Origin of the sequence: Enterococcus sp. DIV1368f, assembly GCF_051712245.1 — a bacterium.
Classification (GTDB): Bacteria; Bacillota; Bacilli; order Lactobacillales; family Enterococcaceae; genus Enterococcus; species Enterococcus faecalis.
In genome coordinates this window covers 2,268,943-2,375,000 of sequence record NZ_JBIOON010000001.1, presented here as the reverse complement: position 1 = coordinate 2,375,000, position 106,058 = coordinate 2,268,943, and the positions used below count along the sequence as shown (strand labels likewise).

The 106,058-nt window shown below is 37.8% G+C and carries 112 protein-coding genes, 2 tRNA genes, 1 rRNA gene, 1 pseudogene, 2 riboswitches and 1 other annotated feature; of the genes and pseudogenes, 98 read left to right on the top strand and 18 right to left on the bottom strand.

What is annotated here, in order from left to right:
* Nucleotides 1–8 precede the first annotated feature (8 nt).
* The 28 genes from rrf to IGL07_RS11495 all read left to right on the top strand — a co-directional run bounded on the left by rrf (nucleotide 9) and on the right by IGL07_RS11495 (nucleotide 22,303).
* Nucleotides 9–124 (top strand): 5S ribosomal RNA (rrf, locus tag IGL07_RS11630).
* Between the two features lie 6 nt (nucleotides 125–130).
* Nucleotides 131–204: transfer RNA gene (locus tag IGL07_RS11625), tRNA-Asn, on the top strand.
* A gap of 192 nt (nucleotides 205–396) precedes the next feature.
* Entirely contained in the window at nucleotides 397–1,401 is a 1,005-nt protein-coding gene (gene bgsA / locus IGL07_RS11620) for a cell wall glycolipid biosynthesis glucosyltransferase BgsA (protein WP_002362375.1), read from the top strand.
* Between the two features lie 46 nt (nucleotides 1,402–1,447).
* Nucleotides 1,448–2,671 carry a cell wall glycolipid biosynthesis glucosyltransferase BgsB gene (bgsB, locus tag IGL07_RS11615; RefSeq protein ID WP_002389260.1) on the top strand — a complete coding sequence of 408 codons (1,224 nt, stop codon included), beginning with the start codon at nucleotides 1,448–1,450 and terminating at the stop codon, nucleotides 2,669–2,671.
* 72 nt (nucleotides 2,672–2,743) lie between these two features.
* Entirely contained in the window at nucleotides 2,744–3,634 is an 891-nt protein-coding gene (locus tag IGL07_RS11610; protein WP_002359377.1) for an NAD(P)-dependent oxidoreductase, read from the top strand.
* Between the two features lie 100 nt (nucleotides 3,635–3,734).
* Nucleotides 3,735–3,965, top strand: coding sequence for a YkuJ family protein (locus tag IGL07_RS11605; protein WP_002379802.1), 231 nt, complete (start codon nucleotides 3,735–3,737; stop codon nucleotides 3,963–3,965).
* Between the two features lie 389 nt (nucleotides 3,966–4,354).
* Nucleotides 4,355–4,795 (top strand): fatty acid biosynthesis transcriptional regulator FabT, encoded by a 441-nt coding sequence (gene fabT / locus IGL07_RS11600; protein WP_002362455.1) that lies wholly within the window; start codon nucleotides 4,355–4,357, stop codon nucleotides 4,793–4,795.
* A 15-nt stretch (nucleotides 4,796–4,810) separates the two neighbouring features.
* Nucleotides 4,811–5,776: a beta-ketoacyl-ACP synthase III gene (locus IGL07_RS11595; protein WP_002359378.1), complete on the top strand. Its 966-nt coding sequence runs from the start codon at nucleotides 4,811–4,813 to the stop codon at nucleotides 5,774–5,776.
* Between the two features lie 52 nt (nucleotides 5,777–5,828).
* A complete protein-coding gene (locus tag IGL07_RS11590; protein ID WP_002356278.1) occupies nucleotides 5,829–6,056 on the top strand; it encodes an acyl carrier protein in 228 nt (75 codons plus the stop codon).
* A 136-nt stretch (nucleotides 6,057–6,192) separates the two neighbouring features.
* On the top strand, nucleotides 6,193–7,149 hold the full coding sequence (fabK, locus tag IGL07_RS11585) for an enoyl-[acyl-carrier-protein] reductase FabK (protein WP_010817636.1): 957 nt from the start codon (nucleotides 6,193–6,195) through the stop codon (nucleotides 7,147–7,149).
* Nucleotides 7,150–7,181: 32 nt separating this feature from the next.
* Nucleotides 7,182–8,111, top strand: a complete 930-nt coding sequence (gene fabD, locus IGL07_RS11580; RefSeq protein WP_195526219.1) for an ACP S-malonyltransferase — start codon at nucleotides 7,182–7,184, stop codon at nucleotides 8,109–8,111.
* Nucleotides 8,112–8,114: 3 nt separating this feature from the next.
* Nucleotides 8,115–8,852 (top strand): 3-oxoacyl-[acyl-carrier-protein] reductase, encoded by a 738-nt coding sequence (fabG, locus tag IGL07_RS11575; protein WP_002356283.1) that lies wholly within the window; start codon nucleotides 8,115–8,117, stop codon nucleotides 8,850–8,852.
* A gap of 18 nt (nucleotides 8,853–8,870) precedes the next feature.
* Nucleotides 8,871–10,106 (top strand): beta-ketoacyl-ACP synthase II, encoded by a 1,236-nt coding sequence (gene fabF / locus IGL07_RS11570; RefSeq protein WP_002356284.1) that lies wholly within the window; start codon nucleotides 8,871–8,873, stop codon nucleotides 10,104–10,106.
* A gap of 1 nt (nucleotide 10,107) precedes the next feature.
* Nucleotides 10,108–10,596 carry an acetyl-CoA carboxylase biotin carboxyl carrier protein gene (gene accB / locus IGL07_RS11565; RefSeq protein ID WP_010817635.1) on the top strand — a complete coding sequence of 163 codons (489 nt, stop codon included), beginning with the start codon at nucleotides 10,108–10,110 and terminating at the stop codon, nucleotides 10,594–10,596.
* Nucleotides 10,597–10,599: 3 nt separating this feature from the next.
* Nucleotides 10,600–11,025: a 3-hydroxyacyl-ACP dehydratase FabZ gene (fabZ, locus tag IGL07_RS11560; protein WP_002356286.1), complete on the top strand. Its 426-nt coding sequence runs from the start codon at nucleotides 10,600–10,602 to the stop codon at nucleotides 11,023–11,025.
* Between the two features lie 7 nt (nucleotides 11,026–11,032).
* A complete protein-coding gene (locus IGL07_RS11555) occupies nucleotides 11,033–12,403 on the top strand; it encodes an acetyl-CoA carboxylase biotin carboxylase subunit (protein ID WP_010817634.1) in 1,371 nt (456 codons plus the stop codon).
* 94 nt (nucleotides 12,404–12,497) lie between these two features.
* Nucleotides 12,498–13,364 carry an acetyl-CoA carboxylase, carboxyltransferase subunit beta gene (gene accD, locus IGL07_RS11550; protein ID WP_010817633.1) on the top strand — a complete coding sequence of 289 codons (867 nt, stop codon included), beginning with the start codon at nucleotides 12,498–12,500 and terminating at the stop codon, nucleotides 13,362–13,364.
* 1 nt (nucleotide 13,365) lies between these two features.
* Nucleotides 13,366–14,154: an acetyl-CoA carboxylase carboxyl transferase subunit alpha gene (locus IGL07_RS11545; RefSeq protein ID WP_002362363.1), complete on the top strand. Its 789-nt coding sequence runs from the start codon at nucleotides 13,366–13,368 to the stop codon at nucleotides 14,152–14,154.
* A 221-nt stretch (nucleotides 14,155–14,375) separates the two neighbouring features.
* Entirely contained in the window at nucleotides 14,376–14,903 is a 528-nt protein-coding gene (locus tag IGL07_RS11540) for a YqeG family HAD IIIA-type phosphatase (protein ID WP_002356296.1), read from the top strand.
* Complete coding sequence (gene yqeH / locus IGL07_RS11535; protein ID WP_002381381.1) at nucleotides 14,900–16,009, top strand: ribosome biogenesis GTPase YqeH; 1,110 nt, start codon at nucleotides 14,900–14,902, stop codon at nucleotides 16,007–16,009. Before IGL07_RS11540 ends, yqeH begins: the two co-directional genes overlap by 4 nt.
* 23 nt (nucleotides 16,010–16,032) lie before the next feature.
* Nucleotides 16,033–16,344 (top strand): ribosome assembly RNA-binding protein YhbY, encoded by a 312-nt coding sequence (gene yhbY / locus IGL07_RS11530; RefSeq protein WP_002356298.1) that lies wholly within the window; start codon nucleotides 16,033–16,035, stop codon nucleotides 16,342–16,344.
* Between the two features lie 17 nt (nucleotides 16,345–16,361).
* A complete protein-coding gene (locus IGL07_RS11525) occupies nucleotides 16,362–17,021 on the top strand; it encodes a nicotinate-nucleotide adenylyltransferase (RefSeq protein WP_002365150.1) in 660 nt (219 codons plus the stop codon).
* The gene (yqeK, locus tag IGL07_RS11520) at nucleotides 16,999–17,589 is read left to right on the top strand and encodes a bis(5'-nucleosyl)-tetraphosphatase (symmetrical) YqeK (protein ID WP_002356300.1); all 591 of its coding nucleotides are present in this window, start codon (nucleotides 16,999–17,001) and stop codon (nucleotides 17,587–17,589) included. Before IGL07_RS11525 ends, yqeK begins: the two co-directional genes overlap by 23 nt.
* A 46-nt stretch (nucleotides 17,590–17,635) precedes the next feature.
* A complete protein-coding gene (gene rsfS / locus IGL07_RS11515; protein ID WP_033072556.1) occupies nucleotides 17,636–17,974 on the top strand; it encodes a ribosome silencing factor in 339 nt (112 codons plus the stop codon).
* Nucleotide 17,975: 1 nt separating this feature from the next.
* On the top strand, nucleotides 17,976–18,716 hold the full coding sequence (locus IGL07_RS11510; RefSeq protein ID WP_002356302.1) for a class I SAM-dependent DNA methyltransferase: 741 nt from the start codon (nucleotides 17,976–17,978) through the stop codon (nucleotides 18,714–18,716).
* A gap of 80 nt (nucleotides 18,717–18,796) precedes the next feature.
* The gene (locus IGL07_RS11505) at nucleotides 18,797–19,984 is read left to right on the top strand and encodes a nucleotidyltransferase (protein ID WP_002362361.1); all 1,188 of its coding nucleotides are present in this window, start codon (nucleotides 18,797–18,799) and stop codon (nucleotides 19,982–19,984) included.
* 86 nt (nucleotides 19,985–20,070) lie between these two features.
* Complete coding sequence (locus tag IGL07_RS11500) at nucleotides 20,071–20,790, top strand: YebC/PmpR family DNA-binding transcriptional regulator (protein WP_002356305.1); 720 nt, start codon at nucleotides 20,071–20,073, stop codon at nucleotides 20,788–20,790.
* Between the two features lie 682 nt (nucleotides 20,791–21,472).
* Nucleotides 21,473–22,303, top strand: coding sequence for a DUF6287 domain-containing protein (locus IGL07_RS11495; protein ID WP_025189580.1), 831 nt, complete (start codon nucleotides 21,473–21,475; stop codon nucleotides 22,301–22,303).
* Between the two features lie 278 nt (nucleotides 22,304–22,581).
* Here IGL07_RS11495 and IGL07_RS11490 read toward each other — a convergent pair whose 3' ends face one another.
* Both IGL07_RS11490 and IGL07_RS11485 read right to left on the bottom strand, forming a co-directional pair.
* Nucleotides 22,582–23,526 (bottom strand): endo-beta-N-acetylglucosaminidase, encoded by a 945-nt coding sequence (locus tag IGL07_RS11490; RefSeq protein ID WP_002382461.1) that lies wholly within the window; start codon nucleotides 23,524–23,526, stop codon nucleotides 22,582–22,584.
* A gap of 157 nt (nucleotides 23,527–23,683) precedes the next feature.
* Nucleotides 23,684–24,265, bottom strand: a complete 582-nt coding sequence (locus tag IGL07_RS11485) for a YdcF family protein (protein ID WP_002376454.1) — start codon at nucleotides 24,263–24,265, stop codon at nucleotides 23,684–23,686.
* A 121-nt stretch (nucleotides 24,266–24,386) separates the two neighbouring features.
* Here IGL07_RS11485 and IGL07_RS11480 point away from each other — a divergent pair, with 121 nt between their 5' ends.
* The 11 genes from IGL07_RS11480 (at nucleotide 24,387) to IGL07_RS11430 (ending at nucleotide 36,235) form a co-directional block, all read left to right on the top strand.
* Nucleotides 24,387–25,250: an aminoglycoside 6-adenylyltransferase gene (locus tag IGL07_RS11480; protein ID WP_010817631.1), complete on the top strand. Its 864-nt coding sequence runs from the start codon at nucleotides 24,387–24,389 to the stop codon at nucleotides 25,248–25,250.
* A gap of 146 nt (nucleotides 25,251–25,396) precedes the next feature.
* On the top strand, nucleotides 25,397–26,842 hold the full coding sequence (locus tag IGL07_RS11475; protein WP_010817630.1) for a L,D-transpeptidase family protein: 1,446 nt from the start codon (nucleotides 25,397–25,399) through the stop codon (nucleotides 26,840–26,842).
* A gap of 165 nt (nucleotides 26,843–27,007) precedes the next feature.
* On the top strand, nucleotides 27,008–27,187 hold the full coding sequence (locus IGL07_RS11470) for a 2-hydroxymuconate tautomerase (RefSeq protein ID WP_002356318.1): 180 nt from the start codon (nucleotides 27,008–27,010) through the stop codon (nucleotides 27,185–27,187).
* Nucleotides 27,188–27,583: 396 nt separating this feature from the next.
* Nucleotides 27,584–29,521, top strand: coding sequence for a threonine--tRNA ligase (gene thrS, locus IGL07_RS11465; RefSeq protein ID WP_002359397.1), 1,938 nt, complete (start codon nucleotides 27,584–27,586; stop codon nucleotides 29,519–29,521).
* Between the two features lie 165 nt (nucleotides 29,522–29,686).
* Nucleotides 29,687–31,822: a peptidoglycan D,D-transpeptidase FtsI family protein gene (locus tag IGL07_RS11460; RefSeq protein WP_010817629.1), complete on the top strand. Its 2,136-nt coding sequence runs from the start codon at nucleotides 29,687–29,689 to the stop codon at nucleotides 31,820–31,822.
* Nucleotides 31,823–31,947: 125 nt separating this feature from the next.
* Complete coding sequence (gene rpmG / locus IGL07_RS11455) at nucleotides 31,948–32,097, top strand: 50S ribosomal protein L33 (RefSeq protein WP_002356321.1); 150 nt, start codon at nucleotides 31,948–31,950, stop codon at nucleotides 32,095–32,097.
* A gap of 95 nt (nucleotides 32,098–32,192) precedes the next feature.
* A tRNA-Ser gene (locus IGL07_RS11450) sits at nucleotides 32,193–32,282 on the top strand.
* 89 nt (nucleotides 32,283–32,371) lie between these two features.
* Nucleotides 32,372–32,623 (top strand): hypothetical protein, encoded by a 252-nt coding sequence (locus IGL07_RS11445; protein WP_010817628.1) that lies wholly within the window; start codon nucleotides 32,372–32,374, stop codon nucleotides 32,621–32,623.
* A gap of 255 nt (nucleotides 32,624–32,878) precedes the next feature.
* Nucleotides 32,879–33,943 (top strand): FUSC family protein, encoded by a 1,065-nt coding sequence (locus tag IGL07_RS11440; protein ID WP_002376457.1) that lies wholly within the window; start codon nucleotides 32,879–32,881, stop codon nucleotides 33,941–33,943.
* 691 nt (nucleotides 33,944–34,634) lie between these two features.
* Nucleotides 34,635–35,015, top strand: a complete 381-nt coding sequence (locus tag IGL07_RS11435; RefSeq protein ID WP_195526220.1) for a transcriptional regulator — start codon at nucleotides 34,635–34,637, stop codon at nucleotides 35,013–35,015.
* 92 nt (nucleotides 35,016–35,107) lie between these two features.
* On the top strand, nucleotides 35,108–36,235 hold the full coding sequence (locus tag IGL07_RS11430) for a lysozyme (RefSeq protein ID WP_010817626.1): 1,128 nt from the start codon (nucleotides 35,108–35,110) through the stop codon (nucleotides 36,233–36,235).
* A gap of 581 nt (nucleotides 36,236–36,816) precedes the next feature.
* Here IGL07_RS11430 and IGL07_RS11425 read toward each other — a convergent pair.
* From IGL07_RS11425 to IGL07_RS11415, 3 genes and pseudogenes are all read right to left on the bottom strand, one after another.
* A pseudogene (locus IGL07_RS11425) lies at nucleotides 36,817–36,997 on the bottom strand (glucosyltransferase domain-containing protein); the annotation flags it as partial.
* A gap of 252 nt (nucleotides 36,998–37,249) precedes the next feature.
* Nucleotides 37,250–38,803: a membrane protein gene (locus IGL07_RS11420; protein ID WP_025189579.1), complete on the bottom strand. Its 1,554-nt coding sequence runs from the start codon at nucleotides 38,801–38,803 to the stop codon at nucleotides 37,250–37,252.
* Between the two features lie 90 nt (nucleotides 38,804–38,893).
* The gene (locus tag IGL07_RS11415) at nucleotides 38,894–39,469 is read right to left on the bottom strand and encodes a DUF805 domain-containing protein (protein ID WP_002356327.1); all 576 of its coding nucleotides are present in this window, start codon (nucleotides 39,467–39,469) and stop codon (nucleotides 38,894–38,896) included.
* Between the two features lie 164 nt (nucleotides 39,470–39,633).
* Here IGL07_RS11415 and IGL07_RS11410 point away from each other — a divergent pair, with 164 nt between their 5' ends.
* The 8 genes from IGL07_RS11410 to IGL07_RS11375 all read left to right on the top strand — a co-directional run bounded on the left by IGL07_RS11410 (nucleotide 39,634) and on the right by IGL07_RS11375 (nucleotide 45,701).
* Entirely contained in the window at nucleotides 39,634–40,404 is a 771-nt protein-coding gene (locus IGL07_RS11410; RefSeq protein ID WP_002376460.1) for an alpha/beta fold hydrolase, read from the top strand.
* 87 nt (nucleotides 40,405–40,491) lie between these two features.
* Nucleotides 40,492–41,034, top strand: a complete 543-nt coding sequence (locus tag IGL07_RS11405; protein ID WP_002394065.1) for a 5-formyltetrahydrofolate cyclo-ligase — start codon at nucleotides 40,492–40,494, stop codon at nucleotides 41,032–41,034.
* A 10-nt stretch (nucleotides 41,035–41,044) separates the two neighbouring features.
* Nucleotides 41,045–41,755 carry a rhomboid family intramembrane serine protease gene (locus IGL07_RS11400; RefSeq protein WP_002362481.1) on the top strand — a complete coding sequence of 237 codons (711 nt, stop codon included), beginning with the start codon at nucleotides 41,045–41,047 and terminating at the stop codon, nucleotides 41,753–41,755.
* Between the two features lie 17 nt (nucleotides 41,756–41,772).
* Nucleotides 41,773–41,991: a YqgQ family protein gene (locus tag IGL07_RS11395; RefSeq protein ID WP_002356332.1), complete on the top strand. Its 219-nt coding sequence runs from the start codon at nucleotides 41,773–41,775 to the stop codon at nucleotides 41,989–41,991.
* The gene (locus tag IGL07_RS11390) at nucleotides 41,992–42,963 is read left to right on the top strand and encodes an ROK family glucokinase (protein WP_002356333.1); all 972 of its coding nucleotides are present in this window, start codon (nucleotides 41,992–41,994) and stop codon (nucleotides 42,961–42,963) included.
* Nucleotides 42,964–42,978: 15 nt separating this feature from the next.
* Nucleotides 42,979–43,377, top strand: a complete 399-nt coding sequence (locus IGL07_RS11385; protein ID WP_002356334.1) for a rhodanese-like domain-containing protein — start codon at nucleotides 42,979–42,981, stop codon at nucleotides 43,375–43,377.
* A 121-nt stretch (nucleotides 43,378–43,498) separates the two neighbouring features.
* Nucleotides 43,499–43,849, top strand: coding sequence for a DUF488 domain-containing protein (locus IGL07_RS11380; RefSeq protein WP_002362343.1), 351 nt, complete (start codon nucleotides 43,499–43,501; stop codon nucleotides 43,847–43,849).
* A gap of 13 nt (nucleotides 43,850–43,862) precedes the next feature.
* Entirely contained in the window at nucleotides 43,863–45,701 is a 1,839-nt protein-coding gene (locus IGL07_RS11375; RefSeq protein WP_010817624.1) for an FAD/NAD(P)-binding protein, read from the top strand.
* Between the two features lie 162 nt (nucleotides 45,702–45,863).
* Here the strand turns inward: IGL07_RS11375 and IGL07_RS11370 are convergent, their stop codons facing one another.
* A complete protein-coding gene (locus IGL07_RS11370) occupies nucleotides 45,864–46,031 on the bottom strand; it encodes a DUF3042 family protein (protein ID WP_002356337.1) in 168 nt (55 codons plus the stop codon).
* A 267-nt stretch (nucleotides 46,032–46,298) separates the two neighbouring features.
* Between IGL07_RS11370 and galE the strand changes: the two genes are divergently transcribed.
* From galE to thiD, 8 genes are all read left to right on the top strand, one after another.
* Nucleotides 46,299–47,291, top strand: coding sequence for a UDP-glucose 4-epimerase GalE (gene galE, locus IGL07_RS11365; protein ID WP_002378649.1), 993 nt, complete (start codon nucleotides 46,299–46,301; stop codon nucleotides 47,289–47,291).
* Nucleotides 47,272–48,522, top strand: coding sequence for a UDP-glucose--hexose-1-phosphate uridylyltransferase (locus IGL07_RS11360; protein ID WP_025189578.1), 1,251 nt, complete (start codon nucleotides 47,272–47,274; stop codon nucleotides 48,520–48,522). The genes galE and IGL07_RS11360 overlap by 20 nt, the downstream gene beginning before the upstream one ends.
* A gap of 71 nt (nucleotides 48,523–48,593) precedes the next feature.
* Complete coding sequence (gene dnaX / locus IGL07_RS11355; RefSeq protein WP_002356340.1) at nucleotides 48,594–50,354, top strand: DNA polymerase III subunit gamma/tau; 1,761 nt, start codon at nucleotides 48,594–48,596, stop codon at nucleotides 50,352–50,354.
* 20 nt (nucleotides 50,355–50,374) lie between these two features.
* Entirely contained in the window at nucleotides 50,375–50,689 is a 315-nt protein-coding gene (locus IGL07_RS11350) for a YbaB/EbfC family nucleoid-associated protein (protein ID WP_002382484.1), read from the top strand.
* Nucleotides 50,690–50,836: 147 nt separating this feature from the next.
* Nucleotides 50,837–50,925, top strand: a riboswitch (TPP riboswitch).
* Between the two features lie 140 nt (nucleotides 50,926–51,065).
* Nucleotides 51,066–51,554, top strand: a complete 489-nt coding sequence (gene thiW / locus IGL07_RS11345) for an energy coupling factor transporter S component ThiW (protein WP_002356342.1) — start codon at nucleotides 51,066–51,068, stop codon at nucleotides 51,552–51,554.
* Nucleotides 51,538–52,356: a hydroxyethylthiazole kinase gene (locus IGL07_RS11340; RefSeq protein ID WP_002365073.1), complete on the top strand. Its 819-nt coding sequence runs from the start codon at nucleotides 51,538–51,540 to the stop codon at nucleotides 52,354–52,356. The genes thiW and IGL07_RS11340 overlap by 17 nt, the downstream gene beginning before the upstream one ends.
* On the top strand, nucleotides 52,353–52,988 hold the full coding sequence (gene thiE, locus IGL07_RS11335; RefSeq protein WP_002365071.1) for a thiamine phosphate synthase: 636 nt from the start codon (nucleotides 52,353–52,355) through the stop codon (nucleotides 52,986–52,988). Before IGL07_RS11340 ends, thiE begins: the two co-directional genes overlap by 4 nt.
* Nucleotides 52,985–53,815, top strand: a complete 831-nt coding sequence (gene thiD, locus IGL07_RS11330; protein ID WP_010817621.1) for a bifunctional hydroxymethylpyrimidine kinase/phosphomethylpyrimidine kinase — start codon at nucleotides 52,985–52,987, stop codon at nucleotides 53,813–53,815. Before thiE ends, thiD begins: the two co-directional genes overlap by 4 nt.
* Nucleotides 53,816–53,907: 92 nt before the next feature.
* Here the strand turns inward: thiD and IGL07_RS11325 are convergent, their stop codons facing one another.
* Nucleotides 53,908–54,264 carry a winged helix-turn-helix transcriptional regulator gene (locus IGL07_RS11325; RefSeq protein WP_002356348.1) on the bottom strand — a complete coding sequence of 119 codons (357 nt, stop codon included), beginning with the start codon at nucleotides 54,262–54,264 and terminating at the stop codon, nucleotides 53,908–53,910.
* Between the two features lie 144 nt (nucleotides 54,265–54,408).
* Here IGL07_RS11325 and IGL07_RS11320 point away from each other — a divergent pair, with 144 nt between their 5' ends.
* Entirely contained in the window at nucleotides 54,409–55,599 is a 1,191-nt protein-coding gene (locus IGL07_RS11320; RefSeq protein ID WP_002359426.1) for an MFS transporter, read from the top strand.
* A 50-nt stretch (nucleotides 55,600–55,649) separates the two neighbouring features.
* On the opposite strand, the gene IGL07_RS11315 is transcribed toward IGL07_RS11320, so the two are convergent.
* A complete protein-coding gene (locus IGL07_RS11315) occupies nucleotides 55,650–57,011 on the bottom strand; it encodes an MFS transporter (RefSeq protein ID WP_010817620.1) in 1,362 nt (453 codons plus the stop codon).
* A gap of 163 nt (nucleotides 57,012–57,174) precedes the next feature.
* On the bottom strand, nucleotides 57,175–57,960 hold the full coding sequence (locus IGL07_RS11310) for a TraX family protein (RefSeq protein WP_002362333.1): 786 nt from the start codon (nucleotides 57,958–57,960) through the stop codon (nucleotides 57,175–57,177).
* 178 nt (nucleotides 57,961–58,138) lie between these two features.
* A riboswitch (TPP riboswitch) is annotated at nucleotides 58,139–58,229 on the top strand.
* Nucleotides 58,230–58,333: 104 nt separating this feature from the next.
* Between IGL07_RS11310 and IGL07_RS11305 the strand changes: the two genes are divergently transcribed.
* From IGL07_RS11305 to dinB, 14 genes are all read left to right on the top strand, one after another.
* Nucleotides 58,334–58,897 (top strand): ECF transporter S component, encoded by a 564-nt coding sequence (locus IGL07_RS11305; protein ID WP_002359429.1) that lies wholly within the window; start codon nucleotides 58,334–58,336, stop codon nucleotides 58,895–58,897.
* Nucleotides 58,894–60,252 carry an ABC transporter ATP-binding protein gene (locus IGL07_RS11300; protein ID WP_010817619.1) on the top strand — a complete coding sequence of 453 codons (1,359 nt, stop codon included), beginning with the start codon at nucleotides 58,894–58,896 and terminating at the stop codon, nucleotides 60,250–60,252. Before IGL07_RS11305 ends, IGL07_RS11300 begins: the two co-directional genes overlap by 4 nt.
* Entirely contained in the window at nucleotides 60,243–60,896 is a 654-nt protein-coding gene (locus tag IGL07_RS11295) for a CbiQ family ECF transporter T component (protein WP_010817618.1), read from the top strand. The genes IGL07_RS11300 and IGL07_RS11295 overlap by 10 nt, the downstream gene beginning before the upstream one ends.
* A gap of 11 nt (nucleotides 60,897–60,907) precedes the next feature.
* The gene (gene tenA / locus IGL07_RS11290; protein WP_010817617.1) at nucleotides 60,908–61,570 is read left to right on the top strand and encodes a thiaminase II; all 663 of its coding nucleotides are present in this window, start codon (nucleotides 60,908–60,910) and stop codon (nucleotides 61,568–61,570) included.
* Nucleotides 61,571–61,745: 175 nt separating this feature from the next.
* Nucleotides 61,746–62,342, top strand: coding sequence for a recombination mediator RecR (gene recR, locus IGL07_RS11285; protein WP_002356363.1), 597 nt, complete (start codon nucleotides 61,746–61,748; stop codon nucleotides 62,340–62,342).
* 208 nt (nucleotides 62,343–62,550) lie between these two features.
* Nucleotides 62,551–63,189, top strand: coding sequence for a dTMP kinase (gene tmk, locus IGL07_RS11280; protein WP_010817616.1), 639 nt, complete (start codon nucleotides 62,551–62,553; stop codon nucleotides 63,187–63,189).
* Between the two features lie 19 nt (nucleotides 63,190–63,208).
* Nucleotides 63,209–63,538: a cyclic-di-AMP receptor gene (locus tag IGL07_RS11275; RefSeq protein WP_002356367.1), complete on the top strand. Its 330-nt coding sequence runs from the start codon at nucleotides 63,209–63,211 to the stop codon at nucleotides 63,536–63,538.
* Nucleotide 63,539: 1 nt separating this feature from the next.
* Nucleotides 63,540–64,490, top strand: a complete 951-nt coding sequence (gene holB, locus IGL07_RS11270) for a DNA polymerase III subunit delta' (protein ID WP_002404418.1) — start codon at nucleotides 63,540–63,542, stop codon at nucleotides 64,488–64,490.
* 116 nt (nucleotides 64,491–64,606) lie between these two features.
* Nucleotides 64,607–65,446, top strand: a complete 840-nt coding sequence (locus tag IGL07_RS11265) for a PSP1 domain-containing protein (protein ID WP_002356371.1) — start codon at nucleotides 64,607–64,609, stop codon at nucleotides 65,444–65,446.
* Nucleotides 65,439–65,786 carry a DNA replication initiation control protein YabA gene (locus IGL07_RS11260; RefSeq protein WP_002356372.1) on the top strand — a complete coding sequence of 116 codons (348 nt, stop codon included), beginning with the start codon at nucleotides 65,439–65,441 and terminating at the stop codon, nucleotides 65,784–65,786. The genes IGL07_RS11265 and IGL07_RS11260 overlap by 8 nt, the downstream gene beginning before the upstream one ends.
* Nucleotides 65,787–65,897: 111 nt before the next feature.
* Nucleotides 65,898–66,770 carry a 16S rRNA (cytidine(1402)-2'-O)-methyltransferase gene (gene rsmI / locus IGL07_RS11255; protein ID WP_002356373.1) on the top strand — a complete coding sequence of 291 codons (873 nt, stop codon included), beginning with the start codon at nucleotides 65,898–65,900 and terminating at the stop codon, nucleotides 66,768–66,770.
* Nucleotides 66,771–66,783: 13 nt separating this feature from the next.
* Nucleotides 66,784–67,446: an ABC transporter ATP-binding protein gene (locus tag IGL07_RS11250; protein WP_010817615.1), complete on the top strand. Its 663-nt coding sequence runs from the start codon at nucleotides 66,784–66,786 to the stop codon at nucleotides 67,444–67,446.
* Nucleotides 67,430–68,188 (top strand): ABC transporter permease, encoded by a 759-nt coding sequence (locus tag IGL07_RS11245; RefSeq protein WP_002356377.1) that lies wholly within the window; start codon nucleotides 67,430–67,432, stop codon nucleotides 68,186–68,188. The genes IGL07_RS11250 and IGL07_RS11245 overlap by 17 nt, the downstream gene beginning before the upstream one ends.
* 128 nt (nucleotides 68,189–68,316) lie before the next feature.
* Nucleotides 68,317–69,432: a DNA polymerase IV gene (dinB, locus tag IGL07_RS11240; RefSeq protein WP_287045479.1), complete on the top strand. Its 1,116-nt coding sequence runs from the start codon at nucleotides 68,317–68,319 to the stop codon at nucleotides 69,430–69,432.
* A 44-nt stretch (nucleotides 69,433–69,476) separates the two neighbouring features.
* Here the strand turns inward: dinB and nrdG are convergent, their stop codons facing one another.
* Entirely contained in the window at nucleotides 69,477–70,073 is a 597-nt protein-coding gene (nrdG, locus tag IGL07_RS11235; RefSeq protein WP_010817614.1) for an anaerobic ribonucleoside-triphosphate reductase activating protein, read from the bottom strand.
* Nucleotides 70,074–70,105: 32 nt separating this feature from the next.
* Complete coding sequence (gene nrdD, locus IGL07_RS11230; protein ID WP_002385686.1) at nucleotides 70,106–72,289, bottom strand: anaerobic ribonucleoside-triphosphate reductase; 2,184 nt, start codon at nucleotides 72,287–72,289, stop codon at nucleotides 70,106–70,108.
* A gap of 405 nt (nucleotides 72,290–72,694) precedes the next feature.
* Between nrdD and IGL07_RS11225 the strand changes: the two genes are divergently transcribed.
* The 14 genes from IGL07_RS11225 (at nucleotide 72,695) to IGL07_RS11160 (ending at nucleotide 88,096) form a co-directional block, all read left to right on the top strand.
* A complete protein-coding gene (locus IGL07_RS11225) occupies nucleotides 72,695–73,462 on the top strand; it encodes an ABC transporter ATP-binding protein (RefSeq protein ID WP_002356382.1) in 768 nt (255 codons plus the stop codon).
* Entirely contained in the window at nucleotides 73,452–75,548 is a 2,097-nt protein-coding gene (locus tag IGL07_RS11220) for an ABC transporter permease (protein WP_010817613.1), read from the top strand. The genes IGL07_RS11225 and IGL07_RS11220 overlap by 11 nt, the downstream gene beginning before the upstream one ends.
* A 203-nt stretch (nucleotides 75,549–75,751) precedes the next feature.
* The gene (locus IGL07_RS11215; protein ID WP_002356384.1) at nucleotides 75,752–75,901 is read left to right on the top strand and encodes a teichoic acid D-Ala incorporation-associated protein DltX; all 150 of its coding nucleotides are present in this window, start codon (nucleotides 75,752–75,754) and stop codon (nucleotides 75,899–75,901) included.
* 14 nt (nucleotides 75,902–75,915) lie between these two features.
* Nucleotides 75,916–77,436 (top strand): D-alanine--poly(phosphoribitol) ligase subunit DltA, encoded by a 1,521-nt coding sequence (dltA, locus tag IGL07_RS11210; protein ID WP_002356385.1) that lies wholly within the window; start codon nucleotides 75,916–75,918, stop codon nucleotides 77,434–77,436.
* Nucleotides 77,433–78,638: a D-alanyl-lipoteichoic acid biosynthesis protein DltB gene (gene dltB, locus IGL07_RS11205; RefSeq protein WP_002382500.1), complete on the top strand. Its 1,206-nt coding sequence runs from the start codon at nucleotides 77,433–77,435 to the stop codon at nucleotides 78,636–78,638. Before dltA ends, dltB begins: the two co-directional genes overlap by 4 nt.
* Nucleotides 78,639–78,670: 32 nt before the next feature.
* Nucleotides 78,671–78,907, top strand: a complete 237-nt coding sequence (dltC, locus tag IGL07_RS11200; RefSeq protein ID WP_002356389.1) for a D-alanine--poly(phosphoribitol) ligase subunit DltC — start codon at nucleotides 78,671–78,673, stop codon at nucleotides 78,905–78,907.
* The gene (gene dltD, locus IGL07_RS11195) at nucleotides 78,907–80,181 is read left to right on the top strand and encodes a D-alanyl-lipoteichoic acid biosynthesis protein DltD (protein ID WP_010817612.1); all 1,275 of its coding nucleotides are present in this window, start codon (nucleotides 78,907–78,909) and stop codon (nucleotides 80,179–80,181) included. Before dltC ends, dltD begins: the two co-directional genes overlap by 1 nt.
* 212 nt (nucleotides 80,182–80,393) lie before the next feature.
* Complete coding sequence (locus tag IGL07_RS11190; protein ID WP_002367214.1) at nucleotides 80,394–81,476, top strand: M42 family metallopeptidase; 1,083 nt, start codon at nucleotides 80,394–80,396, stop codon at nucleotides 81,474–81,476.
* A gap of 20 nt (nucleotides 81,477–81,496) precedes the next feature.
* A complete protein-coding gene (locus tag IGL07_RS11185; protein ID WP_002356392.1) occupies nucleotides 81,497–82,288 on the top strand; it encodes a DUF975 family protein in 792 nt (263 codons plus the stop codon).
* A 144-nt stretch (nucleotides 82,289–82,432) separates the two neighbouring features.
* Nucleotides 82,433–83,173 (top strand): MBL fold metallo-hydrolase, encoded by a 741-nt coding sequence (locus IGL07_RS11180; protein WP_002356393.1) that lies wholly within the window; start codon nucleotides 82,433–82,435, stop codon nucleotides 83,171–83,173.
* 32 nt (nucleotides 83,174–83,205) lie between these two features.
* The gene (locus IGL07_RS11175) at nucleotides 83,206–84,210 is read left to right on the top strand and encodes a lipoate--protein ligase (protein ID WP_010817611.1); all 1,005 of its coding nucleotides are present in this window, start codon (nucleotides 83,206–83,208) and stop codon (nucleotides 84,208–84,210) included.
* Nucleotides 84,211–84,823: 613 nt separating this feature from the next.
* On the top strand, nucleotides 84,824–85,513 hold the full coding sequence (locus IGL07_RS11170; protein ID WP_002381418.1) for an O-methyltransferase: 690 nt from the start codon (nucleotides 84,824–84,826) through the stop codon (nucleotides 85,511–85,513).
* A gap of 240 nt (nucleotides 85,514–85,753) precedes the next feature.
* A complete protein-coding gene (gene ahpC, locus IGL07_RS11165) occupies nucleotides 85,754–86,317 on the top strand; it encodes an alkyl hydroperoxide reductase subunit C (protein ID WP_002367212.1) in 564 nt (187 codons plus the stop codon).
* Between the two features lie 96 nt (nucleotides 86,318–86,413).
* Entirely contained in the window at nucleotides 86,414–88,096 is a 1,683-nt protein-coding gene (locus IGL07_RS11160) for an FAD-dependent oxidoreductase (protein WP_010817610.1), read from the top strand.
* Nucleotides 88,097–88,195: 99 nt separating this feature from the next.
* Here IGL07_RS11160 and IGL07_RS11155 read toward each other — a convergent pair whose 3' ends face one another.
* The 3 genes from IGL07_RS11155 to IGL07_RS11145 all read right to left on the bottom strand — a co-directional run bounded on the left by IGL07_RS11155 (nucleotide 88,196) and on the right by IGL07_RS11145 (nucleotide 90,229).
* Nucleotides 88,196–88,786: a hypothetical protein gene (locus tag IGL07_RS11155; protein WP_010817609.1), complete on the bottom strand. Its 591-nt coding sequence runs from the start codon at nucleotides 88,784–88,786 to the stop codon at nucleotides 88,196–88,198.
* 120 nt (nucleotides 88,787–88,906) lie between these two features.
* Entirely contained in the window at nucleotides 88,907–89,440 is a 534-nt protein-coding gene (locus tag IGL07_RS11150; protein WP_002356400.1) for a 3'-5' exonuclease, read from the bottom strand.
* A gap of 33 nt (nucleotides 89,441–89,473) precedes the next feature.
* Nucleotides 89,474–90,229, bottom strand: a complete 756-nt coding sequence (locus IGL07_RS11145; RefSeq protein ID WP_002367205.1) for an exodeoxyribonuclease III — start codon at nucleotides 90,227–90,229, stop codon at nucleotides 89,474–89,476.
* Between the two features lie 205 nt (nucleotides 90,230–90,434).
* Here IGL07_RS11145 and IGL07_RS11140 point away from each other — a divergent pair, with 205 nt between their 5' ends.
* Together IGL07_RS11140 and murB are read left to right on the top strand one after the other, a co-directional pair.
* Nucleotides 90,435–91,349, top strand: coding sequence for a Gfo/Idh/MocA family protein (locus tag IGL07_RS11140; protein ID WP_010817608.1), 915 nt, complete (start codon nucleotides 90,435–90,437; stop codon nucleotides 91,347–91,349).
* Nucleotides 91,350–91,435: 86 nt separating this feature from the next.
* Nucleotides 91,436–92,323, top strand: coding sequence for a UDP-N-acetylmuramate dehydrogenase (gene murB / locus IGL07_RS11135; RefSeq protein ID WP_153854350.1), 888 nt, complete (start codon nucleotides 91,436–91,438; stop codon nucleotides 92,321–92,323).
* 74 nt (nucleotides 92,324–92,397) lie between these two features.
* Here the strand turns inward: murB and cbpA are convergent, their stop codons facing one another.
* Nucleotides 92,398–93,036: a cyclic di-AMP binding protein CbpA gene (cbpA, locus tag IGL07_RS11130; protein WP_002365057.1), complete on the bottom strand. Its 639-nt coding sequence runs from the start codon at nucleotides 93,034–93,036 to the stop codon at nucleotides 92,398–92,400.
* A gap of 285 nt (nucleotides 93,037–93,321) precedes the next feature.
* Between cbpA and rpmG (IGL07_RS11125) the strand changes: the two genes are divergently transcribed.
* The 4 genes from rpmG (IGL07_RS11125) (at nucleotide 93,322) to IGL07_RS11110 (ending at nucleotide 95,333) form a co-directional block, all read left to right on the top strand.
* On the top strand, nucleotides 93,322–93,474 hold the full coding sequence (rpmG, locus tag IGL07_RS11125; protein WP_002356408.1) for a 50S ribosomal protein L33: 153 nt from the start codon (nucleotides 93,322–93,324) through the stop codon (nucleotides 93,472–93,474).
* A 20-nt stretch (nucleotides 93,475–93,494) separates the two neighbouring features.
* Nucleotides 93,495–93,665, top strand: coding sequence for a preprotein translocase subunit SecE (gene secE, locus IGL07_RS11120; RefSeq protein ID WP_002356409.1), 171 nt, complete (start codon nucleotides 93,495–93,497; stop codon nucleotides 93,663–93,665).
* Nucleotides 93,666–93,789: 124 nt separating this feature from the next.
* Nucleotides 93,790–94,335 carry a transcription termination/antitermination protein NusG gene (gene nusG / locus IGL07_RS11115; protein ID WP_002384070.1) on the top strand — a complete coding sequence of 182 codons (546 nt, stop codon included), beginning with the start codon at nucleotides 93,790–93,792 and terminating at the stop codon, nucleotides 94,333–94,335.
* Nucleotides 94,336–94,445: 110 nt separating this feature from the next.
* On the top strand, nucleotides 94,446–95,333 hold the full coding sequence (locus IGL07_RS11110; RefSeq protein WP_025189576.1) for an alpha/beta hydrolase: 888 nt from the start codon (nucleotides 94,446–94,448) through the stop codon (nucleotides 95,331–95,333).
* A gap of 92 nt (nucleotides 95,334–95,425) precedes the next feature.
* On the opposite strand, the gene IGL07_RS11105 is transcribed toward IGL07_RS11110, so the two are convergent.
* Nucleotides 95,426–96,148, bottom strand: a complete 723-nt coding sequence (locus IGL07_RS11105; protein ID WP_002376515.1) for a MurR/RpiR family transcriptional regulator — start codon at nucleotides 96,146–96,148, stop codon at nucleotides 95,426–95,428.
* Nucleotides 96,149–96,225: 77 nt separating this feature from the next.
* Here IGL07_RS11105 and IGL07_RS11100 point away from each other — a divergent pair, with 77 nt between their 5' ends.
* Genes IGL07_RS11100 through IGL07_RS11090 form a run of 3 tightly spaced genes read left to right on the top strand, consistent with a single transcriptional unit; the run spans nucleotide 96,226 to nucleotide 99,813 of the window.
* A complete protein-coding gene (locus IGL07_RS11100; RefSeq protein ID WP_002376516.1) occupies nucleotides 96,226–97,854 on the top strand; it encodes a peptide ABC transporter substrate-binding protein in 1,629 nt (542 codons plus the stop codon).
* Between the two features lie 13 nt (nucleotides 97,855–97,867).
* Nucleotides 97,868–98,971, top strand: coding sequence for a M42 family metallopeptidase (locus IGL07_RS11095; protein ID WP_010817606.1), 1,104 nt, complete (start codon nucleotides 97,868–97,870; stop codon nucleotides 98,969–98,971).
* On the top strand, nucleotides 98,968–99,813 hold the full coding sequence (locus IGL07_RS11090) for a M55 family metallopeptidase (protein ID WP_002376518.1): 846 nt from the start codon (nucleotides 98,968–98,970) through the stop codon (nucleotides 99,811–99,813). The genes IGL07_RS11095 and IGL07_RS11090 overlap by 4 nt, the downstream gene beginning before the upstream one ends.
* A 64-nt stretch (nucleotides 99,814–99,877) precedes the next feature.
* On the opposite strand, the gene sdaAA is transcribed toward IGL07_RS11090, so the two are convergent.
* Entirely contained in the window at nucleotides 99,878–100,750 is an 873-nt protein-coding gene (gene sdaAA, locus IGL07_RS11085) for an L-serine ammonia-lyase, iron-sulfur-dependent, subunit alpha (RefSeq protein WP_002367199.1), read from the bottom strand.
* A gap of 22 nt (nucleotides 100,751–100,772) precedes the next feature.
* Complete coding sequence (gene sdaAB, locus IGL07_RS11080) at nucleotides 100,773–101,441, bottom strand: L-serine ammonia-lyase, iron-sulfur-dependent subunit beta (RefSeq protein WP_002414070.1); 669 nt, start codon at nucleotides 101,439–101,441, stop codon at nucleotides 100,773–100,775.
* Nucleotides 101,442–101,816: 375 nt separating this feature from the next.
* On the opposite strand from sdaAB, the gene lsa(A) reads away from it, so the two are divergent.
* The 5 genes from lsa(A) (at nucleotide 101,817) to rplL (ending at nucleotide 105,913) form a co-directional block, all read left to right on the top strand.
* Nucleotides 101,817–103,313: an ABC-F type ribosomal protection protein Lsa(A) gene (lsa(A), locus tag IGL07_RS11075; RefSeq protein ID WP_010817605.1), complete on the top strand. Its 1,497-nt coding sequence runs from the start codon at nucleotides 101,817–101,819 to the stop codon at nucleotides 103,311–103,313.
* 122 nt (nucleotides 103,314–103,435) lie between these two features.
* A complete protein-coding gene (rplK, locus tag IGL07_RS11070) occupies nucleotides 103,436–103,858 on the top strand; it encodes a 50S ribosomal protein L11 (RefSeq protein ID WP_002356424.1) in 423 nt (140 codons plus the stop codon).
* A gap of 111 nt (nucleotides 103,859–103,969) precedes the next feature.
* Nucleotides 103,970–104,659, top strand: coding sequence for a 50S ribosomal protein L1 (gene rplA, locus IGL07_RS11065; protein WP_002356425.1), 690 nt, complete (start codon nucleotides 103,970–103,972; stop codon nucleotides 104,657–104,659).
* 62 nt (nucleotides 104,660–104,721) lie between these two features.
* Nucleotides 104,722–104,851: a sequence feature (ribosomal protein L10 leader region), on the top strand.
* A gap of 130 nt (nucleotides 104,852–104,981) precedes the next feature.
* The gene (rplJ, locus tag IGL07_RS11060) at nucleotides 104,982–105,482 is read left to right on the top strand and encodes a 50S ribosomal protein L10 (protein ID WP_002356426.1); all 501 of its coding nucleotides are present in this window, start codon (nucleotides 104,982–104,984) and stop codon (nucleotides 105,480–105,482) included.
* Between the two features lie 62 nt (nucleotides 105,483–105,544).
* Entirely contained in the window at nucleotides 105,545–105,913 is a 369-nt protein-coding gene (rplL, locus tag IGL07_RS11055; protein WP_002356427.1) for a 50S ribosomal protein L7/L12, read from the top strand.
* Nucleotides 105,914–106,058 lie beyond the last annotated feature (145 nt).

The window sequence follows — 106,058 nt, the reverse complement described above, 5'->3', positions numbered from 1 at the left end:
ACACCCAGTGTGGTGGCGATAGCGAGAAGGATACACCTGTTCCCATGCCGAACACAGAAGTTAAGCTTCTTAGCGCCGATTGTAGTGAAGGGTTTCCCTTTGTGAGAGTAGGACGTCGCCACGCGATTATTCCGGCATAGCTCAGTTGGTAGTAGCGCATGACTGTTAATCATGATGTCGTAGGTTCGAGTCCTACTGCCGGAGTTGAGCAAAAGCAAAAACCAACTTGGTTTTTGCTTTTTTTGTTTTATTCACTATTTTTTGATAAGCTTGAAGAAGGGACTTTAAAAACATTTATAAGATTAAAAGGATCCTACCGAAGAATGAATACATCAAATTTTAGCTATGGTATAATGTGTTTATTATAGTTAGTAAAGCAGAAAAGGAGGAGCGGGTTTGAAAATATTGTTATATTTTGAAGGTGAGAAAATCTTAGCCAAATCAGGTATTGGTCGAGCATTAGATCACCAGAAACGAGCGCTCTCTGAAGTTGGAATAGAATATACATTAGATGCTGATTGCAGTGACTATGATATATTGCATATTAATACATATGGCGTAAATAGCCATCGTATGGTCAGAAAAGCACGCAAACTAGGAAAAAAAGTTATTTATCATGCCCATTCGACAGAAGAAGATTTTCGTAATTCCTTTATTGGGTCTAATCAACTGGCACCATTAGTAAAAAAATATCTTATCAGTTTGTATTCCAAAGCGGATCATTTAATTACACCAACACCGTATTCTAAAACATTGCTAGAAGGATATGGCATTAAAGTGCCTATTTCGGCGATCTCAAATGGTATTGATTTATCACGCTTTTATCCTTCAGAAGAAAAGGAACAAAAATTCCGAGAATATTTTAAAATAGATGAAGAGAAAAAAGTAATTATTTGTGTGGGATTATTTTTTGAACGCAAAGGAATCACTGATTTTATTGAAGTTGCGCGACAGTTACCAGAGTATCAATTTATTTGGTTTGGTGATACACCAATGTATTCTATCCCAAAAAATATCCGACAATTAGTTAAAGAAGATCATCCAGAAAATGTTATTTTCCCAGGTTATATTAAAGGAGATGTCATCGAAGGGGCCTATGCGGCAGCGAATCTCTTCTTTTTCCCTTCTCGTGAAGAAACGGAAGGAATTGTTGTTTTAGAAGCATTAGCTAGTCAGCAACAAGTTTTAGTGCGTGATATTCCAGTTTATCAAGGCTGGCTAGTAGCTAATGAAAATTGTTATATGGGTCATTCTATTGAAGAATTTAAAAAATATATTGAAGGCTTATTAGAAGGGGAAATACCTAGCACTAGAGAAGCAGGCTATCAAGTAGCAGAGCAAAGAAGTATCAAGCAAATTGGTTACGAGTTAAAAGAAGTCTACGAAACAGTCTTATCTTAACAAATATTGAAGGCAGTTATTGTTAGATGAAATGGAGGTAATGAGAGTGAAAATTGGTTTTTTTACTGATACGTATTTCCCGCAAGTGAGTGGGGTAGCGACTTCTATTAAGACCTTAAAAGATGAATTAGAAAAGCACGGCCATGAAGTGTATATTTTTACGACAACCGATCCTAACGCGACTGATTTTGAAGAAGATGTCATACGAATGCCTAGTGTGCCATTCGTGTCTTTTAAAGATCGCCGAGTAGTGGTTCGCGGCATGTGGTACGCCTATTTAATTGCCAAAGAGTTGGAATTAGATTTAATTCATACACATACTGAATTTGGTGCGGGTATTTTAGGGAAAATGGTTGGGAAAAAAATGAAAATTCCTGTCATCCATACGTATCATACAATGTATGAAGATTACTTACATTATATTGCTAAAGGAAAAGTTGTCCGTCCATCACATGTTAAATTCTTTTCAAGAGTGTTTACAAATCATACGACAGGTGTTGTTTGTCCCAGTGAACGTGTAATTGAAAAATTACGGGATTATGGAGTGACCGCACCAATGAGAATTATTCCAACAGGGATCGAAATTGATAAGTTTTTACGTCCCGATATTACTGAGGAAATGATCGCTGGAATGCGTCAACAACTAGGTATTGAAGAGCAACAGATTATGTTGTTATCGTTAAGTCGAATTTCTTATGAAAAAAATATTCAAGCAATTATTCAAGGGTTACCACAAATTATTGAAAAATTACCACAAACTCGTTTAGTAATAGTTGGAAATGGTCCCTATCTAGAGGATTTAAAAGAATTAGCAGAAGAACTAGAAGTCAGTGAATACGTTCAATTTACGGGTGAAGTGCCAAATGAAGAAGTCGCCATTTATTATAAAGCTGCTGACTATTTTGTCAGCGCCTCAACGTCGGAAACACAAGGCTTAACTTATACAGAAGCGATGGCTGCTGGCGTTCAATGTGTTGCAGAAGGGAACGCCTATTTAAATAATTTATTTGATCATGAAAGCTTAGGCAAAACTTTTAAGACAGACAGTGATTTTGCCCCAACATTGATTGACTATATACAAGCAAATATTAAAATGGACCAAACTATTTTAGATGAAAAATTATTTGAAATTTCTTCTACAAACTTTGGCAACAAAATGATTGAATTTTATCAAGATACATTGATTTACTTTGATCAACTTCAAATGGAAAAAGAAAATGCGGACTCAATTAAAAAAATTAAAGTAAAATTTACATCTTTAAGAAAATAAACTGCAAAACTTTCCTCCTTCGTTTATACTGAAGGAGGAAAGTTTTTTATTTTAAGAACGGAGGAAGCTACTATGTCTAAAATCGGCTTTATTGGAACGGGTGTCATGGGAAAATCAATTATTCGTAACATGATGAAAAACAATTTATCTGTCAATGTTTACAATCGAACAAAAAGTAAAACAGATGATTTAGTTGCTGAAGGAGCAGTTTGGTATGATACGCCAAAAGCAATTGCGGAAGCGAGTGATATCATTTTTACAATGGTTGGCTTTCCTTCAGATGTTGAAGGCGTGTATTTTAATGAAACAGGGATTTTTCAAGCAGATCTTACAGGTAAAATAGTAGTAGATTTAACCACAAGTACGCCCACCTTGGCTGAAAAGATTGCCAAAAAAGCAGCAGAAGTGGGTGCTCATGCGTTGGATGCGCCAGTTTCTGGTGGTGACTTAGGTGCTAAAAATGGTACTTTAACAATTATGGTTGGTGGCGATCAAGAAAGTTATGAGACCGTCTTACCAATTTTCAAAACATTTGGCAAAACGTTTATGCTACATGGCTCAGCTGGAAAAGGGCAACACACTAAGATGGCGAATCAGTTAATGATTGCAGGCACAATGACCGGGTTGACTGAAATGCTCGTTTACGCAAATGCGACAGGATTAACTTTAGAAAAAGTTCTGGAAACGGTCGGTGGTGGCAGTGCTGCAAACTGGTCATTAAGTAATTATGGACCGCGTATTTTAAAAGAAGATTATACGCCAGGCTTTTTTGTTAAACATTTTATCAAAGATTTAAAGATTGCGTTAGATGAAGCAAAAAAACTTGACCTTCCATTGCCAGCGACGCAAAAAGCGACAGAATTATATGAAAGCCTTGCAGATAAAGGATTTGAAAATGATGGCACACAGGCCTTAATTAAGCTTTGGTGGACAGATGGCAAGCAACCAACGAATAAAAATTAAAGAACAACAAAAAAATCAAAAAAAATGACGAAAAATCATGCAAGTTAGGCAATGTTTTGTTACAATGGTACAGAACTAGTTTGCAAAAGGAGGCCCACTGATGAAACATTCACAACTTGTGGCGATTATTAAGAGACTGGAAGCAATGATCGAAGCAGCAGATAATGAAGTACAAGTACGCCGCTTTGAACGTGAAGGCGTAGAGAAATGTATTGTAAGTTTTGATAAATCAACAGAAACATTTGAATTAACAGAATCTGATACGCACCAAAGCTATCAATTCGATAACATCGATATTGTAGCAATGGAAATTTACGACTTAATTCAATAATTAATCGTCCTACATTTTAATAAGGGAGTGGAGTAGAAGCACCAAAGCTTCTGGTTCACTCTCTTCTCGTATTATCCAGTCAAGTTGTAGCAATAGCTTAGTGGGAGTTTAAGAATTATATAACAAAAATCACTGGCACTTCTCAATCAGGGGAGTGCCAGTGATGCTTTTTAGTTGCACTTCTTTCCTTTTTCTGTGAAAATAGTTTGGGTATCAAAGTAATTGATCCTTTTTTTAAAAGCCTCGTCCCTTGAAAATGCGCCTTTTTTGAAATATTTGAAGAATATTTCATTAAAAATATAGAAAATTCTCTTGCATTCTTTGCTTATTTACGATATAGTTTGAACATCAAATGTTTTGATAATCAAAGTATATGGATGGTGCACAGAATGGAACCTAATTTAGAAACAGTCAACGATTACTTAGTCAGTGTCTTTAATGACATCTTAACGATTGAAGAATCTGAATTGAAAAAATCACAATTTAATGATTTATCCATTACGGAGATGCACACAATCGAAGCAATTGGTATGTACAAGAAAAAAACGTCTTCAGAAGTAGCCAAGGAACTGTCAATTACCGTCGGAACACTTACTGTAGCGATTAACAACTTAGTTAAAAAAGGCTATGTTGAACGTTTGCGTAGTGAAGATGATCGACGTGTAGTAAAGCTTGGCTTAACCAAAAAGGGAAAATTACTTTTTAGAGTCCATCAGCATTTTCATCGTGAAATGGTTAAAAACATTTTGAAAGGCATGGAGCAAGAAGAAGAACAAGCGCTGTTAAGAGCACTAAAAAATCTTCATGATTTCTTGCAAGAATACAAATAAAAAGTGAGGATCCCCATGAAGAATTATGCACGAATTAGTTGTACAAGCCGTTATGTTCCAGAGAATTGTGTCACGAATCACCAACTGAGTGAAATGATGGATACCTCTGATGAATGGATACATTCGCGAACAGGCATTAGTGAACGTCGCATCGTTACGCAAGAAAATACGTCTGATTTATGTCATCAAGTCGCAAAACAGTTATTGGAAAAATCTGGAAAGCAAGCAAGTGAGATTGACTTTATTTTAGTCGCAACAGTGACACCAGATTTCAATATGCCTTCTGTTGCTTGCCAAGTGCAAGGCGCAATTGGCGCCACTGAGGCCTTTGCTTTTGACATCAGTGCAGCGTGTTCTGGTTTTGTCTATGCCTTAAGCATGGCAGAAAAACTAGTCTTAAGTGGTCGTTATCAAACAGGTCTAGTAATTGGTGGCGAAACATTTTCCAAAATGTTGGATTGGACCGATCGCTCCACAGCGGTGCTTTTCGGTGATGGGGCTGCCGGCGTCTTGATTGAAGCGGCTGAGACACCGCATTTTCTAAATGAAAAATTACAAGCAGATGGACAACGGTGGGCGGCTTTAACGTCAGGCTACACGATCAACGAAAGTCCTTTTTATCAGGGGCATGAGCAGGCTAGTAAGACGCTACAGATGGAAGGACGTAGTATTTTTGATTTTGCGATTAAAGATGTTTCACAAAATATTTTATCACTCGTGACGGACGAAACCGTGGATTATCTTCTACTACATCAAGCAAATGTGCGCATTATCGATAAAATTGCACGTAAGACGAAGATTTCCCGCGAGAAGTTTTTAACGAATATGGATAAATATGGCAATACCTCAGCTGCTAGCATTCCTATTTTGTTGGATGAAGCAGTTGAAAATGGGACCTTAATTTTAGGTTCCCAACAACGCGTGGTGCTAACAGGATTTGGCGGCGGCTTAACATGGGGCTCACTGCTCCTAACGCTGTAAAAAACTGTTCACATATAAATGAAGAAAATGACTATTTTGGAGGAATATACACATGGTATTTGAAAAAATTCAAGCAATTATCGTAGAAGAATTAGGAAAAGATGCTGAAGAGGTACAATTAACTACAAACATTCAAGAAGAATTAGATGCGGATAGCTTAGATTTATTCCAAATCATTAACGAAATCGAAGATGAATTTGATGTGAAAATCGAAACAGAAGATGGCATCCAAACCGTTCAAGATTTAGTAACATATGTAGAAAAACAACAAGCAAACTAATACATGAAAATAGGGGGCTGGGACATTTAATTGCTAAATGACCCAGTCCCTAAAAAAACAAGTAAATAAGCCGGAAAAATCCTTTTTTACTTGAATGAAGTGTACTTATCTTAGAACTAAAGGACGTATAAAATCAATGAATCAACAGTTATGTGAGTTGCTTGGAATCAATTATCCCATTTTTCAAGGCGGTATGGCTTGGGTAGCCGATGCTTCATTAGCAAGTGCTGTGTCAAACGCTGGTGGATTAGGGATTATTGCTGGCGGTAATGCCCCAAAAGAAGTCGTAAAAAAAGAAATTAAAAAAGTTAAAGAATTAACGGAGCAACCCTTTGGTGTCAATATTATGTTACTTTCACCTTTTGCCGATGAAATTGTCGATTTGGTTTGTGAAGAACAGGTTCCTGTCGTAACGACAGGTGCAGGCAATCCAGCCAAATACATGGCTCGTTTTAAAGAACATAACATTAAAGTAATCCCAGTAGTTCCTTCTGTTGCTTTAGCAAAAAGAATGGAAAAAATTGGTGCCGATGCTGTCATTTTTGAAGGAATGGAAGCTGGTGGACATATTGGCAAGTTAACCACTATGAGTGGCTTACCGCAAATCGTTGACGCTGTGACAATTCCTGTGATTGCAGCAGGTGGGATTGGTGATGGTCGTGGTATGGCTGCGGCCTTTATGTTAGGTGCTGAAGCAGTCCAGTTAGGCACACGTTTTTTAATTGCCAAAGAATGCAACGTTCATCCAGATTATAAACAGAAAGTTTTAAAGGCACGTGATTTAGATGCAGTAATTACCTGTCAACATTTTGGCCATCCGGTGCGTACTTTAAAAAATAAATTAACTGCTCAATATAATCAATTAGAAAAGCAAGAACTTCAAAAAGAAGTACCTGATTTAGAAATGTTTGAAAAGATTGGTCAAGGCGCTTTGCGCAAAGCTGTCGTTGACGGGGATATGGATTACGGTTCCGTCATGGCGGGACAAATTGCCGGGTTAATAAAAAAAGAAGAAACAGCCCAAGAAATCATTGATTCACTCATGTCTGAATGCAAAGCGATTGTACATAAGATGAATCAGCGTTGGGGCTAAGTGAATAATTTTAACAAAAAATGAGGTGTCGTATGAAAACAGCGATTTTATTTAGTGGACAAGGAGCCCAGTATCAAGGGATGGGTGAAGAATTATATCACCAAGAAGCGATTGTTCGGGAAACTTTCGATGAAGCAAGTCATATCTTAGGTTATGAGATGGCAGAACTTTGTTTTACTGAAAATGAACGTTTAAATGAAACAGAATATACGCAACCTGCTATTTTAACAGTCAGTGTCGCATTTTACCGTCTTTTGCAACAAAAAGGACTAACGCCTGATGTCGTAGCGGGTTTAAGCTTAGGGGAATATAGCGCATTGGTTGCCAGCGGGGCTTTGCGTTTTTCAGAAGCAGTGGCCTTGGTCCAAAAGCGCGGTCAGTACATGACAGAAGCAGCACCACAAGGAACTGGCAAAATGGTTGCTGTCATGAATGCTGAGCGTGAAGTAATTGAGAAAGCCTGCCAAGAAGCCAGTGCTTTCGGAATTGTGGCTCCAGCAAATTTTAATACACCACAACAAATCGTGATTGGTGGTGAGGTTGCTGCTGTTGATCAAGCGATGACACTTCTCAAAGAAGCTGGTGTGAAGCGAATGATTCCGTTAAATGTGAGTGGTCCTTTCCATACGGCGCTGTTACAACCAGCATCAAAAAAATTGGCTCAGGATTTAGCAAAATTGAACTTTCAAACGATGCAAATTCCTGTCATTAGTAATACGACTGCCGAAATTATGCCCCAAGAGGCAATTCAAGCGTTATTGGAAAAGCAAGTCATGTCTGCGGTACGTTTTGAAGACAGTATCGAAACGATGAAGGCTATGAACGTGGGAACGATGATTGAAGTTGGTCCAGGGAAAACATTAACTGGTTTTGTTAAAAAGATTGACAAAACGATTGAAATGCACCGTGTGGAAGATGTTGCAACATTAACAGAAACGTTAACAGCACTTACTGGGAGGTAAAAAATGGAATTAACAGGGAAAAACGTATTTATTACTGGAAGCACTCGTGGGATTGGCAAAGCAGTTGCGTTGGCTTTTGCGAAAGAGGGCGCCAATATTGTTTTAAACGGTCGGAGTGAGATTACGCCAGAACAACGACAAGAAATTGAAGCCTTTGGGGTAAAATGTATTGGCCTTTCTGGAGATATTTCCGATTTTGATGCAGCAGGTGAGATGATTCAAGCAACCGTTGACCAATTAGGCTCGATTGATATTCTGGTGAATAACGCTGGGATTACGAATGATAAATTATTATTACGAATGACAAAAGAGGATTTTAATGCCTGTTTAGATATTAACTTGGTAGGAACTTTTAACATGACCCAACAAGCGGTTAAACGTATGATGAAACAACGAAGTGGTCGGATTATTAATATGGCTAGCGTTTCCGGTTTAATGGGAAATGTTGGTCAAGCAAACTACGCTGCGAGTAAAGCGGGTGTCGTTGGTTTTACTAAATCGGTGGCACGAGAAGTTGCGCCGCGCGGTATTACCTGCAATGCGATTGCACCAGGGTTTATCCAAACAGAAATGACGGATGTTTTATCGGAAAAAGTTAAAACACAAATGAATGCGCAAATTCCCTTACAAACGTTTGGGCAAGTCGAAGATGTCGCAGCTACAGCGATTTTCTTAGCTAAAAGTCCCTATATTACTGGGCAAGTCGTGAATGTTGATGGCGGCTTAGTCATGCACGGATAAACGAAAGGAGTCAAAAGGATGAATCGAGTAGTTATTACCGGTTACGGTGTCACCTCGCCGATTGGCAATGAACCTGAGACTTTTTTAGAAAGTTTGAAAACAGGGAAAAATGGTATCGGACCGATTAGTAAATTTGATGTTAGTGAAACAGGTGTAACCTTAGCAGCTGAAGTGAAAGACTTTCCAATGGAAAAATATTTTGTTAAAAAAGATGGCAAACGCATGGATAAGTTTTCGTTATTTGGCATTTATGCGGCCTTAGAAGCAATGGCTATGAGTGGCTTGGATACCAGTCAACTAGATGTGGATCGGTTTGGCGTTATGGTGGGTTCCGGGATTGGTGGTTTGGAAACAATTCAAAATCAAGTAATTCGGATGCACGACAAAGGACCTGAACGTGTGGCACCGTTATTTATTCCAATGGCGATTGGAAACATGGTGGCGGGAAATATTGCTTTACGTGTTGGTGCCAAAGGAATTTGTACTTCAACAGTGACGGCTTGTGCTAGTGCAACTCATTCAATTGGGGAAGCGTTCCGCAATATCAAACATGGCTACTCCGATGTCATTATTGCCGGTGGAGCAGAAGCGCCAATTACAGAAATCGGTATTTCAGGATTTGCTTCCTTGACCGCTTTAACAAAGGCGACTGACCCAGAAAAAGCCTCAATTCCCTTTGATAAAGAACGTAGTGGATTTGTGATGGGAGAAGGAGCGGGTGTCTTTATTTTAGAATCATTAGATCATGCTCTAGAACGAGGCGCAACTATTTTAGGTGAAGTGGTTGGCTATGGTGCTAATTGCGATGCCTATCATATGACATCACCAACACCAGATGGGAGCGGCGCAGCGAAAGCCATGGTACTAGCAATGGAAGAAGCGGGGATTTCTCCAGAAAAAATTGGCTATATTAACGCCCATGGAACAAGCACACAAGCCAATGACAGTGCAGAATCTAAAGCAATTGAATTGGCTTTAGGTGATGCCGCAAAAACGGCGTATGTAAGTAGTACGAAGAGTATGACGGGACATCTCTTAGGCGCCGCTGGTGGAATTGAAGGAATTGCTACCCTAAATGCTTTACAACATCAATTTATTCCGCCAACCATTAATGTGGAAAATCAAGATGAAGCAATTACGGTGAACGTTGTTTTAAACGAAAGCAAAGAGCATAAATTTGATTATGCTTTAAGTAACTCGCTAGGCTTTGGTGGCCACAATGCAGTTATTTGCTTAAAACGCTGGGAGGATTAACATGCAGTTAGAAGAAGTAAAAGCATTATTAACACAATTTGATCAATCAACTTTAACCGAATTTGATTTACGAGAAGGCTCGTTTGAATTATATATGAATAAAAATACAGTTTCTGGACGAAGTGCCGTAGAACCAGTGGCGCAACCACAAGAAACACCAGTAGCCGCTAGTGGTGTGTCAGTGCCTGTTGAAACAGTTTCTGTCGTTGAAGAAACGCCAACCAATACACCAACAGCCAATGGAAAGACAGAAGAAATTACGTCACCCATTGTAGGAATCGTTTATTTACAACCAGCACCAGATAAAGAAAACTTTGTCAAAGTAGGAGACACTGTTAAAACGGGTGACGTTGTGTGTATCGTTGAAGCGATGAAATTAATGAATGAAATTACGGCGACAGTTGACGGTGTGATTACTGAAATATTAGTCAACAATGAAGATGTGGTTGAATTTGGTCAGCCGCTATTCCGAGTTGCTAAAGGAGAATAAAATATGAAATTAACAATTACAGAAATTCAAGAAATTTTACCACATCGCTATCCCTTTTTATTATTAGATAGTGTTGAAGAAGTCATTCCCGGGGAACGCGTTGTAGCGAAAAAGAATGTAACGGTTAATGAGCAAGTTTTTCAAGGTCATTTTCCTGGGAATCCTGTTTTGCCAGGAGTTTTAATTATTGAATCGTTGGCTCAAGCAGGTGCCGTGGCATTACTTTCAATGCCTGAATTCAAAGGGAAAACGGCATACTTTGGTGGATTAGATAAAGCAAAATTTAGACAAAAGGTAACACCAGGCGACACATTAATTTTAGAGGTTGAACTTTTAAAAGTCCGCGCTTCTGCTGGAATGGGTAAAGGTGTGGCAAAAGTTAATGGAAAAAAAGTTGCCGAGGCTGAATTAACCTTTATGATTGGATAGGTGAAAAATGTTTTCGAAAGTATTAATCGCAAACCGCGGAGAAATCGCTGTTCGTATTATTCGTGCCTGTCGCGAATTAGGCGTCCAAACAGTTGCTGTTTACTCTGAAGCGGATCAAGAAGCGTTACACACACAGTTAGCAGATGAAGCCATTTGTATTGGACCGGCGAAAGCAACTGATTCTTATTTAAATGTTCAAGCTGTTTTAAGTGCAGCGATTGTTACCAATGCTGAAGCGATTCATCCAGGGTTTGGTTTCTTATCTGAAAATAGTCAATTTGCTTCAATGTGCGAAGAATGCAACATTACTTTTATCGGTCCTAAAGCAGAAACGATTGATGCAATGGGCAATAAAATAAACGCACGTCAACTGATGCAAAAAGCCAAGGTACCTGTTATTCCTGGGAGTGATGGCGTCATTAATTCTGTCGAAGAAGCGTTGACGATTGCTGAAGAAATTGGTTACCCAGTGATGTTAAAGGCAGCTGCTGGTGGTGGCGGAAAAGGAATCCGAAAAGTTCTTTCAAAAGAAGAGTTACCGAAACACTTTACTTCAGCGCAGCAAGAAGCCAAAGCCGCATTTGGTAATGATGATATGTATTTAGAAAAAATTATTTATCCAGCACGTCATATCGAAGTACAAATTTTAGGTGATCAATATGGGCATGTGATTCACTTAGGGGAACGTGATTGCTCACTACAAAGAAATAATCAAAAAGTGTTAGAAGAATCACCATCGATTGCTATTTCTGAGGAAAAGCGTCAGATGTTAGGCGAAACGGCCGTTCGAGCAGCACAAGCTGTGCATTATGAAAATGCTGGAACCATTGAATTTTTGATGGATCCAGCTGGCGACTTTTATTTCATGGAAATGAATACCCGCATCCAAGTCGAACATCCAGTTACGGAAATGGTAACAGGGATTGATTTAGTCAAAGCACAATTAGAAATTGCTTCAGGTGAACCTTTAGGCTATACCCAAGAGGATGTTACCATGACTGGGCATGCGATTGAGTGCCGAATTAACGCTGAAAATCCTGCCTTTAATTTTGCTCCTTCACCAGGTAAAATTCAAAATCTCTTGTTGCCTAGTGGTGGAATGGGCTTGCGTGTAGACAGCGCTATGTATTCAGGGTATTCAATTCCACCTTATTATGATTCAATGATTGCGAAAGTCATTGTACATGGTGAAAATCGTTTTGATGCCTTGATGAAAATGCAAAGGGCTTTAAATGAAATTGTAACAGAAGGTATTATTACGAATGCCGAATTCCAATTGGATTTAATTACACATGACAATGTTTTGACAGGTGACTATGACACAAGCTTTTTACAAGAAACATTTCTACCAAATTGGGAGCCAGAAAGCAATCATTAAAGAAAGAACGCCGCAAGAGCTCTCTTGCTTGGAAAGATCATTGATCTTTTGAAAGAAGCTGTGCTCTTGCCGCTAAAATACGAGGAGTAAGCAAATGGCATTATTTAAAAAGAAAAATTACATTCGCATTAATCCAAATCGTGCTGATGCAAATGATGCATCAAAGAAGCCTTCTGTTCCAGATAATATGTGGGCAAAATGCCCTTCTTGTAAGCGAACACTGTATACAAAAGAAATGGGTGCAGAAAAAATCTGTCCGCATTGCGGCTATAGTTTTCGGATTGGTGCATGGGAACGATTAGCGATAACCGTTGATGAAAAAAGTTTCCACAATTGGGACAGTGAATTAGTGACAAAAGATCCACTAAATTTTCCAGGTTATCTTGAAAAAATTGAAAAAATGCAAGAAAAAACTGGACTAGATGAAGCTGTCTTAACGGGAGAAGCAATAATCGAAGGACAAGCTGTTGCAATAGGAATCATGGACGCTAATTTTATCATGGGCAGTATGGGAACGATTGTTGGTGAAAAAATCACACGCTTGTTTGAGCGGGCGACAGAAAAGCATTTACCAGTGGTGATTTTTACTGCATCTGGTGGTGCCCGTATGCAAGAAGGAATTTTTTCATTGATGCAAATGGCGAAAATTTCGGCCGCTTTGCAACGGCATAACAAAGCAGGCTTGCTGTATCTTACGGTATTGACTGATCCAACGACTGGCGGTGTTACCGCAAGTTTTGCGATGGATGGCGATATTATTTTGGCAGAGCCTCAGAGTTTAATCGGTTTTGCTGGCCGCCGTGTAATTGAACAAACGATTCGTCAAGAGTTGCCAGATGATTTTCAAAAGGCCGAGTTTCTTTTAGAACATGGTTTTGTAGATCAGATTGTGCCAAGAAATCTTTTGCGTCAACGATTGAGCGACTTGTTACGTTTACATTCTTTGGAAGGGTGGCGCTAACATGGAAAAGAAAACAGCCAATGATGTTGTTACCTTGGCAAGAGCCCAAGATCGTTTGACAACTTTAGAATATATAGAAGCCATTTTTGAGGACTTTTTAGAATTTCATGGGGATCGTTACTTTGCCGATGATTTAGCTGTAGTCGGTGGTGTTGCTACTTTGCAAGGTAAACCAGTTACAGTGGTAGGTATCCAAAAAGGTCGAAATCTACCAGAAAATATTGAACGTAATTTTGGTTCACCTAATCCTGAAGGGTATCGCAAAGCGTTACGTTTAATGAAACAAGCGGAAAAATTTAATCGCCCAGTCATTACCTTTGTGAACACTGCTGGTGCCTATTGTGGGATTGGTGCCGAAGAGCGGGGAGAAGGGGAAGCCATTGCGCAAAACCTGTTAGAGATGTCTGATTTGAAAGTGCCAATCATTTCAGTCATCATTGGTGAGGGCGGTAGTGGCGGTGCTTTAGCTTTAGCAGTCGCAGATGAAGTTTGGATGTTGGAACACACGATTTATGCGGTTCTTTCGCCAGAAGGTTTCGCCTCTATTTTGTGGAAAGATGGCAGTCGTGCGAAAGAAGCAGCAGAATTGATGAAAATCACAGCGACAGAGCTGAAGGAATTAGCTATTGTAGATAAAGTAATTCCAGAAGTTATGAACGGTCAGCCTCTGGAACAAGCAAAAATTAATCGCATGTTACAAAAAGCGTTCATTTCAAAATTAACTGAATTAGCTAAATTAGATACGGAAACGTTACTAGAAAAAAGATACCAACGTTTTCGCAAATATTAGAAGTTACTACTCATCAACGAACTTTTCAGGGGTTGATGGGTGGCTTTTTTTATTTTTTCTTTTATTTTACTTGTTCTTTTACAAGGAACGACCGTCCTTTATAGAAATTTTCAGTAAAATGCAGTATAATACAATAGGTAGAGACTGAAGCATAATTGTTTAGTTATGTTTCAGTCTCTTAAAATCGAAGAAACTACATAGTGTCAGTGAGAGGAGTCACGATGTTTTCAAAATATAAACCGACATGGATGATTGATGCGATTTATAAAATTACCCCCGCACAATTAAAAAAACTAGGGATTAAGGCAGTACTAACTGACTTAGATAATACGTTAATTGCTTGGAATAATCCCGATGGAACAGAAGAATTAAAAACTTGGTTATTAGAAATGAAAAATGCAGGAATTACTGTCCTCGTTGTTTCAAACAACAAAGACAGCCGGATTAAACGCGTTGTTGAAAAGTTTGACTTAGATTATGTAGCACGTGCCTTGAAACCAACCGCACGTGGCTTCAAATTAGCAGAAAAAAAATTAGGCTTGAAGCCATCTGAAATGTTAATGGTCGGCGATCAGATTATGACAGATATTCGGGGAGCTAACGCAGCGGGTATACGCAATGTTTTAGTTCAACCGATTGTCGATACAGATGGCTGGAATACTAGAATCAATCGGTTCTTTGAACGGAAAATTATGAAATACTTATCAAAAAAACATCCAGAAATGACATGGAGAGGCGGATTAGAATGACAGAGGCAATTCATTGTATTGGCTGTGGTGCGATTATCCAAACGGAAAATCCTCATGAATTAGGCTATACACCAAAAACAGCTTTCGAAAAAGGAATGGAAACAGGGGAAGTTTATTGCCAACGTTGTTTTCGCTTAAGACATTATAATGACATTCAAGATGTCCAATTAACAGACGATGACTTTTTACGTTTATTGAATGGTTTAGGAACAGAAGATGCACTGATTGTGAACGTAGTGGATATTTTTGACTTTAATGGCTCTCTTATTCCAGGACTGCATCGTTTTATCGGAGATAATCCTGTGTTGTTAGTTGGCAATAAAGTGGATATTTTGCCTAAATCATTAAAAAAACCTAAAATGGTTCAATGGATGAGAGAACGGGCCCATGAAGCAGGATTACGCCCTGTTGATGTTTTACTAACAAGTGGCAAGAAACCACAAGAAATGCAAGAGTTATTAGATACGATCGAAAAATATCGTGAAGGCCGAGACGTTTATGTCGTAGGTGTGACCAATGTTGGAAAATCAACATTAATCAATCAAATCATTCAACAAACAGTGGGTGTTCAAGATGTGATTACGACATCACAATTTCCTGGAACAACGCTAGATAAAATTGAAATTCCATTAGACGATGGCCACTTCTTAATTGATACGCCAGGAATTATTCACCGTCATCAAATGGCACATTACCTAGGTAAAAAAGACTTGAAAATTATTGCACCGCAAAAAGAAATCAAACCGAAAGTTTACCAATTAAATGCTGAACAAACCTTGTTTTTAGGTGGCTTGGCTCGCTTTGATTATGTCCAAGGTGCTAAAAGTTCCTTCATTGCCTACGTTTCCAATGACTTAAATTTACACCGAACAAAAACAGCAACCGCCGATGCTTTTTATGAAAAACATGTTGGTGGCTTATTGCAGCCCCCACGTGCCGATGAAGTCGCTGAGTTTCCTGAATTAGTGCGCTTTGAATTTTCCGTGAAAGAAAAAACGGATATTGTGTTTGCTGGTCTAGGTTGGATTACTGTCACAGAACCTGGTGTAGTCGCTGGTTGGGCGCCTAAAGGTGTCGATGTTTTACGTAGAAAAGCATTAATTTAAATTTTAGAGAGAAGGCAAACAATTTGAAACTTAGAGGAAAACAAAAACGTTATTTACGTAGTCAGGCACACCATTTACAACCTATTTTTCAAGTAGGCAAAGGTGGTTTGAATGACGCAATGATTACACAAATTGATGAAGCGTTGGAAAAACGTGAATTGATTAAAATTACGTTATTACAAAATACAGATGAAGTAGCAGAAGAGGTTGCAGAAGAACTAACAGCAGCCATTCATTGCGATGTGGTACAAATCATTGGTCGCGTGTTGGTCTTATTCAAGCCATCAAGTAAAGAAAAATATCAAAAAATTTCAGCAGCAGTCAAAGAGATTTAATATTGGAGGGATGAACAATGGGAGAAAAAAGACAAGCGCGTCAAGGAGCGGACGTTCTCTTGCAAGAGGAACCGTTACGTTTTCAAACAAGAAAGCAAGTCGGCTTGTTAGGTGGTAATTTTAATCCCGTTCATTTAGCACATCTTGTCATGGCCGATCAAGTTCAAAATCAACTAGGTTTGGACAAAGTTTACTTAATGCCTACGTACTTACCACCACATGTAGACGAAAAGAAAACAATTAGCAGTGAACATCGGTTAGCGATGTTAGAACTAGCAGTGGCTGATAATCCCTGCTTAGATATTGAGCCAATTGAATTAATTCGCAAAGGCAAAAGTTACACATATGATACGATGAAAGCTTTAAAAGAAGCCAATCCAGATACTGATTATTATTTTATAATTGGTGGAGATATGGTGGAATACTTGCCCAAATGGCATCGGATTGATGACTTACTCCATTTAGTTCAATTTGTCGGCATTCGGCGTCCTAATTATCCAACAGAATCTACCTATCCAATTATTTGGGTCGATGTTCCGCAGATGGCGATTAGTTCCACTTTGATTAGACAAAAAGTCAAAAGTGGTTGCTCAACACGCTATCTTCTTCCAGAGAATGTGATAAACTATATCCAAGAGAAGGGACTGTATCAAGATGAGCTGGATAACAAATTATGATGCTGCACAACGTGAATTATTAATGCAAAAAGTTCAAATGCAAATGAGTGAACGTCGCTTTCGCCATGTGTTAGGAGTCGAGGAAACAGCTGTGGCCTTGGCAGCGAAATATGGTGCCGATGAAGCGAAAGCAAGTATTGCTGCTTTGACGCATGATTACGCCAAAGAACGTCCAAACGATGAATTCGAGTTGATTATTCGCCGAGATGGTTTTGATTTGGCTTTATTAAACTATGGCAATGAAATTTGGCATGGCTTAGTTGGGGCGGATATTGTTCAACGGGAATTAGCCATTGATGACGAAGAAATCTTGCAGGCAATTCGTGTGCATACAACTGGGGCTGCTAAGATGAGCTTGCTAGATAAAATTATTTATGTCGCAGATTACATTGAACCAGGACGTGATTTTCCAGGTGTGAAAGAAGCCCGTGAAATTGCCCTTGTTGACTTAGATGCAGCGGTTGCTTATGAAACGAAACATACCTTGTTACATTTGATTGAACAAGAACATAAAATTTATCCAAAAACGTTAGAGACCTACAATCAATGGGTCGTTAATCAAAAATAAAAGAAGAAAGAATTACTAGGAGGGAACTATCATAGATAGCCAGAAAATTTTAGAAATTGCTGTCAAAGCAGCAGATTCAAAACGAGCAGAAGAAATTGTCGCATTAGACGTAAGAGAGATTTCATTATTAGCAGATTATTTTTTAATTTGCCAAGCCAATAGTGAACGTCAAATCAATGCGATTGTTGATGAAATTAACGAACAAGAAGCCAAAAATCAAGTAGAAGTCAAACGTGTGGAAGGTAAAGAAGGCGGAAAATGGATTTTAATCGATTTAGGCGATGTTATTGTCCACGTATTCCAATCTTCAGAACGTGCCTTTTACAACTTAGAAAAATTATGGTCAGATGCCCCAATGGTTGATCTAAGCGCTTGGGTCGACTAAAATGGCCTATGAAACGTTTGCTTTCGTCTATGACGAAGTGATGGACGAAAGCCTATACCAAAAATGGTTGGATTTTTCCAATCGTCATCTCCCACAAGGAACCCAACAAATTCTTGAAATGGCTTGTGGTACAGGCGCTTTAGCAGTTGATTTTGCGAAAAGTGGTTACGATGTGACGGCCTTAGACTTATCAGAAGAAATGTTGATGATTGCTAGTGAACGAGCCTTTGAAGAAGAAGTACCAGTTCAATTTGTTCAGGGAAATATGCTAGATTTATCTGAAGTGGGACAATACCAAGCCATCACTTGTTTTTCTGATTCACTGTGCTATATGGCTAATCGCCAAGAAGTACAACAAGTGTTCGATGAAGTTTATCAAGCGTTAGAAGAGGAAGGAACATTCATTTTTGATGTTCATTCTACTTACAAAATTGATTCAGTTTTTCCAGAATATAGCTATCATTATCAAACCGAAGAGTTTGCTTTTCTATGGGATAGTTACGCTGGTGAAAAAGAACACAGCATCGAACATTTCTTAACATTTTTTGTGAAAGAACAGGAAACAGATGAACACTTTGTTCGGTATGATGAATTGCATCAAGAACGAACCTATTCGTTAGATAACTATTTACGAATGTTAGAAAGTGCTGGTTTCATGAACGTCAAAGTTTATGCAGATTTTACAGATGAAGCACCAACTGAAACAAGTGAACGCTGGTTCTTTGTTTGTCAAAGAGATTAATAAGATTTGGCTTATGAGCTTGGGACAGCGCTTAAAAACGTTTGTCTCTTTGCTGATAAGTCCATTTTTTTATAACGGAGGTGGCTAGAGTGAAAGCCTGTGGCATTATCGTGGAATATAATCCCTTTCATAATGGACATCGCTATCATGCCCAACAAGCTCGCCAACAAAGCGGAGCTGAAGTAGTAATTGCTATAATGAGTGGGAATTTTTTACAAAGAGGAGAACCAGCCTTACTAGATAAGTGGGCCAGAGCAGAAGAAGCTTTGCAAAATGGTGTGGATTTAGTCATTGAATTGCCGACAGCTTGGTCGGTACAGTCTGCGGATTACTTTGCCAAAGGCGGTATAAAGTTATTGCAGGCGTTGCAATGTGAGAGCTTATGTTTTGGAACAGATAGTACAAGCGCAATTGATTATGCGGCTTTCGGCCAGTTTGTCCAAGAAAACCAATCCTTAATTGATCAAACGTTCCACGCATTGACAGATAAACAATTGAGTTATCCACAAAAAATGACTGCTGTTTTTCGTCAAGTATATCCTGAAAGTAGGTTCGATTTTTCTTCGCCTAATCATATTTTGGGGATGAGTTATGCAAAGGAAAATGCCACGTATCCAACCCCGATGACGCTCTACCCAATTGCTAGAAAACAAGCGGGCTTTCATGATGCAACGATTTCTGGGAAAGTTGCTAGCGCCACGGCGATTAGGCAAAGTGTTTTTCAACAAGAAATAACGCAAGTGCTGCCAACGGTTCCTTCTATAACCGCACAACATTTACAAACACAGACAATGATTTCATGGGAAAACTATTGGCCCTTCCTAAAGTATAAAATTGTTCAGTCCTCGTTAGAAGAGTTACAAGCCATTTACCAAATGACGGAAGGACTTGAATATCGACTAAAAGATCAAATCCAAGCAGCAGGTTCTTTTCACGAATTAATGGAACGTATGAAAACGAAGCGTTATACTTGGACAAGGTTGCAACGATTAGCAACCTATATATTGTTAAATATGACCAAAGAAGAAGTTGAAACTGTTTGGCAAAACAGTTATCTCCATGTGCTAGGATTTACGCCAAAGGGACAAGCTTATCTAAAAGAAACCAAAGCACAAATTCAATTGCCGGTAATTTCCAAAGTATCTAAAGAAAACCGCGCTATGCTTTCGTTAGATATTCGCGCCAATCAACTATATCAGATGGGAGATTCTTCTTTAAAAGAACAAAATTTTGGTCGGTTTCCCTTACGATTTTCGCCAGATACCTAAAAAATACTTAACAAAAATCAGTTTCCCCAGTATAATAAACAAGGGATAAGATACTAACAACAAATCAGAGAAAGCGAAGTGAGAATATGGGCCGTAAATGGGCAAATATTAAAGAGAAAAAAGCTGCCAAAGACGCAAACAATAGCCGTGTTTATGCAAAATTCGGGATTGAAATTTACGTAGCAGCGAAGTCAGGAGACCCTGATCCTCATGCAAACCAAAAATTACGGTTTGTAATCGAACGCGCCAAAACATACAATGTACCAAAACATATTATTGATCGCGCTATTGAAAAAGCAAAAGGTTCAGCAGATGAACAATATTCTGAATTACGCTATGAAGGATTTGGGCCAAATGGTTCAATGGTCATTGTTGATGCTTTAACGAACAACGTGAACCGAACAGCAGCAGATGTGCGGGCCGCATTTGGTAAAAACGGCGGAAACATGGGTGTCAGCGGTGCTGTTTCCTACATGTTTGATAATACAGGTATCATTGGCTTTGCTGGTGACGATGCGGATGAAATTTTAGAATACTTAATGGAAAAAGATATTGATGTTCGCGATGTTGTTGAAGAAGACGGTCAAATTATCGTTTACACAGAACCAGAAGATTTCCACCATGCACAAGAAGCGTTAAAAGAAAAAGGCATTGAAGAATTCACGGTTACTGAGTTAGAAATGGTTCCACAAAACGAAGTAACATTAGAAGGCGACGATTTAGCGAACTTTGAAAAAATGTTAGACGTTTTAGAAGATTTAGAAGATGTTCAAAAAGTCCATCATAATGTAGATTTACCTGAATAATCCATTTGTTCGTTTATTTGAAGATTTAGAAAGAGGTCGGGACAGAAGTGTTTAACTCCGAGAACCACGTAGGTACTGTTCAACATCTATTTGCTTTGCAAATAGTGTTTCTCAGCAATAAGAAGGAATTTCCGAAAATTGTCATAAAACACAACGAGGTACGAGTTGATGTTGCATGATACCTACCCGGTGTTCTTTAATTTTTGGAGACCAAGTAGGTATTGTTCATCATCGAAACACTACGTTCTTCGTGATTCTCAACAATTTCGGCTTATTTCCGAAGGACCTTCACCAAGTAGGTACGATGATTTCATCTGTTCATGCTTCACAGTGAAACATCGCAACTCTTAGAGCTGTAGCTCTTTTGAAGGCTGTACTGTGACGAGACGCATGTCGAGAAAACACCTTAGAAGTTGTTGAGATCGGAGCAACGCGTAGTGTTGCTTCTGTTCCCGCCGTTTATTAGTTTTTGAGCGTGGAGCAAAAATCCAAAGTGATTTTTGTCCCACGCTCTTTTTTTCATATAATACATAGAAAAAAGAAAGTTGATTGATAGGTCCATGTGACACAAAGCATTCAATGACAGGATTAACTTTTGTCTGTTCCATAAATATTTGTCTAAACAGTTGAATTAATAGTACAATAGTCTAGTAAGATAGATCATTGAACGGGGTGAATAGGCGTGAAAAAGGGAATGTTAGCGTTTTTTGTCGGGCTAGCGGTTTTATCATTAACTGCTTGTCGGGAACCAAAAGAAAAGAAAGTAACCGCTTCAACTGAGGCATTCTCTAAAGTTGAAGAGACGAATGAAAAAACCAGTGAAACAATTGATAAGACAAATGAACAAGCGAGCAGCAGTATCGAGTCTAACGAATCAGTGAAAAGTGAAGAGTCTGCAGCTGATGAAAACAACAGTCAGCTAACCACAGCTGATTTAGATACTACAGCGATTAATGCTGGCGATTTTACTACTTTAGTTGGAACATGGAAAAATGGTAAAGGAGAGAGTTTGATCATTCATCCTGATGGTAGTACAAATACCGGAGGAATGATTACGAAGGATTCACCTACTGATGAGTCGCGACCAATTACAAGCTTAAGTATTAGGTGGGGGCCTACTGGTGCTGCGTTATTATTATATAAAATTGGTGTTGAAAATCCTAACGGCGACCAATCGGATAAGACGAAACCACGATTGTTAATTACTCAAGATAGTGGAAATTATCCTGCGGAAGAGTATTACTATCGTTCTTCTGAAGAGGAAAATCAAGACCAAAATGAAGAGGCAAAAATCATCGATACACAAGAAAAAGCAGAGACATATATTAGAAAGACACTGACTGATGCAGAAAATAATGATACGAACCTTGGATTTTTGGGTATGAATGGAAATGACTTCTTTTTTAGAGCCCAATCGAAACAGATGGTTGCAAATGGAGGGACAGGAACTGTCGGTTTTTACAGAGTATCACCACAAGGAGCAGTCAGAATAACGGATGCACGAGGCAACTAAAGATAGTCTCGTGGCAATCTATTTAATTCCTATAAAAGTAGCAAAATAAGAATGAAATGATCACAAAATCTTCACATTTAGTTTGTAAGATATAAGCATATCAACAAACAACCTTAACAACACAAAACACTTTTTCATTTTTAACTCCTTTCCCGTCCTTACCCAAAGGGCGGGTCTTTTTTTGTGTAAAACTATTCGCTCAAGATACCAAAAAGCCAGCTTGTAGTAAGCTGGCTTTTAACTCTTTACATGTTGGCGCTTGTAGACACGAGATAATATTAAGGTGTTGGAACAGTTGGTGAATAGTTCGTTTTTCGACCATAAAGTTCTTGTGTCGCCGCCGAGATATACGCAGATGAATCTTTTCCTGGGAGGTTATACATTAGATAAATACCATATTGCTCCGCTTTTGTACGTTTAGCATATTGCGCAGCTAGATTTTGATTGACACCAACTTCAACGGCAGAAGCACCTAAACGAGAAGCAGGCATCCCCGCAATTTGTGGCGGATTCCAGGTACTATAATAAGGATTCCAAGCATAATCAATTAAAGAACTCATTTGAGGATTAGCAGAAGAGTTCGCAGCCGCTGGTCCAATATTATAAAAAGTAATTAATTTATCATTGCCTAAGCGATTTCTTAAGGCTTGAAGTAACCAAATGAACGAAGAATTATTTGGTTGAGGCGTCCCATTTTTTCCGTATTCAGCATACTCATCATCAAAATCAATACCATCTAAATGATACGTATTAACGACTTGTTCTAATTGAGCTGCAAAGGCATCCGCACTTTCGTAAGTTGGGAAGTTAGCAAAGCCAGCACCTTCATGGTTGCCTAAAATAGACAATAGGACTTTAGTGCCGCGTGCTTGAACTGGACGAATTTGTGTTTCAGCTTCGTTTAAAGTTTGTTGGACCCGTTCATTTAGATATAAGTAAGGTTTTTTATTGACCGTGTCATAATTAATATTGGCTGCAAAAATAATCCCCATATCAAAAGCAGGTTGATTGGTTCCAGCTAAAGTATATTTTCCCACATTGTTAAAATCGTGGTTATTTACTTCTACATACATGACTGTTTTAGGTGTAACAGTTGATGCTGCTTGTACTTCAAATGCAGGTAGTGCAAACAGTAACCCGCCGACTAAAAGTATCAAACTTAAAAAAGTTGAAATAATCCCTGTTTTCTTGTTAAAAAAATGAGTGCTCAATTGATGCCCCATAACTTTCTCCTCCTATAAAATAAATATTATTTGTAAGCGCTAACAAAGATATGTTATCATTTTTATAATTTAAACACAAGAAGAAGAGAACAAAAGTGAGCAAATCCACAGAATATAAAAGCGTCCTTCGCAAAATGGTCTTGCGAAGGACTCTCTTTTACCAATCAAAGAGTAAGGCATAGCCTAAAGAAAGCAGCTCTCGGCCAAAATTTTTGATATCTTTTGGAAAAGAAGAAGCCGCAGTGATGCCTGAAACATTTGAGATGCCTGCTCGCTTGGCTAAAAGTTGCGAGCGGTACATGTGAAAGTCACTAGTAACAATCACTAGCCGTTTAAAAGAAAGGAGTTTTTCTGAATTGACAATATTTTCTTTGGTGCGTGTGGCACGATTTTCTAAGAGAATCTGTTTTTCTGGAACACCTTTATTTAGCAAGTATTGTTTCATAACCGCGGCTTCCGTAGCCGGCTCATCTGCTCCTTGCCCTCCGCTAACAATAACGGGTGTCTCGGGGTGTTGTTTAATATAGGGGATAGCCACATCTAACCGAGCTTGCAAAACACGGCTGGGCAGTGCGGTTTCTTTAGACGTTCCTAAAACACGGGCCCCTAAAATTAAAATAGCATCTGGTTTATCGGTGGGTTGCGTATTTTTGCCAGTAAAAATAAGTAGACCTAAAATCAAAAGAATACAAAAGCCAAAACTGACAATGGATAAACTTGTTATTTTTAACCAATGCATGAAACATCCCTCCTTGTAATGTTAGTGTATACGAAGTACCATAGAAAAAGCGATAGAAAACAAAAGACTTATAAAAAAATCTATGTTTTAATAGAAACTTTTGAAGAGAGGGAGCGAGTGAATGCGTACAGAAGAAGAAATGTTTCAACTTATTATGGATGTAGCAAAACAAGAAGAACACATTCGAGCCGTGGGAATGGTGGGTTCTCGCACGAATGTGAAAGCGCCAAAAGATAGTTTTCAAGATTTCGACATTGTTTATATTGTAGAACCATGTGCTGAGTTTTTTGAAACAGCAACGTGGACAGCAAAATTTGGTCAACCATTAATTATGCAACGTCCCAAGGAAATGACCTTATTTCCCACAGAACCAAAGACGCGGGAAACATTTTTAATGTTATTTGAAGATGGTCAACGTATCGATTTAACGTTGTGTCCTCTCTCAGAAAAAGATAATTGGCATGAAGGTGATTCTTTAGCAATTATCTTGTTAGACAAAGATGAAAATTTGCCGCCTTTACCTGTAGCATCTGACAAAAATTATACAGTAACAGTTCCGAATCAGCAGCAGTTTAACGATTGTTGCAATGAATTTTGGTGGGTTAGTACGTATGTAGTTAAGGGGCTTTGTCGGAATGAACTATTTTACGCTGTCACACATCTCTATGAATATTGTCAGCAGGAACTGTTGCGCTTGCTTTCTTGGCAAGCGGCTTGGCAGGAACCGGAGCCAATTTCTGTTGGGAAACAATTTAAGTATCTGAAAAATTATGTCACTCCTGACACGATGGATCAATTAGCATCGTTGCTGGATTTTTCTAGTAAAGAAGCTTGTTGGAACAGCTTAATAAAGACACAAGCCTTTTTTGACGTCGTCGCTCAGGATTTTGCTAAAATGGCCCAGTTTACGTATCATTTACAAGAAGCAAAAAAAGTCACAGAGTATACAAATTCTTTAAGATTAAAGGATTTACAAGGAAAATAAGCTGAAAACAACGTAAAAATAGTGTATAATTGAAAAAATTAATCTGCGAGAGAAAGGGAAGTTTTTTTGATTGTAGATCACCGCAGTTGTTTGTTGCCTAGACTCTAAGAAATAAACCTAAAATTATTGATATAAAGGATGAACAAATGAAAAAAGAAGAAATGCAAATGCGTAATACACGTCGTCAAAAATCAGGAAAAAATAATAAAAAGAAAGTAATTATTACTTCTTTGGTTGGACTAGCTCTGGTTGCTGGGGGCAGCTATGTTTATTTTCAAAGTCACTTTTTACCAACCACAAAAGTAAATGGAGTTTCTGTAGGCTGGTTAAATGTAAATGCCGCAGAAGAAAAATTAGCGCAAGTGAATCAAACCGAAGAAGTTGTGGTTCAAACGGGTGCAAAAGAAGAAAAAATTCAACTTCCTAAAAAATACCAATTGGATCAAAAATTTTTAAAAGACCATTTACACAGTAGCAAGGTGAAGCTACCGTTAAACGAGGCATTCAAAAAAGAACTAGAAGCCAAATTAGCGACTTTAAGTTTTCCAGAGGGGAAACCAAGCAAAAATGCGAGTATCCGTCGAGGCAATGGCACTTTTGAAATTGTTCCTGAAGAACAAGGCACAGTAGTGGACACACAGCGCTTAAATCAGCAGATTATTGCGGATGTTGAAGCGGGAAAAGGCAACTATCAATACAATGCCAAAGATTTTTATAAAGCCCCTGAAATTACAAAAGAGGATCAAACGTTAAAGGCAACATTGACAACGCTCAATAACAAGTTAAATAAAACAATTACAGTTGATATTAATGGTGAAAAAGTAGCCTTTGATAAAACACAAATTCAAAACGTGCTGAATGATGATGGCACAATCAACAAAGAAAAACTAACTACTTGGGTGACACAATTAGAAACAACATATGGTTCTGCTAATCAACCAGTTTTATTTACAGATGTTCACGGCACGACACGTCGTTTTAAAAACAACGGAAGTTATGGCTGGTCGATTGATGGGGCCAAAACGCAAGAACTACTAGTAAACGCGCTGAATAGCCAAGAACAAACGAATGCAATCACTGCTCCGTTGGTTGGCGATACCAAAGAAAATAGTAAAATAGCCAATAATTACATTGAAATTGATTTAAAAGATCAAAAAATGTATTGCTTCATTGATGGCAAAAAAATAGTCACCACAGATGTCATTACTGGCAGATATAACAAAGGAACCGCAACAGTACCAGGATTCCATACAATTTTATATCGGACAACCGATGTGAATTTAGAAGGTCAAATGCTCGATGGTTCTCGATACAGTGTGCCAGTAAAATATTGGATGCCGTTATTAAGTCAAGGGGGCGTTGTCACACAAATTGGGATTCATGACTCTGACCATAAATTGGATAAGTATGGCGATAAAGAAGCCTTTAAAACCGATGCTGGTAGTAATGGCTGTATCAATACGCCAGGAACAGAAGTTTCGAAAATCTTTGATGTATCCTATGACGGAATGCCGGTAATTATTTACGGACATATCTATGATGATGCACCAGGTGAATTTGATAAACCTGTAGATTACGGCGAAGAAGTATAAAAAGAGATATTAGGCAAGACCGCACTTTGGTCCAGCTATGTATCTGAAAAGTAAAAATTGGAGATGTCAACCGTAACGACTGACGTCTCCAATTTTTTATTGACAAGCGTCATAACCCGCTCTATGATACAAACAGAACAAGCAATTTAAATTGGGGGAACGAAGATGCCATTTGTACATGTAGAATTAATTGAAGGCCGCACAGAAGAACAGTTAACTAATATGGTCAAAGATATTACAGAAGCTGTGTCAAAAAACGCTGGTGCACCAAAAGAGAATATCCATGTGATTGTCAATGAATTGAAAAAAGACCGCTATGCACAAGGCGGCGAATGGAAAAAATAAGTTTTCAGAGAATTTCTGTTGAATCACTTGCTTTTTCTGAAAATAAGTGGTTAAATAAGTGCATAAATGATTGATGAGAAAGACAACTGAACTTGCCCGCGATCTATTAGAGAGGAAAATCTTGGCTGAAAATTTTCCAGATTGGCACAAGGGATGACCACTTTCGAAACCTTTGTTGAAACAAAGGCGGTCGCACCGTTAACACGCTAGAGGAACACAGATTATTTGTGTTCAAAATTAGGTGGAACCACGATATTTTCGTCCTAGTATTCGTTAGAATACTAGGACTTTTTGTTTTTTAACAAGGGGAACAGGTGGCTGTTTCGTTTCATTGTGAAAAACAGGAACACAATGAAACGCTTCAAATCAAAAAAATTAAAAGGAGAGAATTTTATTATGTCTATTCACATTACTTTTCCAGATGGCGCTGTCAAACCGTTTGATTCTGGGGTTACAACATTTGATGTTGCTAAAAGTATTAGCAACAGTTTAGCCAAAAAAGCTTTAGCTGGTAAATTCAATGGTGTTTTAATCGATTTAGATCGTCCTATCGTAGAAGATGGTTCGCTTGAAATCGTGACACCTGATCATGAAGATGCTTTAGGAATTTTACGTCATTCATCAGCTCATTTAATGGCTAATGCCTTACGTCGTCTTTTCCCTAACATTAAATTTGGCGTAGGTCCTGCGATTGATTCTGGGTTCTACTATGATACAGATAATGGGGAATCCCCTGTGACAGCGGAAGATTTACCTGCAATTGAAGCCGAAATGATGAAAATTGTGAAGGAAAATAACCCAATCGTTCGTAAAGAAATCTCACGTGCAGAAGCGTTAGAATTATTTGCTGATGATCCTTACAAAGTTGAATTAATTACAGATTTGCCAGAAGATGAAATCATCACTGTCTATGATCAAGGCGATTTTGTCGATTTATGTCGTGGCGTTCACGTCCCTTCAACAGGACGGATTCAAGTCTTTAAACTACTTTCAGTGGCTGGTGCTTATTGGCGCGGAAACTCTGACAATCACATGATGCAACGGATTTATGGCACTGCCTTTTTCGATAAAAAAGATTTAAAAGAATTTATCAAAATGCGCGAGGAAGCCAAAGAACGTGACCACCGTAAATTAGGAAAAGAATTAGATTTATTTATGGTTTCACAAGAAGTTGGTTCAGGGTTACCTTTCTGGTTACCAAAAGGCGCAACCATTCGTCGTACAATTGAACGTTATATTGTGGACAAAGAAATTAGCTTAGGTTATCAACATGTGTATACACCAATTATGGCCGATGTGGAATTATACAAAACATCTGGTCACTGGGATCATTACCATGAAGATATGTTCCCACCAATGGATATGGGCGATGGCGAAATGCTGGTATTACGTCCAATGAACTGTCCACACCATATGATGGTTTATAAAAATGACATTCATAGTTACCGCGAATTGCCAATTCGAATCGCTGAATTAGGGATGATGCACCGCTATGAAAAATCTGGCGCATTATCAGGGTTACAACGTGTTCGTGAAATGACTTTAAACGATGGCCATACTTTTGTTCGTCCTGACCAAATTAAAGACGAATTTAAACGTACTTTGGAGTTAATGGTGGCAGTCTACGCTGACTTTAACATTACGGATTATCGTTTCCGCTTAAGCTATCGTGATCCAAATAATACAGACAAATATTTTGATGATGATGCGATGTGGGAAAAAGCGCAAGCGATGTTAAAAGCTGCCATGGATGAATTAGAATTAGATTACTTTGAAGCAGAAGGCGAAGCTGCCTTTTACGGTCCGAAGTTAGATGTTCAAGTAAAAACAGCTTTAGGAATGGAAGAAACATTATCAACCATCCAATTAGACTTCTTATTACCAGAACGTTTTGACTTAACTTATGTTGGCGAAGATGGTGAAAATACACATCGTCCAGTTGTTATCCACCGTGGTATTGTCTCAACAATGGAACGATTTGTGGCTTACTTAACAGAAGTTTACAAAGGCGCTTTCCCTACTTGGTTAGCACCAATTCAAGCAACTATTATCCCAGTTTCTGTAGAAGCGCATTCTGAGTATGCTTATGAAATCAAAGAACGTTTACAAGCACAAGGCTTACGTGTTGAAGTCGATGATCGTAACGAAAAAATGGGCTACAAAATTCGGGCCTCTCAAACCCAAAAAGTACCTTATCAATTAGTGGTCGGGGACAAAGAAATGGAAGATGCAACGGTGAACGTCCGTCGTTATGGAAGCAAAGAAACGTCTGTCGAAGATTTATCAATTTTCATTGACAGCATGGCTGCTGAAGTTCACAATTACAGCCGTTAAAAAAAGAGAAAAAGTCAAAAGGACATCTGAATTCAGAAGTCCTTTTGACTTTTTTTTAACAAAAAAATAATTAAATATTTCCTTAGAGCTGGGAATAATCCTGATTTTTTGACTATTTTTTGTTACAATGAGAATGCGAAACTTTTTAGTGAAGGGACTAGAGGTATGAAGAAAAACTCATTTATAGATAAAATAAAAAAAACAGATGCCGCAGCAAAGAGTCAACGAGGTAGAAAGCCACATATTCCTTTTCGATTGAACTTATTATTTTTTGTGATATTCACTTTATTTGTTTCATTAATTGTCCGTTTAGGGTATTTACAGATTGTAGAAGGAGAAGAGTTTAACAAAAAAATCACTGCCAATTCTTCACTACAAATCACGACACCATCCCCTCGAGGACAAATTTATGATTCACAAGGAAAAGTCTTGGTTTCTAACAAAGCCAATTTAGCAATCACATACACACGAGGAAAAAATATTGAAGGAAAAGATATTTTACCGATTGCGAATAAAGTCAACGAACTTATTAACGTTCCAGTTGATCCAAACTTAACGGATCGTGATAAAAAAGATTATTGGTTAGCGAATCCTGAAAATTTAAAAGCAGCCCAAGCCCGTTTAACCGATCAAGATAAAGAAGATGAAAAAGGCAACAAAATTACGGACGAAGGCACATTATATGCCAAAGCAGTTGAAAAAGTCACCCCTGAAGAAATTGCGTTTGATGACCGAACCTTACAAGCAGTAACGATTTTTAAACGAATGAATGCAGCGTCACAAATGAACACGGTCTTCATCAAGAATGAAGGGGTAACAGAAGGTGAAATTGCGACAATTGGTGAACACACAGCGGAAATATCTGGTGTTTCAACAGGGACTGATTGGACGCGTGATTATTCTCAAAGTGGCGCATTACGTAGCCTGTTGGGCACCGTTTCAACTGAAAAACAAGGATTGCCAGCCGAAGAAGTCGATGAATATTTGAAAAAAGGCTATGCACGAAATGACCGTGTTGGAACTAGTTATTTAGAAAAACAATATGAAGACGTTCTACAAGGTAAAAAAGCAAAATCAGAAGTCGTTTTAGACAATAACGGAAAGATTGTTTCACAAACCCCAATTTCCAAAGGGGAAAAAGGCTCCAACTTAAAATTAACGATTGATTCAAATTTCCAAAACAAAGTTGATGAAATTTTACAACGAAACTATTCACAAATAGTCAAAACCATTGGACCATACTCAGAAAATGCGTATGTCGTTGCTATGAACCCTCAAACAGGAGCTATTTTAGCGATGTCCGGATTTCATCATGATTTAGCAACTGGAGAAGTCACACCTAATCCTTTAGCACCTATTTTGAATTCTGAAGTTCCTGGATCAGTTGTGAAAGCAGGTACTTTAACAGCGGGTTATGAAACAGGCGTCATTAAAGGCAATGATGTTTTAACAGATGAAGCTATTTTACTAGCAGGTAGTAATCCAAAAGCTTCTTGGTGGAATGCTTCTGGCGGAACAACCATGCAATTAACTGCGGAGCAAGCGTTAGAATATTCTTCGAATGCCTATATGATGAAATTAGTCTTTAAAATGATGGGTGTGAATTATTATCCCAATATGATTTTCCCTTATGAAGTAGGAGATGACACTGTCTTTAAAGAATTAAGAAAAGCTTTTGCAGAATATGGTATGGGAACGAAAACTGGAATTGATATACCAGGAGAAACAACAGGAATTCAAAACAAGGACTTTAAGGATTCGTCATCTGCGCCACAAGGCGGTAATCTTCTTGACCTATCTTTTGGGCAATATGATACCTATAGCGCGTTACAATTAGCACAGTACGTTTCCACTGTCGCAAATAATGGCATCCGCGTACAACCCCATGTGGTAGAAGGAATCTATGGCAATGATGAAAATGGAGCTTTAGGAAAAATTTTAAAAGAAATTGAACCAAAAGTTTTGAATAAGGTGAATATTTCTGAAGACCAGATAGGAATTCTTCAACAAGGTTTCTATAATGTGGTAAATGGAACTAGTCCTTTTACAACTGCACGTGGTTTAAAATCAGACAAGTTTTCGATTGCTGCTAAAACAGGGACCGCCGAAACGCAAGCAACAGATGCTAATGGAGTAAACCATACAACGGTTAATAGTAACTTGGTGGCTTATGCGCCTTACGAAAACCCTGAAATTGCAATTAGCGTTGTTTTACCACACTTAAATGACGAAGAATCAAAACCAAACCAAACGATTGCCAAAGAAGTTTTAGAAGCGTATATGGAAATGTACAAAAAATAAAATTTGTAAAGTAGAACTACTTTACAAATTTGCCCAAAAGGGTAGTCAAATGACAAAAAAAATGGTATGATATTCAAGTCTAAGAAATCTCTTGGAAAGATCAATTATTAGTAGGAGGGGAAAACATGCGCGTAAACATCACTTTAGAGTGTACTTCTTGTAAAGAACGTAACTACTTAACAAATAAAAATAAACGTAACAATCCTGATCGTTTAGAAAAACAAAAATATTGCCCACGTGAAAGAAAAGTTACTTTACACCGTGAAACTAAATAATTTAGTTAGATAGAGCCTAGAATCCTTGTTGTGTAAGGGTCTAGGCTTTTTATCTATTGATTCATTACATGTTCATTTGTAGATGGAATGTAGAGGGAGGATTACCCAAGTTTGGCTGAAGGGGACGGTCTCGAAAACCGTTAGGCGAGTAACATCGTGCAAGGGTTCGAATCCCTTATCCTCCGTACTGAGAAGCAGTTGAGTTATTAGTTGCAAATAAAACCACAGAGACGTACACTTAAAGTAGAAAAATACTTAAGAAGAGGTGTCTATTATGTCAAACTATGAAGAAAAAGAAGCGCAAGCATTAGCAAAAATTGCCGACGTTTTGAACAAATTGGATGCAAGTTTAGAAGAGTTGAGCTCGCTAGATGAGGATACAAAAAAACATAGTATGAAGAAATGGATTGTTGAAAAAAAAGCCATTCATGAGATTAAAAAAATTGAACACGAAGCTGGTAAGTATGACAAGTATGATGAAAAAGAATTAGAAAAAGAAATGGATCTGTTGGAAAAGTTTATGTAAAAAAGCGCTAGCTTTTGTTCAACAGTTATTTAATTTTGAGTCTAGAATTAATCGTTTTGATTTTTTCTAGGCTTATTTTTTATGAAGTAAGCAAATCGTATCGGGAGAGGTATTGAATTAAGAAATAAAGCATGTATTGATTCAGAAAAAAAGTTGTAGTAAAATGTTCGTCACAACTACTTTTCTTATGATTTCATAGAAGGAAAAGTTGGAATAATGAATTGAGAAGAGTCGATTTTTAGGAGATGATTTTAGGTGACTTTTTATCAATTATTGCAGTTAGATCCATTTATTTTAAAACAAAAAATTCATCAAGCGGACACTAAAAAACAGCGGAGATATTTTTGGCGCGCCTTGTTAATAAGGGATATCTTATTAGTTTCGTTTGCGATTTTATGGGTGTCGACGATTACTTTTTTCTTTGGAAAAGCTGTAGCGCCTTTTTCAATTGTATTATTTTGTTTGCTGTTGAGTATCCGTTTCGTCTCATATGGCTACAGGGAAAAACAGGCCTTGCTTAGTTTAGGAATCGTGTTAACAATTCTAGGTGTTAGTCCATTAATTTCACTGATTTCTGTATCATTTTTACAATGGGGTCTTCATTTTATCTGCTTGCTGGCATTGTTTTTCTTAACTGGTAAAAACCCTAAAATGGGTAATCCTGGCTTGTATACGTTCTCCTACTTATATTTAGTTGGCACGGTTCAATATCAATCGTTTCAGCAATTAGAACAAACTTTCTTTGTATTAGTGTTTGCTTATCTACTTTTAGCTTTTGTTTATCATGTGAAACATAAAAAGTTGGATCAAGAGATTACTTTTATACAGATGGTTACAGAAAATGGTTTTTTTAATCAAAGAAATATTTGGTTTGGTTATTACGCTTTAGGCATTAGCTTATTACTTTTTATAGGAACGCACCTTCAGATTGACCGCTTTATGTGGGCAACATTTGCTAGTTCGTCATTATTTTCTGGGTATGATACGTTTAAATTGTCTGAACGAGCCAAAGAACGAATAGTAGGGGTCGTTATTGGTTCTTTAGTATCGGCTATCTTGTTATTTTATTTACCAACGAACCTACTTGGTATTTTAGGTGGACTTTGTTTAGGCTTATGCACATCTTATAAAAGTAAAACGATTTTTAATTGTGTTGGTGCTATCATGGCAGCTTCTATGATATTTGGGCTAGAAACAAGTCTTTACTTAAGAATTTTGTTAAATATGTTGGGGCTAGCTTACGGTTTGCTTTATCATTTTGTCTTTGTAAAAACTATGTCCTATTGCAATCGCAAGGAGTGGCTGAAATTGTCTGAATAAAAGGAGCCTAACATTCTTTCTTGAAAGAATGTTAGGCTCCTTTTATTTTTAAATAGAATCATTGACTATATTTTTGGTAAATAAGAGTTTAAAAATGGCAGAAGCTGGTTACTAATTTGGCTACCAAATGGCTACACAGGATAGTATAGGTGAGTATAAAGTAGGATATAAACAAATGAATTCAGTGAACACAAGTTACGTAGTAAAATTGTATTTTTGGAAGATAAGTAGAAGTAACTTCATATTGGGAATTTATTGGGAAATTTTAGTATAGTCAACATGATAAATTAGTAGTATAAAGAATCGCTGAAAATGAATTATCAACACTATAGATGCTTGTTTATATAGCTAAGTTTTCAAAAATAGAATGTTCAATATTTTTAAATCAAGTTAAGTATATTTAAGTGGAAAAACAGAATCGCTTAAATCTAAGAAAAAGAATAAGTTTTGTCATTATAGATCGCTTAAGGAGTGGTCTATTTTTGTATATAAAATAATCTAGGAGGTGGACAGTTATTGATAAATGGGAAAAAAGGAGAGGTAGAAACGAATAAGTTAGATTTTGAAAATGAATGTGATCAAAAATAAGAGTAGATGGATAAAAGGAATACATGGAGGATGAACATATACTATTTCTATTATCTGTAAAAGTTCTACAAATAAAATATTAAGTGGTTAGAGGAGAGGTACAATGAAAGCTGGAATAAAAAAACATATTCGACAATTATTATGGGATTATCAACATGTTGAAAAAAAATTACAAGAGTACGAGGATGTTATGTTAATGAATCGTAATTCTTTTTTAGAATACCCTGTAGAGCAACCAACTGAAAAAATAACTATCAGTCAAATTGCATTTCATAAATTATTTTTACAAACGGTAGAAGATATCTTAGCTGATTCTACAAGGGATGTGCAGGATATCTTTTTAGTGAAATATAAAAATGGTTATCCATATAAAAAGAATGAATTTGTTGCTTGTGAGACGTTTTTGAGCGAGTCTACAATTGCTCGACGAGATACAGAATTTATCCATGAAATTGCTTATCGACTAGGCTGGTACGAAATTTGACAAAACGAAACAGGTCAATTCAACTATACTAGGTTTATGAACATATGTTCTCCGTGGACGCACGGAATAATGATTTAAGGAGGTAAATATAAGTGGTAAAAACAATTGGAGAAGTACGGAGTTATCTAGATAGTCTTATTGGAACAATAACTATTGATAAGTCAGACCGTTCTCTTGATGGCCAATGCGTAAGTTTAATTAAGAATTTACTAGAATTTCTCGGAGCGCCTAATCCATATGCTGCAAGAGGACATGCAAAAGACATTCCGTCTACGTATGTTCCTCAAGGTATTGCGAAAACAGGCTCAGGAACACTAAATATAGCAGTTAATCGCTACGGCGGTAGCGGATACGGACATGTTTGGGTAAAAATTGGTTCTGATAGTTGGCAAGCAAATTGGGCCGGCAGACACGTAAAGAAAAATGTTGGCGAAGATCCTATTACAGACATTTTAAATTTAGATCAATGGATTTCAAAAGGTAGTAATCCGATTGATGAAGAAAAAGCTACGACCTTAGGATCAAAAGGGGAAGCGCTAATTAAAAAATTTGAAGGTTGTCGACTTACAGCCTATGATCTTGGTGATGGCATGATTACTATTGGTTGGGGGCACGCTGAACCAAAAGGACAAACAAGTTTAATCCCAGGAGTAACTAGATGGTCACAAGCGCAAGCAGATAGTCAGTTTTGGAAAGATATAAAAGTTTATGAAAGTGCAGTAAATAGCTACTTTATCCGTTCTTTTAATCAAAATCAATTTGACGCAATGGTAAGTTTTACTTATAACAATGGTACGGGAGTATTTGCAAATTGGAATTGGGATAGAAATGCTTCTAATAGCTATATCACTGAATCATTTGCAAATTATATTAATAAAGGAACTGAATATGAGGAAGGACTGCGGCGACGTCGTCAAGAAGAAATTAACTTATTTAATACACCAGTGAGTAATGAAGATTCTAGTTCGATACTAAATACAGAGGAGGAAGACGAAATGATTAAATTAACAGTTGTAGAAGGACTATATAAGGGAACAAAAGGCTATCTATATAATGGTCGATTTATCGTAGGTGGAAATACAGGAGACTATAACATTGTTTATCAAAAATTAAGATTGATGGAATCACAAGGTAAAATTAAACCAATCAATGATGATATTAATACTGCTGAATACGAAAAATTAATTAACATTTTCCCATCTTACAAAAATTCTAAATAATTGAGTAAAACAATTTTGATAAAGTTATTTAAGTTCTATTCAACAAATTTACTTAAGTTGTAATTTAAGTTTTTTTAAGTACAATATCTTGTGCGCGCTGGCTTATTATTCAATTTTTTTATGGTCGATGTATTTTCTAAATAGTATATTGTAATTAATAGACGGCAATGCCTCCATTTCCGAAAGCACAGTTATGCTCGGATATGGGGGCTCTTTTTTTTGAGGAAAAAGAATGGATGAACTATCGTATTTAAGTTGACAAGCAAAGTTTGACTCATTTTTTTTCCGTAGGTATGAAAGTAGGTAAGTGTTATGTAAATAAACTTGAACATATTAATTACTAAAGGTTAAAGGAGTTTACTAGACTAATATCTAAAATAAAAAAAGACGTTGCCCTGATTGGCGAAAATGAAGTCGATTTCTAGGACATAATACAATTCAGATTTATAATTTTGCTAGGAGAAGTGAAGAATATATATCTGAAGAAAATTCATTTGAAAGAGAAGCTGAATAGTGTGAAACGGTAGCTGAATTTTCTGATGATAATAGAACTGCTATATTATAGTAGTTTCGAAAACAAAAGAATATAGGAATAGAATAAAATGGTCAATTTTGAATGCATAGTCTGTAAAAGAAATTTTAAGATTATTTAACTGAGCAAAATACAATGCCATTAAAATCTTGAATAAAATTAAGGTGCACGCAAATACAAAAAAATGATTGGTACATAGTAAACGTAAATATCAGTAACAAAAATCCAAATGATTAGAAAATTTTTTAGAACGAAGTAAAATTGTTCACTAAATAATTGACTGGTTGGAAAAACGTTTGGAATAATGATTAAAGCCCTTTTTTAAATAAATGAATGACTAGACTAAAATCATATAGTTACTATATCTCGAAAAGTTATACTATTAATAAATGAAAAATACTAATTCACTGTACAAAATGAATATTTTTTGATTGAAAAATATCATTTAAGTAGTTTGAAATATATAAATAACTTATCTTTACTTAATTTTTATCCAGCGTATCTCTCAACCCCAGCCAACCACTCGCTGATAACAAGTACCAAAACGGCATAAACTGGATTAGATAGCGAGAGCGGCCGCCTTCAAAGAGCAATAAATACAGAATAGCTCCAATGAAAGCTAATTTTAAAATCGCGTAGTTATTTTTTGAATCTTTTAGAGGGATACTGAACAATAGACCTAGTAATGTGAGTAAATAGAAAAAATGCATATAAATTCGTAGATAGTTACTTTTGGGATTTTGCGGATAATACAGTGACCGCAAGTGTTCTTGCCAACGATTTTTAGAAGGTGTTTCTGGGATTAAATCACCGCCATCCCAACCCCAGTCAAAATCACCATTGGCAGTATTATGACGATTTTTTTGAGCCAGAAAACGGAGATAACCGAAGAATCCTTTATTTTTTAAACGGTCTTGAATCATTTTTATGGTATAAGCTTTTTTGGCTTCTTGTGTAGGCAACTGATTTACTGCTTGTGTATCTGCATCATTGTAACCGCCAATTCCAGTCAAACCCATCATTACAAAAAGTGTCCAAGGCTTGGCTTGTTCTTTATCGATTTCCGTAATCGTTTGTTTTTCCACAAAAAATTGAAAACTATAATATGCGCTGGCGAAACCAGTCAGTAAAAAGAGAGCAACCACGGTTAATTTTACGATAGACTGTTTGTTCCGATTTACTAAAAGAAGTTGCAGCACTTTTATACAACTAAATGCAATAAAAAAGATAATAGACGAAGGTTTCATTAAAAAACACCAAGCTAAGCCAATTCCAATAAACAGTAATAAACAATATTTTACGAAGGGAGGGGAAACTTGGTCAAAAAGGCTATATGCAAAAAAGACTAGGTTGATGAACAATAAGACGGCCGTATCTGTATAAGGCGTGAGTAACCATGGAGACAATCCGAAAGAAAGAAAAAATAAACTGTAAGCAACGAATGCCGTTAATGGATTAAAGACACGTTTAGAGGCATGATAAAAGAGAAGTAAACTGCTATTAATAAACAAGCAATTAACCACTTGCCAACTAAACCAAGTATTGCTCCAGTTCCCTGTTACATCAATGAAACGCAAAAATTTATTAAGGTAATACATCATGAAAAAGAAAAATTCGTTATTGGGGTTTAAAGAAAGTACGATTTTTGAATAATCCCTATTTTCAGTGGTAATACTATGAAAGTTGTCAAAAACATCCCAACCAATCGGCACAGTAATCTGCGTCAGGAGTAAAAGTTGCAGTAAAAATAAACTGATCAAACTACCAATAATAACCACACGATCATGGGCTTTTATTAAGTGCCAGAGCGCTTGAATCTTAGTGTAAAGAAATTTTTTGTTTTTATAAATAATCAACAATAGAATAATTAATAGAGGAAGTAAAACAAGCAAGTGCTTAGGCTTTTCCCAAAGAATTTTTACCAGCGAATAGGGAGAGTTAATTGCGCCGTAAAAGACAAATAAAATAAAAAAAGTAAAAATATAATTTTCTAGATTCAGAATCCGTTTAAAAGTAGCCATATTTTCTCCTTCCATTTTTTTAGCTAGACTAGTTCTTATTTTATCATAAAGATTTTAAAATAAGAAAAAAGCCCTTCTTTTAAAAGAAAGGCTTAAAACTTTTCCTTACTTCACTTCTTTGTAACGGAAGAAGAAGCGTAAGACGCTATTTTGGCTAGTTGTTGTTAGTTTATCTGTCGGTAAGACTGTTAGTAAGAAGAAAAACAGACTAATCACAAGAGTGAAAAATAAGAAGACGGGACTGCCACCTGTTATCACAGTATCTGTTTGAACATCATATTTCAGTGTTGACATAACAGAGAAAACTTGTGTATAGCTACAGGCAATAGAAAGTAGATATAAAACAAGCACGCCCCAACCTGTCATCCCAGCATCACGATACCGACGTACACACATTGCCCACGTTGGTAATAATAAAGCTAACCATAAAACAAGTGCAAAAAGCATTAATGGTAATAAGTTCCCAAAATCATAGGTTTCAAAATATTCAGCTGCTAAAATTGCTGACACGGCTTTGCCGACAATGGCAATATAAAAAATAAGTGCTAAAATGCTTAATACCAATGTCATCCACCAATAACCAGCACGTGTGGTCCGACCTTTAAAATCAACATATCCACGAAAATAATCTTTAAAAGCTTGTCCAAATGTTACTTTACCTTTTTCCTCAATTTTAACCATAAAAACACCCCTTTGTATTTAATAAAATGATTATAACGGAAAGTAATAAAATAGGAAAATGCGAATTCGCATATTTTGTGTTTTTTTGATAAATCATATAAAGAGCAGGTTTTATCAAAAAACGGTAAAATAAGAGAAGATATTTTATAATGGAGGAATCATGAATGAAAATCAGTATTAGACATCGCTACATAGCAAAAATTCCAGCATTAGAAGTGACAACAGAAGAGCAAAAAAACGAAGCATTACCTTTAATTGTATACTATCATGGTTGGCAATCAGCTAAAGAATTATCTTTAACACAAGCAAGAAAATTAGCACACGAGGGGTTTCGGGTCATTTTACCAGATGCCATGAACCACGGAGAAAGAAAAACAGGACCTATTTCCACGATTCCATCGATTACATTTTGGAGTAGCATTCAATATAATTTGATTGAATTTCCAGTAATTATCCATCATTTTCATAAATTAGGGTTGATTAAAGAAAATTGGATTGGCGTGGGTGGTGTATCCATGGGCGGTATTACTACCAGCGCTCTTATAACCCAACATCCTGAGATTGAAGCTGCTGCTTGCTTAATGGGAACACCCTATCCGGCGCGCTATATTCAGCGAGTGATTCAACGGGCGAAAGAATTTGCTATTTTTGTACCTAAAGACTTGCCACTGTTGCTAAGTTGGGTGCATCAATACGATTTATCACAAACGCCAGAAAGACTGCAAGAACGACCGATGCTGTTTTGGCATGGAACGGAAGATGAAAAAATTCCCTATGAAGACATGGCTGATTTTGAACAATTAGTGTCTGGGAAAACGTATGCGAGAAATACGCAATTTATAACGGAAGTCGGTGAGCGGCATTTAGTGAAAGGAGAAACAATGGATTTGGTTGTTGACTTTTTTAAAGAAGCGTCAAAAACATTAGAAAAATAACAGGATTTTTCAAAGAGAAAAGGGGAATCAGCTTGTTTTTTAAGAACACTTTCTATAAACTTAACAGAAAAGGGGTTGAAGGTGTACATGGAGAAAAACAAGTTGAGAAAAGTGGGCTTAACTGCCCTGGAATGGCTAAAACAACATCCAGAAATTAAACAACATAAAGAATCAAGTCTCTATGAACAGTTGTTTGCTAGTCAGCAATGGCAACAAGCACAAACAATCGGAATGATTCGGTCGTTACCGCTAGAATTATCAACACAGCCAATTTTCGAACGGGCCATGCAAGAAGGCAAGCAAGTGGCGGTGCCGCGAACATTTAAAGGAGGCAAAATGCACTTTTATCAAGTCTTTCCAGAGACGGTTTATGACACCAGTGCATTTGGCGTGGAAGAACCTCCGTTAACAGCGGCAGAAATAACAGCTACAGCGATTGATTTATTGATTGTGCCAGGGATTGTTTTCAATCGTGCTGGCTATCGAATAGGCTTCGGCGGTGGTTTTTATGATCGTTATTTGGAACATTTTTCGGGCCATTCATGTAGTTTAGTTTTTAGTGAACAACTCCATGAGCAATGGCAACCAGAAGCGTTTGATCAGCCAATCGAACAATTATTTATACAATAGGAGGAATGGAATGAATTATCAAACAGAAATGAAATTGAAACGGCTAAAAAATCAGCCGTTCATTACGTATGCCCTTTTAGGTATTTCAATCATTGTTTTCCTTGGATTGGAATTAACTGGAGGATCAGAAAATATTTTAAACTTAGTTAATTGGGGAGCAATGGTTCGTCCACTGGTAGCTCAAAATCATGAATACTGGCGGTTTATCACGCCAATGTTTCTTCATATTGGGTTTATGCATATTATTTTGAATATGGTTACTCTTTATTATATCGGCGCACAGGTTGAGGCAATTTATGGACATTGGCGCTATTTGGGAATTTATTTATTGAGTGGGATTGCTGGAAATATCGCCAGTTTTGCCTTTGGGACACCCAACAGTGTCTCAGCGGGTGCTAGTACAGCGCTTTTTGGTTTGTTTGGCGCATTTGTTATTTTAGGACGCCACTTTAGAGACAATCCAGCGATTATGTATATGGTGCAACGCTATTCAATGTTTATTGTGATTAATTTGTTATTTAACTTGTTTAGTAGCTCTGTAGATATGATGGGTCATGTTGGCGGTCTAATCGGTGGACTATTAGTCGCGACGGCTTTTGCTGTTCCAAATCGTGAAGAAGCATTTAATAAGCACGAGCGAATTATGGCCACGTTAATTTTTATTTTTCTTGTCGTAATTTGTCTGTTATTGGGTTTTAAAAAATACGGTTTACCTGTATAATAAGGAAGTGTTTTCGTATGGAAACGTTATATGATGTACAACAACTTTTTAAACAGTTTGGGATGTATATTTATGTCGGTGCACGGATTTATGATATTGAGTTAATGATGATTGAATTAAAAAAATTGTATGAAGGTCAATTGGTAGACCGAGATACGTATTTACAGGCCCGGCATATTTTGCAAAGAGAGCATCGAATAGAAGAATCTAGAGGGAAGCAGAAAGGAATCGACTAAATGGATAAGAAGATTATTGGGATTGATTTAGGTGGAACGACCATCAAATTTGCTATTTTAACAACCGATGGCGTTGTTCAACAAAAATGGAGTATTGAAACGAATATTTTAGAAGATGGCAAGCATATTGTGCCATCAATTATTGAAAGTATTCGTCACCGTATAGATCTTTATAATATGAAAAAAGAAGATTTTGTGGGAATTGGTATGGGAACACCAGGAAGTGTCGACATTGAAAAAGGAACTGTTGTAGGTGCCTATAATTTAAACTGGACGACTGTACAGCCTGTCAAAGAACAAATCGAATCTGCTTTAGGAATTCCGTTTGCCTTAGATAATGATGCCAATGTTGCCGCTTTAGGTGAGCGTTGGAAGGGCGCGGGGGAAAACAATCCCGACGTGATTTTTATTACTTTAGGAACAGGTGTCGGCGGAGGCATTGTTGCAGCAGGAGAATTACTCCACGGTGTTGCTGGCTGTGCTGGTGAAGTTGGGCATGTGACGGTTGATCCTAACGGCTTTGACTGTACCTGTGGGAAACGTGGCTGTTTAGAAACTGTTTCTAGTGCCACTGGTGTCGTTCGTGTTGCACGTCATTTATCAGAAGAGTTTGCAGGTGACTCTGAACTGAAACAAGCGATTGATGATGGACAAGATGTTTCAAGTAAAGACGTTTTTGAATTTGCTGAAAAAGGCGATCATTTTGCTTTAATGGTTGTGGATCGTGTTTGTTTCTATTTAGGCTTAGCCACAGGAAACTTAGGTAACACGTTAAATCCAGATAGCGTGGTTATCGGTGGAGGTGTTTCTGCAGCAGGAGAATTTTTACGTAGTCGTGTCGAAAAATATTTCCAAGAATTTACTTTCCCACAAGTTCGAAATAGTACAAAAATCAAATTAGCAGAGCTAGGTAATGAGGCCGGCGTCATTGGTGCCGCTTCACTAGCATTACAATTTTCAAAAGAGAAATAGAGAGGGCTTTTTAGAATGAGTATTTTATGGGTAATCAATGGCATTTTGCTAGTTATTGTACTAGCGATGGTATTCAATGAATTATATTTGAAAATTATGGTGAAACGTTCAGCAAAAATGCTGACGGAAGAAGAATTTAAAGAAACAATGCGTAAAGCACAAGTGATTGACGTTCGTGAGAAAGATACATTTGATGCTGGGCATATTTTAGGGGCGCGCAGCATGCCATACAGCATGTTAAAAACAACAATTGGTTCTCTTCGTAAGGATCAACCTGTTTATCTTTATGATCAGAAGAAAGCTTTAAGTATCCGAGCAGCTAATTTATTACGCAAAAATGGCTATACTGATATTTATATTTTAAAAGGCGGCTATGATGGCTGGACTGGGAAAGTGAAAAAGAGAAATAGTTAATAACAAAAAGAGTTGGTCTTCATTGAGACCAACTCTTTTTGTATAGGAAAGCTTAATAGAGATGTTGCTTTTTGTCAGTCCTCACTTTTTGAGCTACAATAAAGAGAAGAGGTGAAGGCAGATGATTCAAATCAAGCGAGCATATGAAGCACCGACAGAGCAAGATGGCTACCGTGTTTTAGTTGACCGTGTTTGGCCACGAGGAAAATCCAAGGAATCTGAAAAGTTAGATGAATGGCTCAAAGAAGTGGCCCCAAGTACAGAGCTACGGAAATGGTTTAATCATGAAGCAAATAAGTATCCTGAGTTTAAACAAAAATACCAAGAAGAATTGAAACATGAGCCAACTGCCACAGCGTTTAAGCAGTTACAGACGATTGTAAAAAATCAGCCAGTAGTCACGCTGGTCTATGGGGCGAAAGATACAGTGCATAATCAAGCGGTTGTCTTAAAAGAATTATTAGAAAAATAGAGTAGGTGATTGGATGAAAATTGCAATTGTAGGTGCTGGACCCAGAGGCTTATCAGCTGCAGAACGAGTCATTGAATGGGCTCGTAAAACGGAAATAAATGTTCAGCTCACGTTGTTTGATCCATACGGTCCAGGTGGGAAAATTTGGCGAGCAGAGCAACCTAATTATTTATTAATGAACACCGTGATTAGTCAAGTCACTTTATTTACAGATGAATCTTTTAGTGGCGAAGGACCAATTGTCAAGGGCCCTACTCTCTATGAATGGACCCAAACAGAAGCTGCGCAGTACATTCAACAGAAACAACCCTATAATTATCTTGAGTTGTTGAAAGAATGTCATCGCCTTGGACCGAATGATCACTGTTCGAGAGCTTTTTATGGCATGTACCAAAAATGGTTCTATACGTATTTAGCCACGCGATGTAACGAACAAACATCGCTGACGTTTTTTAAAGAGCCAGTAACTGCTGTGCGGGCAGGAGAGGATAACTATTATGTGTACACCCAATCCATTGAGGTTACGGCAGACAAAGTAATTTTAGCTTTGGGTCACCAAGAAAATGAATTAACAACTGTTGAACAAGAGCTTGCGGACTACGCCAAGGAGCATCGTTTGTTTTATTCTTCTCCTAAAAATGCGGCGGATGCTTTATTGGCACTTGCCAATATACCCGCAAAACAACCCGTTGTGTTAAAAGGCTTAGGTTTGGCATTTTTTGACTATTTATCTGCCTTGACGATTGGCCGCGGGGGTGTTTTTTCTCGTCAAAATGGCCGCTTATGTTATGAACCTTCTGGAAGAGAGCCTATTATTATTGCTGGTTCTGGTCGCGGTTTTCCTTCTCATCCTCGAGGGATTAATCAAAAAGGCTACGGGGAAGCCTATCAGCCTGTTTTTTTAACCGAAACGTATTTAGCTGAATGTCGTAAAAAAATACAGGTTACAGGCGCAGAGTTTTTTGGGTATTTAAAAAAAGAAGTGGAATATGTGTATTACACTTGCTTAATCGAAGAAAAATATCCGCATCTTTCTAAAGAGGCCTTTCAACAGCTGTTTATTCAAACCAAGGGAGCGCCGGAAAGCTTAGCCCACTTTGAAAAACAAGATTGGTTTGATTGGCAAGCGTTAGAACATCCTGAAACAAAGAAAACCACTCATGAAAGTTTTCGTTCGTTTTTACTAGAGTATTTAAAATGGGATATTCAAGAAGCAGAGAAAGGCAATCTTAGCGGTCCTTTGACCACTGCTTTAGACAGTTTAAAAGATTTAAGAGATCAGATTCGCTTTGTTTTGGATGAAGGGTTATTAACGAATGACGAGAGTCAAAAGTGGTTGTGGCATTGGTTTACCCCATTGAATACCTTTTTGTCAGTGGGACCTTCTGTTGAAAGAACAGAAGAGCTACAGGCGTTAGTTGAACTGGGATTGGTCACGATTCTGGGGCCAGAAATGCGTGTCGAAATGAAAGCGGGTCAATTTATTACTTATGCTAATTTGTTTCCGGAAAATCGGTATAATAGTCACTTTTTAATTGAAGCACGCATTCCCAAAGTTAATAATGAAAAAAGTTTGAATCCTTTAACGAGGCAGTTGTTAGCCGATAAGCTAGCTACGCTTCATCAACTGGCATTAGCTGATGGTCAAATAGTCAAAACAGGTGCACTCTTGATTGTGCCTGCCACGAATCAAGTCATCACAAAAGATGGGCAGGTGGCGACAGGCCTTTTTAGTTGTGGTATTCCAACAGAAGGGATTCATTGGTTAACAGCCGCTGCAGCTCGTCCTGGTGTGGATCCTTGGAATATGCGTGATATGGATCGGATTGCTGCTACTATTTTTAATAGTTAAGAAAAATAGTCAGCTCCTTTGGTAAAAAAGAAAGCATAACAAGTGGTCATCCATCAAAGCGATGGATGACCACTTGTTATGCTTAAGAAAATCAACAGAGCCAGAAGCGCTCCTGTTGATTTCTTGGCGTTAGATTTTTTATCTCAACGTCACAGCTATTTTTTAACGTGCAATACGCTTACGCATCGCTTTTTTACGGTTTTCTTCAATCATATCTTCTTTTTCTTCAATTGGATCAATGACTGTTTTTTTAATAGTTGTAGCCACACCGGCTAAAGCAGCAACTGTGATAGCAGTACCGACTAACATACCTGATACAAATTTTTTCATCGTTCATTCCTTCTTTCAAATTGTATTTGTTTCTATTATGACGGAAAAAAGCAAAAAAATCCAATAGTTACAATGATTTTTCATAAACTCTACGACTAATTTAGAGATTTGTTAAAATTTACCAAGTCTTTTCTATATTTTTATAGGAAAAATGAATAAGGAGAAATGGCCAAATTAAATCCTGTTTACAAAATGAAATAATTCAGAAGTAAACCTTATTTAATGGTACAATAGAAAAAGAAATTAGAGAGAAAAAGGAGCGTATTTATGTCTATTTTAGTATTAGGTGGCGCAGGCTACATCGGCTCACATGCCGTCGATCAATTAATTTCAAAAGGATATGCCGTTGTGGTTGTTGATAATTTATTAACGGGGCATCGTTCAGCAGTTCATGAACAAGCGACTTTCTATGAAGGCGATATTCGTGATAAAGCTTTTTTACGTAGTGTCTTTGAAAAGGAATCAATTGAAGGGGTGTTGCACTTTGCGGCCAATTCTTTAGTAGGAGAATCCGTGGAGCAACCGTTAATGTATTTCAATAACAATGTTCACGGCACTCAAATTGCCTTGGAAGTCATGCAAGAATTTGGAGTGAAACATATTGTTTTTTCTTCCACAGCGGCCACTTATGGCGAACCAAAAGCAATGCCTATTACAGAAGAAACCCCAACGAATCCTAAAAATCCGTATGGGGAAAGTAAATTAATGATGGAAAAAATCATGAAATGGTGCGACAACGCTTATGGAATGAAATATGTTGCTTTGCGTTATTTTAATGTTGCGGGAGCAAAAAAAGATGCCTCAATTGGTGAGGATCACACGCCAGAAACGCATATTGTGCCAATTATTTTACAAGTGGCATTGGGCCAACGAGCAGAGCTAAGTATTTTTGGGGATGATTATGATACACCAGATGGCACGTGCATTCGAGATTATGTTTATATTGAAGACTTGATTGCAGCACATATTTTGGCTTTAGAATACTTGAAAAATGGCGGCGAAAGTGACGTCTTTAACCTGGGAAGCAACAACGGCTATTCTGTTAAAGAAATGTTAGATGCTGCTCGCGAAGTGACAGGCCAAGAAATTCCTGCGACAATCGCGCCACGCCGAGCAGGGGATCCTAGTACGTTAATTGCTTCTAGTGAAAAAGCCAAACGAGTTTTAGGCTGGCAACCAGAAGTAACTGAGGTCAAGGACATTATCGCCACCGCTTGGCAATGGCACCAAGCTCATCCACATGGATATCAAGAAAAGTAATAGGAGGAATGAATCGATGACCACGAGTCAAATGATTGCCGATTTTACCACACTTGCTATTCAAGCAGGTGGTTGGATGGAATTGGATCGCTTATATCTTCAGAACCGTTTATTATCAATGATTGGTGAACAAGAATTAGGCGAAGTAGACATACGGCCTGTGGCAACACCCGCCGCTGATTTGGCGGAACAATTGTGTCAAATTGCGAGTGCCAACCAACTTGTAAAAACAGAGCAACAAAAAGAACAGTTCATGGTGCAATTGATGGATTTGTTAACACCGCCACCTTCTGTGGTTAATGCTTTTTTTGCACAACATTATGCTAAAGAGCCACAAGAGGCTACCGAGTATTTTTACCAACTTTGTCAAAAAAACGGTACGGTCATTGAACAGGAAAAACCTGTTGTTTTTTCAACAGTCTATGGTGATTTTTTAGCAAATAAGGTCCACAGTGAGGCGCCAAAAGCAACGCTCTCTGCACAAAGCTATCCCCGCTGTGAATGGTGCATGGCAACAGAAGGCTACCAGGGAAGTCAGCAATTTCCTGCGACTACGAACCATCGAGTGATTCGAATGAACTTAGATGGCGAAAGCTGGGGGTTTTCCTTTGTAAAACAGGCACAATATCAGCAACAAGGTGTGATTGCGTTTGAAAAACATCAGGCAGCGAAACGTTCAGTTAAGACTTTTCAGCAATTGTTGAAAATTGTTGAGGTCTTTCCTCATTATTTTGCTGGGATTGATGCTGACTTTGAACAAAATGAGCATGTCTATTATCAAACGGGTTTGCAACAATTTCCATTAGCCGAAGCGAGCATTTCAGAATATGTTGAGTTAGCTAACTATCCTTTAATCAACGCAGGAATGGTGAATTGGCCAGTTGCGACATTTCGCCTAGAGGGACCGAATGCGTCAGAAGTTGCCCAAGCCGCAAATGATATTTTTGAGCAGTGGCAAACGCTGAAACTGCCAACGCATGAGATACAAATCGTTGCACGACGAAAAGAACTTTTATATGTCATGGACTTAATTTTTAGTCGACCTCAAGAAAAGCCTTCGTTAACGTTAGCGGAAGTCCAAGGTTTAACGACTTGGAGCAATCAGAAAACGCAGGCGCTTGAAACGGTCGCTTCAGCGTATCAACAGCGACTAAAAGAAGCCAGTGCGTTTGCAGAAACAAGTGAAGGAAAAGCGGCTTTTTTAGCAATGGTTGCACCAGTGACTCGTTAAAAGAAAAAAGATGCCGAATGACTAAAAATCACGTATAATAGATAAGAATGAAAAATAAGGGAGGGTAAAAAATGGCTTATCAAGCACTTTATCGGGTCTGGCGTTCACAACGTTTCGATGACGTAGTAGGACAAAAAGCAATTACTCAGACACTGAAAAATGCGATAGTGCAAAAGAAAACATCTCATGCCTATTTATTTACTGGCCCTCGTGGTACAGGTAAAACCAGTGCCGCAAAAATTTTCGCTAAAGCGATTAACTGTAAACATAGTCAAGATGGTGAACCTTGTAATGTTTGTGAAACCTGTGTAGCCATTACGGAAGGTCGTTTAAATGATGTCATTGAAATTGATGCGGCGAGTAATAATGGCGTGGAAGAAATCCGTGATATTCGTGATAAAGCAAAGTATGCACCGACACAAGCAGAGTACAAAGTTTATATTATTGATGAAGTTCATATGCTATCAACAGGCGCGTTCAATGCACTTTTAAAAACCTTGGAAGAACCGCCACAAAATGTTATTTTTATCTTAGCAACGACTGAACCACACAAGATTCCGTTAACGATTATCTCACGGACGCAACGCTTTGATTTTAAGCGAATTAGTACGCAAGATATCGTCGATCATATGGCCCATATCATGCAGGAAATGGCTCTCGATTATGAGGAACAAGCCCTTTATGTGATTGGGCGTGCTGCGGAAGGTGGGATGCGAGATGCCTTGAGTATCTTGGATCAAACGATTTCCTTTAGTGATGAAAAAGTAACACTGGAAGATGCAATGCAAGTGACAGGCAGCCTAACCTATGAAATGATGGATCATTATATTCAGTGTTGTGTCGCCGGTGATGTTGAACGAGCATTAGAAGGCTTGGAAAGTATTTTAGGCGAAGGCAAAGAAGCGCGCCGTTTCTTAGAAGATTTGTTATTATATTGTCGAGATTTGCTGATGTATCAGCAAGCACCGAAGTTATTAGCAGAAAAAGCAGGAACTTTGACAGAAGCATTTAAGGAACTAGCTACACAAACACCAGCTGAAAAAATCTACCAACTAATCCAAATTTTAAGTGACACACAAAATGAGATCCGCTTTACCAACAATGCGAATATCTATCTGGAAGTAGCCACTGTCAAATTAGCTAAAACGGTGCAACCCAATAAACACAATACGCCAGAAACAGCTAATCAAGATGGTAGTGCAGAGGGAAATCCAGAATTAGCAGATTTACAAAATCAAATCGGGCAACTGAAGAAAGAACTGGCTGAATTAAAGAAACACGGTGTAGCTGCCAAAGAAGCAGATGCGCCACGTCAACAAGCACGACCACAAGCGCCAAAAAGTTCGTTCCGTGTACCCACAGAACGCGTATATCAAGTCCTAAACGAAGCGACTAGAACACATTTAATGAATGTGAAAAATGTCTGGGAAGACTTACTGCAAACATTATCTGTGACTCAACGAGCGATGCTCAAAGCTAGTGAACCTGTCGCAGCGAGTCCTAAGGGCATCGTGGTGGCATTTGACTATGAGATTGTTTGTGCTCGTGCAACAGACGATGAAGAGATGCAGTTAGCTTTCAATAATAATTTAAGCCGTTTGATGGACTATACACCAGAGATGGTCTGCATTACTAGAGAAAGCTGGCCAAAACTAAGACAAAGTTTTATTAACCAAAATCAGGGCAGTTTGAATCATTCTGAACCTGAAAATGAAATGGCTCGTCTAGCGGACGAACCGCCTGTAACAAATGAACATTCACAAGAAAATCCAGTAGTAGATGAAGCAATCGCTATGTTTGGTGAAGAGCTTGTCGAAGTACTAGATGATTAATATGAAGGAGTCGAGGAATTATGATGCGAGGAATGGGCAACATGCAAGGCATGATGAAACAAGTACAAAAAATGCAAAAAGAAATGGCCAAAGCGCAAGAAGCGCTAAATGAAAAAGAATTTATCGGTGAGGCAACCAATCAACTTGTGACAGCGACATTTACTGGTGATCGCACAATGAAAGATTTGACCATTAAAGAAGACGTGGTTGATCCTGAAGACGTTGATATGTTACAAGATTTAGTCATTATGGCTGTCAACGATGCGTTAGTAAAAATTGAAAAAGAAACTGAAGCAACTTTAGGTAAATACACCAAAGGAATGCCGGGATTCTAAAAAATAAGACAAACGAAAGTATGAAAAACGTCATGCCCAAAAAATCGAACTTTTTGGGCATGACGTTTTTTCTATTTTTGAGGGAAAACTCTTTGGCAATTTTAGTAGTCGCTTCCAAAAAACTATGCTATACTAAAGCCAATTGAAGAGAAACATTTGGGGTGCTATTAGCTGAGATTATACCCATGGAACCTGAAACAGTTAGGACTGGCGCAGGGAAATGTCTTGAAATTTTGACCGATTATTGCACCCAACTACGTTTATTTGTGGTTGGGTTTTTCTGTCTTTTTCAGTCGCGCCTCCTTTTGCTTCTCGCAGAAAGGAGTTTTTTTACGTGGAAAAAAATCGAATCCACAGAGTTACGTTACTGGCTTTAATGATTGCGATGGACGTTGTATTATCGCCGTTAATGCGAATTGAGGGAATGGCCCCTATGTCCAGTGTCATGAACATTATTGCCGGAGTTTTATTAGGCCCTCTTTACGGAACGCTCATGGCACTTGTCTGCGGCTTAATCCGTATGACGTTCTTAGGTATTCCGCCATTAGCGTTAACAGGTGCCGTCTTTGGCGCGTTTTTTGCTGGTTTATTTTATCAATGGGGACAAAAATTAGGCTGGTCGATGCTAGGAGAAATTTTTGGTACAGGCATCATTGGCTCGTTATTGTCCTATCCTGTAATGGTTTGGTTTACTGGCAGTAAGCAGAATTTTTATTGGTTCATTTATACACCACGATTTATTGGTGCCACACTGATTGGTTCAGTGATTGCTTGGCTTGTCTTAGTAAAACTGAAAGAAACTCGGGTATTTAAACAAACACAGGAATTATTTTTGGGAGGGTACTTTTATGAAAACAAGCGTTAAGTTTGAAACGATTTTTCCACTGACAACGGCACCATTAATTCAGTGCATTACGAATGAAATTACGTGTGAATCTATGGCGAATGCATTACTTTATATTGATGCTAAGCCCATTATGGCAGATGATCCACGGGAATTTCCGCAGTTGTTTCAGCAAACCAGTGCCTTGGTTTTGAATTTAGGCCATTTATCACAAGAACGAGAGCAGAGCTTGTTAGCAGCTAGTGATTATGCTCGGCAAGTGACTAAACCGACCGTGGTCGATTTAGTCGGTTATGGCGCCAGTGATATTCGAAATGAAGTCGGGGAAAAGCTGGTGCACAATCAGCCAACCGTTGTGAAAGGGAATCTTTCAGAAATGCGGACTTTTTGCCAGTTGGTGAGTCATGGTCGAGGAGTAGACGGCAGCCCTTTGGATCAAAGTGAAGAAGCAATTGAGGAACTGATTCAAGCTTTACGTCAACAAACGCAAAAGTTTCCCCAGACGGTATTTTTAGCAACAGGGATTCAAGATGTTTTGGTTAGCCAAGAGCAAGTGATTGTCTTACAAAATGGCGTTCCTGAGTTGGATTGTTTCACTGGCACGGGCGATTTAGTCGGCGCATTAGTTGCCGCTTTATTAGGTGAAGGCAACGCGCCAATGACTGCGGCAGTAGCCGCAGTGAGCTATTTTAATCTTTGCGGAGAAAAAGCCAAGACTAAGAGCCAAGGGCTGGCCGATTTTCGCCAAAATACGTTAAATCAGTTATCTCTTTTAATGAAGGAGAAGGATTGGTTTGAGGCGGTGAAAGGACGAGTGCTATGAGAGAGCAATTGAAAGTTTATTTGGTGACAGGACGGTATGATTTTAGTGATACTGAATTTTTAAAACGAATTGAAACTGCTTGTCGCAGTGGAGTGACATTGGTCCAACTGCGTGAAAAGGAAGTGTCAACACGGCGCTTTTACGAATTAGCAGTGAAAGTTAAAGCGGTAACAGATGCGTATCAGATTCCGTTGATTATTAATGATCGTGTCGATATTTGCTTGGCAGTGGATGCGGCAGGTGTGCATATAGGGGATGATGAATTACCGGTTGCTCTTGTGCGAAAACTGGTTGGGTCCACAAAAATCGTAGGTGTTTCAGCCAAAACGGTGGCACGAGGAGTTGAAGCGGAAAACGAGGGCGCCGATTATTTAGGCGTGGGCGCAATTTTCCCCACAACGACTAAGGACAGTCCGTTAACTTCTTTGCAGACACTTTCTGAAATTGCCGCAGCAGTCACGATTCCTGTTGTAGCGATTGGTGGAATCAAAGAAGAAAATATAGAACAACTTATGGGAACGGGAGTGGCTGGTGTTTCACTGGTCAGTGAAATTATGCTGGCTGAACAGATAACCGAGAAAGTTCAAGGGTTGATGCGTGTAACGGAGCGAATGTTGGAGGTGAGAAAATGACCGAATATAATTTGACCCCACAAGTAGTCACGATTGCTGGTTCTGATTCTGGTGGGGGAGCTGGCATGCAAGCAGATTTAAAAACATTTCAAGCACGGCAGGCATTTGGCTTAAATATTGTCATTGCATTGACGGCACAAAATACGTATGGCGTGCAAGAAAGTTTGCCGATTCCTAGTTCATTTATTGATGCACAATTTCAATCACTGGCGGCTGATTTTAAAATTGGGGCAGCGAAAACGGGGATGTTAGCAGATAGTGAGCGTGTCGAAGCTGTTGTTCGCAATTTGCAGAAAGTTGATTTTGGTCCGTTGATTGTCGATCCTGTAATGGTGGCTAAAGGTGGACATCATTTGTTAAAAGCCGAGGCAGTTCAAACGATTAAAGAGCAACTGTTGCCATTAGCAACGGTCGTGACACCTAATTTACCAGAAGCGGAAGTTTTACTAGAGACGACCATCAAGACAGAACAAGAAATGCAGACCGCAGCAAAAAAATTACAACAATTGGGCACAAAAAATATTATTATGAAAGGCGGACATAGCACAAATCAACAAGCGGCTGATTATGTGTTAATGGAAGACGGTTCGAGCTTTTGGCTAAGTGCACCACGAATTGTAACGAAAAATACTCATGGAACAGGAGATACTTTTTCAGCGTGTATCGCAGCCGAGTTAGCAAAAGGTACGCCGTTAGAAGCGGCGATTGTGATTGGCAAACAGTTTATACAAGGGGCCATTAGCCAAGCAATTTCTGTTGGACATGGCCACGGACCTACTAATCATTGGGCCCAATTAACGCAAGATATTCAAGTTATTAAAGCATAAGAAGAGCCTGGGGAAAAATCATTTTAGATTTTTCCCCAGGCTTTAAATAGCTTAAAGTTCCCTCTTAATATAGTTTATAAACGTTTTGTTCACTAATCTTCACATTTTAAATAAATTTCTTGGCCTTGTTCTTGCAAATGAGCCACGTGGGACTCTCCCCAATTACATAAGTTATCTAAGACAGCAGAGAGGCTTTGACCATAATCGCTTAAATAATATTCGACTTTTGGTGGAACTTGGTTGTAAACTTTCCGCTCGATAATGTTGTCTTCTTCGAGTTCCCGTAATTGTTGTGTCAGCATTTTTTGACTAATGCCAGTAATGCCGCGTTTTAAATCGCTGGGGCGCATGGCGCCGTGCCGTAAATTACACAGAATAATTGGTTTCCATTTGCCGCCAATAACATCCATCGTTGCTTCGACACCAATCGCATATGTACGAGTTTCCAAAAAACATTCCTCCTTAATAGGTTGATAATAAACAAAAGTTACTAAAAGGTACCTATGATACAAAAAAGTAGGTACTTATCAAAATTTCAATCTTAGTATATAGTAATTTTTGTTGAAATTCAAATGTTTTTTAGGAGGAAGAGAATGGAAAAGAAAATTTCACCAAATTTAACGCTCTTTGCATTAGCTATCAATGCTTTCGCAATCGGTTCAACAGAATTTATTAGTGTGGGTTTATTACCAATGATTGTTAAAAGTTTTCATATTAGTCTTTCCCAAGCAGGTTTGACTGTTTCTTTATACGCTTTAGGTGTGACGATTGGGGCGCCGTTATTAACAATTTTGACAGGAAAATGGAATCGTCGCTCATTAATGCTGGGGATTATGCTTCTTTTCATTAGTGGGAATTTAATTGCTGCATTTGCGCCAACGTTTATTATTTTATTGGTAGGGCGGATACTTTCTGCATTGGCGCATGGTATTTTCATGTCTGTTTCGACTGTCATCGCCGCAGATGTTGTGCCGCCGTCACGTCGAGCCAGTGCCATTGCTATTATGTTTACAGGCTTAACGGTTGCAACAGTGACTGGCGTACCTTTAGGGACGTTTATTGGGCAACAAACAGCTTGGCATATGTCCTTTCTTTTTATAGCCAGTATTGGCTTGGTGGGACTGATTGCTAGTTATTTTTTAGTTCCCAAAAATTTACCGATACCAGGGAAGGTTGACTTAAAAGGAATCACGCGGATTTTTACGAACAAACCCCTCGTTTTCTCTTTTCTAATTACTGCTTTTGGTTATGGTGGAACGTTTGCTGCATATACGTACTTGTCACCGTTATTGGAAAATTTAGGCTTTTCAGCCAACGCGGTAGTGATTATTTTAGTTGTTTATGGCGTAATGGTCGCAATTGGCAATACAGTAGGTGGACACTGGGCAAATAAAAAACCCTTAGATTCGTTAGTAAAAATGTTTAGCTTATTAATTCTGTCCTTAGTCTTTTTATTTATTACTGTTTTAATGGATAACAGTCTTCTAGGCTTATTAGCAAGTTTGATGTTGGGACTATTTGCCTTTATGAATGTACCTGGTTTACAACTATATGTTGTAGAATTAGCGGAAAAGTATGTTCCAGAAGATATCACTTTAGCCTCAGCTTTTAATATTGCAGCCTTTAATATTGGGATTACCGTTGGCTCAATGACAGGTGGGGTGGTCACAGATCATTTATCAGTAACATATACACCGATTTTTGGTGGCTTTATCGTGTTGATTGCCGTCTTGTTCGTACTTTATATTCGGAAGCAAGAAGAACAAAAAAACAACTATCTTTAGAAAACTAGAAAAAAGCAGCTGGTCACTACGGAACGGACCAGCTGCTTTTTTTAAGCTTTTTTGCGGAAATAATTCCAGCAAGCAATTAAAACAATTACTAATAAGGTTAACAAGAAAATCAGAGAAATGAGGGAGCCCATCGTTGTCCCCTGAGCAAAATTATCTGCGTGGTCTTGAGCGATATTAATAATCGTCGCTACAATGGCCGTCGCAATAGCGCCAGAAAATTGTTGAAGTGTATTAAATAACGTATTGCCGTCGCCAAAATCTTTCTCCTCTAACAAGCTCATACCAGTCGTCATCATATTACTGTATGCAAAACCTAGACCAATCATATAGGTAACATGTCCAGCAACGAATCCTAATAAAACAGGCATCTCTAGTAAAATTGTTAAAGCTAGCCAACCGATTGTCGCCAAACTTAAGCCAAATAATATAGGTTTTTTAGCGCCGTATTGATCCAACACTCGTCCAGAAAGTGGTGCCAAAATGGCCCCGACTGTAGCACCTGGCAGCATGACTAGCCCAGCTACAAACGCATTTTTTCCAAGGACGATTTGAACAAAGTTTGGTAAGACAAAGGAAATACCTAACAATAAGAATTGACAAACTAAAAAGCCACATAAAAATAAAACAAAGGCGGGATTTTTTAAAATTGTCAAACGAACTAGTGGCTGTTCAGCGGTCGTTGCTCGTTTATAAAAAATAACAAAGCCAATAACGGCTGCCAGAAGTGAAAGCCAGCCAAACAATGTGCCAATTTTACTTAAAAACATCAACAAACCACTAAATAACAGGGCAATACCAATTAAACTAACCAAATCAAGAGTGGTGGTTTTTTTAACAGGTATTTCTGGAATAGCAGATAATCCCATAAACAAAGAAAGTAGTAAAACAGGAATTAAGAATAAAAAGATGGCGTGCCAAGATAGGGAAGATGTTAAGATTCCACCATACGTTGGACCAATGGCTGGAGCAATTGAAGTGGTCAATGTGCCTACCCCCATCATCGTTCCTCGTTTTTCCAGCGGAGTAAAGTTCAAAATAATATGAAACATCAGTGGCAAAGCAATCCCAGTGCTAGCCCCTTGGAAGAGTCGGCCTAATAACAAGATACTGAAAGATGGCGAATAGACATCAATCGCTAAACCAATCAAAAAGAAAAAATTCGCAACAATAAATAAGCGTCTTAACGAATAGGTTTTTAATAAATAATTGGATAAGGGCACCATGATAGAAATAACTAATAAATAAATCGTTGTCACCCACTGCACGGTACCGGTGGAAACACCAAATTCCTTTGTTAATGTCGGAAAGGTTACATTCATTGCTGTTTCAATTAATACGCCAGCAAAAGACATAATTCCTGTCGCTAAAACGGCAGGGAATAATCGTACGTTTTTTTGTTCCATTTAATCACCTCTATAGTTTTCATTTTTTCGTAAAAAAATAGAAGCAGTTTCTATAAGAATAGAAACCGCCTCTCTCTCGACACGCAACTTGCGTGTTATCTGTACGATTTGTTTACATGTTGCATTGTAAACAGTTTTTAGGCAATCGTCAAGCAGAAAATAATTAACGTTGCATGAAGAAACTAATAATTGCAAAAATAGCAATGTGAGCTGGATAGAAAATATAAAAGAAATTCCGCATGCCACGGCCTTTTTCACCATTATAAAGAACAATTGGAATCGCTGCTAAAATCATCATCCATTGGTGGTTCACCCCGAATAGTTCTTGGAAATTATAGCTGGCTGCTGAAATCAACGCAACAACGCCAATTGCTGAAATTTGTAACCACTTTTTGCCATGGAATAAATAAAAAGCCACAGCCAAGAGAACAAATAAAAACCCACCTTCTGTCATCATTAGTGATGGCACAATCAGATTGAAAAGTTGGAAACCAATTAAGATAGCAGGGTTGCTTAATATGTCTGGAGAACTAAAAACAACGAGAGGTAGAGCACTGATTAATAAAGGCACAATAAACCAAAGAAGCCCTTTACCAATTTGTTTTTGTTTAAAATAGTCCATAGACTGCATGTAGACCGTACCTAAAAATAACGTCCCGAAAATATTATTGATAATTAAGCCACCTGTTGAAAAATACGCATTTAAAATGCCGTTCAGAATCCCCATAATCCAGAAGCCTAACAATAACCGGAACATGTATTTTCGCCGATTGCTTGTGTGAATGAAGCCTTCAGAACTTTCAAATAAGAAAATAGGTGCAGCAATTCGTCCAATCCATCCGAACCAACCAGGCACGCCTAAAAAACTAAAAAATTGCAATAGATGGTCAAAGACCATTGAAATAACCCCAATGACTTTCAAATGAAAGCCAGTTAATGTTTTACCCATAGTATAAACGCCTCTCTTTCATAAAGAACAATATAACAAAGTCCAGAAAAACCAACCATTTATTTGCCTAACAGTTATCTTACAAAATTGTTTGATTTCTTCAGCTTTTGATGAAAGAAAAAAGTGCCAAGACTAGTTTTTATAATTATTCTATGCTATAGTAAAAGTACATTTTAATAAAAAACATTTGGGGTGCTGTTATGGCTGAGATGATACCCATTGAACCTGATGCAGTTAGTACTGTCGCAGGGAAATGCCGATTTACTTTGATTTTTCACGCACTCATTCTGTCCTAGGATGAGTGTGTTTTCTTTTATCAGGGTTTATTTAAGTCACTCCTTTTGCTTTTTGTTAAGAGAAAGGAGTTTTTTTATTGAAAAAATGGTCATTGCAACAAGTCGTCTTACTCGCTTTTTTAGCCTTTTTGTTTGGCGGTGTTTTTATGGGGGCAGGGTTCCTCTATGCGTTATTGAATGCTGCGCTGTTACCATTAGGACTGAGTCCATTTGCCAATGAGCTTTTATTTGGAATGTGGACCATGGTGGCACCAATTGCAGCGATGCTGATTCCACGAGCGGGAAGTGCTGTTTTGGCGGAAGTTTTAGCCGCTTTGGCAGAAATGCTTTATGGTTCGTATTTCGGACCTAGTGTATTAATTTCTGGTGTGATTCAAGGTCTAGGTAGTGAAAGTGGCTTTTTTGTGACACGCTACAAACGGTACGATACACTAACGTTATTTTATAGTGCGATTGGGACGACTATTTTTAGTTATGTGTATGAATACTTTAAGTTTGGTTATGGCAATTACGGTCTGGGGATGAACATTGCTTTAATTAGCGTTCGGTTCGTTTCTATTTGTTTCTTTGGTATTTTCTTAACGAAAGTTATTTTACGAATGTATCAGTCTGCGCAAGGGTTAGCTGTGAAGGCAAAATGAATAGTATCCAATTAAAAGCTGTGTCCTTTTCACGAGAACAACCCTTGTTTGAAAAGACAAATTTAGCAATTCCTCAAGGAACGTTTTCCTTATTAATTGGCGATAGTGGTAGTGGAAAATCAACGCTCTTACGATTGATTGCCGGATTTGCTTCGCTTGACTACCAAGGAGAAATTTTGATTGAAGGAATGGAACGCCGACAATTATCAACTCGTGAAAAGGCGCAAAAAATTGGCATGCTGTTTCAAAACCCCAGTCAACAATTTACAATGAAAACCTTGGAACGAGAACTGATTTTTGCTTTAGAAAATTTAGGAATCTCGCCTGAAGAAATGAACCGAAAAATCCAAACAGCGCTTCAACTTGTTCAGACTCAAACCTTATTCACACGAGAATTAGCGACGTTATCTGGTGGTGAAAAACAAAAAGCGGCGTTGACAGTTCTGCTAGCAATGAACCCAGATATTCTTTTATTAGATGAACCTTTTGCAAGTATTGATCCAACCTCTCGAAAACAATTTATTCAAATTTTAGCAAGACTCCATCAAGCCGGCAAAACGATTTTGGTGTGCGACCACGATTTCAGCGATTACGCTGATGTTGTGGACCAAGTCGTTACGTTGAAAAACGGCCAGTTTGAAAAGCAACCGTTGACGTTTATCAAAACAAAACCGCAGACATTTCAACTGACAAATTCTGCGGTAAAACAACCAATGCTCCAATTGAAAAATTTTCGTTTATCTCAGGGAAAACGAGTGCTACTTGAAGAAAAAGAAGCGCTTTTTTTTAAAGGAATTACCACGTTGACGGGGCCAAATGGGGCGGGAAAATCCACCTTATTAAAAGCCATCGTTCAGAGACAAAAATATCAAGGAAAAATGTTCTTGGCGGGCCGCCGCTTGCGGGCTTCAAAAAAATTGTATCAACACATGACATTAGCGGTGCAACAAGCCAATCGTCAGTTTGTCACGTTGACTTTACGAGAAGAGCTTTTGTTTGGTCAGAACATGACAGCAGAAAAAAGAAGAAAACAAGAGGAAGCCTTAACTTTTTTAGGTTTAAAAGAAAAACTAGAGCACAGTGTTTTTCAACTAAGTGAAGGGCAAAAAAAGATGGTGCAATTAATTAGTTTGTTGAGCTTAGATTTGGACTGTTTACTTTTAGATGAACCTTTTGCTGGATTAGATGAGCGAGCATGCAATTATTTTGTTGAATGGATCAAAGAAAAAAGTGCGCAACAAGATTTTCTAATCGTCACGCATCGGCTAGAACCTCTCTCTGGCGTGAGCAATTACCGAATAGAATTGCTGCAGCAACAACTGATTATCTGGCAGGAGGGAACTACATGCAAATAAAGCAAACAAATGCAGCAATTTATGCTTCTTTGATTCTTATTTTGACCTTTGAATTATCTTTTTCTCAGTCAATTTTGGCAAATTTGGCGGTTTTTATGGGTTGTATCATTTTTTTAATAGGCCAGCGAAAATCCCGCTTACTGCTTTGGTTATTTTTCTTGCCACTTTTACCAGCAATCGGGACGTTTTGGTCTATTTATTTGCATGGTACGAGTAGTCAACAAGCCTGGCTTTTGTTTAGTCGAACGTATGCCTTTGCCGGTTTAGGACTAGCTTTTGCTGTAGGCGTTGATTTTGAAGAATTATTGTTGTTATTGGAACAAAAGGGGCTAGCACCGAACTTTGTTTATGGAATTTTAGTGGTGGTTCACGCCTTACCGGAAGTGAAAAGAGAAATTAATGATTTAAAAGAAGCAAGCCTACTCCGTGGCAAAACGTTTCATTTTTGGTCGCCGATGATTTATGTTAAAACACTGCTCGTTGCTGTTTCTTGGCGAGATAAATATACGGAAGCAATGTCTGCCCATGGCTATGAAGAAGGAGCCACTAGAAGTCGAAAAGAGCATTTTGTGTCAGCAAAAGTCAGTCTTGGGCTTGCTATTTTGATCATCATTTTTACCAATTTGTTTATTTTTCTAACGTAAAGGAGAAACCTATGACATTTACAGAACAAGCCAAAGAACAAGCGCAAGCTTCTTGGCAAGGAAGTTTTCAGCATCCTTTTATCACAGAGTTACATGAAGGAACCTTGAGTCCAACGATTTTTCGCTACTATTTAATTCAAGATCATTACTATTTAAAACACTTTAGTCAGCTTTATCGCTTGATTGCGGCACAAACGAAACAACCTCGATTGAAAAAATTATTCTTAACAAATGCGGAAAATCTCGCGTTGGGCGAATTAGCTATTCGTGAAACTTTTTTTGAAGAACTAGCAATTACGGAAGAAGAAGTTGCAGCGACACCGATTGCACCAACCGCTTATCACTATGTTTCTCATATGTATCGCCAACTTATTGAAGGAACGCCTAAAACGGCCGCAGCAAGTATGTTGCCTTGTTCTTGGCTCTATCAAGAAATTGGTGCACAGTTAGTCAAACAACACTCACCAGAGCCACTGTACCAACGTTGGATTGAAACCTATGCTGGGGAGGAAGCGTACCAACACGTCCAAGAGGAACGCCAACTGTTAGACCAATTATATAAAGAAAGTTCACCACAAGAACAAGCAGCTATGATCACCGCTTTTGTTATCAGCAGTGAGATGGAATACGCTTTTTGGGAAATGGCCTATACACACGAAACCTGGGTTGGTTAATGCAAAAACAAGTCGTTTAGTGCTCGTAACTAACGACTTGTTTTTGTATTAGAAAGCAGTAATTGTCAGTTGCTTTTTTGACAGGGCGTGATAAGATATTCAGTGACGCAAAATCTGTTATAACTCGCTCAGTAATAACAGAAACGCCTTGCTAAGAAAGGACTGTAGAAGCCTCATGAATTATCCAGAACCGATTGCAAAATTGATTGAAAGTTATATGAAATTACCAGGAATTGGTCAAAAAACAGCGACACGGCTTGCTTTTTATACAATTGATATGAAAGAAGAAGATGCTAATGCTTTTGCAAAAGCGCTAATTAGTGTCAAGAGAGATCTCCATTTCTGTAGTATTTGCGGAAATATTACTGAAGAAGATCCTTGTGAAATTTGCCAAGATAAAAATCGTGACCGTAGTATTATTTTAGTAGTGGAAGAACCAAAAGACGTTATGGCAATGGAAAAAATGCGTGAATATCAAGGTTTGTATCACGTACTCCACGGGGTGCTTTCACCGATGGAAGGAACAGGACCAGAAGATATTAATATTGCCTCTTTGATCAAACGATTGCACGATGATGAAGTGAAAGAGGTCATTATTGCAACCAACGCTACCACTGAAGGAGAAGCGACGGCGATGTATTTATCACGGCTCATTAAACCAGCTGGAATCACCGTTACTCGTTTGGCACACGGCTTGTCTGTCGGCAGCGATATTGAATATGCAGACGAAATAACCTTGCTAAAAGCAGTCGAAGGACGTCGAGAAATTTAAAAGGAACATCATTGGAAAAAGAGGTTGAAATCGAAGTAGGTCGTTTCTGTGAGAAAATGTCGCAGTTCAAGCTTTTCAGTACTTCTTTTTCAGTTTCTTTTTTTCAGCGGATGCATCACTTTAAATAGGACGTAAGGATTTCAATTAGACTGATAGAGCAAGATGAAGTATAATAGATACAAGTAAAAATTGATTGGAGTTTTCGCACGTGCAGGGTATTTTTATCACATTTGAAGGTCCAGATGGCGCTGGCAAAACCAGTGTTTTGAAGGAAGTTGCTGAAAGATTAGCTAAAGAGTCAAAACGAAAAATTGTCACTACAAGAGAACCAGGCGGCATACCGATTGCCGAAAAGATTCGAACAGTTATTTTAGATCCAAGAAATGACAGAATGGATGAGCGAACAGAAGCTTTACTTTACGCAGCTGCTCGTCGTCAACATTTAGTGGAAAAAATCTTGCCAGCTTTGGAAGCGGGTCATTTAGTCCTATGTGATCGTTTTGTTGACAGCTCATTAGCCTACCAAGGCGCTGGGCGTAGAATTGGGATTGCCCCCATTGCTTCAATTAATGCGTTTGCGACAGAAGGTGTCTCACCAGATTTTACAATTTATTTAGACGTTGACTCAGATACTGGCTTACGGCGGATTCAAGAAAATCGAACACAGCAAATTGATCGCTTAGATTCAGAAGGATTAGAATTTCATCAACGTGTTCGTCATGAATATTTGAAATTAGCAGAAGAAAATCCACAACGTATCAAAAAGATTGATGCACGGATGAGTTTAGAACTTGTCGTAGAAGCAACGTATCAGGCGATTATTGAACGTTATCCAGAAAACTTTTAATTATAGGAAGGTGTAGACCATGAAGATTATTTTAGCCATTGTACAAGACAAAGATAGTAACCGATTAGCCAACGAATTTATTGATGCCAATATTCGTGCTACAAAATTATCCTCAACAGGTGGATTCTTAAAAGCGGGAAACAGCACATTTATTATTGGGATTGATGATGAACGTGTCGACGAAACATTAGCTTTAATTAAAGAAACATGTCAATCAAGAAAACAATATGTTTCAACACCTGTGACTTTAGATATCACAATGGATGGCCAAATTCCTTATCCTGTGGAAGTTGAAGTAGGCGGCGCTACTTGCTTCGTCTTACCAGTTGAAGGATTCCATCAATATTAAGATGAATGAAGCACAACAGCTACAGCAAATGCAACCTTTGCTGTACAAGCAACTCCAAAAAAGTTTTGAGCATGGTCGTCTTGCCCATGCTTATCTTTTTGAAGGAGATACAGGAACTGGAAAACAAGAATTTGGCTTATGGATGGCGAAACATGTCTTTTGTACGAATTTAGTAAATCAACAGCCTTGTAACGAATGCCATAATTGTGTGCGGATTAACGAAAATGAACATCCAGATGTTTTAAGAATTGCGCCAGATGGGCAAACCATCAAAGTGAACCAAATCCGTGAATTAAAAGCGGAGTTTTCTAAAAGTGGGGTCGAGACTGCTAAAAAAGTTTTCTTAATTCAAGAAGCAGATAAAATGAGTACCGGCGCAGCCAATAGTCTCTTAAAATTTTTAGAAGAACCAGAAGGACAAATTTTAGCTATTTTAGAAACCACTTCGCTTTCTCGAATTTTACCAACGATTCAATCACGATGCCAAACCTTACATTTTCAACCATTAGTCAAAAAAACATTAATTGATCGCTTAATCAAACAGGGGATTGGTGAAAAGACTGCAATCCTTTTAGCTGAGCTGACAAATAGTTTTGAGAAAGCAGTTGAAATCTCTCAAGATGAATGGTTTAATGAAGCTAGGGAAATCATTTTGCAATGGTTTAATTATCTGAAAAGTAATGATTTACAGGCATTTATCTACGTTCAGAAGAAAATGGTCAAAGTATTTAAGGAAAAAGAACAACAAGCGCTTAGCTTTGACTTGCTCATGGTTTATTACCGTCAATTATTGGAAGAAAGTGTTGCGACACAGCAAGCCAAAAAAGTAACGGAAGAGCAGGCGGAACGGTTGGCGCTAATTTTGAAAGCACGCCAAAAATGGACTGCCAATGTTAGTTGGCAAAATGTTTGTGAACAATTAGTTATCCAAATGATTCACCCTAAATCATAAAGGAAAAAAGTGCCAAGTGGCATTCAGTTTCATAATATAGTAGGAACTTAGTTGTTTCAGCAAGTTCCTTAACCGATTGAAGCGACGTTCACTTGAACTAGATTAGGAGGAATAAAATGGTAGAAGTAGTAGGAGTTCGCTTCCGTGAAGCCGGTCATATCTATTATTTTGCTCCTGGAAAATCTGAGTATATTTATAATGAGAAAGTACTCGTTGAATCTCAACAGTCAAAACAATTAGCTACTGTTGCTATTCCTAAAAAAACAGTCGATTCAGACGATTTACCAGAGGACCTAAAACCCATTTTAAATAAAGCAACAGCCAATGATTTAGAAAAAGAACAAAAAAATTTGGCTGATGCAGAAGCTGCCAAAAGCATTGCCAATGAAAAAATTCGAGCTCATGACTTAAAAATGAAATTAGTGCGAGTAGAATATACCTTCGATCGTAGCAAAATGATTTTTTACTTTACGGCAGATGGGCGAATTGATTTTCGTGAATTAGTCAAAGACTTAGCGGCTATTTTCCGGACGCGAATTGAGTTACGTCAAATTGGTGTCCGAGATGAAGCGAAAATATTAGGTGGCATTGGCCCTTGTGGCAGACAACTATGTTGCTCAACATTTCTAGGAGATTTTATGCCAGTTTCAATCAAAATGGCTAAAGATCAAGGGTTATCTTTAAATCCTGTCAAAATTTCGGGATTATGTGGCCGCTTAATGTGTTGTTTGAAATACGAAAACGACGAATATGAAGCCGCTAAAAAAGAATTACCAGATTATGGAAAAGAAGTAATAACACCAGATGGCAAAGGCAAAGTCGTCGGGTTAAATCTATTAAGTCGGATTGTCAAAGTTCGTCTGCATGGTCGTGAAATCGCAGCGGATTATGATTACGAAGAAATCAAAGAAGCTACTGCGAAAGTTGCTGCTGAAAAAGGTGATCAAAATGGATAAACGTTCGCTCTATGATGGATTAAATTCGTTGGAAACTGATTTAGACAGTTCCGTGACACAATTAAGAGAAATTAAAGCAGCACTCCATGAGTTGGTAGAAAAAAATACCACGTTGGAAATCGAAAACCAACGCTTACGCGAGCATCTCCAAGAACTGAATAAGTTAGCAGGAAATACAACTGAAACTGAAAAACAAGAGCTATCAAAATCACGTATGAATTTGGAAAAACTTTATGAAGAGGGCTTCCATGTCTGCAATATTTTATATGGTTCAAGACGTGAAAATGATGAAGAATGTGCCTTTTGTCTTGATGTTATTTATGGGGAACGTACGCGTTAAGTCTAGTGGACACTGCAAATAAAAAGGAAAGGTTTGGTTTGACAGTCAATCGATTGTCAAATCAAACCTTTATCTATTTATAGAACGAAAAAGGAAAATGAGGGATGCGCTATGCAAAAACAGAAAAGTTTTGATAAGCAAACAACAAAAGGAAAATTGTATCTTGTCCCAACACCGATCGGCAATTTAGAAGATATGAGTATTCGTTGTTTAAACATATTGAAAGAAGCAACGGTGATTGCTAGTGAGGACACAAGAAACACACAAAAATTGCTAAATCATTTTGAGATTACAACACCACAAATTAGTTTACACGAACATAATTACAAAGAGCGAATTCCTCAACTGATTACACGATTGCTGAGTGGTGAAACGATTGCCCAAGTTAGCGATGCAGGTATGCCTTCAATTAGTGATCCTGGCCATGAATTGGTTACAGCATGTCTCGAAGAAGAACTGGCAGTGATTGCCTTGCCAGGACCTACGGCAGGAATGACCGCCTTGATTGCCTCGGGCCTTTTACCACAGCCATTTACGTTTTATGGTTTTTTACCAAGAAAGAAAAAAGAACAGAAAGACGTGTTATCAGCATTAAAAGAAGAGCGGCCGACACAGATTTTTTATGAGTCCCCCTATCGGATTGCTAAAACGGTAGCAACGTTTGCTGAAGTCTATGGTCAAGAACGCCCCGCTGTGATTTGTCGAGAATTAACGAAACTTCATGAAGAGTATTTGCGTGGTACCTTAGGAGAACTAACAGAATATTTAGCAGAAAATACGCTAAAAGGCGAGTGTTGTTTATTAGTTAGCGGATTTACTGGTGAGAAAGAGACAATAGCAGCAATGCCAGCTATTTCCCTCAAGGAACATGTACAAGTTTTAATGGAGGAAGAGGGACGGAGTTCAAAAGAGGCAATCAAAGAAGTGGCCAAATTGAGAAATGTAAAAAAACAAGAAGTATATAAAGAATATCATTCCATTTAAAAAGGAGAGAAACATGAGTAATTTATTGCGAGCAGAAGGCGTGTCTTATCAAGTAAATGGTCGTAGCATTCTTTCTGATATTGATTTGTCATTTGAAACAGGCAGCAATACAACAATTGTTGGTCCTTCAGGTAGCGGGAAAAGTACATTTTTAAAAATTTTATCTTCATTATTAAGTCCTACAGAAGGCGAAATTTTTTATCAAGAAGCGCCAATTACTACAATGCCAATCGAAACATACCGCCAAAAGGTTTCTTATTGTTTTCAGCAGCCAACTTTATTTGGTGAAACCGTGTATGATAATTTGTTATTTCCATTTACCGTCAGACAAGAAGCGTTTAATCAGGAAAAAGTCGTGGCATTGCTCCAACAAGTGAAATTGCCTGCTGCTTATCTTGAAAAGAAAACAGCCGAACTCTCTGGTGGTGAGCGACAACGGGTTGCTTTGCTCCGGAACATTATTTTTGTACCAGATATTTTATTATTAGACGAAGTTACAACGGGATTAGATGAAGAAAGCAAACAAATTGTCAATCAATTGTTAAACCAATTAAACAAAGAGCAGGGAGTCACGCTGATTCGTGTCACGCATGATACCGAAGAAATTCAGCAAGCACAGCAAGTGATTCGTATTGTAGCAGGAAAGGTGGCGCCGACAGATGGATTTAGCAGTTAATAATTTGTCCTTATTTTTTTCAGCCATGCTAGTGGTGGTCGCATTAATTATTAGTACTAAAGAAAAATTAGGTTTTACCAAAGATATTATTATTAGTGTGATTCGAGCAGTCATTCAATTAGTCGCAGTCGGCTATTTATTAAAATATGTTTTTCAAGTCAATAACCTGATTTTAACGCTCATCATGGTTTTGGTGATTGTTTCCAACGCAGCCTTTAATGCAAAAAAACGCAGCCAGCAATTACAAAAGGGCTTTTTGATTTCTTTCATTGCAATTGGTTGTAGTACAGGAATTACCATTGGTATTTTGATTTTTTCTGGTTCTATTAAATTTATTCCTTCTCAAATCATTCCTATCAGTGGGATGATTGCCAGTAATTCGATGGTGGCAATTGGTTTATGCTATCGCAATTTAGATACTCTTTTTCAAAACCAACGGCAAGCGGTAATGGAGAAACTAGCATTAGGTGCAACTATCAAACTCGCCTCTTTACCAATTATCCAACAAAGTGTGAAAACCGGAATGGCACCGACGATTGATTCTGCCAAAACTGTCGGAATTGTTAGTTTGCCTGGGATGATGTCAGGCTTGATTTTTGCGGGCGTTGATCCGGTCCATGCGATAAAATATCAGATTATGGTGACTTTTATGTTGCTATCAGCAACAAGTATTGGTTCAGTGATTGCAACTTATCTTGCCTATAAAGGCTACTATAATCAACAAAAACAATTGGTTGTTTAATTAAAAAGCTGGAAATCTGTGTTTATAACTTCACGGATTTTCAGTTTTTTCTGGTTGAAATAAAGAAGTTTCAATTTGAAAAAGAACGGACGTTCGTATATAATAGAAGGAGGAGGCGAATCAAAATGATGAGCGAATTACGTTTTCCCTTAAAAAAAGATACGTCGAGAAAAATTATACATATAGATATGGACGCGTTTTTTGCTTCAGTTGAAGAACGAGATCATCCAGAGTTAGTAGGACATCCGTTAGTTATTGCGCGCCATCCAAGTGATACTGGGGGCAAAGGAGTGGTGACCACAGCGAATTATATTGCTCGACAGTACGGTATTCACTCGGCTATGAGTGCTCAAAAGGCGTATGAACTATGTCCAAGTGCCATTTTTAAGCCAGGTAATTATCAGAAATATAGTGAAATTTCTCAAGAAATCCGTGAAATTTTTCGCCGCTATACAGATGTGATTGAACCAGTATCTATTGACGAAGCGTATTTAGATGTAACTGAAAATAAGGTCAACAGTAAGTCGGCTATTAAAATTGCGAAAATGATTCAATATGATATTTGGCATGAATTGCAGTTAACTTGCTCGGCAGGTGTTAGTTACAATAAGTTTTTAGCCAAGTTAGCATCAGATTTCCAGAAACCAAAGGGCCTGACGGTTGTCTTACCAGAAGAGGCCGAAGATTTTTTGAAAGCATTACCGATTGAAGATTTCCACGGAATCGGCAAAAAAACAGTGCCTAAAATGCATGAACTAGGGATTTTTACTGGAGCAGATTTATACAAGCAAGATGAGATGACGTTGATTCGGTTATTCGGTAAAATGGGTTATTCATTGTATCGTAAAGTCCGCGGTATCCATGATGCGCCAGTTCAAGTGACTAGAGATCGTAAGTCGGTAGGGAAAGAACATACTTACGGCACCCCTTTAACGACGGAAGAGCAGGTTACGGCTCAATTGAGACAATTAGCAGCAGGAGTAGAGCGTGCATTGCAACGAGTGCAAAAGCATGGCAAAACAGTAGTCCTAAAAGTTCGTTATACTGACTATACGACGATTACGAAACGTGTGACATTACCTGAATATATTTCTAAAAAAGAAGAACTTTTCTATCAAGCAAATTTAATTTGGGAAGATGTTTTAGGTTTAGAACAAGGAATCCGTTTATTAGGCATTACCTTAACGAATTTAGATCCACTAGCGTATGAAAACATTGTTTTACCTTTATGGGAAAAAAGTTAGCCCTTTAGACACATCCTCAAGAGATGGCTAAAGGGCTAACTTTTTTAAATTGATTTTTTGATTTGTTCATACGACGTTTCGGCGTCATGACATTTTTCCCAAATAACAGCTTTGCCAGCAGCAAGTGATTTGGGTACATCAATAATCCGTTGATTACTGCTGCCACGAAATTGTAAATTTAAATTACGTTTTGCCAGTTCAAAGCGCCCATCAACTAAAATGTCAATTGAATGGAGTAGTTCAAGCTTATCAGGCGTTTCTAAAAGTAGTTCTTCAAAGGTATACCCTGACCAAGACCAGATATCTTTGGTTGAGCCAAATGTTTCCCGCACACGTTTGACTACACTAAGACAAACATCTGTATTCAGAAAAGGTTCACCACCCAAAAGAGTCAAACCTTGGACATAGTCATGGGACAAATCTTCAATAATTTGATTCATTAAAGATTCTGTAAACGGCGTTCCGTAATTGAAATTTTGGACAGCTTTGTTAAAACAACCTTCACAAGCAAAGAGACAGCCGCTCACATATAAACTATTGCGTACACCTTCGCCATCAACAAAGTTGAACGCTTTGTAATCGGCAATCTTTTTTTGGCTGTAGTCTTCGGTTTTCCATTCTTGTGGTTTCGGATTACGCATCAGCAAAACTTCTTTCTATAGAATAATCGAGTTTAATTTTTTAAATGTTTCACACGAGAGGAAATTTCTTTGTGACGACCGTGTACCATTGGGCGAGCTTGCGGGTTACCTAAATAACCACAAGTCCGTTTAACGACATCACAAGTCTTAGGATCATGATTGCCACATTCTGGACATTCAAAGCCACGTTCAGTTGGATGGAAGTCCCCTTCAAAACCACAGGCATAACAATGATCAATTGGCGTATTGGTTCCTAAATAGCCAACTTTGTCATAAGCGTAATCCCAGACAGCTTCAAGTGCTTTGGGATTTTGCTGTAACATGGGGTATTCACAGTAGTGGATAAAACCACCAGAACAGTATTTTGGATAATCCTTTTCAAAATCAAGTTTTTCAAAAGGCGTTGGATTTTTGCGTACATCATAATGGAAACTATTTGTGTAATATTCTTTATCTGTAATATTTTCGACAATGCCAAATTTTTCAGTATCTAAACGGCAAAAACGGTCAGTCAAGCTTTCGCTCGGTGTAGAGTAGACACTAAAATGATAGCCGTATTCGTTGCCCCAGTTGTCGGCATTTTTTTTCAGTTCTTTTAAAATATCCAGTGTAAAGTTTTTGGCCTCTTGATTGTCCTCCCAAGCACCGCCGTAAAAGGCAGAAGCCACTTCATACAAGCCAATATAGCCAAGTGAAACCGTGGCACGTTTGTTTTTAAACAGTTCATCTACGGCATCCTGTGTAGCTAAACGTTTTCCAAATGCACCATACATGTATAAAATCGGTGCATTCGCTGGTTTAGCTTCTTTAACACGTTCAACCCGATAAACCAAAGCATCTTTAACGATCGCCAAACGTTCATTTAAAATTTGCCAGAACTTTTCTTGACTTCCTTGCGCTTCTAAAGCGATTCTTGGTAAGTTCAAGGTCACAACGCCTAAATTCATTCGGCCAACATTTACTTCTTCACCTTGTTCGTCTTTCCAGCCTTGTAAAAAGGAACGACAGCCCATTGGTACCTTAAAACTACCTGTTAGTTCAACGATTTTATCATAGTTTAAAACATCAGGATACATGCGTTTTGTTGCGCATTCCAGTGCCAGTTGTTTAATATCGTAGTTTGGATCAGTAGGTTGCGCATTGACGCCTCGTTTAATTGTGAAAATCAGTTTTGGGAAAATAGCTGTTCGTTTTTCAATCCCTAAACCATTAATTCGGATTTGTAAAATCGCCCGTTGAATTTCTCGCTCAAACCAGTTGGTACCTAAACCAAATCCCAGAGAAGTAAAAGGGGTTTGTCCATTGGAAGTAAATAAAGTATTAATTTCATACTCAAGACTTTGCATGGCATCAAAAATATCTTTTTTCGTTTTCTTCCGAGCGAATGCTTTTTGGCGTTCTTCTCCTTCAATCCATTCTTGCGCATCTGCTAAATGTTTTTCATAATTACGTTCCGCAAAAGGCGCTAATAATTCATCAATCCGATCGGCAGAGCAACCACCATATTGACTGGAAGCTACATTGGCAATAATTTGAGAAATTTGTGCAGTGGCCGTTTGAATTGATTTTGGTGATTCGACATCAGCGTTCCCAATTTTAAAGCCATTGTTTAGCATGCCTTTAAAATCAATTAAACAGCAGTTTGTCATGGGCGTATATGGATGATAATCTAAATCGTGGTAATGAATGTCGCCTTTTTGATGGGCATTAGCCACATGTGAAGGCAACATCTTTAAACCAATTGATTTTCCAACAATCCCAGCGGTTAGATCACGTTGCGTATTAAAAACGTCACTGTCTTTGTTGGCATTTTCGTTCACGACAGTCTGATCTTTATTAATTAATTTGCCGATAGATACATTAATATCAGTCGCTTTACTACGCTCAAAATCACGTTGGGTTCTGTAATGAATGTATTCTTCGGCTAAGGCATATTCATTGTTGGATAGCAGAGTATGTTCCACAATATTTTGAATTTCATAAATTTTTACGTTATTGGTAAAACGTTCGGCAATTTCTCGATTGACATCGGCAACAATCGATTGGACTTTTTGATGTGTCAAAGGAGTGACTTGGTCATGTATTTTTTGTTCAGCTTTGATCAAAGCGTCGTATATTTTTTGATCATCGAAAGTCACTAAACGACCATCTCGTTTGACGACTTTAATTGTTGAGAGATTAACATCCTCGGCTTTTTCATCAGTAATCTTCATCATTTTATCCAGCTCCTTATATCTCGTTAGTAACTATCCTAATACAAAGGTCGGCTAAATTCAATCGATATATTGCGTATTTTTAGTAAAATATCACTAGACAAACACTATATATTGTGCTTGTGCTGTTTTGAAAAAATATGAAAACAAATGAAGAAAAGGATTGAGCAAATTTTTTTTCGTGAAAAAAATTCTTTGTCCAAATTAAAAAACAGCAAAGAGTTTTTTGCCAAATTGCTAAAAGCAACACTAAAAAATAACAATTATTAAATAATAATTGTTTGCAGATTTATTCACGAAATGCCAATTATTCTTTGACTACCGAACGATATTGTAAGATAAAACGATGTTCATTCAGATTTTTTCTTGGTAAAATAAGAGTAATAACAAAACGTTGGAGCGAGAAAAATGAAAAAAATTGTAGAAGTAAATCATGTCAGCAAGACATATGGTCGTTTAAATAATAAAACAGAAGTATTAGATAATATTTCGTTTACCGTTGATGAAGGCGAATTTGTGGGGATTATGGGTCCCAGTGGTGCTGGTAAATCGACACTGTTGAATGTCTTATCCTCGATTATTTTGCCAACCGCAGGAATCGTGCGCATTGCCGGACAAGACATTTTAAAAATGCGAGATAATCAATTAAGTGATTTTCGGAGAAACGAAATGGGGTTTATTTTTCAATCGTTTAACCTAATTGATACGTTAAATGTGAAGGACAATATTCTGTTGCCTTTAGCTGTAGAAAAAGTTTCATTAGAAGAAATGGATAAACGTTTGTTACATGTGACTTCGATTTTGGGGATTCAGGAGCTTTTATCTGCTTATCCACCAGAGATATCTGTGGGACAAAAACAACGGGTAGCAGCTGCTCGTGCTTTGATTACGAACCCTAAAATTATTTTTGCAGATGAACCAACTGGCTCGCTGGATTCAAAATCAGCAACAGAATTGTTGAAATATTTAGCTGAAATTAATCTACATGATGATGCCACAATTTTGATGGTGACACATGACCCGTACACGGCTAGTTTTTGCAATCGCATCTTATTCATTAAAGACGGTGCGATTTTCTCAGAAGTTGTTCGTCAAGGATCACGTAAGGAATTTTTTAATCGTGTGATAGATATGCAAGCAACGATTGGTGGAGGCGGGCGCGCAAATGATTTTTAAACTATCATTAAAAAATTTAAAAGCTCATGTACCTAACTATCTGGTTTATTACATTAGTATGACTTTTGCAGCGGTCGTTTATTATTGTTTCCGTGCGATTGCTTACAACCAGCCTCTTGTCGCAGGTGCAGGCCGTGATATCGAAATTAAGCGATCTTTAGGACTCGGTAGTACCTTAGTCACCATTATTATTTTAGGCTTTATGTTGGCAGCAAATCGCTTTTTTATTGGCAAACGTAGCCAAGAAATTGGCTTGTATCGATTAATTGGTTTGAGAAAGAGCCAAGTTTCACTAATTTTTTTAGTGGAAAATTTAGTTTTAGGCTTTGTTTCACTAATTAATGGGATTATTCTAGGAGTGATTTTTACCAAGTTGTTTTCAATGATTTTAGCCAAAGTTATGTTTTTAGAAGTGCCCAGTTTCTTCTATATTTCTTGGCGTTCCGTTATTGAAACCGGTGTAGCTTTTGCATTTATGATTTTGATTGTCTGCTTAAGAAGTATTTGGATGATTTATCGTTATCCATTGTCGCAGCTTATGCACCAAGAAAAAATTGGTCAAATTAATTATAGTCGTTTAACGAAACGGCGGCAGTTTCTAGGTATTTTAGGTCCTATTTGTTTACTGGCCGGTTATTTTATCGCGTTTGATTTTCGTAATTTAGCGACAGGTATTGTGTATAAACAATTAAATGATTCATTGGATATCTCGATTCCAATGATTATTACGTTGACGCCTTTTATCATTTTGGGTCTCTGTGTGGTGGGAACGTATTTATTTTTCCGTTATACCATGTATTTTATCATTCGCTTATTTAATCATAGAAAAAAATGGTATTACCAAGATTTACGCATGATTACTTTAGGCAATGCCAAACGCTACTTATTTAAAAGTAGCAAAACACTCACTGGTTTGACCTTGTTAATTGCGACGGCCTTGAGTGGGATCGGCGTGATGGTTTTTGTGTATACGATTAGTATGCACACGGTCAACAGTGATGGCCCCGTGGACTTTTTAGTTTCACAGGAAAGCTATCCTAAATTGAAGAAAGTTCTCGATGAAGCGAAGGACACCAAAATAAAAAATGAAGTGACACTTTCTTATAAAATTACTGGAATTGAACGCAGTTTGCGAATTGGTCAAGCGCAAGAGGAACAAGAAACGATTGAAGCAGTTAATGTTTTATCCTTCTCAAATTACCGCAACTATCAAAAAATTAATCCTTATTTAAACGATTTACATTTAAAAAATGACCAAAGTGTTATCTACATGGATAGCTTTACCAATATTTTAAGTGGTATGTCTCGTTATGAATCGAAACTGCAATTTGTTGAAGGGGAGAAGGCACAATTACAACAAGTGCTGCCTAACTATCTAGGCAATTTTTTATTGCAATATTCCTTACCAACGATTGTCATTTCCGATGCCCTTTATCAGAAAGTGACAAAAAATTCCATTCAGTATCAGATTAACGCCGTAAATGTTGACACGAAAAGCCGTGAAAAACTTTATGAAGCCGTAAATAAACAGATTGCCACAGAATGGCAAGCGCCAATTTTGTATAAGTATGAAAAAAATAACCAACAGTTGAGTGGTTTTGCTAAACAAATGCCTAACGAAGAGGCAAAGAATACACAAGATGATGTCACCGAAACTTGGCGGCTAAATATGAATGATCGCTACGCTTCTTTACGCTATGAACGAAAAATTAACGGCTTGACTTTATATGTCTCCATGTTTGTGGCAATTTTAGCGTTGTTTATTACGGGCAGTATTTTGATGTTACGACAACTGTTTTCAGCTGTAAGTGAGCGTCAAGATTACGTGACTTTAAAACGGATGGGTGTTTCTAGTAAAGCGATAACTAAGCAAATTTATCGACAGAATAGTTTGATTTTCTTTCCGCCGATGGTCATTGGGATTTTGCATACTACCTTTGCCATTTATTTGTTAAGCCAATTTATTAAGAGTCCAGGATATTTGTTAGTATATCTTTCTTGTGGAATCTTAATAATTGTTTATCTAATTTTTTATATTTTAACGTCTGCCATTTATGCGCGGATGATTCGACACATCCATTTTTAAAAAACTGTAAAAGCCGTTGTGAAGCGGTTTTTACAGTTTCTTTATGCGAAAAAATTATGAGAGTTCCGTTTATGAAAATCATGAAAATTTAAGAAGTGACGAAATTGTTAGTTTTTTTATTAAATTGTAAGAAATTTCAATGGACTTTGCTGAAATATAGCATAAAATAATGGATAGCGATTAACCTTAGGAGGTGAATGATAATGAAAACAACTTTTCAGAAAATTCTCAATAACGAAAGTCTTAAATTCATCGGTAAAACGTTATTTTATTCTTTCATTGTCATTGCATTAATTTATCTTTATCATTACAAGAATATCAATGGAGGAACCTTCATTTATAACGAGTTTTAAGGAGGCGGCTATATATGGAAAAAGTAATTAATATGATTCAAACGATTGATGAATGGGCACGTAAAGAACCCCAACGTCCTGTTTATTTAACCGAAGAAAAAGTCTCTACGTATGGAGAGTTAAAAGAAAAGTCAGACAATCTAGCCGCTTATTTAGCTGAGCTGAAAACGGACAAGTCAGCGATTGTCGTATACGGAGAATTAGATTTTGAAATGATTGTGAGTTTTCTAGGCGCATCGAAAGCTGGTTTTAGCTATATCCCCATTGATGCACATACACCAAAAGAACGCATTGAACTAATTCTAAACGTAGCCAAACCAACCGCAGTGATTGCTGTGCATGAATGGCCTGAGTTAGCCACTGAAGTGCCAGTAATTACGGCGGAAGAATTAACGGAAATGATGATGCATGCACCCCGGCATGCGCCTGCGTTGATGCCTGTCACAGGAGCAAGTAATTACTATATCATTTTCACTTCAGGGACAACTGGCGTACCAAAGGGTGTGCAAATCAGCCATGATAATTTAGTTAGCTTTACGAATTGGTTGTTGCAAGATTTTGGTTTAGAAGAAGGGGCCCGCTTTTTAGCACAGGCACCTTATTCGTTTGATTTATCGGTGATGTCTATTTATCCCGCATTGGCGTTAGGCGGCTCATTAACTCCGTTACCCAATGAAATCATTAACGATTTTAAACAATTATTTACGCGTTTGCCACAATTAACAATCGACGTCTGGGTTTCAACACCGTCCTTTATTGAATTGTGTCTAATGGAACCAAGTTTCGATGGTGAACATCTACCAGCACTGCGCACGTTTTTATTCTGTGGAGAAGAATTACCAAAACCAACAGCTGAGAAATTAGCCGCTCGTTTCCCAACTGCGCATATTTATAATACGTATGGGCCGACAGAAGCGACTGTAGCGATTAGTGCCATTGAAATCACTCAAGAAGTTTTAAAAAGTGTCCAACGTTTACCAATCGGGTATGTGAAAGAGGATACGCAAATTTATATTATGGAAGGCATGTCAAAATTACCTGCAGGTGAAATTGGTGAAATCGTCATTGCTGGACCAAGTGTTTCCAAAGGCTATCTAAATAATCCTGCGAAAACAGCTGAAGCTTTTTTCCAATTAGATGGCGTACCAGCTTATCGCACAGGCGATGCTGGAAAGTTAGTCGATAACCTATTGCAGTATGAGGGACGCTTAGATTTTCAAATTAAATTGCATGGCTACCGCATTGAGTTAGAAGAAGTAGATCATCACTTAACGAATGTTTCCTACGTGAAACAAGCAGTCGTTGTGCCGAAATATCAAGGAAATAAAGTCCAACAATTAATTGCCTATGTCGTTCCGCAAGCACATGAATTTTCAAGTGATTTTCAATTAACTAAGGCAATTAAACAAGAATTAGCCACGTTGACAATGGACTATATGATTCCGCAAAAATTTGTATATGTTGAACAATTACCTTTGACAAGTAATGGCAAAATTGATCGGAAAGGGTTGATGAATGAGGTGAATGCCACATGATGAATTTTCCTCATATGATTCCCTATAATGCACCGTATTACTTTGTTCTGCTAATTGCGGCCTTGTTGCCGATGATTTTAACTTTAGCCATTAAAGGGACACGTTGGCCTTGGTACCAAACACTCGTGACACTGGTCTTTCTATATATCAGTTTTGGTGGCGAATTTTGGCAACAAGGAGTCGCTCTGATTGTATATGTTATTTATCAAACGTTACTAACGTGGGGCTATGCGGCTTATCGAAAAAATAAAAATGCAGGTTGGGTCTTTTATCTGGCTGTCTTTTTAGCTATATTACCGCTTGTTTGGGTGAAAGTTTCTCCATTCATGACAGGCAAAACAACCTTACTTGGCTTTTTAGGGATTTCTTATTTAACCTTTAAAGCGGTCCAAGTGGTCATGGATTTACGGGATGGCGTAATGAAGGAATATCATCCGTTTCGTTACATTCAGTTTCTCTTGTTTTTCCCGACTATTTCTTCAGGACCCATCGATCGTTATCGGCGCTTTGAAAAAGATTTGAAAAACCCGCCGAGTGCGGAGAAATATTTAGACTTTTTAGAAAAAGGAATTTTTTATTTATTTCTAGGGTTTTTATATAAGTTTATTATCAGTCATTATCTTGGTGGTGTCTTTTTACCACATGTGGAAAAAATGGCCTTGGCACAAGGTGGTTTATCTTGGTGGACAGTCGGCTATATGTATAATTACAGTTTGTATCTATTCTTTGATTTCGCAGGCTATAGTTTACTGGCCGTTGGCACAAGTTATTTAATGGGCTATGATACACCAATGAACTTTAACAAACCGTTCCTAAGTTGGAATATTAAAGAATTCTGGAATCGTTGGCACATGACCTTATCTTTTTGGTTCCGTGATTACATTTACATGCGCTTAATGTTTTTCTTAATGAAAAAGAAAGTCTTTAAAAGTCGGATCGTGACTTCTAATATTGGTTACTTTGCGTTGTTCTTAATTATGGGCATTTGGCATGGATTAACGTGGTTCTACATCGCTTATGGGCTCTACCATGCAACACTAATTTGTGTAACAGATGCTTGGCTACGTTTTAAGAAAAAACATAAAGACAAGATACCATCAAACAAATTTACACATGCATTTGCAGTCTTTTTAACTTTCCAAGCGGTTTGTGTCAGCTTCCTGATTTTCTCAGGATTTTTAGACAAACTATGGTTTAAATAAACAAAAATAAAAATATAAAGGGGCAATTTACAATGAACATTCAAGAAACAGTATTAAACATTTTAGAAGATATTACAGGAACAGACGAAGTTGTGAACAATCAAGACATTCAATTATTTGAAGAAGGATTATTGGACTCTTTAGCAACGGTTCAATTATTAGTAGAAATTGAAGGACAACTAGGAATCCAAGTTCCTGTATCAGACTTTGACCGTGAAGTATGGGGAACACCAAAACAAATCATTCAACAAGTGGAAGCTTTACAATAATGTCTAGAAAAAAACGACTAATCAGAATCTTAGGTCCAGTGCTTTGTTCAGCGGTCTTGGTTGCAGTGTTCTTTTTTGCACCGTTCAGAATCAATTTAACTTCCGAAAAAACGTTGAAGGAAGCATCAACGTCAATGGCACCGAACGTTTTAAAAGGCAATGTGATTAAAAACAAAGCAGTGGCTTCTGGTAAATATGTTCCTTTTTTTGGCTCTTCTGAATTAAGTCGATTTAGTGCTTTCCACCCTAGTGTGCTCTCTGAAAAGTATCAACGGAACTATCGACCGTTTTTACTAGGAGAAGCGGGCACACAGTCATTAACCCAAGCAATGGTCATTCATTCGATGGGCGATGCGATTGCCAATAAGAAAGCGGTCTTTATTTTATCTCCGCAATGGTTTGTCAAAAAGGGTGTACCTAATGATAGTTTTGGTGCACACTATTCACAATTACAAACCTATCAATGGTTAGCTAATTTAACCGAATTAACCAGCGGTGACCAATATCTAGCACAACGTTTGATCAAATTTCCAGTTGTTCAAAAAGACAAAGTCTTAATGGAAACCTTGGCAAATCTGCAGGCAGGGCAACTTCCCCAACGCTCTCAACGAGATTATTTTATAATGAATCTCCGTTTCTTGAATCGTGAAGATGAATTGTTTAGCCAAATTGGCATGGTTAGCAGAGAACCAATTGTTGAAAAAGATATGAAACAATTACCTGCTACGTATAATTTTAATGAATTAGATCAGCTAGCTGGAAAAATTGCGGCAAAAGCCATTAATAATAATAAGTTTGAAATTAGTAACGGTTTTTATCGCCAACGGATTAAACCAGTTTTACCGAAATTAGCTCATTCACAAAAGAAATGGGATTATCGTTTTTCTCCAGAATATGGTGATTTCCAAGCTGCGTTGGAACAGTTAGCAGAAAAAAATGTCGATGTTTTATTTGTAATCCCACCTGTTAACAAACGTTGGTCGGACTATACGGGCTTGTCACAAGATATGTTGCAACAAGTAGCACGCAAGCTGAAATATCAACTTCAAGAGCAAGGCTTTACTAACATTGCTGACTTCTCAACATGTAGTAATGAACGCTACTTTATGGCGGACACGATTCATTTAGGTTGGCGTGGTTGGCTCGCTGTTGATCGTCAAGTAGATGAATTTATGAAACAACCTGCGCCTAAAAAGTTAGCGTATCAAATTGATGATCGTTTTTATCAGACAGATTGGCAACAACAAAATCCATTGGTCTTACCTCAATTTTAAGAAGGCAAGATGGATCAAGTACCAATTATCTGAAGCGGACTAGAAACGCTTCGTAACAATGAAAATAGCCTGTACCTGCCGTTGAATAACGAGCGTGCAGGCTGTTTTTTCGTTTATTTTTAGTGGAGAACGTTGCTCAATTTATTTTTTGTAAGTATTTTTTTAGTTCGTGGTATAATGGATAAAATTGGTTTTTGAGGGGAGTTATTTTTATGGATGCAAAAGAAGAAAAAATGTTAATTGATTTAACAAGTGCTAAAGGGATTGCTGGGAATGAAGACGAAGTACGTTCGTTATTTAAAAAGTATGCAGCACCGTATGCGGATAAGTTTTTATATGATGGCCTTGGCAGTATTATTGCAAAAAATGTTGGTGATAAAGAAGGACCAAAAGTCTACATTTCTGGGCATATGGATGAAGTCGGTTTCATGGTTACCCAAATCACAGAAAAAGGCTTTTTAAAATTTCAAACCGTTGGCGGTTGGTGGGGGCAAGTGATGTTGGCCCAACAAGTTCAGATTAAAACCACGACTGGTAAGGTTTACCATGGTGTCATTGGGTCTAAACCACCGCATGTGTTAACAGCGGAAGTTCGTAACAAACCCTATGAGATTGCAGATATGTTTATTGATATTGGTGCAAGTAGCGATCAACAAGTTGCAGAATGGGGGATTCATCCAGGGGATATGGTGACACCATATATTGACTATCGTCGCATGAATGATACAAAATTTTTATTGGCAAAAGCGTGGGATAACCGAATTGGTACGGCCGTTTCATTAAAAGTTTTAGAAAATTTAGCGACAGAAGGGCACCCCAATATTTTATTTGCAGGCAGTGATGTGCAAGAAGAAGTTGGGCTACGCGGTGCACAAACAAGTACGCATCTTGTGAATCCAGACATAGCGTTTGCTTTAGACACAGGAACAGCTGGTGACACACCAGGAATGACACCTAAAGAAGCCGACTCTGTTTTAGGTGAAGGCCCACAAATTTTGATTTATGATGCATCGATGATTCCGCATAAAAAATTACGTGATTTTGTTATTCAAGTGGCGGAAGAAAATAACATTCCCTTCCAATATACAGTGATTACAGGGGGAGGTACGGATGCTGGCCGCATGCATTTAACGCGCAACGGGATTCCATCATTAGCCATCACGGTGCCTGTTAGATATCTGCATTCACATACCTCAGTTATTCATGAAGATGATTATTTCAACACAGTCAAATTAGTCACAGAAGTGGTGAAACGTCTAGATAAAGAAACAGTCGCTAAATTGACTAGTTATTAGTTTCAGAAAGGATGGAATGAATGAAAAGTTTAGTAACAAATTCGCAACATCGTGCCAATGCTCGCAGAGCCCTTGATGGGCAATGGGGAATCATGGCTTGGTTAACTTTCTTAGGAGTGGTTTTACAGAGCTTCTTAACATCGATTGTACAAAATTTATTTTCTGGTGAAAATCAAGTTTTTCAAAGTAGTTTTGCCGCAGTATTACTGCAAATTTTTGTTTTATTCGCGTTAAGTTATGCGCTATATTACGCAGCCTTGAAGGTGTTGCGTGGTGAAAAGGTGCGGGTCAATATTTTAATGAGTGTTTTTCAAGGAAAATATTATGGTCCGCTATTTGTGGTCAACCTACTTCAAAAAGTACTTGAACGTGTAATTGGTTTGTTATTTTTGTTACCAATTCTATTTGGGGCAGGGACAACCTTGTATTTCAAATTGATGTTTAATACAGTTACACCAGAGGAAATCCAAGCCTTTTTCTTAAATGATTTTTCCTTTTTCCTAGCGTTTGGCGTCGCCTCTATCTTAATCTTTTTAATTGGTTTATTTGTGAGTGGCGTTTTTCAATTTGCTGTGTGGCTACGTTTTGATAATCCAGAACTGCCAATTATGATGGCGTTGAAACAGGCGTTATACTTAATGAAAAATCGTTTTTGGCAATATTTATGTTTACAATTTTCTTTTATTGGTTGGTATATTGTGGGCTTTTTAGCTATTGGTATCGGTCTATTATGGGTGATTCCTTATAACTATGTAGCGTTAGCTAGTTTTTATCAAACTGCCTTAGAAGAAAAAGGTTTAGCCGAAGAATAAAATAGAAGCTTGAATCCTTCGTCATCTCGACAAAGGGTTCAGGTTTTTTCTTTGGTATTTTGTGAAAATTTAAGCGTTTTAACCTCGTTTTTCCGTTATTTTATGGTAACATGGAAGTATCGTATTGAAGGAGGTTGTCCACACATGAAATTGACTGTCTTAGGCTGTTTAGGTGCTTATCCATACAAAGGAGAAGGAACGAGTTCCTATTTGTTAGAATCTGAAGGCTTTCATTTGCTTATTGATGCAGGCAGTACGACATTAGTGCGTTTAGAAAACTATCTAGATCCATTGAAATTAGATGCTGTCATTCTGTCGCATTATCACCATGACCATATCGCAGATTTAGGCGTTTTACAATATTATCGTCAGCTTTATCCAACGCTGGAACCGACTCCTATTTTGCCAATATATGGCCATACACAAGATCAAATGCATTTCAAAGAACTAACGCTTCCTAACGTTTCCGAAGGGAAAGAGTATTTTGAAGCAGAAGAGTTGGCAGTAGGACCATTTTTAATTACTTTCATGGAAACGATTCATCCTGTCACTTGTTACGCGATGCGGATTGTTGAAAAAGCGACCGGCAAAGTCTTTGTCTTTACAGGAGACTCTGGTTACTTAGCAAGTTTTGAAGACTTTGCAAAAGACGCGGATTTATTCTTAGCGGATACGTACTTATTTGAAGGTAATGAACGACATCATGCACACTTTACGTCAAGAGAAGCGGGTGAGATTGCCAAAGCAGCACAAGTCAAACAATTGATGTTGACCCATTTACCACAACATGGGTCATTGGAACAACTACGTGAAGAAGCGCAAAACTATGCTGGAACGGAAATTCCAGTGACATTAGCCCAACCAGATTTAACAGTTGAGATTTAAAAAAGTAACTATACCAAGGGAGAGAACCGATTGTGATTTTTGTACCGAATGAAAATAATGACCCACGAGTGAACTTAGCAATTGAAACATATTTGTTAACAGAAATGCCTTTAGATGAGCCCATTCTTTTATTTTACATTAACGAGCCGTCAATCATTATTGGCCGTAACCAAAATACAATTGAAGAAATTAACAAAGAATATGTAGATGAGCACGGCATTCATGTTGTTCGTCGCTTAAGTGGCGGCGGCGCCGTTTATCATGATCATGGTAATTTGAATTTTAGTTTTATTATGCCAGATGACGGCAACTCTTTCCGTGATTTTGCGAAAGTTACCCAACCAATTATTCAAGCATTGCACGACTTAGGCGTTGAAGGTGCCGAATTAAAAGGGCGCAATGACCTAGTGATTAATGATATGAAGTTTTCAGGAAATGCGATGTACGCTACCAACGGCCGCATGTTTGCACATGGAACCTTAATGTTTGATAGTGATATTGATGAAGTTGTAAATACATTGAAAGTACGGAAAGATAAAATCGAATCTAAAGGTATCAAGTCTGTTCGTTCACGGGTAACAAACATTAAACCATTTTTATCTGAAGATAAACAAGAGATGACAACGGAAGAATTCCGCCAAGAAATTCTTTTGAAAATTTTCGGCGTAGATTCGATCGACCAAGTTAAAACGTATGAATTAACTGATCAAGACTGGGCGGCTATTAACAAAATTTCAGAGCAATACTATCGCAATTGGGATTGGAATTATGGTAAATCACCTGCATTTAACTTAGAACGTCGCCATCGTTTTCCAATTGGCTCAATTGAAATGAAAATGAATGTGGCGGATGGTGTCATTCAAGAAATTAAAATCTTTGGGGACTTCTTTGGGCTTGGTGAAATTAAAGATGTTGAAGATATTTTAACCGGCGTGAAATATGATAAAGCTTCTTTAGAAGAAGCCATTGATCAAATTGACGTTAAAAAATACTTTGGCAATATCGAAAAAGAAGATTTGCTTGGGTTAATTTATTAAAAAAAAAGACAGCCGTTTCAAACGGTTGTCTTTTTTCTAGCTAAAAATAATTTTTAGCTTTTAGAAAGGTAGTGCTATGTGCAAAATCGTCGAAACGATTTTTATCAGGGAACTATCAAATAGCTCGCCTGCATATGTACTTGAACCAAGTCAAGTCCGGGAATTTGGTTATGTGCTTCACTATAAATCACTATCTGTAAAGAGTATACAAGATTTCCTTTCTTTTGTGATATCAAATTTTTACAGACAAAGTAGTAAAATTTGACGTTTCTTATTTTGGCAAGGTTATAGGCTTGTTTTGGGGCTTGAAATAGCAAGAATTAATAGTGATTTAAGGGAAAATATTAACATATGTAGAAATATTTTTATAAGAAATAACGAGAAAAAATCAATAGGTATGTTCTTGAGGGCTACTTTTTGACGTTTTCTGAATAAAACTTAATAAAAAATAGCAGAAACAAAGAAAAAATGTGCTTACAAGAAGTAATCCGCACTTAGCTAGGAAGTTAAGAATGTGTATGTTATTTTCAAACAAATAATAAGAATCCTATTTCAATCCTTTACAGAAGAACAAGGACTTCGTATAATAAAGGGACGAAAAGGAGCGAAAGTGATGAGAAACGAAATGATGCATCGACCAGTCGTTAAACCAGAATTGGTTGAGTATATGCGTACAAAACAAAAGAAACTTCCCGGAGAATTAGGTGCCGTGGAGGCAGAAGCCAATGAAGCAGGGGTGCCGATTATTCCACACGAAACAGTAGTTTTTCTACAATTTTTGCTAGGACAACTAAAGCCCAAAAATATTTTAGAAATCGGGGCAGCAATTGGTTTTTCTTCAAGCTTGATGGCCCAATTTGTTGGTGAAGATGGTCACGTGACCACGATTGATCGTTTTGATGTAATGATAAAAAAAGCGAAGAAAACCTATCAACGCCTAGACTTAGAAGAAAAGGTCACTCTTTTAGAAGGACAAGCAGCTGAGATTCTACCAACGTTGGAAGGACCTTATGACTTTATTTTTATGGATAGTGCCAAATCAAAATACATTGAATTTTTACCTGAATGTTTACGGTTGCTACCAGTTGGCGGCGTTTTGATGGTGGATGATGTATTTCAAGCTGGGACAATTTTAGACCCTGCTGAGGAAGTACCGAAAAAAAATCGAGCGATTCATCGTAAATTAAACCAATTTTTAGATGTAGTCATGGCTCACCCTGATTTAACTTCTACTTTAGTTCCTCTTGGTGATGGAGTTATTTTAATTACCAAAGAGAAAGAAACGATTATTTTAGATAGTTAAAGAATGTCTTCACAAAAAGAAAGCGAATCATTAAAAAGCAAGTTCTTTTAATGATTCGCTTTCTTTTTTATGTTATTTAAAAAGTTATCTCGCTATTTCTAATTGAGAATGATAATCAGAAAATTCTCAATAGGACAGTATTATGCGTTAATAAAACCTCGTTTGTTTATAATTATTCTATTGACGGAATAATTATAAACTGTTATCCTTAAAGAGTAAAAAAACAGAGGAGGAACGATAATGAATTTAATTAATCAAAAACTTTTTGACTTTGAATGTGATGCCTATCACGATGGTGAATTTACACGAGTATCAACAGAAGATATTTTAGGAAAATGGAGTATTTTCTTCTTTTATCCAGCTGATTTTTCTTTCGTGTGTCCTACGGAATTAGGGGATATGCAAGAGCATTATGCGCATTTACAGGAATTAAATTGTGAGGTTTACTCTGTTTCAGAAGATAGTCATTATGTGCATAAAGCATGGGCTGACGCTACAGAAACGATTGGAAAAATTAAATATCCAATGTTAGCCGATCCCAACGGTCAACTTGCTCGTTTCTTTGGCGTTTTAGATGAAGCTTCTGGAATGGCTTACCGTGCTTCGTTTATTGTGAGTCCAGAAGGGGACATCAAATCTTATGAAATCAACGACATGGGTATTGGTCGTAATGCTGAAGAACTTGTTCGTAAATTAGAAGCTTCTCAATTTGTAGCAGAGCATGGTGATAAAGTTTGTCCAGCCAATTGGCAACCAGGAGAAGAAACAATTGCGCCAAGCTTAGATTTAGTTGGTAAAATTTAAATTCGCTTTGTAAATAGAGGTCAAAGAGTTGGATAAAACAGAGAAAATGTTTTGTTCAGCTCTTTTTCTGAAACACAGAAGAAAGAGGAGAAGCAAGTGACAGAAGAAATCTACGATTTGATTATTATTGGTGGCGGCTCAGCTGCTTTATCTGCAGGTATCTATGCAGGTCGCGCAATGATGGATACCTTAATTATTGAAAAAGACAAAATTGGCGGACAGGTAACGACGACTTCTGAAATTGTGAACTATCCAGCGATTCGTCACACAACAGGTCCAGAACTAATGGAAGAAATGCGCATTCAAGCACAAGACTTCGGTGTAGCTTTTACAAACGACGAGATTATTGATGTTGATTTTAGTCAAACGATAAAAATTGTTCAATCGGCGAGTCAAACCTACCAAGCATATGCAGTATTGATTGCGACAGGGGCTTCTGCTCGTAAAATTGGTTTCCCTGGTGAAAGTGAATTTACAGGACGCGGCGTGGCCTATTGTTCTACTTGTGATGGGGAGTTTTTCCAAGGTCTGGATATTTTTGTGATTGGTGGCGGTTATGCAGCAGCGGAAGAGGCCGTTTATTTGACACGTTATGGTAAATCAGTAACGATGATTATCCGAGAACCTGATTTTACATGTGCAAAATTAACTGCGGAGGCGGCTAAAAATCACCCGAAAATTAAGATTGTTTATAACGCAGAAGTGAAAGAAATTACGGGAGATGATTTTGTCCGAAAAGCTGTGTTTGTCAATAACCAGACGGGAGAAGAAACGGTTTATGAAGCGCCAAAAGACAGTACATTTGGTCTGTTTGTTTTTGCTGGAAATAAACCAAGTACAGAAATTTTTGAAGGAAAAATTGCCTTAGACCGTGGGTATGTGCCAACAACTGAAAATATGGAAACCAATATTCCCGGAGTTTATGCAGCAGGAGATTTACGAATAAAAGAATTACGTCAAATTGTGACGGCGGTTGCAGACGGTGCAATTGCCGCCACTCATGCGCAACGTTACGTGACAGAACAAAAAACACAGGCAGGTCAACCGATTGTAACGAAGCGAATGACTGAACGATTAGCTAATCAATCTGTCCCTGAAACAAACAGTCAGCAACCAAAAGAAAAACAGCCAGCGAAAGTTACTGGTAAGCATCAGTGGTTCCCAGAAAGTATGCGCCAACAATTAAGCGGTATTTTCGCTAAACTAACCAAAAAAGTGACATTGCTTCAGTTTTTGGATGCAAGTGATGAAAAATCATTGGAACTTCAGTCATTCTTAACAGAATTTGCAAGTCTGGATCAGAAGATTGCTTTAGAAACGATTTTGAAAGATACTGATCCAGCCAAAGAATTGCTGTATGGAATTGAAAAAATGCCTAGCGTTGTGCTCTTAGATGCGGCAGGAAACTATACAGGAATTAAATTTAGTGGTATTCCTAGTGGCCATGAAGTAAACTCGTTGGTTTTGGCGGTTTATAATGTCGGCAGCGAGGGGCAGCCGTTAGAAGCAAGTCTGCAAAAGAACATACTTGCATTGCCAAAAAGAAAAATAGAAATCTTTGTTTCACTAACATGTCATTTTTGTCCCGATGTCGTGGCGGCTTGCCAACGTATTGCATCAATTAATCCTCATGTTGAAGCAGAAATGGTGGACATTAGTCTATTTCCAGAGTTGAAAAAAGAAAAGAAAATTATGAGCGTTCCAGCAATGCTAATTGATGGCGAACAAATGATTTTTGGTTCAAAAACAATGACCGAAATTATTGAAGCCTTGGCTTAAAAGAGGCGGAAAAAAGTAATTAGCCTAAAGACCTAAGTCATTTAAAAAAGTGAGAAATACGTCGAGATGATGTATTTCTCACTTTTTTCGCATAGTTAGTCAAGTACCTTTTTTGATTAAGCGATTGAGTTTCCTAAAAAGAATTAAAAAGACACAACAGCAAATGAACAATAGGCTTCCTGTTAGTGGTAAAAAGATACCTTGCATGTAGCTATCGATGTGCATTAAACCAGGTACCTCGCTGAAAAAATCATGGATAAACTGTTGAATGAGCTTATTAGCTAGAAAAGCAGCTAAAGGCAAAACAAAAATCAAATAATAGATGGGTTGTAAGGCATAGCTAATTAAAATTTGTAATTTTGTCGTACCTAAAAGAGCTAAGATCAGTAAGTCGTTTTTTTGCTCTAAAAAAGTTAGGAAGAAAGCTCGGCAAATATAACTAATCAGGAAGAAAAAGAGTGTTCCAGCGCTGATTCCAGCCAAACCTCTGAAAATTTTCAAGGGAGGAATCACTGCATAATTATCAAGAAGAATCATTTGCGAAAGCCATCGAGAAAACAACAAAGTCAATAATAGAGCAGAAAAAGTCAGAAAACTAATAATAAAGATAAGAATCAACGTACTAAATTGTTTTTTTGAGCGCCACGCATTTTTGAGAGAGTCTGTGAGTAAGTAAAGAATCGAATACATCATCGCGTCCTTTCTGAAAAATTTTTGTTTTAGCGGAAAAGTTATGTAAAAGAAAAGACGTTATCTCCTGCCAACTAGCCACTGAAAGAGATAACGCCTTCGCTGGAAACAAGAACTGGATTATTTCACCAATACTAATTTTTTTAAAGGTTCAACCCCAAATCGTTGTTCTTGCTGTAAAAGAATTTCGGCACAAGCACGGCTATCTTCTAAAGCATCATGATGATTATTTAAAGTGATATTGAGGTTTTCACAAACGGTATTTAATTTATGATTAGGAAATTCAGGAAACAGTTTGCGACTCGTTTTGACTGTACATAAAGAAAGGTAATTAGGTTGTTCTAAGCCATAGTAATCTAAACAGCCAGCCAAAACACTACAATCAAAACTTGCATTGTGAGCGACCACTAACCGATTTGGTTGAAAACAATGCTGAATTTGTTGCCATACTTCAGGGAATTTGGGCGCATTGACAACATCTGATTCATGAATGCCGTGAATTTGCGTATTCCGCCAGAAAAAAGGTGTTTCTGGTTTGATTAACGTGTAAAATTCATCCACAATCCGACTATTTTCTACTTTAACAATTGCAATGGAACAGGCACTATGTTTATCATAACTAGCCGTTTCAAAGTCAAAAGCGTAAAAGTTCATTAAAAAAACTCCTTTCAACGCGTTGAGTAACACTTAAAAATCAAGTACAACTTCCACTGGACAATGATCACTACCAAGAATATCTGTATGGATTTTAGCACTGACTAAACGTTCATTCAAGGATTCTGAAACAACGAAATAGTCAATCCGCCATCCTGCGTTATTTTTTCGTGCGTTAAAGCGATAACTCCACCATGAGTAGATGCCCTCAGCTTCTGGATAAAAATAACGGAATGTATCAGTGAAGCCACTGTCTAATAACTCAGTAAATTTTTGCCGTTCTTCAGGCGTGAACCCCGCATTTTTTTGATTGGTTTTCCAATTTTTTAAATCAATCTTTTGATGAGCTACGTTTAAATCACCGCAAAGAATTACGGGTTTTTCTTGATTTAATTCGTTTAAATAGGCACGAAAAGCATCTTCCCATGTCATTCGATAAGCTAAACGCTTTAGTTCAGCTTGTGAGTTCGGTGTGTAGCAAGTGACCATGAAAAATTCTGGATATTCTAAAGTGATCACGCGGCCTTCTTGATCGTGAGCCTCGATACCTAAGCCATAGCGAACACTTAACGCTTCTTCTTTAGCGAAAATTGCTGTGCCAGAATAGCCTTTTTTTTCGGCGTAATTCCAATACTGATGATAGCCAGGAAGTTCTAAATCAATTTGCCCAGCTTGTAATTTTGTTTCTTGTAAACAGAAAAAATCTGCATCTAATTCATTAAAAACATCCATAAAATTCTTTTTAACAACCGCTCGTAAGCCGTTGACATTCCAAGAAATACATTTCATTGTTGAAACTCCTTTCAAATAAGAAACACTTTTGCTCGTTTCAGTGCAAACCAGAACCAAAGAAAAGGTCGCTTGGTGCTTTCTTCTATTCTAATACTTTTTAAAGAAGTTTTAAATACTTGAAAAGAAAAAGAGAAAATGACTGATTTTTGGAAAGAAGTAGTCTATGATAAAATAGTAAAAAGAGCAGAAATGAGGACAACGAATGAAAATAGGAGTCATTGGTTTAGGAAACATTGCACAAAAAGCGTATTTGCCAACTTATAGTGAATGTCGTCACTTGGCGGAGTTTGTATTAGCGACTAGGAACCCAGAAACACGACAAGAAATCGCTAATAAGTATGGCTTTACAGAAACCGTTGGGACCATAGAAGAATTGATTGAAGCGAAGATTGATGCTTGTTTTGTCCATGTAGCCACAAAAGTGCATGGTGCAGTCGTTCGCCAATTATTACAGGCTGGTATTCACGTCTTTGTGGACAAACCTTTAAGTGAAGAGCTTGCTGAAGTCAAAGAATTACAAGCATTGGCAGCAGCAAAAAATCTGCGCCTGATGGTTGGCTTCAATCGTCGTTTTGCCCCTTATACGGAAGTATTGAAAAATATTCCTGAAAAACAAACAATTTTTATTAAAAAGAACCGCATCAATACAACGAGAGAAACAAGTTTTATGATGTATGATTTATTTTTACATGTTGTTGATACCGCAGTTTATTTAGCGGAAGGACCGCTCCACGTGGTGCAATCAAAATTAGTGGAAGAAAACGGTCATTTAAAACGAGCAATTTTACAATTAGAAACCGAACAGACAACGATTGTTTGTTCTATGGATTTACACTCTGGGGCCAATACAGAAACTTTTGAAGTCACCAGCCCTACAGGTACTTATCGCTTGGAAAATTTAACGCATTTGACCATCCAAACAGAAGAAGAATACCAAGTAAAAGAGATGGGAGATTGGACGCCAACATTGGAAAAAAGAGGTTTTTACCAAATGGTTACTGCTTTCATTCAGGCCATTCAAAAACCGCAAGAGCAAGAGTTAAAACAAGAAAAAGTCTATGAAAGTCATGCGTTATGTGAAGAAATGCTACGCCAACAACAACGGCATGTTCTTTAAAGAGGACTAGCAACTTTCTTTCTATCATGCTAGAATAAGACAGATATTTTGAAAAGAAAGGACTAACTTTCGTGAACACTAAAGCTATGTTAGAAACATTAAACGAAATTACTTTATTAGTAGATGAACCATTAAAAAACGTAACCTTTACCAAAACAGGCGGCCCAGCTGATGTGTTGGCCTTACCCAAAACAAAAAAAGAAGTTGAAGAGATTGTGGCGTATTGCCGAGAACAAGGACTTTCATGGTTAGTATTAGGCAATGCTAGCAACTTGATTGTTCGTGATGGCGGTATTCGCGATGTCGTGATTATGCTAACAGAAATGAAAGAAATCAAAGTAGCCGGTACCACCATGGTTGTGGATGCTGGTGCCAAACTGATTGATACAACCTACGAAGCCTTAGCAGCTGATTTAACTGGTTTTGAATTTGCTTGTGGCATTCCAGGAAGTGTCGGCGGTGCTGTTTATATGAATGCTGGAGCATACGGCGGGGAAATTAAAGATGTTTTCCAGTCTGCAGAAGTGCTGTTGGCAGATGGAACTATCCAAACAATGACGAAAGAAGACCTGAATTTCCGTTATCGTCATAGTGAAATTCAAGAATTACATTGTATTGTCTTGCAAGCAACGTTTGCTTTAGAAAAAGGAAACCATGCAGAAATTAAAGCCCAAATGGATGAATTAACGGAACTTCGTGAACTGAAGCAACCGCTAGAGTATCCCTCTTGTGGCAGTGTCTTTAAACGCCCTGTTGGTCATTTTACAGGGAAATTAATTCAAGACGCTGGCTTACAAGGCTTAAAATGGGGCGGTGCTCAAATTTCCGAAAAGCATGCGGGATTTATTGTTAACATCGATCATGCAACCGCCACGGATTATGTGGAATTAATTGCACATATCCAAGAAGTGATTAAAGAAAAATTTGATGTTGAATTGCAAACGGAAGTTCGAATTATTGGTGAAGAAGTCTAAAAAAATAAGCTAGGGAGGTAAGTCAAATTGGCTTACCTCCCTAGCTTTAAATCCTAAGATAAAGGTCGTAAATTTTACTCGTCTTCTAAATTTTCCAATTCTACAACTTTAAAGTTTTTCCGCTCTAAATGTTCTACAATGGCTGTACACGTTTCGGCAGTTGTGCCGGCTGGTAAAGTAATAAGTGTGCGACGAACAAATTCTTCACTATCAACATCCAATGTAATACAGCTGGCGATGCTGCTATATTTAGCAATGATTTTTGAAATGGCTGCTAAGTCGCCTTGTTGACCAACTGAAGCAATCGTTAAAACATAGCTCCCTTGTTTTACATTCCAAGATTGCGCTAAAATATTTAATAAGGTGCTGTGTGTTAAAATACCATAAAAATAATTATTTTCATCTAAAACAGCAATGTAAGGTAGTTCTTTAATAGTAAAAAATACCTTGAAAAATGAAGTGTTGACATAAATAAATTTTGTGGCATTTTTTAACAAATAGGTAACAGGTAAACTCATATCACCACCGTTTGCTTTATGGCGGTAAATATGCATTTTATAAATATTTCCTCGGAAAATTTTTCCAGATTCGTCTAAAATTGGGACACAACGGTAACCTGAGTCTTCTAAAATAGAAAGAGCTTCTTCTAGAGTACAAGATTCATTGACGGTTGTTAAATTATCTTTTTTAATAACTACAGATTTTAATAACATAAACAGGCCTCCTAAGGGTTCATTTTTAATAAATTTATCATATCATAACTTAGCAGAAAACAATAGCTGAGACCTCAGAATAAAAGCAATTTTGTTAAAATAAATAGAAAATAAAGAAAAATCAGATATTTTATAAAAGAAATCAAGCACGTATTCGCGATAATGGTAAACAATTACGTAAGAATCGGCACGGCGCTTCTTTAAAAAGTAAATTAAACTTTGACAACTTTTTCGAATAATGGTACTGTTAAGAAGTAAATTTGTGAATAGAGGAGGTCGAAGAACATGGCAACAAAGAAAGCAGCTCTTGCTTGTTCCGTTTGTGGCTCTCGCAACTATTCTAAATCCGTTAGTGAAGGTAAACGTGGCGAACGCTTAGAAATCAATAAATTCTGTAAATATTGTAATCAATACACGTTACATAAAGAAACGAAATAGATTTAGAGGAGGGTATCAACATGAAATTTTTCCGCAGCGTTGCTGATGAGATGAAGCAAGTAACTTGGCCAACAAAAAAACAATTGCGTAAAGATACATTAGTTGTAATTGAAACATCTATTTTATTTGCAGCATTGTTCTTTATCATGGATACTGTTATCCAAACGGCATTTGGCTGGATTTTAAAATAATTAATTCTAGTATTTCCCGACGAGGGGTGCTATAATAGTATTCGAGAAAAAGCTTCGGGAAACTGAGCTTTTTTTATTTGCTCGAAAAAAATAAACTAAAACATTTAAAGGAGCCGAATCAGTAATGGAAACTTTTGAAAGAAATTGGTACGTATTGCACACCTATTCAGGCTATGAAAATAAAGTAAAAGCAAACATTGAATCACGTGCACAAAGCATGGGGATGGGCGATTATATTTTTCGTGTCGTTGTACCAGAAGAAACAGAAAAAGAAGTCAAAAATGGTAAAGAAAAAGAAATCGTTCATAAAACTTTCCCTGGTTATGTGTTAGTGGAAATGATTATGACCGATGATTCTTGGTATATTGTTCGTAACACGCCAGGCGTAACTGGTTTTGTAGGCTCACATGGTGCTGGTAGTAAACCCGCTCCTTTATTACAAGAAGAAATTAACCACATTTTACGTTCAATTGGCATGAGCACCCGTCAATCAGACTTAGAAGTAGCGCTAGGCGATACAGTGAAAATTATCGAAGGTGCTTTTTCTGGTCTTGAAGGTGTTGTGACAGAAATCGATGAAGAAAAACAAAAATTAAAAGTAAACATCGATATGTTTGGTCGTGAAACAAGTACAGAATTAGACTTTGAACAAGTCGATAACATTGATTAATAAACAAGCTGACAAACTATTGTTCAGCTGATTGATACAGATTGTAGGGTCTGGAAAAGCAGTCAACTGACTTCTTTTCCAAGCCCTTTTTTAGTTCATCGCAGAAAGGAATGAAAAAAATGAAACATGCCCAAAAATATCGTTATTTTTCTTTGCTAATGGGTCTTGTTCTATTATTAAGTGCTTGCCAAATTGGAGCAAGCACGAAGAATGACAACCAAGCCGCCACAAAAGAAGCAACTGTTGAGTTAAACCGCACAACAACACCAACACTTTTTTTTCATGGTTACGCAGGAACTAAAAATTCGTTTGGCTCGTTACTGCATCGCTTGGAGAAACAAGGTGCCACAACTCAAGAATTAGTGCTACTCGTTAAACCTGATGGGACCGTGGTTAAAGAGCGAGGAGCTTTAAGTGGCAAAGCGACGAATCCCAGTGTTCAAGTTCTATTTGAAGATAATAAAAACAATGAATGGAATCAAACAGAATGGATAAAAAACACATTACTCTATTTACAAAAAAATTATCAAGTGAACAAAGCCAATATTGTCGGGCACTCTATGGGTGGTGTTAGTGGTTTACGTTATTTAGGAACCTATGGGCAAGATACATCGTTACCTAAAATTGAAAAATTCGTCAGCATTGGAGCACCTTTCAATGATTTTATTGATACGAGTCAACAGCAAACCATCGAAACGGAACTAGAAAACGGCCCCACAGAAAAAAGTAGCCGCTATTTGGATTATCAAGAGATGATTAATGTTGTTCCAGAAAAACTGCCCATTTTATTAATTGGTGGTCAATTAAGTGCAACAGATTTAAGTGATGGAACGGTACCGTTATCTAGTGCCTTAGCAGTCAACGCCTTGCTAAGACAGCGAGGAACTCAAGTCACTAGCCAGATTATCAAAGGAGAAAATGCACAACATAGCCAATTACATGAAAATCCTGAAGTAGATCAATTGCTAATAGAATTTTTATGGCCGAGTAAAAAATAGCAAAAAGGCACATGTTCCATAAAAAATGGAACATGTGCCTTTTTCTATACTTTGGCTAGCGAAATAGCTTTTTTCAGCTATAATAAATAAAATTATTTATTTTTAGGAGATATTGGAATGGAATCCTCATGATTTAAATAAGCACAAATCAAGGCTTCAAAGGTGATTAATGTTTGGCCAAAAAACATTTGTGGCTGAGCGACACTTGTTGAAAACGGGCTGTAAGAGTCAGTTGAAAAAACGAGATCTGCCAGTCGACCAAGAGTTGAATTTTTGGCGCCAACAAAAGAAATGATAGGATGTTTTTTCTCTTTTGCAAGCAGAGCTGCTTCTTTTAAGTATTTTTCTTCACCAGAATGTGAAAGGATGATAAAAAGAAAATTCTGATTATTTTGACTATTTATCGAATGAGTATGGGCTGTTGTGATACTGGGGATGCCATGAAAATTGAAAACCTCACTAATGTAAGCCGCCAAATGTCGTGAAAAGTCATGACCTAAAATAACAAATAAATGACTCTTGTGTTTGGCAAGCAGTTGACAAAACTCGTTGGTTGTTTCAAATGAAGGCGCTGTTTCAAAAGGGATTGGCTGAGAAAAATGGGCTTCTTTTAATTTGTAAATAAGTTCATTATAACCTGATAAATTTAATTTTTTGGCTAAACGAATGATGGAACTAGGCGAAGAAAAGCAGTGTTTGGCAACTTCTCGAATACTCAAATCGGCTGCGTTCGTACTTTGTTGATCCAAATAATACAAAATCTGACTTTCTGTTTTCGTTAAATGGTATGTTTCTTTTAAGTAATCTAAGTTCATGAGCAAACCTCCTTTATCAGATTATAAATAATTTTGTGGGAAAAAGGTATCAAAAAATAAAAAAATGAGGTGTTTTTATGAAAAGGGCAACAAAGCAAAGGCTGTCTTTGGCAGCAATCATGGTTCTACTTCTCTCGGGCTGTGGAAGTGTTGGGAAAGAAACCAAAAAGCAAGAACAACAGGTATTACGGGTCGGGATTGATTCGGAATTATCAACGGCAGACGTGTCGTTGGCAATGGATAATACAGCAGCAGATGTAATGAGCCAAGTAGGGGAGGGACTTTTCTCCTTTGACGAAAAAGGAGAAGCGAAACCAGCATTGGCAACTGAAAAAGTACAGCCCTCCAATGACGGTTTAAGCTATACTTTTACGATTCGAAAAGATGCAAAATGGAGTAACGGCGAGCCAATCACAGCCAATGATTTTGAATACTCTTGGAAGCGCACAGTGGACCCAAAAACAGCTTCCCCGCAAGCGTATTATTTTGAAGGGCTAAAAAATTATCGTGCTATTGTTGACGGTGGCAAATCTAAAGAAGAGCTAGGGGTAACAGCCATTGATGACCATACCTTGGAAGTAGAGCTAAGCTATCCTATGAGTTATTTTCAACAATTATTGGCGGTGCCAGCTTTTTATCCATTAAATGAAGCATTTGTCGAAAAAACGGGCAAAAACTATGGTACATCAGCTGAGTCAACACTTTACAATGGCGCCTTCACATTAGAAGGTTGGGATGGCACGAATAATACTTGGTCCTATGTGAAGAATAAAAATTATTGGGATCAAGCGAATGTTTCGCTAGATAAGGTGGATGTCCAAGTAGTTAAAGAAGTCAATACTGGGAAAAATCTTTTCGAAGGGAAAGAATTAGATGTTGTAAAAATTTCTGGAGAAATTGTTGCACAAGAACAAGGCAATGCAGCTTTGAAAATTCGTGAAATTCCTGGAACGTATTATATCCAATTAAATACGCAAAAAGATCTTTTGGCAAATAAGAATGCACGTCGAGCGATAGCATTATCATTGAATTCTGAACGTTTAGCTAAAAATGTTTTAAATGATGGCTCAAAAAAAGCACTTGGCTTCGTGCCAACAGGTTTCACTAATCAAGAAACGCAAAAAGATTTTGCAGAGGAATTAGGAGATTTAAATCCTAGTGAACCAGAAAAAGCGAAAGAGTTATGGCAAACGGCTAAAAAAGAATTAGGAATTGAAAAAGCGGAGCTAACCATTTTAAGTTCGGATACAGAAAATGCAAAAAAAATCAGTGAGTATGTTCAAGGAGCTTTAGCAGATAATTTAGAAAATTTAACAGTCAATGTTTCGCCAGTTCCTTTTAATAATCGTTTAGAAAAAAGTCGCAGCGGAGATTTCGACATTGTGGTTGGTGGCTGGACGCCGGTGTATGCTGATCCAATCGATTTCTTAAACTTATTGCAATCAAAAAATTCCAATAATTTTGGTAAATGGTCTAATAAGACCTTCGATCAGTTGCTTCAAGAAGCAAACGTAACTTATGCAAACAAATATGAAGAACGTTGGAAAACATTACAAAAAGCGGATCAATTGGTTGCGGAAGAAGCACCCCTAGTTCCTCTTTATCAATTAACAGAAGCACGCTTAGTGGCCGATTCTGTCCAAAATTTAGTCTATGGTCCATTAGGTTCAGGCTATTACAAATCAGTCTCTATCGGCGACAAGTAAAGGTTGGGAAAAAATGAAAAAAAGTCAAGCTGTTCAATTAATTCAGGAACTTTCAAATGCTAATGGTGTTTCAGGTTTTGAAACAGAAGTCGTTAGAATCCTTCAACACGCAACTGCGGATTTTACTATTCAACGGCTAGATGCCATTAAAAATTTATATCTTGAGAAGAAAAATAATCTAAGTGAAGGTCCAGTAGTGCTTTTTGATGCTCATAGTGACGAAGTGGGTTTTATGATTCAAGCAATTAAAGAAAACGGCTTGTTGCGTTTTCTTCCGTTAGGTGGCTGGGTCCCTAATACGATTTCTGCACAAAAAGTTCGGATTCGTAACCGGGAAGGTACCTATCTGCCAGGCGTAGTTACTAGTCGGCCCCCTCATTTTATGACACCAGAGGAACGTCAGCGACCGTTAACCATTGCTGATTTGACGATCGACATTGGTGCTACCTCAAAAGAAGAAGTAATTGAAACGTACAAAATCGATCTTGGTGCACCGGTCATTCCAGATGTGACGTGTAGTTACAACGAACAGACAGATCTTTTTTTAGGAAAAGCTTTTGATTGTCGCATTGGCTGTGCTTGCTTAGTGGATGTCATGGAGGAGTTGAAAGAAGAGACGCTTCCATTCAAGTTAGTTGCGACAGTAACTGCACAAGAAGAAGTTGGCGAAAGAGGAGCACTTATTGCCGCAAAGCAAGTCAATCCTGATTTAGCTATTGTTTTCGAAGGCTGCCCGGCTGATGATACGGCAGAAACGCCAGAGATGATTCAATCAGCAATGGGAAAAGGACCGATGTTACGCTATTTTGATGTTTCTATGATTACGAATCCAGAATTTCAAGAGTATGCACTAGAGATTGCTAAAATACACAAAATTCCTGTTCAAGTTTCTGTTCGAAGTGGTGGTGGAACCAATGGCATGGCGATTACACAAGTTCAAGGAGCCCCGACGATTGTTGTAGGAATTCCTGTCCGTTACGCTCACACACCCCATTGTTATGTGGACTTTCAAGATTACCAAGCGGCGAAAGAATTAGTCATTCAATTAATCAAAAATTTAGATGCTGACAAAATTCAAGCGCTGGTTCAGCCATTGTCAAAGGAGTGGAACAAATGAAAATTTATGTGTCATGTGACATTGAAGGATTAGCAGGTATTGCGACATTTGATATGGAAAAAGAAGACACCGTTTTATTCCGAGAATTATATCATCAACATGTGGCTTGGTTGATTGAAGGGATTCAAAAGAGTGCCAAAAATGAACAAATTACAGAAATTACTATTGCCGATTCGCATAGCCGTGGGTTGAATTTAGCTTATGTGCGCTTGGCAGAAATGGATGAACGAATTTCCTTAGTGAGCGGCTTTCCTCGCATGGATTATATGATGAGTGGCTTGGATAGTAGCTATGATGTAGTCTTTTTCTTAGGTTATCATGCCGGTATTGGTAAACAAAAAGGGAATATGGATCATGGGTATAGCGCTAGTGTTGCTTATGATTTAAAAATAAACGACTTAGCGATGAATGAAACGACAATTAATGCAGCTTACGCTAGCGAATTAGGTGTCCCTGTTGGTTTAATTATCGGTGAATCAGGCTTAGAGGAACAACTTTTTCAAGAAAAAATGATGCCCGAAGTTCCCTTTGTTTCCACCAAAGAATCTCTGGGACGTTATGCAATCAAAAATAGACCCATGCAACAAGTTCGAGAAGCTATCGTAGCAACTACAAGTCAGGTGTTAACTTCCTTTGCGTTGTCTGAATTACCCAAATATACTTTGCAAACGCCAGCAACCGTAAAATTGCAATGTGTGACGACAGCACAAGCAGATCGTATTGAAATGTTACCAATGATTAAACGCATTGATGGTAGAACCGTTTCATTTGTGGGTGAAACGATGAAAGATGTCATGAATGGAATTGTCGCTGTGGTTGGTTTAGGCGGAACAAGTTATTAAAGAAGAAGCTTACGGAAAAAACGAATGGACGTTTTTTTCTGTAAGCTTCTTGCTATAGTTATTTCTATTTTTGTTTCTCTAGAATTTCTTTGCTTAAACGTTGTGCAGTTGGTGTCACCGCAAGACCGCCTTCAGCGGTTTCCTTGAAAATTTGTGGCATTTGGCGACCCACTTGGTACATAGCGTGGATGACTTCATCTGGTGGAATGACACTTCGAATCCCCGCTAAAGCCATGTCAGCTGAGATGAAGGCTTGAGAAGAACCTAATGCATTTCGCTTCACGCAAGGGACTTCAACAAGTCCCGCAACAGGATCACAAATGAGGCCCATCATATTTTTTATCGTAATGGCTACAGCTTGCGCAGATTGATCAGGCGTACCGCCAGAAGCCGCAACTAAAGCGGCACTGGCCATTGCACTAGCAGAACCGACTTCAGCTTGACAACCACCTTCGGCACCACTGATTGAGGCATTGTTGGCAATCACTAAGCCAAAAGCCCCAGCTGTAAATAGAAAATCCAATTGTTGCTGATGCGTTAACTTTAAGCGATCAATAACTGCCAACAAGACGCCAGAAACTACTCCGGCACTGCCTGCGGTTGGTGTAGCACAAATCAAGCCCATTTTTGCATTAACTTCATTAACAGCAATCGCATTTCGCACGGCTTGTAAAATGGTCTCACCGCTTAAAAAGTTGCCTGAATGTATGTAATCATTTAAGCGGGTTGCATCGCCACCAGTTAGCCCTGTTACTGAGGTAACACCAGCGATTCCTTCAGCGACGGATTGTTTCATAACGGCTAGATTTTTTTCCATTGTTTCAATAATTCGTTCACGAGAATACCCGCCATGAGCCATTTCTGTTGCAATCATTAATTCGCTCACAGAAGGGTACTCTTTCGCTTGAGCTACCAAATCTTCAATTGAATAAAACATCGTATTACTCCTTTACGTTCATTTAGTCAAAATAGTTGACGCTATATATATGAGGGATTTCAGCTAATTGCATGACAATGTCACCGACTTCGGCTTGATCAACTTCAATAATCATAATCGCTTTTTCCCCTTTAGATTCTCGGGTAACGGTCATTGTACTAATATTGATATCGCTAGCTGAAAGGATGTTGGTCACCTTAGCAATCATGCCAGGAACATCTTGATGGACAACGATAAATGTTGGCGTGCCCATACTTAAAGACAATTTGAAGCCATTTAATTCAGAAATTTGAATGTTTCCACCACCAATTGAAATTCCTGTCACAGATAGTTTTCGGTCGCCAGAAGAAACCACAATTTTAACGGAATTAGGGTGGTCTGCTTTTTCACTTTTAGGAATAAAACAAACTTCCATTCCTTGTTCATAAGCAATTTCCAAAGAATTGGCTAATTGCTCATCATCTGGTTCCATACCTAAAAGGCCGCCAACTAAGGCGATATCTGTTCCGTGACCACGATAAGTTTTGGCAAAAGACTCATATAAATAAATGTCAACGCTATCAGGTTGCTGTCCAAAAATACTCCGAACCACTTTTCCAATTCTTGCCGCTCCAGCTGTATGAGAACTGCTTGGACCAATCATAACGGGTCCGATAATATCAAAAACACTATTAAAGCGTAACTCTTCCATTTCAGCACCTTCTTCATTAGAATATGTTTTCATTGGAAGTCTAACACAAAAAATGGCGGGGAACTAGGCAATCGCTTGTGTTTTAGCGAATAATTTAAATTTTTATCAGAATGAAAGCAAGGGGCGTTCGTTGACAAATCAGTGAAGAGATGCTAAATTCTAGATAATAAAAGATGAAAAGAGGGATTCGTGCGTTGAAAATTTAAGTTAATTTTTTAGAGAAACTGTATAACTTTGCCTGAATATAACGGGTGGAGTGTGCGGATTTTCGGAAATTAGCTTAAAGAATTCAGCCACGGGTCTTTTTGTATACCTTGGATTGATGCCGCTGATTTCCGTAAAGCTGCATCAATTTTGCTTTATGGAGGTATATTTATGTCGAAAATTGAACTAAAACAACTATCTTTTGCCTATGATAATCAAGAAGTATTGCTTTTTGATCAGGCAAATATCACGATGGATACCAATTGGAAATTAGGATTGATTGGCCGCAATGGCCGTGGGAAAACAACCTTATTAAGATTGTTACAAAAGCAGTTGGATTACCAAGGAGAGATTCTTCATCAAGTCGATTTCGTCTATTTTCCACAAACAGTTGCAGAAGAACAACAGCTCACTTATTATGTCTTACAAGAGGTGACTTCTTTTAAACAGTGGGAATTAGAACGAGAATTAACGCTTTTAAACGTTGATCCTGAAGTTTTATGGCGGCCCTTTTCTTCTTTATCAGGCGGTGAAAAGACGAAAGTTTTATTAGGTCTTCTTTTTATTGAAGAAAATGCCTTTCCTTTAATTGACGAGCCAACAAATCACTTAGATCTAGCTGGCAGACAACAAGTGGCTGAATATTTGAAGAAAAAGAAACACGGGTTTATTTTAGTCAGCCACGATCGGGCATTTGTTGATGAAGTGGTTGATCATATTTTGGCGATTGAAAAAAGTCAATTGACGCTGTATCAAGGGAATTTTTCTATTTATGAAGAGCAAAAAAAATTAAGAGATGCTTTTGAACTAGCAGAAAATGAAAAAATCAAAAAAGAAGTCAATCGCTTGAAAGAAACCGCTCGTAAAAAAGCGGAATGGTCGATGAACCGTGAAGGTGATAAGTACGGCAACGCTAAGGAAAAAGGAAGCGGGGCGATTTTTGATACAGGAGCCATTGGTGCCCGGGCAGCGCGCGTAATGAAGCGCTCGAAACACATTCAACAACGCGCCGAAACACAATTAGCAGAAAAAGAAAAACTATTAAAAGATCTTGAGTATATTGATCCTTTGTCAATGGATTATCAGCCAACGCATCACAAAACATTATTGACGGTGGAAGAGCTTCGTCTGGGCTACGAGAAAAATTGGCTATTTGCGCCACTTTCTTTTTCAATAAACGCGGGAGAAATTGTCGGAATAACAGGAAAAAATGGCTCAGGAAAATCGAGCTTAATTCAGTATTTATTGGATAATTTTTCTGGGGATTCAGAAGGCGAAGCTACTTTGGCTCACCAATTAACCATTTCTTATGTGCGCCAAGATTATGAAGACAATCAAGGAACTTTATCTGAATTTGCAGAGAAAAATCAGTTAGATTACACCCAATTTTTAAATAACTTACGAAAACTTGGGATGGAGCGCGCCGTTTTCGCTAACCGAATTGAACAAATGAGTATGGGCCAACGGAAAAAAGTCGAAGTAGCCAAATCATTGTCTCAATCAGCTGAACTTTATATTTGGGATGAACCCCTTAATTACTTGGATGTGTTTAATCATCAACAATTAGAAGCGCTAATCTTATCTGTGAAGCCTGCAATGCTAGTGATTGAGCATGATGCACATTTCATGAAGAAAATAACAGATAAAAAAATTGTCTTGAAATCATAAAAACATCTTGAAAAAGTAAAGGTAATCCTGTATAGTAATAGGGTATGTTTTAAATGTACGTTGAGTGGGAGGGGAAATCTCAACCCCATTAACCACGCACGAGAACTTAAGGAGGTATTTTCGTGGCTAAAAAAGTAGAAAAAATCGTTAAATTACAAATTCCTGCGGGGAAAGCAACACCAGCTCCACCAGTAGGTCCAGCGTTAGGTCAAGCAGGTATCAACATCATGGGATTCACTAAAGAATTCAATGCTCGTACAGCTGACCAAGCAGGCTTGATTATTCCAGTAGTAATCTCTGTATATGAAGATCGTTCATTTACATTCATTACTAAAACACCACCTGCTGCAGTATTATTGAAAAAAGCTGCAAAAATCGAAAAAGGTTCAGGTGAACCAAACAAAACTAAAGTTGCAACAGTTTCAAGCGATCAAGTGAAAGAAATCGCTGAACTTAAAATGGCAGACCTAAACGCCGCTGACGTTGAAGCAGCAATGCGCATGGTTGCAGGAACTGCACGAAGCATGGGTATCATCGTAGAATAATTTTTATTCCACACTTACTCAAAGAAGTAGCTTCTCAGTTCGTTTCATATTTAAAGATATGAAAGACGTGGGAGGTACAACCGTTATAACCACAATCAAGGAGGAAACAAAATGGCTAAAAAGAGCAAAAAAATGCAAGAAGCATTGAAAAAAGTTGATGCTACAAAAGCTTACTCAGTTGAAGAAGCAGTAGCTTTAGCAAAAGATACAAACATCGCGAAATTTGACGCAACAGTTGAAGTTGCTTACAAATTGAACGTTGACCCTAAAAAAGCAGACCAACAAATCCGTGGAGCAGTTGTGCTTCCAAACGGAACTGGTAAAACACAAACTGTTTTAGTATTCGCTAAAGGCGAAAAAGCTAAAGAAGCTGAAGCTGCTGGTGCAGATTTCGTAGGCGACGACGACATGGTTGCAAAAATCCAAGGTGGATGGTTCGACTTTGACGTAGTTGTTGCGACTCCTGACATGATGGCTACAGTTGGTAAATTAGGCCGTGTCTTAGGACCAAAAGGTTTAATGCCAAACCCTAAAACTGGTACTGTAACAATGGACGTTACAAAAGCTGTTGAAGAAGTTAAAGCTGGTAAAGTAACTTACCGCGTTGACAAAGCTGGTAACATCCACGTACCAATCGGTAAAGTTTCATTTGATAACGAAAAATTGGTTGAAAACTTCAACACAATTAACGACGTATTATTGAAAGCTAAACCATCAACTGCTAAAGGTCAATACATCAAAAACATTTCAGTAACAACAACATTTGGACCTGGAATCCACGTTGACCAAGCTTCTTTCTAATTTGAAAGAAAATAATTAAAAAATTCTTGACTCACTCACTTACCCTATGGTAAAGTGAGTGAGGTTAATAATTAACTGTACCGAAGACAGTAGGTGACGCAAGTCTTAATTTCCTACCGAGGACAATTGTTGAGTTATATACAATTCGGTCCCTCTATGTCTACGGTGGCATGGAGTTTTGTTGTTTTACACGACTTTTTGAAAAAAAGCCGATGTAAAACAATACTTGGCGAACGAAGTGAGCGAAGTTTCATTTGATTCTTCTACTTTACATATCGTAAACCAAGTCCAACTCCACCATCAAAATCAGGAGGTGAAATAAATGAGTGAAGCAGCAATCGCTAAAAAAGAAACCCTAGTTCAAGCAGCCGCTGAGAAATTTGAATCAGCAGCATCAGTTGTAATCGTGGACTACCGTGGTTTAACAGTTGAAGAAGTCACTAACTTACGTAAACAATTACGTGATGCAGGCGTAGAAATGAAAGTCATCAAAAACTCAATCCTTTCTCGTGCAGCTAAAAAAGTTGGTTTAGACGGCTTAGACGAAGTCTTTACAGGCCCAACTGCTGTCGCATTCAGCAACGACGATGTAGTAGCACCAGCTAAAATCATCGACGAATTTGCTAAAGATGCAAAAGCATTAGAAATCAAAGGTGGCGTCATCGAAGGAAAAGTTTCTTCAGTGGAACAAATTACTGCGTTGGCAAAACTACCAAACCGCGAAGGTTTACTATCTATGCTATTATCTGTATTACAAGCGCCAGTCCGCAACGTGGCTTACGCTGTCAAAGCAGTGGCAGAGAAAAACGAAGAAGTTGCTTAATTGCAGTCTAATTCAAACAAATAAAAAACAAACAATTTTAATTTAAATGGAGGAAATTCAAAATGGCATTAAACATTGAAAACATCGTTGCTGAGTTAGAAACAGCAACTATCTTAGAACTAAGCGAATTAGTTAAAGCTATCGAAGAAAAATTTGACGTATCAGCAGCAGCTCCTGTAGCAGTAGCTGGACCAGCAGCAGGTGGAGCAGCAGAAGAACAAACTGAATTCACTGTTGAATTAACAGCAGCTGGCGATCAAAAAGTTAAAGTTATCAAAGCAGTTCGTGAAGCAACTGGCTTAGGCTTGAAAGAAGCTAAAGCTGTAGTTGATGGCGCTCCTGCACCAGTTAAAGAAGCTGTTTCTAAAGAAGAAGCAGAAGCTTTAAAAGCTGCTTTAGAAGAAGTTGGCGCTTCAGTAACAGTAAAATAATTCATTCAACTTTTGAATGTTTGAGAACCCTTGTGTGGCAAGGGTTTTCTTTTTTTGTCCACTTTTTGACTAAGAAATTGACTAAGCTTTTTAAAATGTAGCAAAGTTTGCAAATTGTTTTTCAAAATTTTGTTGAGCTTTTTTA

Coding starts and splice junctions, on each gene's coding strand:
- IGL07_RS11215 (WP_002356384.1), top strand. CDS start 75,752: ATGAAAACAACTTTTCAGAAAATTCTCAATAACGAAAGTCTTAAATTC.
- fabZ (WP_002356286.1), top strand. CDS start 10,600: ATGAAATTAACAATTACAGAAATTCAAGAAATTTTACCACATCGCTAT.
- secE (WP_002356409.1), top strand. CDS start 93,495: ATGAAATTTTTCCGCAGCGTTGCTGATGAGATGAAGCAAGTAACTTGG.
- thrS (WP_002359397.1), top strand. CDS start 27,584: ATGTCTATTCACATTACTTTTCCAGATGGCGCTGTCAAACCGTTTGAT.
- IGL07_RS11605 (WP_002379802.1), top strand. CDS start 3,735: ATGAAACATTCACAACTTGTGGCGATTATTAAGAGACTGGAAGCAATG.
- IGL07_RS11500 (WP_002356305.1), top strand. CDS start 20,071: ATGGGCCGTAAATGGGCAAATATTAAAGAGAAAAAAGCTGCCAAAGAC.
- IGL07_RS11470 (WP_002356318.1), top strand. CDS start 27,008: ATGCCATTTGTACATGTAGAATTAATTGAAGGCCGCACAGAAGAACAG.
- IGL07_RS11090 (WP_002376518.1), top strand. CDS start 98,968: ATGAAAATTTATGTGTCATGTGACATTGAAGGATTAGCAGGTATTGCG.
- IGL07_RS11475 (WP_010817630.1), top strand. CDS start 25,397: ATGAAAAAAGAAGAAATGCAAATGCGTAATACACGTCGTCAAAAATCA.
- IGL07_RS11490 (WP_002382461.1), bottom strand. CDS start 23,526: ATGGGGCATCAATTGAGCACTCATTTTTTTAACAAGAAAACAGGGATT.
- tenA (WP_010817617.1), top strand. CDS start 60,908: ATGACATTTACAGAACAAGCCAAAGAACAAGCGCAAGCTTCTTGGCAA.
- IGL07_RS11170 (WP_002381418.1), top strand. CDS start 84,824: ATGAGAAACGAAATGATGCATCGACCAGTCGTTAAACCAGAATTGGTT.
- murB (WP_153854350.1), top strand. CDS start 91,436: ATGTTAGAAACATTAAACGAAATTACTTTATTAGTAGATGAACCATTA.
- IGL07_RS11445 (WP_010817628.1), top strand. CDS start 32,372: ATGTCAAACTATGAAGAAAAAGAAGCGCAAGCATTAGCAAAAATTGCC.
- sdaAA (WP_002367199.1), bottom strand. CDS start 100,750: ATGTTTTATTCAATTGAAGATTTGGTAGCTCAAGCGAAAGAGTACCCT.
- fabT (WP_002362455.1), top strand. CDS start 4,355: ATGGAACCTAATTTAGAAACAGTCAACGATTACTTAGTCAGTGTCTTT.
- IGL07_RS11460 (WP_010817629.1), top strand. CDS start 29,687: ATGAAGAAAAACTCATTTATAGATAAAATAAAAAAAACAGATGCCGCA.
- thiW (WP_002356342.1), top strand. CDS start 51,066: ATGATTGCGATGGACGTTGTATTATCGCCGTTAATGCGAATTGAGGGA.
- IGL07_RS11545 (WP_002362363.1), top strand. CDS start 13,366: ATGGAAAAGAAAACAGCCAATGATGTTGTTACCTTGGCAAGAGCCCAA.
- IGL07_RS11435 (WP_195526220.1), top strand. CDS start 34,635: ATGAAAGCTGGAATAAAAAAACATATTCGACAATTATTATGGGATTAT.
- rsmI (WP_002356373.1), top strand. CDS start 65,898: ATGCAAAAACAGAAAAGTTTTGATAAGCAAACAACAAAAGGAAAATTG.
- fabD (WP_195526219.1), top strand. CDS start 7,182: ATGAAAACAGCGATTTTATTTAGTGGACAAGGAGCCCAGTATCAAGGG.
- nrdD (WP_002385686.1), bottom strand. CDS start 72,289: ATGATGAAGATTACTGATGAAAAAGCCGAGGATGTTAATCTCTCAACA.
- IGL07_RS11380 (WP_002362343.1), top strand. CDS start 43,499: ATGATTCAAATCAAGCGAGCATATGAAGCACCGACAGAGCAAGATGGC.
- IGL07_RS11220 (WP_010817613.1), top strand. CDS start 73,452: ATGATTTTTAAACTATCATTAAAAAATTTAAAAGCTCATGTACCTAAC.
- IGL07_RS11300 (WP_010817619.1), top strand. CDS start 58,894: ATGAATAGTATCCAATTAAAAGCTGTGTCCTTTTCACGAGAACAACCC.
- IGL07_RS11525 (WP_002365150.1), top strand. CDS start 16,362: ATGGGAGAAAAAAGACAAGCGCGTCAAGGAGCGGACGTTCTCTTGCAA.
- dltD (WP_010817612.1), top strand. CDS start 78,907: ATGTCTAGAAAAAAACGACTAATCAGAATCTTAGGTCCAGTGCTTTGT.
- IGL07_RS11315 (WP_010817620.1), bottom strand. CDS start 57,011: ATGGAACAAAAAAACGTACGATTATTCCCTGCCGTTTTAGCGACAGGA.
- IGL07_RS11590 (WP_002356278.1), top strand. CDS start 5,829: ATGGTATTTGAAAAAATTCAAGCAATTATCGTAGAAGAATTAGGAAAA.
- yqeK (WP_002356300.1), top strand. CDS start 16,999: ATGAGCTGGATAACAAATTATGATGCTGCACAACGTGAATTATTAATG.
- IGL07_RS11105 (WP_002376515.1), bottom strand. CDS start 96,148: ATGAACTTAGATTACTTAAAAGAAACATACCATTTAACGAAAACAGAA.
- thiD (WP_010817621.1), top strand. CDS start 52,985: ATGACCGAATATAATTTGACCCCACAAGTAGTCACGATTGCTGGTTCT.
- dltB (WP_002382500.1), top strand. CDS start 77,433: ATGATGAATTTTCCTCATATGATTCCCTATAATGCACCGTATTACTTT.
- IGL07_RS11420 (WP_025189579.1), bottom strand. CDS start 38,803: ATGGAAGGAGAAAATATGGCTACTTTTAAACGGATTCTGAATCTAGAA.
- IGL07_RS11510 (WP_002356302.1), top strand. CDS start 17,976: ATGGCCTATGAAACGTTTGCTTTCGTCTATGACGAAGTGATGGACGAA.
- IGL07_RS11415 (WP_002356327.1), bottom strand. CDS start 39,469: ATGGTTAAAATTGAGGAAAAAGGTAAAGTAACATTTGGACAAGCTTTT.
- rplJ (WP_002356426.1), top strand. CDS start 104,982: ATGAGTGAAGCAGCAATCGCTAAAAAAGAAACCCTAGTTCAAGCAGCC.
- thiE (WP_002365071.1), top strand. CDS start 52,353: ATGAGAGAGCAATTGAAAGTTTATTTGGTGACAGGACGGTATGATTTT.
- rpmG (WP_002356408.1), top strand. CDS start 93,322: ATGGCAACAAAGAAAGCAGCTCTTGCTTGTTCCGTTTGTGGCTCTCGC.
- IGL07_RS11540 (WP_002356296.1), top strand. CDS start 14,376: ATGTTTTCAAAATATAAACCGACATGGATGATTGATGCGATTTATAAA.
- IGL07_RS11275 (WP_002356367.1), top strand. CDS start 63,209: ATGAAGATTATTTTAGCCATTGTACAAGACAAAGATAGTAACCGATTA.
- IGL07_RS11110 (WP_025189576.1), top strand. CDS start 94,446: ATGAAAAAAATGAAACATGCCCAAAAATATCGTTATTTTTCTTTGCTA.
- IGL07_RS11610 (WP_002359377.1), top strand. CDS start 2,744: ATGTCTAAAATCGGCTTTATTGGAACGGGTGTCATGGGAAAATCAATT.
- IGL07_RS11190 (WP_002367214.1), top strand. CDS start 80,394: ATGGATGCAAAAGAAGAAAAAATGTTAATTGATTTAACAAGTGCTAAA.
- IGL07_RS11350 (WP_002382484.1), top strand. CDS start 50,375: ATGATGCGAGGAATGGGCAACATGCAAGGCATGATGAAACAAGTACAA.
- IGL07_RS11485 (WP_002376454.1), bottom strand. CDS start 24,265: ATGCATTGGTTAAAAATAACAAGTTTATCCATTGTCAGTTTTGGCTTT.
- IGL07_RS11155 (WP_010817609.1), bottom strand. CDS start 88,786: ATGTATTCGATTCTTTACTTACTCACAGACTCTCTCAAAAATGCGTGG.
- IGL07_RS11095 (WP_010817606.1), top strand. CDS start 97,868: ATGAAAAAAAGTCAAGCTGTTCAATTAATTCAGGAACTTTCAAATGCT.
- IGL07_RS11265 (WP_002356371.1), top strand. CDS start 64,607: ATGGTAGAAGTAGTAGGAGTTCGCTTCCGTGAAGCCGGTCATATCTAT.
- sdaAB (WP_002414070.1), bottom strand. CDS start 101,441: ATGGAAGAGTTACGCTTTAATAGTGTTTTTGATATTATCGGACCCGTT.
- IGL07_RS11555 (WP_010817634.1), top strand. CDS start 11,033: ATGTTTTCGAAAGTATTAATCGCAAACCGCGGAGAAATCGCTGTTCGT.
- accD (WP_010817633.1), top strand. CDS start 12,498: ATGGCATTATTTAAAAAGAAAAATTACATTCGCATTAATCCAAATCGT.
- IGL07_RS11245 (WP_002356377.1), top strand. CDS start 67,430: ATGGATTTAGCAGTTAATAATTTGTCCTTATTTTTTTCAGCCATGCTA.
- IGL07_RS11185 (WP_002356392.1), top strand. CDS start 81,497: ATGAAAAGTTTAGTAACAAATTCGCAACATCGTGCCAATGCTCGCAGA.
- IGL07_RS11375 (WP_010817624.1), top strand. CDS start 43,863: ATGAAAATTGCAATTGTAGGTGCTGGACCCAGAGGCTTATCAGCTGCA.
- dltA (WP_002356385.1), top strand. CDS start 75,916: ATGGAAAAAGTAATTAATATGATTCAAACGATTGATGAATGGGCACGT.
- nusG (WP_002384070.1), top strand. CDS start 93,790: ATGGAAACTTTTGAAAGAAATTGGTACGTATTGCACACCTATTCAGGC.
- dnaX (WP_002356340.1), top strand. CDS start 48,594: ATGGCTTATCAAGCACTTTATCGGGTCTGGCGTTCACAACGTTTCGAT.
- recR (WP_002356363.1), top strand. CDS start 61,746: ATGAATTATCCAGAACCGATTGCAAAATTGATTGAAAGTTATATGAAA.
- IGL07_RS11140 (WP_010817608.1), top strand. CDS start 90,435: ATGAAAATAGGAGTCATTGGTTTAGGAAACATTGCACAAAAAGCGTAT.
- IGL07_RS11385 (WP_002356334.1), top strand. CDS start 42,979: ATGAGTATTTTATGGGTAATCAATGGCATTTTGCTAGTTATTGTACTA.
- IGL07_RS11150 (WP_002356400.1), bottom strand. CDS start 89,440: ATGAACTTTTACGCTTTTGACTTTGAAACGGCTAGTTATGATAAACAT.
- IGL07_RS11225 (WP_002356382.1), top strand. CDS start 72,695: ATGAAAAAAATTGTAGAAGTAAATCATGTCAGCAAGACATATGGTCGT.
- IGL07_RS11340 (WP_002365073.1), top strand. CDS start 51,538: ATGAAAACAAGCGTTAAGTTTGAAACGATTTTTCCACTGACAACGGCA.
- cbpA (WP_002365057.1), bottom strand. CDS start 93,036: ATGTTATTAAAATCTGTAGTTATTAAAAAAGATAATTTAACAACCGTC.
- IGL07_RS11295 (WP_010817618.1), top strand. CDS start 60,243: ATGCAAATAAAGCAAACAAATGCAGCAATTTATGCTTCTTTGATTCTT.
- dltC (WP_002356389.1), top strand. CDS start 78,671: ATGAACATTCAAGAAACAGTATTAAACATTTTAGAAGATATTACAGGA.
- IGL07_RS11320 (WP_002359426.1), top strand. CDS start 54,409: ATGGAAAAGAAAATTTCACCAAATTTAACGCTCTTTGCATTAGCTATC.
- rpmG (WP_002356321.1), top strand. CDS start 31,948: ATGCGCGTAAACATCACTTTAGAGTGTACTTCTTGTAAAGAACGTAAC.
- IGL07_RS11100 (WP_002376516.1), top strand. CDS start 96,226: ATGAAAAGGGCAACAAAGCAAAGGCTGTCTTTGGCAGCAATCATGGTT.
- IGL07_RS11480 (WP_010817631.1), top strand. CDS start 24,387: ATGCGTACAGAAGAAGAAATGTTTCAACTTATTATGGATGTAGCAAAA.
- rplA (WP_002356425.1), top strand. CDS start 103,970: ATGGCTAAAAAGAGCAAAAAAATGCAAGAAGCATTGAAAAAAGTTGAT.
- IGL07_RS11400 (WP_002362481.1), top strand. CDS start 41,045: ATGAATTATCAAACAGAAATGAAATTGAAACGGCTAAAAAATCAGCCG.
- IGL07_RS11260 (WP_002356372.1), top strand. CDS start 65,439: ATGGATAAACGTTCGCTCTATGATGGATTAAATTCGTTGGAAACTGAT.
- IGL07_RS11145 (WP_002367205.1), bottom strand. CDS start 90,229: ATGAAATGTATTTCTTGGAATGTCAACGGCTTACGAGCGGTTGTTAAA.
- IGL07_RS11360 (WP_025189578.1), top strand. CDS start 47,272: ATGGATATCAAGAAAAGTAATAGGAGGAATGAATCGATGACCACGAGT.
- fabG (WP_002356283.1), top strand. CDS start 8,115: ATGGAATTAACAGGGAAAAACGTATTTATTACTGGAAGCACTCGTGGG.
- accB (WP_010817635.1), top strand. CDS start 10,108: ATGCAGTTAGAAGAAGTAAAAGCATTATTAACACAATTTGATCAATCA.
- holB (WP_002404418.1), top strand. CDS start 63,540: ATGAATGAAGCACAACAGCTACAGCAAATGCAACCTTTGCTGTACAAG.
- fabK (WP_010817636.1), top strand. CDS start 6,193: ATGAATCAACAGTTATGTGAGTTGCTTGGAATCAATTATCCCATTTTT.
- galE (WP_002378649.1), top strand. CDS start 46,299: ATGTCTATTTTAGTATTAGGTGGCGCAGGCTACATCGGCTCACATGCC.
- IGL07_RS11595 (WP_002359378.1), top strand. CDS start 4,811: ATGAAGAATTATGCACGAATTAGTTGTACAAGCCGTTATGTTCCAGAG.
- IGL07_RS11390 (WP_002356333.1), top strand. CDS start 41,992: ATGGATAAGAAGATTATTGGGATTGATTTAGGTGGAACGACCATCAAA.
- IGL07_RS11395 (WP_002356332.1), top strand. CDS start 41,773: ATGGAAACGTTATATGATGTACAACAACTTTTTAAACAGTTTGGGATG.
- nrdG (WP_010817614.1), bottom strand. CDS start 70,073: ATGCGTAATCCGAAACCACAAGAATGGAAAACCGAAGACTACAGCCAA.
- fabF (WP_002356284.1), top strand. CDS start 8,871: ATGAATCGAGTAGTTATTACCGGTTACGGTGTCACCTCGCCGATTGGC.
- IGL07_RS11410 (WP_002376460.1), top strand. CDS start 39,634: ATGAAAATCAGTATTAGACATCGCTACATAGCAAAAATTCCAGCATTA.
- IGL07_RS11250 (WP_010817615.1), top strand. CDS start 66,784: ATGAGTAATTTATTGCGAGCAGAAGGCGTGTCTTATCAAGTAAATGGT.
- IGL07_RS11310 (WP_002362333.1), bottom strand. CDS start 57,960: ATGGGTAAAACATTAACTGGCTTTCATTTGAAAGTCATTGGGGTTATT.
- IGL07_RS11370 (WP_002356337.1), bottom strand. CDS start 46,031: ATGAAAAAATTTGTATCAGGTATGTTAGTCGGTACTGCTATCACAGTT.
- dinB (WP_287045479.1), top strand. CDS start 68,317: ATGAGCGAATTACGTTTTCCCTTAAAAAAAGATACGTCGAGAAAAATT.
- rplL (WP_002356427.1), top strand. CDS start 105,545: ATGGCATTAAACATTGAAAACATCGTTGCTGAGTTAGAAACAGCAACT.
- yqeH (WP_002381381.1), top strand. CDS start 14,900: ATGACAGAGGCAATTCATTGTATTGGCTGTGGTGCGATTATCCAAACG.
- IGL07_RS11405 (WP_002394065.1), top strand. CDS start 40,492: ATGGAGAAAAACAAGTTGAGAAAAGTGGGCTTAACTGCCCTGGAATGG.
- IGL07_RS11180 (WP_002356393.1), top strand. CDS start 82,433: ATGAAATTGACTGTCTTAGGCTGTTTAGGTGCTTATCCATACAAAGGA.
- ahpC (WP_002367212.1), top strand. CDS start 85,754: ATGAATTTAATTAATCAAAAACTTTTTGACTTTGAATGTGATGCCTAT.